Genomic DNA, 115343 nt, shown 5'->3' with positions numbered 1-115343 from the left:
CATCGTCAATATCATGTCCGCAGAGCCGACATGGTGGGAACCGGCCTATACAAAAACCGTCACGAAGGACGGCGGCACGCGCAAGCTGGAGCCGGTTTTCTTCCGCGTTGATGTCGAAAGCGCCAGCGGTCACCAGACAAGCTGACCGCCGCGTTTTTCTATCAGATCGAGCCTATCGGACGACGAGCACCGGAACGGTGCTGCGCGTGACGACTTCATAGGTCTGGCTGCCAAGCAGCAGGCCCTTGAAGCCGCGCCGCCCGTTTGAAGCCATGACGATGAGATCGCTGCCAAGTTCCGTAGCAGAATCGATAATGGCCGTTGCCGGGTGCTGGGCAACCACATGCAGCGTGTGGATTTCCGTACCGGTTTCCGTTGCCAGTTCACGTGCCCGCGTCAGCGTCGTCTCGGCGAAATCTTTCCATTCCTGTTCGAAACGCTCGATGAAAGCGGGGCTGTCAGTCCAGCCGCCCGGCAGGCCGGAAACGGAATAGGGCGCGGTGACCGTCACGACCGTGACCTTTGCGCCAACGGCCTTGGTCAGCTGGAAAGCATGCACGAGACCGCGCTCAGCAAATTCCGATCCATCGGTCGTGGCGACAATATTCTTGTACATGTTTCCTCGCTTCTTCAGATTCTGCTTAGAGCGCGTTTCAATCTAATTGCATCAGATCGGCGCTCCAAGCCTTTATATTTCAAGCATAATCTTATCGACCTTCGTTTCACTCCGGTCGGATTATGCGCTAAGCTAATGCCTAAAATGACCATATCCAAGCCTCGGAGCGCCGGATAAGGCTGGAAATGGAAAATCAAAAGCGGAGTGCCTATGCCTCTCGACATATCACCGCCAACGTCCTCTCATTGTGATGCGTTTCAGGCAAGCTGGATCGCGACCGTTCTCAATCTCGACTGGCCGTCGCGCGCGTCATCGAAAATCGAGAATGACGAGGAACGTGTCCGCCGACAAAGACAGGAACTGGTGAAGCTGTTCGACGAAGCGTCGGAACACGGAATCAATGCGGTGGTGTTTCAGGTGTCGCCAGCGGCGGATGCATTTTATGCGTCATCCTATCTGCCGTGGTCGTCCTATCTCACGGGGACGCTCGGCAAGGATCCGGGCTTCGACCCGCTGCAGTTTGCCGTTGAGCAGGCGCACAAGCGCGGTATCGAGCTTCATGCATGGCTCAATCCCTATCGGGTTTCGATGGACGTCAAGGCATCGACTCGCAAGGAGTTGAAGAACTCATCCAAGGATTCGCCGTCGAGTGTCTACAAGACCCATCCGTCATGGGTGGGGGTGTCGGCGGATCGCTATGTTCTAGATCCCGGCATTCCTGCCGTGCGTCAGTGGGTGACGAACATCACTGCCGAAGTCGTACAGAAATACAATGTCGATGGGATTCAGTTCGACGATTATTTCTATTACGAGACCGCGTCCTCGCCCCTTGACGACGACAAGACCTATGCTCGTTTCGGCACCCGTTTTGCCAGTAAATATGACTGGCGGCGCTACAACACCTATACGCTGGTTCGGGAGATTTCCGACAAGATCAAGTCGATCAAGCCGAATGTGCGTTTTGGCATCAGCCCCGGCGGTGTCTGGCGCAACAAGGCTGATGATCCGTTGGGTTCGGCCACGCGCGCGGGCAAGACGAACTATGACGGCGACTTTGCCGATACAAGACGCTGGGTCAAGGATGGCCTGATCGATTACATCGCGCCGCAGGTTTACTGGTCGTTCGACCGTAAGGCGGTGCCCTATGATACAATCGTAAAATGGTGGGCGGATACGGTTCGCGGCACGAAGACCGATCTCTATATCGGCATGGCGCTTTATCGCGCCGGAACGGCCACCGCATCGGAACCGGGCTGGCAGGCAGGTGGTGGGTTAAGCGAGATCAAGCGTCAGCTGGAACTCAATCAGTCATTGCCAGAAGTGAAGGGCAGCATCCTGTTTCGACAAGGGTTTCTGTCCGAGCCGAAATTGAAAAACGTGTCCAATCACCTGAAAAAGACCTGGGGTAAGTGCGGCAAGTAATGGTGCATTTCTGCGGGCAACTTTGATCCTGATCAAAGTGCGCTTCTCGCAGAAATGCTATTGCTTCTGCCGTTGCTGGTTTCCACCAGAATCGGCGACCCGGGATGCCTAGGCCCTAAACGGCATCCCGGCTTTCATCCATCTGTCGAGCGCATATCAGCGCGATCTTCCGTAACGCCGTCTTCGGCAGCCAGCGGGTGCTGTCGGCGCTACCCCTCTATTTCACCAAATCGGCACCCGCGCTTCTCATTCACTCTGAATTCAGAAGAAATTTGCGGGGAAGTTGCGGGTATTTCAGCATCAGTTGATTGAGGTCAAAGCGATAGAAAATCAGGACCTGTATGCAGGGTCGCGACGGCATTTACTTTATCACGCGTTAATTAGCATTTGCTGGTTGTCAACTTGCGCAGTTGTTCCATATCCTCAACTAAGTGGTTCTCCGATTATTATCGAGCGGGGCGGTGGGCATGCGAACAGCCAGACAGGTGAGAACCGCCTGCCAATGCTTTGAATTAATTCGGAAATAATGCCGGCATTTTAGATATTGCAAAGAGGGTGTTTCGCATGAGTTCCAACCGCAAGCAATGGATTGTGGCTGCAGTGGCGGCGGCGCTGGCCGTCGGTGGTTACTATGCCTGGAAGGCCATGAACGGCAGCGGATTGCCCGACGGAATTGCCTCTGGCAATGGCCGTATAGAAGCCACCGAAATCGATATTTCGACGAAAAGCGCCGGTCGTATCCGTGAAATACTTGCGAATGAGGGCTCTTTCGTCAAACAGGGCGAAATCCTTGCGCGTATGGATACCGACCAGCTTGAAAGCCAGCGCGCGCAGGCAGAAGCGCAATTACGTCGGGCACAGATCGGTATCGAGACGGCGCAAGCCCTTGTCACACAGCGCGAAGCGGAATTTGCGGCCAATCAGGCGACAGTTGCCCAGCGCAATGCGCAGCTCGACGCGGCTCAGCGGCGTTTGGCACGCTCGCAGGCTTTGACCCAGTCGCGGACCGTTTCCGAACAGGTTCTCGATGATGATCGGGCCAGCGCGCAGGGTGCGCAGGCAGCGGTCGAGGCTGCGAAGGCGCAGCTTGCGGCCAGTGAAGCGGCCATCAGTGCTGCCAAGGCGCAGGTTGTAGATGCAGAGGCGTCGGTGGAAGCCGCCAAGGCGGCGATTGCCAGCATCGTTGCAGATATCAACGATGCGACCTTGGTCGCGCCGACGGCAGGACGTGTCCAGTATCGCGTTGCCCAGCCCGGCGAAGTGCTTTCGGCAGGCGGTCGGGTGCTCAATCTCGTCGACCTTGGCGATGTCTATATGACGTTCTTCCTGCCGACCGCGCAGGCTGGTCGCGTCGCAATCGGTGCCGAAGCCCGCATCGTGCTGGATGCCGCGCCGCAATATGTCATTCCCGCTTCCATTTCCTTCGTTGCCGATGTCGCCCAGTTCACGCCGAAGACGGTTGAAACCGAAGAGGAACGTCAGAAGCTGATGTTCCGCGTCAAGGCAAAGATTCCGCCGGAGTTGCTTCAGAAATATATCCAGCAGGTGAAGACCGGGCTGCCAGGCATGGCCTATGTGAAGCTCGATCCCGCTGCTGAATGGCCGAAGAACCTCGCGGAAACCGTAAAATGAGTGAAGCTTCGGTCCAGTCTGGGGCGGGAGACGGCAGCTTTGTCGTTCGCGCGAAGGGCGTAAAGCTGTCCTACGGCGCTGCGCAGGCGCTGCGCGACGTTAATCTCGATATTCCCGCCGGGCGCATGATTGGCCTGATCGGTCCTGATGGTGTCGGCAAGTCGAGCTTGCTTTCGCTCGTTTCGGGTGCGCGCAGCATGCAGGAAGGGCATATCGAGGTGCTTGGCGGCGATATTGCCGACCGGAAGCATCGCGAATCCGCCTATCCGCGCATCGCCTATATGCCGCAAGGCCTCGGCAAGAACCTTTATCCGACGCTTTCGGTTTTCGAGAATATCGACTTTTTCGGTAGGCTGTTCGGCCATGACCGGCAGGAACGGGAGCGGCGCATTGCCGATCTTCTGGCCCGCACGGGCATGTCGCCCTTTGCGGATCGCCCGGCAGGCAAGCTCTCCGGCGGCATGAAGCAGAAGACGAGCCTCTGCTGTTCGCTGATTCACGATCCTGACCTTCTGATCCTCGACGAACCGACCACCGGTGTTGATCCCTTGTCGCGTCGCCAGTTCTGGGAACTGATCGACGATATCCGCAAGGATCGGCCGGGGATGAGTGTCATCGTCGCCACGGCCTATATGGAAGAAGCGGAGCGCTTCGACTGGCTTGTCGCGATGAATGACGGGCAGATTTTGGCGACGGGTACGCCGAAGGAACTTTTGAAGCGCACAGGCACGCCCAATCTGGATGCGGCCTTCATCGCATTGCTGCCGGAAGAATTGCGGCAGGGGCACAAGGAAATCGTCATTCCGCCCCGCGCTCCGGGTGCTGATGCGGAGATCGCCATTGAAGCCGAACATGTCACGGTTCGGTTTGGTAATTTCACGGCAGTCGATAATGTGAGCTTCCGCATTCCACGCGGCGAAATCTTCGGGTTTCTGGGTTCCAATGGTTGCGGCAAGTCCACCACCATGAAGGTGCTGACCGGCCTTCTGCCTGCTAGCGAGGGCATTGCGCGCTTGTTCGGGCGCGAGGTCGATCCGAAAGATATCGATATCAGGCGGCGCGTTGGCTACATGTCGCAGGCCTTTTCGCTCTATTCCGAGCTGACCGTTCTTCAGAATCTGGAGCTTCACGCCAAGCTGTTCGGTATGGAGCCGGAACTGACAACGCGGCGCATCAAGGAGCTTTCCGCGCGTTTCGATCTGGCCGAAGTGATGGACGAGCTGCCGGATTCCATGCCGCTCGGCATCCGCCAGCGCCTGTCTCTGGCGGTGGCGCTGATCCATTCGCCGGATATCCTCATTCTCGATGAGCCGACCTCCGGTGTGGACCCGGTGGCGCGCGATGCGTTCTGGGAAATTCTGGCCGACTTGTCGCGCAAGGACAATGTGACGATCTTCGTCTCAACCCACTTCATGAACGAAGCGGAGCTGTGCGACCGCATTTCATTGATGCATGCGGGCAAGGTGCTGATCAGCGACACGCCGAAGGCAATCACGGCAAGCCGCAATGCGGCGACGCTGGAAGAAGCCTTTATCGCCTATCTGACAGAAGCGATCGGAGAGGTGGCTCAACCGGCTGCACCCGTTGTAGAAGAGACGCCAGCGCCCGTTCAGGCCGCGACTGGCCACGCCAAGCCTTCTTCAAGCTGGCTTCCCAATCCGCGCCGCATGCTTGCTTACACGCGGCGAGAGGCGCTGGAACTGAAGCGCGATCCGATCCGTGCAACGCTTGCCATTTTGGGCACAGTGATTTTGATGTTCGTGATTGGTTACGGCATCAATCTCAACGTTGAAAACCTGACATTTGCGGTGCTCGACCGTGACGATACGACGGTCAGCCGCGACTACACGCAGCAGATTGCCGGTTCGCGCTATTTTACAGAAATGCCGCCGATCACCGACTATAACGATCTCGACCGGCGGATGCGCAACGGTGAGATCAGCCTTGCCATTGAGATACCGCCGCGCTTCGGTGCCGATATCGCGCATGGGCGGCCTGTTGAGGTGGCAGCGTGGATTGACGGCGCCATGCCCACCCGCGCCGAAACGGTGCGTGGATATGTGCAGGGCATGCATGCCAATTGGCTGACGCAAAAGGCGCGTGAGCTTTATGGCAATGCGGCGACGGTGGGCAATTTCAATCTGGAAATTCGCTATCGCTACAATCCCGACGTCCAAAGCCTGGTGGCGATGGTTCCTGCGGTCATTCCGATGCTGCTTTTGATGATCCCGGCCATGCTCGCGGTTTTGAGTGTAGTGCGCGAAAAGGAACTAGGCTCGATCATCAATTTCTATGTGACGCCGGTGACCAAGTTCGAGTTCCTGTTTGGCAAGCAATTGCCCTATATCGCGCTCGCCTTCCTCAATTTTCTGATGCTGACGGCCTTTGCAGTCTTCATCTTCCGGGTGCCATTTACGGGGAGTTTCCTCACCTATGCAGCGGCGGCGCTGCTCTATGTCATCATCGCGACCGGCATGGGACTGGTGCTTTCCACCTTCATGAGCAGCCAGATTGCGGCCATTTTCGGCACTGCCTTGCTGACGCTCATTCCGGCGGTGCAGTATTCCGGCATCATCGATCCGGTTTCGTCATTGCAGGGTGCGGGCGCATTCATTGGCAAGATTTATCCCACGACCTATTTCGTGACTATCTCGCGCGGGGTGTTTTCCAAGGCGCTGGATTTCGGTGATCTTGCCGGGTCGTTCATCCCGTTGCTGATCGCAATTCCGGTACTGACGGTGCTGGCCATTCTCCTTCTCAAGAAACAGGCGGGCTGAGATGCGGATAGCCAACATACTACAGCTCGGCATCAAGGAATTGCGCGGTCTCGCCCGTGATCCGATGCTTCTGCTCCTGATCGTCTATGCGTTCACGCTGGCAGTCTATACGTCCGCGCGAGCGCAGCCGGAAAACCTCAGCAATGCGGCTATCGCCATTGTCGATGAGGACCAGTCGCCGGTCTCCAGCCGTATTACGGCGGCTTTTTATCCGCCTTATTTCGTGCCGCCCAAACTCATTTCGTCCTACGAAATGGATAGTCGCATGGATGAGGGGCTGGACACGTTTGCGCTGAACATTCCGCCGAATTTCCAGCGCGATCTGTTGGCCGGGCGCTCACCGACCATCCAGCTCAATGTGGATGCAACCCGCATGAGCCAGGCCTTCACGGGCGGCGGCTATGTCCAGTCCATCGTTTCCGGTGAGGTGAACGAGTTTTTGAACCGCTATCGCGGCACGGCGGATACGAAAGTCGATCTCAATTTGCGATCGCGCTTCAATCAGGATTTGAACAAGAGCTGGTTCGGCGCGATTAACAATGTCATCTCGTCGGTCACCATGCTGTCGATCATCCTGACGGGTGCTGCGCTGATCCGCGAGCGTGAACACGGAACCATCGAGCATCTGCTCGTCATGCCGGTCACGCCTATCGAAATCATGGTCAGCAAGGTCTGGTCCATGGGGCTGGTCGTGCTGGTAGCTTCCGCTTTTGCGCTGATCTTTGTCGTGCAAGGCCTGCTGGCCGTGCCGGTTTACGGGTCGGTTCTCCTGTTTCTGGCTGGTGCCGCATTGCAGCTTTTCGCAACGACAAGCCTTGGTATTTTTCTGGCGACAGTTGCTGGCTCGATGCCGCAGTTCGGCATGTTGCTGATGCTCGTCCTGATGCCTTTGCAGGTGCTTTCAGGCGGGATGACACCGCGGGAAAGCATGCCAGACATCATCCAGAACATCATGCTGGTGGCGCCCAACACGCATTTCGTCATCCTGGCGCAGGCAATCCTGTTTCGAGGGGCAGGCATCAGCGTGGTGTGGCCGCAATTTCTGGCCCTGATCGTGATCGGATCGGTGCTGTTTTACTTTGCGCTGCAACGCTTCCGGGCGTTCTTGCGCTAGAGCGGTCGAGACCGCTCTAGCCATTTGTTTTCACGCATTATCCTACGCAAAACCGCTGCGCACTTTTGCTGGAAATGCTCGAACCAAAGATGTTTGAAAACAATGCCCTGAATCGCTTCGTTGAGAATGCGATTCAGGGGGAAGCCTTTTTGGCGCATTGCCAATCCGGATCAGCCTTGCTAACGCTCGAAACAGGAAACGGTTTCGCTGTAAAAAGGCGGATGAAAAGGGAACGCGGTGAGGCCATCTGGCCAATTCTGCGACTGCCCCCGCAACTGTAACCGGAGAGCTATCTTCCATAATCGCTGAGGCGATTAAGCCACTGAGTGCAGACGCATTCGGGAAGGCGGAAGAACAGCGGCGACCCGGAAGTCAGGAGACCTGCCGTGTCCGGTCACCTAGTTTCGACACGGGGCGTGTCGGGGCGCGGCTTTCCGTAGCGGTGACATTGAACAAATGTTGCCGCCGGAACGAGAGACGGGATTTCCCTCATTTCTTCGACCTGCGGTCAGGCGACGCTGCCTTGCAGGAGAAGATACAGGTGCATATTTCAAGATTATCGATTTTACTGGCTGCGGCTTTTGCGGCTGTAAATCCGCTCGACGCTTCGGCCCAAACCGCCAGCGCCACGGATGATGCCAGCGCAGGCGTGGTTCTCGACACGATTGTCGTCACGCCGCTTCGCCGCGCGACTTCGCTGCAACGCTCCACATCTTCGGTGACGGTTATCGACAAGGCCGAAATCGAGCGCTCGGCAGCATCCGATCTGCAATCGCTGCTGAAAACCTATAGCGGCGTTTCGATCAAAACGAATGGCGGGCAGGGGTCCAAATCCGACATTTATCTGCGTGGCATGTCGTCCACGCAAACGGTTGTGCTGGTCAACGGTGTACGCTCGGCCTCGGCAACCGACGGGACAACAGCGCTGGCAAATATTCCGCTGACCTCCATCGAGCGCATCGAGATCGCCAAGGGTGGACATTCTGCCCAATATGGCGCGGATGCCATGGGCGGCGTCATTAACATCATCACCAAGCAAGGCGGAGCCTGTGGCGAGCGCTCATGGTGCGGCAGCCTGACCACGGGCGTCACCCACCCCTGGGGCGGCTATGCATCCGGCTCGATACAGGGACAAAGCGCTGCGGGTGTTGATTATGCCTTTGGCGCGGCGATAACCGGCACGCAGGGCTATGATTTCACCAGCCCCGATACGTTTGGGCACGAGCCGGATCGGGACGGCTTTCTGCAAGGCTCGTTCAACTTCTCGCTCGGAAAAGACTTCGACTGGGGGAGGCTCTATGCGGACGGGCTTCTGAGCCGGGGCCGCAATCAGTATGACGCCACTGCTCCTTACGCGAATGAGGCTTACAGCACTGCGTTCACGGGAAAAGTCGGCACGCGGATCGATCACACGGATGACTGGTCTTCGACAATTGAATTGAGCAGCGGCATCGACAGTAGCCGCAATTTCCGTAAGGGCGTGCCCGGTTCCGACCGCTATGAAACCAAGCGCTACGGCGTCTTTGCTTCCACCGAAAAGAGTTTCGAGACGGGTAAGGCAAAGCACGTTGTCACCGGCGGCGTCGAAGCCTATCGCGAGACCATCGATTCCACCGTCGACTATGATGAGACGGGACGCAATCTCGCGGCGGTGTTCGGACAATATTCTCTGGAATATGAAGCACTGCGCGTAGATGGCGGCGTGCGTTACGACCATAACCAGCAGTTCGGCGACATCACGACTTATAATGTCGGCGCGAGCTATGAGATTGTTCCTGATCTCGTTCTGCGCTCCTCTTATGCGACCGGCTTTCGCGCGCCGACATTCAACGAGCTTTATTATCCCGGTTATGCCAATCCCGATCTGGAGCCGGAAAAGTCGCGCTCCTACGAAGTGGGGCTGAACTGGCAGATTTCGGCGGCAACCAGCCTCGATCTCGCGCTTTATCGCAACGAATTGCGCGATGCGATCATGAGTACTGCGCCTTCCTATCTGCCCTATAATGTGGCCCGTGCGCAGATCACAGGCTTTGAGGCGACACTGGCCCATCGCTTCAATGACCAGTGGGGCGTGAAGGGGGTGCTGGACTTCAAGCGCCCCATCGATGAAGAAAACGATACCGATCTTGCCTATCGCGAACGCTTCAAGGCGACCGCCGAGGTGAACTATACGCCGTTCGAAGGGCTCGACCTGACGGGCCGTGTCTTCTACGGCGGCTCGCGCTATGCCGATGCGGCGAATACGCAGAAGCTCGGCAGCTATGTGACCGCCGATTTCATAGCGCTCTATGCTATCGACAAGCAGTCCAAGCTCAAGTTTTCGGTCGAAAACATCTTTGACAAGGACTACCAGACAACCTCCGGCTATATTGCACCGGGCCGTACCTTCAATATCGGCCTGACGCGGAATTTCTGAGGTTTTTTCGACGGATGACGAGAGCGACGACCCTTGGCAGAAACTGGCTTCTGGCGCTGGCAGCCACGGTTTCGGTCGCTCTTTCGTCCGCCGAGGCTGCACCGTCGCAGCGCGTGGTGTCGATCAATGTTTGCACCGATCAGTTGGCGATGCTTCTGTCCGCTCCAGGGCAGTTGCAGTCGGTTTCTCATCTGTCGCGTGATCCGCAGCTTTCCGTGCTGGCCGGGCAGGCGGCGCAACTGCCGGTCAATCATGCGCAGGCGGAAGAGATTTTCTTCATGAAACCGGATCTGGTGCTAGCGGGCACATTTTCATCGCAGGTGACGGTCGATCTTCTGCGCAGGCTTGGCCTGCGCGTGGAACAGTTTGCGCCCGCCCGCTCCTTTGACGATATCGAAACACATCTGAAGCGCATGGGTGTGTTGCTGGGGCGCGAAGAGCAGGCGGAAGCACAGGTCGCTTCCATGCGGGCAAGGCTTGCGGCTATTGAAAAGCCGCAGCATCGCAAGACTGTCGCGCTCTATTTCGCCAATAGTTACACCTCCGGGCGCGGCACGCTGATTGACGAGGCGGTCAAGCTTGCAGGGCTGGACAATATTGCCGACCGGGCTGGCGTGAACGGTCCTGCGGCGCTGCCTCTGGAAATGCTGGTGATGGAAAAGCCGGACATGCTGATCCTCAGTGCGAATGAGCGCGCACCGGCGCTCGCTTTCCAGAATTTCCAGCATCCGGCGTTGCGCGCAATAGAACGCGAGGCGAAAGCAATGACGCTTCCTGATAATCTGACTGTTTGCGGCGGGCCGTTCAGTGTTGAGGCGGTGGCTAAACTTGGCGAGGCGGCGCGTGACTGACAGTGCTCGTTTCGTGCTTTTGCTTGTCGGTCTCGCCTTGCTGGTTGCGGTACTCTTCGCATGGTCCCTGCTGACCGGGCCAGCCAACATCAGCGCGAGCGACAGTCTCCACGCACTGTTCAGCGGCGAGGGCGATGCCATCGTGCTGGTCATGCGCGAAATCCGTCTGCCACGCGCCTTGCTGGCGCTGCTGATCGGGGCATCGCTCGGCCTGTCAGGGGCGGCACTTCAGGGCTATCTGCGAAACCCGCTCGCTGAACCGGGGTTGCTTGGCGTCAGTGCTTCCGCTTCGTTTGGCGCCGTCATCGCCATCTATACGGGGTTGTCCCTGTTGTTTCCCTTGGCTTTGCCATTGCTGGCGCTGGCTGGAGCATTCGCGTCAGTCTTTCTCGTCAAGCTTCTGGCCGGGCGCAATGCCGGAACGCTGGCGGTCATTCTGGCCGGTGTTGCAGTGACCAGCCTTGCCGGAGCACTGACCGCTCTGGCGCTGAACCTGTCGCCCAATCCCTTCGCGGCCATGGAAATCGTGTTCTGGATGCTCGGCTCATTGGCGGACCGTTCGATGACCCATGTGATGCTGGTTGTCCCGTTTATCCTCGTTGGCTGGATCATGCTTCTGTCGCTCGGGCGGGCGCTGGATGGCCTGACGCTCGGTGCGGATGCTGCGGCAAGCATGGGCGTCAGTCTCGCGCGCGTGCAGCTTCTGGCCGTTCTTGGCACGGCACTTTGTGTCGGCGCGTCAACTGCGGTGGCAGGCGCTATCGGGTTCGTTGGCCTTGTCGTGCCGCATTTGCTGCGACCGCTGGTTGGCGCACGACCATCGCGGCTGCTTGTCGCGAGTAGCTTGGGCGGCGCTGCTTTGCTGCTTGCTGCCGATGTGTTGGTACGCGTCGCCATGCCGGGACGGGAACTGAAGCTTGGCGTTGTGACGGCCTTGATCGGCGCGCCATTCTTCCTGTGGCTGGTGTTCAAATATCGCAGGCAACTCGTATGACGGCGCTCTCGGTCCAAAATATCAGCGTGTCGCTGGGTGGGAAAACCGTGCTGGATCGGGTTGGCTTCGATGCGGGGCCGGGCGAATTCATCGGCCTGATCGGTCCCAATGGCGCAGGCAAAACCACACTTCTGAAGGCAATGCTCGGCCTTGTCCGGGCGGATGGCGCAGTTTTGCTGGATGGCCGAGCGATAGGCAGTCTCAATGCGCGCGACAGAGCCCGGGCGATTGCCTATCTGCCGCAGGAGCGCGATGTCGCCTGGCCCGTTTCCTCCCATATGCTGGTGTCATTGGGGCGTTCTGCGCTGAAACCAAGCTTTGCTTCACTGGATGCTGGTGATGAAGCGCTGATCCGCTCGGCGATGCAACGCATGGATGTTGAGGCTTTCGGCGAGAGGCCAGCCAATGCGCTTTCCGGCGGTGAACTGGCGCGGGTGCTGATCGCGCGCGTTCTGGCGCAGGATACGCCGGTCATCCTTGCCGATGAACCGGTCGCTGGGCTTGATCCGTCACATCAGCTGGCCTTGATGGAAAATTTTGCAGCACTTGCGCATGAGGGCCGGACGGTGATCGCGTCACTGCATGAGCTGAGCCTCGCGGCACAATATTGCACGCGGCTGATCATTCTCGATAACGGGCGTCTTGCGGCGGATGGCCCGCCGCAAGATGTGCTGACCCCGGAGCGACTACGGCAGATCTATGGGATTGAGGCGCATATCCTCCATCTCGACGGCCAGTTCATCGTGCAGCCGAAGTCGCGCGCTTAAACATTGCGCCACTGGCGTTCCCGCGCTGAGGCGTAGATCGTTTCTAGCGTCTTTTGCACTTCATAACCTTCGCGGAAATCGGCATGGCCGGTTTTATGGCCTGCAATGGCCAGCAGGAAGTCGCGCACTTCGATAGTCTTGAGGTCGTTGAACCCGATCTGGTGCCCAGCCGCCACGCAGAACGAACCATAGGGTTCGTGATCAGGACCGGCGAAAATCTTGCGGAAGCCCTGCTGTCCCTTTTTGTCGGCATAGAGAAACAGGTCCAGCTCGTTGAAACGCTCCTGCGAGAAGAAGATCGCACCTTTCGAGCCGGAAATTTCAAAGTCGTGCTGCATTTTGCGCCCGCTGGCGATCCAGCTTGCTTCCAAGGTCCCGGTCGCCCCATTGGCAAAACTGACCATGGCGTGACAGACATCATCCACTTCAACCGGCTTGCTTTGTGAAGGATTGGCACTGTTCGGGCGCTCGCGGATGGCAGTGACAGTCTTGCCCATGACTTCGGCAATCGGCCCGACCAGATAGCGCGCGGCGGCGATGATATGGCTGCCAATGTCGGCAAGAGCGCCGCCACCGCCTGCCGGGTCCAGCCGCCACGTCCATGGGATGCGCGCATCGGCCATGAAATCTTCCGCATGGATGCCGCGAAAGTTTCGAACCTCTCCAATTTCACCGCTGTCTATAATGTCTTTCGCCAGCCGGATCATCGGGTTCTTGAGATAATTGAATCCAACGGCTGTCTGGATGCCCTTTTTCTCTGCCGCAAGCGTCATCTCCAGACACTCGGCGGCGCTGGGGGCGAGAGGTTTTTCGCAATAGACATGCTTGCCCGCATCAATCGCCGCCAAGGCCATTTCCTTGTGAAAGCGGTTGGGTGTGGTGATATCGATGAGATTGATTGCCGGATCAGCAATCAGGTCGCGCCAGTTGCCTGTCGCGTGGGCAAAGCCCAGTTGTTGTGCAGCTTTCTGTGCCGTTGTTTCATCAATATCGGCCAGCGTGTGCAGCTCGACCTGCGCGGGCAGCTCGAAGATGCGATTAACGTTGGCAAGTGCCAGCGCATGGGTCTTGCCCATAAAGCCGGACCCTATCAGACCTGTAACGACTGCCATGCCTTCCTCCCAAGCGCTGACATTGTACATGCTGGCAAAGCCGCACCCGCAACACACATAATCCAGCCGGAAAATATGCTTTTTAGGGAGAGCTTATGCGATTGACATGAGCTAGCAGAAATGGAATTATAATTCCACGAGAATTTTCTAATGATTGTTTCATTCTATTGAGTAGCTGAAGTCGGTTTGCATTGCGGGTCATGGCTTGGAGGAAGTCACCGTAAGAATACCGGAGAGGCTGAAAATCGAGAAAACCGGCGGGGAGCGTCGGGCAATGGGAGGAGTGAACATGAAATCTCTGTTGAAATCGGCAGTTGCTGGCGTTGCTCTTATGGCAGCGTCATTTGCTGCGCATGCAGCTGACATCAACATTGTTGTCGTCAGCCATGGTCAGGCATCGGATCCGTTCTGGTCTGTCGTGAAGAATGGTGTGGCGGAAGCTGCCAAGGATACAGGCGCCAAGGTTGATTATCGTGCGCCAGAAACCTTCGATATGGTGCAGATGGCGCAGCTTATCGATGCGGCCATCAACCAGAAGCCGCAGGGCATTGTCGTATCGATCCCGGATGCAGATGCGCTCGGACCGTCGATCCAGCGTGCTGTCGCGGCGGGTATTCCGGTTATCTCGATGAATTCCGGTTCCGACGCTTCCAAAAAGCTCGGTGCACTGCTGCATGTCGGTCAGGATGAGGCCGATGCGGGCAAAGCTGCCGGTGAAGCCTTGAAAAAGGCTGGCGGCAAGAAGGGCATCTGCGTCAATCAGGAAGTGGGCAATGTCTCGCTTGATCAGCGTTGCGCCGGTTTCAAGGAAGGCTTCGGTGACGTGACCGTTCTGCCGACCTCGACCGATCCGGCGGAAAACGAAGCCAAGGTGCGTGCCGCGCTCGCTTCGGATACGACGATTGATACGATCCTCACGCTCAATGCCACGCTTGCCGGTGAACCTGCCGTGAAGGCGGCTGGCGAAAGCGGGCGCAGCGGCATTCATGTCGCAACCTTCGATATGTCTCCGGGTTTCCTTGAGGCAGTCGAGAACGGCAAGGCAGACTTTGCCATCGACCAGCAGCAGTTTCTGCAAGGCTATCTGCCGGTCTCGTTCCTTGCCCTCAATGCTAAATACGGCCTGATGCCCGGCGGCAATGTGCCTTCCGGTCCGAACCTGATTACCAAGGATAAGGCCAAGCAGGTTGTGGAGTTGTCCGCCAAGGGCATCAGGTAAAACTACTTTCAGAACTGACATTTGACCCGCCCATTGCGATGGGCGGGAACGGGTGGTTGCACCCGAAGCTCGACGGCTGCGCATGGAGCAGCTGCGAGACGGCTTCAGGAGAAAATCATGAGTGAACCAATGTCCGAACCGAAGCCCGCGACGATTGTGGAGCAACGAGACGAACGGCTGAAAACGGCAAGCCCGATCCAGCGGCTCTTGAGCCGACCTGAACTTGGTGCCGTTTCCGGGCTTTTTCTCATCACGGCTTTCTTCCTGACCACGGCCAATCCGGCAATGTTCACGGCTGCGGGCATCATGAATTTCATGGCACCTGCATCGCAGCTGGGCATTCTCGCGGTTGCCGCCGCGCTTTTGATGATTGGCGGCGAGTTCGATCTTTCCATCGGGTCGATGGTGGCGTTTGCGGGCTTGATTTTTGCCGCAGCACTCGTCGTCTGGCAGGTGCCGCTTGTGGTGGCGATTATTCTCACACTTGTTTTTGCCGCTCTGGTCGGCGTGATCAATGCCCAGATCGTCATCAGGACGGGGTTGCCGTCCTTCATCGTGACGCTGGCTTTTCTGTTTATCCTGCGTGGCCTGTCGCTGGTTGGTCTCAAATGGGCAACCGGTGGCGCAACGCAGCTTCGCGGCGTCAAGGAAGCTGTCGGCAACAGCATGATTGCCGGTTTGTTTTCGGGTGATGCGTTTCAGGGATTGTTCGCCTGGATGGCCGAGCATGACCTGATCGCCAAATTCCCCAATGGCGAACCAACCGTAAAAGGCGTTCCGGTTGAAGTCTTATGGTTCGCGGGTGTGGCGCTGATCGCCACCTATGTTCTGGTGCGCACCCGCTTCGGCAACTGGATTTTTGCGGCGGGTGGCGATGCTCTGGCGGCGCGCAATTCCGGCGTTCCGGTTCGCCGCGTCAAGACCACACTCTTCATGTGCACGGCCATGGCTGCAGCGCTGGTCGCCATTCTCACCGTGCTTGATGCCGGTTCGACCGATGCGCGGCGCGGCTTCCAGAAAGAGTTTGAAGCCATCATCGCGGCTGTCATCGGCGGGTGCCTGCTGACAGGCGGTTATGGCTCGGCCATAGGTGCATTCTTTGGCGCCATCATTTTCGGCATGGTGCTGATCGGCCTGACTTATACGCAGATTGATCAGGACTGGTATCTCGTCTTTCTCGGCGGAATGCTGCTGATCGCCGTTCTCTTCAATAATTTCATTCGCAAGCGCGCCACGGGCGAGCGCTGAGCCGGGAGGTTGCCATGACAATGACAACGACGACGATTGAAATCCGTAATCTTGTCAAACATTTCGGGCCGGTTATTGCACTGAATGGCGTTTCGCTGAGCGTCGAACCCGGGCAGGTCCATTGCCTGCTGGGCGATAATGGCGCGGGTAAATCGACGCTCATCAAGACCTTGTCCGGTGTGCATAAGCCGACGAGCGGTGACTTCTTTGTCGAAGGCAAACAGGTTGTATTCAACAGCCCGCGCGATGCGCTCGATCATGGTATCGCGACGGTCTATCAGGATCTGGCGATGATCCCGCTCATGTCGGTGATGCGGAACTTCTTTCTGGGTCGCGAACCGACCAAGGGGATAGGGCCGCTGCGCTGGTTCGACACGCAGTTTGCCGAAGACGTAACCCGCGAGGAAATGCGCCGGATCGGCATCGATGTGCGCGATCCGCAACAGGCTGTGGGCACGCTGTCCAGTGGCGAGCGGCAATGCGTGGCCATTGCCCGTGCGGTTTATTTCGGGGCGAAGATATTGATCCTTGACGAGCCGACCTCCGCGCTTGGCGTCCGCCAGACCGCGATGGTGCTCAAATACATCAATCAGGTGCGCGCGCGGGGTCTGGGCGTGATTTTCATCACCCACAACGTCCGCCATGCCCATGCGGTGGGCGACAAGTTCACCGTGCTCAATCGCGGCGTGACACTGGGCACCCGCACCAAAAGCGAAGTCGATATGGATGAATTGCAAAGCCTGATGGCTGGCGGTCAGGAATTGTCCGACCTGTCAGCCGAGTTGGGCGGCAGAGTTTGATCGGGTTTCGGAGATTGCGATGAACGAGCAGTTGAAAGGCAAGGTTGCTGTCATCACCGGCAGCACGCAAGGATTGGGTGCGGCCACAGCAAAGCTGTTTGCCGAGCGAGGTGCAGCCGGTCTGGTGATTTGCGGACGCTCGGCAGAAAAGGGGCGGGCGCAGGTCGATCTGCTTGAGAAAACTGGCACGCGCGCGGTTTTCGTTCAGGCCGATCTGGAGAAAGTCGAGGATTGCAGAAAGATCATCGCCGAAGCCGACCGTGCATTCGGGCGTCTCGATATTCTGGTCAACGCGGCCGGTCTGACCGACCGAGGAACTATTCTCGATACCTCGCCAGAACTTTTCGACCGGCTGTTTGCTGTGAACACCAGAGCGCCTTTCTTTCTCATTCAGGAAGCGATCAAGCTTTTCCGTCGCGACGCGGTGGAGGGGGCTATCGTCAACATATCCTCCATGTCATCGATGGGCGGCCAGCCGTTCATCGCGGCTTATTGTGCGTCCAAGGGCGCAGTCGACACGCTGACCCGCAACGCTGCCTATTCGGTCCTGCGCAATCGCATCCGCGTCAACTGCCTGAATATCGGCTGGATGGCGTCGGACGGCGAAGACCGTATCCAGCGCGAATTTCATGGCGCGCCCACCAACTGGCTCGATGACACCGCCAAGGCACAACCCTTTGGGCGCTTGATCGACCCCGCGGAAGTTGCGCGCGCAATTGCGTTTCTTGCTTCGGAAGAATCGGGGCTGATGACCGGAGCTATCGTCAATTTTGATCAGTCGATCTGGGGTGCTTATGATGGTTCGCCGCACCCGCAAGCGCCGCTCTGATGTGAATTACTGTGGCGTTTCTAGCGCGATCTACTAAAAAACTACGCATTTAATTGGGGGTATGCCAAAAAAACAGGCAACAACTGTCGTTCCTGCTTGCGCGCACAATTACAGGTAGTTAGACGATGCTCTAAACCGTTGTTTTAGCCGTGTTTCTGCAAACCACGACTTTTCGTCTGGTTGTACGATCCGAAGGCGATCACGGCTGACATAACTACCGTTTCAATTGCGCTGAAAGGACGAATATCGTGGAGCAGGCAAAGAACGGGACCGGCAAGGGTGGACGCAAGGCGCTTTGGGCAGCCGTTGCGGTCATCGCGATAGCTGCCGCTGGTCTGACCGGATACAAGATCACGCTTCAGAACACCATCACGTCACAACTGGAAAAGCGCGGCGGCAAGGCCGCTTCGGTTGAAGCCGATTTCTTCGGGCGCATTCATCTGCGCGACGTGACGATGCCGCTCAAGAACGGCTCTGAAGTGCGCATCGGCTCGATTGAAGGTCGTCCGAAGTTCCTGTTTCTGACAGGCATGCTCGATGCATCCGACATCAACACGCAAGTCGCCAATTACAAGATCTCCATTCCCCATGTGAAGATCGACGATGCGAATTTCGATATTTCGACATTGCGCGAAACCTTTGGCAACAGCCAGCTGACCGTGCCTGAGCGCGTCGGCCGCTTCTCGGCCAAGAGCGTCGTTGCACCGGAAATCAATCTGGTTCAGACCATTGCCGGCAACGAGCAGAAAGTCTCCTACAAGGACGTGAAGCTTGAGGACATCAAGCAAGGTCAGGTCGCCCGCTTTTCCGCTGCAGGCACGACGTTTGAATTTGCGTTTGAAGTGCCCAAGGAAGAAGGCGAGCCAGTCCGCGACCAGATGCAAGGCTCGATGGGCCTGACCGAAGGCAAAGACATCGACGCCGTTTATCTGGCCCGTCTCTATACGGACAAGGCTGGACCAGACGATAAGGACGCCAAGCCGGTCTATGGTCCGTTCTCGGCCAAGAATATCGTCATGAAGAGCCGTGAAGTGAACTTCAGTTATGACGAGATTCGCAGCAACGGCTTCAGCATGCGCATGCCTGCCGAGCCGCTGCTGGACATGGTTCAGCAGATTGAGGCGGTCAAGAATCCGGAAGATCTGACGCCAGCCGAACAGCGCGAATTCTTCCTGCGTCTGCTGTCGATTGTCGATACGATCGGCAAGGGCGACATGGAGTTGCTCGGCCTCAAGATCGAACCTTCCGACACCACCAAGGGTAAGGGCGATATCGCACAGATCTCGATTGCCTTCGATCACAGCAAGGTTGACGCAACCGTCAAGGGTATCAATATCGGTGACGGCACGGATCACGTGAAGGTCGATGAAGCTTCCATGCAGGGCTTTTCCTGGGCTCCGACCGCCGAAGCTTTGAAGAAGCTCGCCGCGCTCAGCGATGAAGAAGCGGAGAACTTCCCGTTTACAACGCTATTGCCTGAATTTGGCACCATGCGCATTGCAGGCGTCGATGCCGATCTGCCTTATGAGCCGGAAGTCGTCAATGAAGTGACCGGCAACGACGAAACCACAGACGACGCGGGCGATCAGGAAACCGTCGATGCCGCAGTCGCTACGGATGATCAGGGAGTCGATATTGCGGTTGCTCCGCAGGATTCCACTGAAGAACCTGCGACCGAAGGTGAAGACGCGCAGCCGGAAGCGACTGAAGAAGCACAGCCAGAACCTGCTGAGGAAGCCAAGGCTCCGACGGTTCCAGAGCGCATCAAGTTCTCATTGAAGAATTACGAAGTCGCGCTCAACAAGCCGCAGAACGGTATCCCGACCGATATTCGCGTTACCTATGAGGACATGACGCTTCCGGTACCGCAATCCGGCAATGACGAGATTTACGACCAACTGCGCAAGCTTGGCTATGACAAGGTGACGATCTCGTCGAATGTGGCGATGAACTGGGATGAACCGAACCAGAACCTCGTCATTTCGGATATTTCCGTCAGCGGCAAGGATATGGGCAGCGTTTCGGTCAATGGCCTGATGGGCGGTTTCACCAAGGAGTTCTTCTCGGGCGACAAGGTGATGACGCAGGTTGCCGCTCTTGGCCTCAAAGCGCGAGAAGTAAAGGTGAAGGTTGAAGAGAAGGGCCTGATCGCCAAGGCGCTCAAGCTTTATGCGGAAGAAAACGACATGACGGAAGATGAAGTGCGCAGCACCTTCTCCATGATCGCCGCCGCATTCCTGCAGGAACTGGCAACGGATCAGCCGAAGCTTCAGGACGCGGTAACCGCATTCTCCACCTTCCTCGCCAAGCCGAATATTTTCGAGCTGACGGTCACGTCCAAGGCGGAGAAGGGCATCGGCGCGCTGGAGATGATCTCTGCGTCTCAGGACCCTCTATCGCTGCTGGACAAGGTGAATATCGAAGCCAAGGCCGAGTAAGCCATCTTTCGATTATGAATGAGACAAACGCCGGCTGCATCGCAGCCGGCGTTTGCATATGGGCTGTCGTTTGAATAGGTTTTCGCATCGAAGATGCCTCAAATCTGGAATCAGACACTATGCTGAAAAACATCAACCCTTTGCTGACCGGCTCGCTTCTCTCCATCCTCGCAGATATGGGGCATGGCGACGATCTCGTGATCGTGGATGCAAACTATCCGGCGCAAGCCTCGGGCGTGCCAGTGCTGGATTTTCCGGGCATCAGCGCAACCGCCATGGCCGAAGCGGTCTTGTCGGTGTTGCCGCTCGATGATTTTGTCGACAAGCCTGCTGCTGTCATGAAGGCGCCTAACGAGACACCGGCCATTTATGGCGAGTTTGAAGCGGTCATTGCCGTGGCCGAGGGGCGCAAGATTGCCGTCGATCCGTTGGAGCGATTTGCGTTCTACGACCGCGCCACGGAAGCATTCGCTGTGATCCGCACCGGCGAGCGTAGGCTTTACGGCAATATCATTCTCAAAAAGGGTGTGATCCGCTCCTGATCGTCCAAGGCGAACCATTAAGAAAGCCCGGGCCATTGCGCCCGGGCTTTTTGTTTCAGGTATTATTCCTGAGGCTTTTCTTTTTGGTCCTTCATAGGGCCCTTATGGTCGCCACCCTTGTGGTGCTGTCCCATACCATGGCGGCCATGATTTGGGCCCATGCCGTGACGGCCCATATGGACGGCGCGCATTTCCTTGCGGTCGAGCACGCCGTCATCATTCCGGTCCAGCGCGGCGAATTCCTTCTTGCGCTGGTTTTCTATGTTCGACAGGGTGATCTTGCCGTCACCCTTGACGTCGAGACGACGTTCCAGACGGTCGGCCTCGCGCTTCACGATACGCTTGAGCGCCAGAGCCTCGATTTCATCGCGAGACAGGACGCCGTCGCCATTAGTGTCGGCAGCTTTCAGCTCTTCCATGCGGGAGAACTTCTCCAGATCAATTGGTCCGCGCTTGGTCTTGACGTCATTATCCTGTGTAGCAGCCGCTTCCGTTGCCGGCTTTGGTGTATTCGCATTGCTGCTTTCCTGTGCCAATACAGGTCCTGCAAGCATTGTCGATGCGATTACAGCGAGAATTGCGGTTCTATATTTCATGGTTGTTTGACTCCATTACTCTTTACAGGGGCGCCGTCAATTGGCGTGCCAGTAATGTGTTTCTTTTTAGATGAACCTCATATGAATATGCCAATTAATTATATGTAATGAATTTGTAATGTGACCGCAGAGGTGGTGTGGCTGACCCCGACGCTGTGTGGGTGACAGGGCAATCTGCCAATCCGAGAATCGCGACAGAACCCGGTGCAACGACGCGTGCATTCAAGCGTGCAGATTGGATGTGCGGTGATGTTCAGGCGGGAAAGGGAAAGGGGAGTTTTCGTTGCGATCTTGAGATCACTTCGGTCCCGTTCTTTACGGGGTCAATCAGCGGAAGCGTTTGTTTTCAGAAGAGAAAATGGTGGGTGATGTAGGGATCGAACCTACGACCCGCTGATTAAGAGTCAGCTGCTCTACCAACTGAGCTAATCACCCACTCGCTTTGCCGAGGCAGCGGCCCCGGTGAAGTGAGCGGGTGTATACCGGTCGATTTTCCAGCTGTCTACCCTCCAATCGAAATTTTTCGAAAAAAACTTGCATCTTTGTTCAAAACCCCGGAAACGCTGGGTTTTGATAAATCCGGCTTTGCATCTTTGTCGGGAATTTCGTTCCTGTGTTCGCAAAAATTGTGATTGCGCCGACGAATCCCGAAGAATCGAATGCAAAAGATTCTTGATTTGATTCATTTTTTTGCGCTTCGAACGTTGTAAGCGCGCATGGCCGACTCCATATTCGCGCAATACTGGATTCGTACTTGCGGATATGTCCGTGTGGGAGGCGAAGCAGGTTACGGCTTCGGGGCGTAGGTTCACGCTTCAAATGTCGCAGCCATGTCATCATTTTTTGATGCTTGTCTGAGAAGTTAGAGCATATAAATGTCTTGATCACCGGGTAATCAAATCTTGATCACAAACCCGTGCTGATCATTTGACATTATAATCCGAGCAAGGCGCGTCATGCACCGGATAGCCTTTGCAGAGAAAACCGAGGCGGGTAAATCGCTTCAAGATCCGGTTCGCGGCATTTGAGGAAAGCATGGAAAGCATTATCAGCAATCTCGGGCATTTCATTTCCGATCATCGGGTATGGGCCGGGCCTATTGTTGGTGTCATTGCCTTCGGCGAATCTCTCGCGATCATCGGAATGTTCATTCCTGCCACCCCGATCATGATTGCCATTGGTGGCCTTGTCGGGGCTGGCATCATTGAGCCGCTGCCCGTCATCATCGGCGCCATCATCGGCGCGGTGATTGGCGATATCATCTCCTATTTCCTCGGCTGGTGGCTGGGCCGCAACATCATTCACAAATGGCCGCTGAACAAGCATCGCAGTGGCGTGGCGCGTGCGCGCCTGCTGTTCCGCCGCTATGGCTTTTCGGCCGTCTTCCTCGGTCGTTTTTTCGGGCCTGTGCGCTGCACTGTGCCGATGGTCGCTGGTATGATGTCGATGGACCAGACACGCTTCCAGACCGCAAACGTGCTGTCCGCGCTGGTTTGGGCTCCCCTGATGTTCCTTCCTGGCTGGCTCGCCGGGCGTGGCGCAGGCATTTTCGCCAAGATGGATAGCGATCACATGTTCTGGTTCGCCATCGGCATCACAGTGCTGACGCTGATCTTCACCGTTATCGGTGTTCGCTTCTTCAAGGCGCGCCCACCGCGCCGTGAGCGTAAATCGCGGCGCGTACAGGTGTCGCCCGCCGAATAAGGGAATAAGGCGGACGCACTTGCCTGATCGGTGATCGTCTGCATAATAAGGCAACGCTGGCAGTTGGTCGTATGATTGTGCCTGTCAGCCTGCTGAATATATTGTGAACAACAATCGTATGTTTCGTATAGCAATTGGTGCCCGAGGTCGGCGATAACGCCGATACAGCGCCCTACAAAAGGTTCATCGCGCTTAATGCCCGACGACAGTTCTGACGATTCTTCTTACCGAAGTACCGGTTCCCTCGCGGGAACCTGTCGCTTCATAGGCTTAAAGCCTGTCTCCGCCGCCTGTGGATTTTTTCGGCTGGATCGCAATTTCGCGTTCCGGCCTGAAAGTGTTTGCACCGGCTTTTCTGAATTCCGTTCTTTCTGACCCGCTTGGGGTGCTGTCATTGTGATTCAAGACGGCGCTCTAAGCTTCTGTTTATTCTCACATCTCTCCCGGGAATAGTCTTCCGGGATGTGCTTTAAAGGAGCCGACATATCATGGACTGGTCCATGGACTGGATTGCCGACCCCAATGCCTGGATAGGTTTGGTGACATTGGTGGTGCTTGAGATCGTTCTCGGCATCGACAATCTCGTCTTTATCGCCATTCTGGCCGATAAACTGCCGCCGCATCAGCGTAACCGCGCGCGCGTCATCGGTCTTGCCCTTGCGCTTCTCATGCGCCTTGTCCTGCTTGCCTCGATCTCGTGGATCGTGACACTGCGCGAACCTTTGATCGAAGTGATGGATATGTCGTTCTCCGGACGCGATATCATTATGCTGATCGGCGGTCTGTTCCTGCTGGCCAAGGGCACGATGGAACTGCATGAACGCCTGGAAGGCGCGCATGGTGCGAAAAGCTCGCGCGTGGTCCATGCGGTGTTCTGGCAGGTCATTGTCCAGATTGTCGTCCTTGACGCGGTTTTCTCGCTCGATAGCGTGATCACGGCTGTTGGTATGGTTCAGCATCTGCCCGTGATGATGATCGCCGTCATTATCGCAATCGGCGTCATGATGCTGGCTTCCAAGCCACTGATGGACTTCGTCAACAAGCATCCGACGGTGGTTATCCTCTGCCTTGGCTTCCTGATGATGATCGGTTTCAGCCTCGTGGTGGAAGGCTTTGGCTTCCATATTCCGAAGGGTTATCTCTACGCGGCTATCGGCTTCTCGGTGCTTATCGAAGCGGCCAATCAGATGTCGCGCCGCAATCGTGAGAAGCTGGTCACGACCAACGATCTGCGCGAGCGGACGGCAGGCGCGGTTCTGCGCCTGCTCGGCGGCGGGCGTGGCGAGAACCCGCTTTCAGATACGGTTGACGTGATTGCGCAGCAGACTGCCGCCAATGACGTCTTCCTTCCCGAAGAAAAGGAAATGATCCGCGGTGTTCTGGATCTGGCGGATCGCCCGGTGCGCTCGATCATGTCGCCGCGCAATGAAGTCGAGTGGCTCGATATCGATGAAAGCGAAGAGGAATTGCACGAAGCGATTCGCAAGCTCTCGCATTCGCGCGTTGTGGTTGCGCGCCGTCAGGTCGATGAGTTTGTCGGCGTGGCTTCGGTCCGCGATCTGTTGCTCGACATGACCGACAAAAAGTCCATCAACTGGGATCAGGTCGTCAAGCAGCCGCTCGTTGTGCATGAAAGCGCCAATGTGCTGCGTGTGATGGAGCAGCTGCGTGTATCGCCGGTCCAACTCGCTGTCGTGGTCGATGAGCACGGCTCATTCGAAGGCGTTGTCACGCCGACGGACGTTCTTGAAGCCATCGCTGGCGAATTCCCTGATGAGGACGAAGAAGCATCTGTCGCCGAATCGGACGGGCAGGGTGGATATATCGTCGATGGCTTCGTCGATATTCGTCGTCTGAGCGGTCTGCTGGAGCGCGATCTGGTCGATGATAGCGATCGCTATACGACGCTGGCCGGTTATGTGCTCTGGCATCTTGGCCATCTACCGCTTGGGGGCGAAAGCTTCACTGCGGACGGCTTCGAGTTCAGGATCGACGCCATGAAGGGGCGCAATGTGGACAAGGTCCATATCAAGCCCGTCAACGACTACGAGGTCTAAAGCGGTATGATTTTGCGGGCGGCGGCCTGTCGCTCGCAAAATATTTCATCCTGTTAACTCCGATAAAATGAGTAGGTTATTGACTTCTGCGTAGAAGCCTTCAAAATTAACACATCGTTCATTGTTGCGGCGAAAGCGTGTCTGGAAACAGGACGTGCTTTGAGGGCGACGATGTAGAGATGGGGACGCGATAACGCGGACAGGAGGCCTGGTTTGATGCGAAACTTGCAGGTGCTGACCACCGGACTGAAAAACGCCTTCTTGGGCATTCCCGCGTTTTTGGCGCAGCCGTGGCGGGAAATGAAGCTGAGCGCTGAGGAAATTGCAGCGCGTCGACGCAGCCGGCTTGAGCGCAGTGAGCATAATTTTCTGTGGTGCTGGCAGCATCGCGGTTTCTGGTAAGGTTTTACGCAGAAAAAAATCGAGGTCGGAGGCGAAAGTCTCCGGCTTTTTTGTTTTCTGATTTCTGATTACGGATGTTTAGGGGAATATTTTTCTACCTCGCAGATGCCGCTTGGGCACTTGTTCCAAGGAGTCGCTCGAAAGTAGTTTAATCATTTAAATCAATGATTTAGGTTGATTTTGAACCATCATTCGATAGGTTTTCTTTCCAAGTTCAATCGTCTGTATGAACGCTTTGCAGGTGCAGGGCGGTGGGGATGTGTCTAATGCGGAAAATTTTTCTCTATGCGGCTGTGGCGCTCGGACTGGGTGCAGCACCAGTCAAGGCTGAAGAGCCGAAGGAAATCCTGAACGTTTCCTATGATATCGCTCGCGAACTTTACGAGCAGGTCAACAAGGCGTTCATCGCGGACTGGAAGGCGAAGACCGGCGAAGAGCTGACCGTCAACCAGTCGCATGCCGGTTCTTCCAAACAGGCCCGCTCTATTCTCGAAGGCCTTGAAGCCGATGTGGTGACCTTCAATCAGGTGACCGACGTGCAGGTTCTGCACGACAAGGGCAATCTGATCCCGGCTGACTGGCAGAAGCGTCTGCCGAACAATTCGTCGCCTTATTATTCCTTCCCGGCATTTCTGGTACGCGCTGGCAACCCGAAGAACATCAAGAACTGGGATGATCTCGCCCGCGACGATGTGAAGGTTGTCTTCCCGAATCCGAAGACCTCGGGCAATGCGCGCTATACCTATCTGGCGGCGACGGCCTATGCGAAGGAAGCGTTTAATAACGACGACGCCAAGGTGCGCGAATTTGTCGGCAAGATCTTCAAGAATGTGCCGGTCTTCGACACCGGCGGTCGCGGCGCAACGACCACCTTTGCGGAACGCGGTATCGGCGACGTGCTGGTCACTTTCGAGGCCGAAACCCGTGGCACGCAGAAGCAGCTGGGCGCAGACAAATATGACGTCGTCGTTCCTCAGGTCAGTCTGTTGGCCGAGTTCCCGGTCACGGTCGTCGACAAGGTCGTGGACAAGCGTGGCTCGCGCAAGATCGCTGAAGCCTATCTGAACTATCTTTATGCGCCGGAAGGTCAGGAGATTCTCGCTCAGAACTTCAACCGCGTGCATGACAAGGCGGTCATCGAAAAGCACAAGGATATCTATCCGGATGTGCGTCTCGTGACGGTGGAGGATGTGTTCGGCGGCTGGGACAAGTTGCAGAAAGAGCATTTTGCCGAAGGCGGCGTACTTAATCAGCTCTTCACCAAGAAGTAAGCGGTAACTAAGCTGGTACACAGGAGCGTGCGGCGACGTGCGCTCCTGCCGTTATATGGAATAATTCAGTGTCGCTTCTCAGCATGAAACGCAATTCGGTACTGCCGGGGTTCGGTTTGACCCTCGGCTGTACCTTGTTTTATCTGACGGTCATCGTGGCTTTGCCATTGCTGGCCATGATCATGAAAACAGCGAGCCTCGGCTGGAGCGACTTCTGGTCCATCGTCACCTCTGACCGTGCACTGGCCACCTATCGCATCACGCTCGGCACGGCTGCACTTGCGACCGTATTCAACGGTCTGTTTGGCCTGTTGCTGGCATGGGTGCTGGCGCGGTATGAGTTTCCCGGCAAGCGCCTGATGGATGCTGCCGTCGACCTGCCTTTCGCGCTGCCGACGGCCATTGCGGGTCTCGCACTGGTGACTGTCTTTGCGCAGAACGGCTGGTTTGGCCAGTTTCTGGAACCGCTCGGCATCAAGGTTGCCTATGCGCCGCTGGGCATTTCCGTCGCCATGGCTTTTACCAGCATTCCCTTCGTCATCCGCACGGTGCAGCCCGTGCTGGAAGATATGAATGCCGATGTGGAAGAGGCCGCGCGCAGCCTCGGCGCAAAACCCTGGCAGATTTTCGCCTATATCGTCTGGCCGACGATCTTTCCGGCCTTTCTCGCGGGCGCATCGCTGTCTTTTGCACGCAGCCTCGGCGAGTTCGGCTCCATTGTTTTCATTTCCGGCAATCTGCCATTCGAGACAGAAGTGACATCACTTCTGATCTTCATTCGGCTTGACGAATATGATTATCCCGCCGCAGCAGCGCTGGCCTTCGTCATGCTGGTCGCAGCATTTCTGATGCTGCTCATCACCAATCTTATTCAGGCAAGGCAGCTTCGTTATGCAGAGCGCTAATCTGGCACGCAACGCGCCGGGACCGGTTCGCAGCCTGTTGATCTGGCTTGCCGCCGTGCTGTCGGTCTTGTGCATCGGTGTGCCGCTGGCGATCATCTTCACCTATGCATTCAGCAGGGGCGTGGGTGCGTTCTTTGGCGAAATCCTGAAACCCGATACGCTGCATGCGATCTGGTTGACGGTGCTGGTCGCAATCGTGGTCGTGCCGATCAATATGGCGTTTGGCGTCTGCGTTGCGTGGCTTGTGACGAAGTTTCGTTTTCCGGGGCGCAGATTGCTGATTACCTTTGTCGAGATTCCCTTCTCGATCTCGCCGATTGTGGCGGGCGTGACCTATCTCTTCCTCTATGGCTCGCAGGGCCTGCTCGGGCCGCTGCTCGAAAGCTATGATCTCAAGATCATGTTCACGGTCCCGGCGATCTTTCTGGTCAGCCTGTTCGTCACTTCGCCCTTTGTGGCACGCGAATTGATCCCGCTGATGGAAGTGCAGGGCAGTGACGAAGAAGAAGCGGCGATGACGCTCGGCGCCAATGGCTGGCAGACTTTCTTCTATGTCACGCTGCCCAATATCAAATGGGCGCTGCTCTATGGTGCGGTGCTGTGCAATGCGCGCGTGATGGGCGAGTTTGGAGCGACATCTGTCGTGTCCGGAGCCATTCGTGGCAAAACGAACACCTTGCCATTGCAGGTGGAGCTTCTGTTCAACGACTATAATGTCGCCGGAGCCTTCGCTGCGGCTTCCACACTCGCATTGATTGCTCTTCTGACGCTGGTGCTGAAATTCCTGCTGGAACGCAAGCAGCACGCTTAACGCCGTGCGCCTGGAAGGTCACACGGCGTTAAAATGATCAGGCTGCCAGTTGTGCAGCCTGGGAGGGGAGGATTGCCTTTTGCGGCTCCCTTTGCAGGGATGAGGCGAGAATGACGCCTTCCGGCCAGCGGCTGAAACCGCTTGCGACATTGATGTGACCGGCATGGCCGATATCGACAAAGCCTGAGCCCCAGACATTCGCCAGAGCCTCTGCCTTGGCAAAGCGCATATATTCGTCGTTACGGCTGGCGACGACGATGGATGGGAAACCCAGCTCATGGCGCGGCAGTGGGGCGAAGCTCTGAAAACGGCTGTCTCTGGAGGCCATGGTTTCCGCATCGGCAGGGGCAACGAGAAGCGCGCCTGCAACATGTGCGGCAGCCGGACGGCTTGCCAGATGAGCAACCAGCACACAGCCAAGGCTATGGGCAACCAGAACCGCACCGGGATTTTCGGCCAGTTTTGCTTCGAGCGCATGCATCCAGTCGGATAGCACTGGATAATGCCAGTCGTCCTGTTCAACCAGTAATGCTGACGGATCGTCATGCAACCATTGGCGCTGCCAGTGGCCTGCTTCCGATCCCTTGAAACCGGGGATGATAAGTGTCGCAGGCATGCGTTGTTTCCTTTTCCGGCAATTGCAGCAAAAGCACGAAACGGCTTAGCTACAATTGCGACATCACAGAGATCAGAGCCTTGGGAGGGCTTTTACTGTTTCGCCGTTCGTTCCGATCTGGATACGTCTTGCGAAGCAGTTTCCAAAATAGGCGCTGAAACCTGCTATTTTAAGGAAAAGGAATTCAAATTCAGGCGGATAAGTGAAAATTATTCTCCGCCTGAATGGTAGTCACTTGTTGTGCTTTTCGTTCCAGCGCAGGAGGAACTGCGACTTCTCGAAAACCAGCACCACCACCAGCGACATGGCAAACGGGATCAGGAGATAGAGCAGGCGGAACACGATCAGTGCCGCCAGCACATCGGCCTGGTTCATATCCGGAAGGCCGGTCAGGAAAACCAGTTCAAGCACGCCAAGGCCGCCCGGCGCATGCGAGATGAGTGCTGCCGAGAAGGAGACGAGGAAAATACCGAGCACAATCAGGAAGCCGGGATTACCCGCTTCTGGCAAGGCGAAATAGATGATGCCCGCAGCGCCGATCAGTTCGAGGGGCGCGACGACCAACTGCTGCACGACGACCGACATACGCGGATACTCAAGCCGGAACTTGCCGATCTGAAGCGGGCGCAATTGCATCCAGCTGCCCAGGACATAAAGCAGGACGAAGGCCAGCATGATCAGGGCGATGACCATGGCAACGGTGGGTGTCAGGTCTTCATTGAAGCGCATGAGAACATGCGGCTCCAGCAACAGGACCACGCTGGAGGTGATGATGACGCCGAGAATGAACGTAAACGAACAGAAGGCGATGAGGACGGCGATCTCGCTGCCCGGCATGCCTTGCGAGGAATAGGCGCGGTAGCGAACGACAGCGCCGGAGACGACGGATGCACCGATATTGTGCGACAGGGCATAGGTGGTGAAGGAACAAAGCGCGATGAAAAGCCAGGAAATCTTGCGCCGGAGGTGGAGCAGCGCGATCCGGTCGTAACCGGCAAGCGAGCTATAGGCGAGAAGGGCCGCCGCCGCTGCCAGTACCCAGTGATGCGCGCGAATGGCGTAGAGGCTGTCCAGAACATCATCGAGCGAAATGCTGCGAAGTTCACGATACAGAAGCCAGGCTGAAACGCCGACGGCGCAGACACCGATGACTGGCCAGATATAATCCTTTGCTTTCATTAACCGATTACCGCCCCTTCAGCTCTCATCATATTCCCCTTATATGGCCTGTGCTTCGCCATCAGCCGCAACCACCGAACTGTCGTCCTGTGCCTGAGCGTGCTGCTGTGGCGACGGGGCGGAAGCATTGCCGCCCGTATTTGAAACCTCTGCACCGATGGCCTTGGCAATTGCTTTTGCAATCTCTTCTTCGCCAAGAATGACGGAGGTTGCACCAAGATCGGCCAGATATTGTGCTTCGGCCTGCGAACTGGCCTGGGCAACGATGTGAATATCCGGGTTGGCCGCATGGGCCAGAGCGGTCGCGCGTCCAGCCTCGAAGGCATTTGGAATCGCAATGACCAGATTTTTGGCAAGCCCCGGATTCGCTGCATTCAATATTTCGGTATCGGAGGCATTGCCTGCAATAGCTTCGATGCCTTTTTCCCGCAATGCGGTGCAGATTTTCGACGAGTCATCAATGACGAGGAACGGCATCGCACGTTCCTGCAAACTGCTGGCCAATCTGCTGCCGATATGTCCGTAGCCGGCAATGATTGTGTGGCCGGTCAGGCGCGTCTGCGGCAATGGTTCCGGCTCGGAAACATCTATGGCGCTGTTACCCGCGTTTTCACTGCCACTTTCGGACGCACTGCGCTTTTCGATCCATGGCCGCATCCGCTCCGCAACGATGAACATCACCGGATTGAGGAAGATGGAAAGGATCGCGCCTGCGAGAATGAGATCGCGCCCAGCGGGCGGCAGCAGGTTGAGGCTGACGCCAAGTCCGGCGAGGATGAACGAGAATTCGCCGATCTGCGCCAGACTTGCGGAAATCGTCAGCGCCGTGCTGACCGGGCGACGGAAGGCCCGCACGATAAAAAAGGCCGCGACAGACTTGCCGATCAGAATGATCGCCAGCGTGCCCAGCAGGGGCAGGGGGTCTTTCAGCAGGCTCATAGGGTCGAACAACATGCCGACCGAAATGAAGAACAAAACCGCGAAAGCATCACGCAGCGGCAAGGATTCTTCTGCTGCGCGATGACTGAGTTCGGATTCGCTCATCACCATCCCGGCAAAGAATGCGCCGAGCGCGAAGGAAACACCGAAGAGATGCGCCGCGCCGAAGGCGACGCCGAGCGCAATGGCCAGAACGCCAAGGCGAAACAATTCGCGCGAACCGGTTTGTGCGACGACGTTGAGAAGCCAGGGAATGACCTTGCGCCCGACGACCAGCATCAGGGCGACAAACAGGACTACCTTGGCGATGGTCAGAAGAATGATGCCGCCAATGCCGAGGCCTAGCCAGGCTGCGAGCGGGTCGCTGGCCGCGGCACTTGTTGCGCGGCCCGTAACGCTTGCGACGGCTGGCAGCAGCACCAGCGCCATGACCATGGCGAGATCTTCGACAATTAGCCAGCCGACGGCGATGCGGCCGCGTTCGGTATCGATGAGGCGGCGCTCCTGCATGGCGCGCAAGAGGACAACCGTACTGGCCGTGGAAAGGGCGAGGCCGAAGACAATGCCTGCTTCGACGTCCCAGCCGAGCGCCAGTCCAAGCCCGGTGCCCAGGGCAGCTGCAGTGGCGATCTGCGCCAATGCGCCCGGAACGGCGATGGCTTTGACGGATAGCAGGTCTTTCAGAGAAAAATGCAGGCCGACGCCAAACATCAGCAGGATGACGCCGATTTCGGCAAGCTGCAAAATGAGGCCCTGATCGGCAACGAAACCCGGCGTGTGCGGACCGGCGATAACGCCAGCCAGAAGATAGCCGACCAATGGAGAAATCTTGAGGCGGGTGGCTACGGCACCGAAGATGAAGGCAAGGCATAACCCGATGACGATTGTCGCAATCAAAGGCGTGTCATGGGGCATAGGGTGCCGTTTCCCTCTATTGAAATTTCAGTTCATTATGGGAGCCGGGCAGGACCAAAATCCTGCCCGGCAATTGGATTACTTCTGCGCGATGGCCTTTTCCTCAGGCTGCTTGTGAGCCTCTTTGTGGTGCTGCCACCAGTCACCCAGCAGAAGCAGAATCGGCGCTGCGATGAAGATCGACGACGACGTCGCAATGACGATACCGAACAGCATCGGCACGGCGAAATTATGGACGGCGCTGCCGCCCCAGACCGCCATCGGGAACATACACAGGAAAGTCACGACCGATGTGTAGATACAGCGCACGAGCACCTGATTGATACTCATGTCGATGATCTCGCGCAGCGGCTTCGACTTATAGAGGCGCATGTTTTCACGCATACGGTCATAGACCACGACCTTATCGTTCACCGAGTAACCGATGATCGTCAGAAGGGCCGCGATAGCCGTCAGGTTGAAATCGAGCTGCATTAGCGCGAAGAAACCGACGATCTTCGTGGTGTCGAGGATGAGTGTGATAATCGCACCAAGCGCGAAGAACCACTCGAACCGCCACCAGAGATAGACCAGCATGCCGAGCGCCGAGAGCACGACCGCGATGAAGCCGGAGCGGGCCAGTTCGCCGGAGACCTTCGGTCCCACGACTTCGGTCCGTTCGATCTTCACTCCCGGATCGAGTTCGGTAACGGCTTCGCGCATCTTGTTGACGGCTGCCGTCTGCGCTTCTTCGCCGCCATCCTGACGCTGGATGCGGATGAGCACTTCATTGGCGCTGCCTGCGCTCTGAAGCGCGACTTCACCCAGTTCCAGCGCCCCGAGCTTGGAGCGAAGCTGCGCAAGGTCGGCTGGCTGTGACGTGGTGATTTCTGCCTGGATACCGCCCTTGAAGTCGATGCCGTAATTCAGGCCCGGCTTGAAGAACAGCACGATCGAGGCGATCGACAGCACGATGGACACACCGATGCCGACAAAACGCGCATTCATAAAGCGGTAGTTGGTGCCTTCCGGTGCGAATCTCAGGATCGGCTCGATATGCAGAACCTTAAGCTTGCGCCGGCGCACGAACCAGCCCATCGCCATGCGCACCAGCGTCACGTCGGTGAACATCGAAATCGCGATACCGAGCATCATGGTGATGGCAAAGCCGCGAACCGGGCCCGTGCCGAACATGAACAGGAGCAGTGTCGAAATCAACGAGGTGACGTTGGAGTCGACGATGGTTGCAAAGGCGCTGTGGAAGCCCTTGTCCAGCGCGGCCATGGCGCCGAGACCCTTGCGCGTTTCTTCGCGGATACGCTCGTTGATGAGAATATTCGCGTCGACCGCGATACCGATACCCAGAATGATACCTGCGATACCTGGCAAGGTGAGTGTTGCGCCGATGAGGCTCAGTGCGGAGAAGGTCAGCAATGTGTGCAGAAGAAGCGCCACATTGGCGATCATGCCCCAGAGGCCGTAGAGCAGAACGATGAACACGGCCACGAGCGCGAAGCCGATGATGCCGGTGATCAGGCCCATCTTGATGGCGTCGCCGCCAAGGTCAGGACCGACAGTGCGTTCTTCGATGACTGTCAGCGGTGCGGGCAGGGCGCCAGCGCGCAGAAGTGCGGAGAGAACAACGGTGTCCTGAACCGTGAAGCTGCCGCTGATCTGGCCCGAACCGCCGGTGATCGGCTCACGAATGACCGGTGCGCTCAAGACCTTGCCGTCGAGAACGATGGCGAAAGGACGGTTCACGTTCTTGGTGGTGATATCGGCGAACTGACGTGCGCCAAGGCTGTCGAAACGGAAGGAGACGATTGGCTCATTGGTGCGCTGGTCGAAACCGGCGCGCGCATCGGTCAGGCGTTCGCCCGACAGAGCGATCTGATCCTCAATCGGATATTTGACATTCGGGTCCTTGGAATCCGGCATGATCGTCACGCCCGGAGGCGGCGTATCGTTCGGATTGGCGTCCGCGACCATGTGGAAGCTCATCTTCGCCGTGCTTCCAAGAAGCTGGCGGAGCTGGGCCGGATCCTGAAGACCCGGCAGCTGAACCACGATACGGTCGGAACCGACGCGCTGGATCGAAGGTTCGGCAACGCCGACCTGATCAACGCGCTGGCGGATGATTTCAAGGCTCTGCTGGAGCGCTGCATCAAGGCGGTAATTGAAGCCAGCCTCGGTCAGCGTCAGGCGAATCTGGTTATCGGTCGAATTGACGTCGATATCATTGATCGCCGTGCCGAAGCCGCTGGTGTTGACCTGCGAGATGAGCGTGCGCAGGGCGGTTTCCGCCTTTGCACGCTGGTCGGCATCGGGGATTGCCACGATGACGGCATCGCCTACAGCGCGGATCGACTGCGGCTGGATGCGTTCAGCGCGCAATTTGCTGCGGGCATCGTCCAGCAGCGCACGCAGGCGGTCCTTTTTGAGGCCGGCTGCGTCCACTTCCAGCACGAGATATGAACCGCCGCGCAGGTCGAGACCGAGCGTCACCTGACGCTTCGGGAACCATGACGGCATCCCATCGAGTTGTTTTTGTGTGAAGAAGTTGGGCAAGGCGATGATAAGCCCGATCACGACGATCAGGCTATACAGCGCTACGACCCATTTCGAAGTACGCATGGATTGTGGTTCCGGGTCTGCGCGTCATCTCAAATCCCGAATGGCTGACCGACATGGAAAGCCACAATCTGTGCGGGGGTGGATGACGCTGTTTTACGTAAAAGGGTTCGGGACTGGAGAGTGCCAGTCCTCCGGTGGTGCCTATTATGCGCTAACAGGAGGGGCGCGGGCAAAACCAAAATATTGCTGGGCAGCCGTGAAGCGCTGAAAGCCGCGCTCTGCCTCTGCGGATTTCGCATTGGCAAAGGAAAGGCCAGCTCCGGCGACGGCCAGGGCCGTATCGCCACCCAGCGGATAAGCTGCCTTGATTTTCGCGGCAATAGCTTCGATGAGAATGGCGCGCATTGGCTGCGGCACCGGTGCCGATTGCTGCCGCACCGGGGCCGTGGGGACGCTTTCAGCCTGTCTGGCCGCAAGCATCTTGGGCAGGCTGCGCGAAGTATCGTCGCTTGCCTTTTCGTTGAGTGCGGAGAAGTCTACGGCGAACAACAGAGCTGCAAAAGACAGCACGCATGCCATCAACAGCATGAAGCCATGCTGTCTATGATGCCCTGTGCTGTTCATGCCTATCATAAAACCGCCCAGACTTTCGTTAGAGTCTCGCTCAGGATTTGAGCCAGCTTCCGCACCGTCCACGAATCCTCATTAGCCATTTGTGCCGGTGCGAACAAGGAAATACTGGCGTTTTGCCGTGGTTTCGTTGTTGTTCCGCAGCGAGGGCTGACGAAATGCACCATTGGGGACTTTCGGGCGCAAATGGGATTCTCTCTTGCAACCCGCCTTGTTTCCGTTCTACGGCGCTTTATGTTGAAACAGTGATCTTCTTAACGGCAGATTTGAAATTGGCTTATTTATCGACGTTTCGGATTCTTGCATTTTCTCTTTTGATTGGTGCGCTTTCGTGGGGCGGCATGGCATCTGCCGTTGCGCCTGCCAGCGCGCAGGATAACAAGTCGCAAGCGCAGCAGACTGCGCAGCCGGCTCCTGCCACTCAAGCGCCTGCCAGTCAGTCAGATGATGGCGCTCAGGCTGCGCCCGCGAACGGTGATCAGCAGCCCGAGCGGCCAGTATCGGCCATCGTGCAGCAGCAAAAGCCGATCATTGACGATCTGAAGCAGCAGGCGCAGAAGATCAGCGAACAGCTGCAAAAATCCGGAACCAGCGACGAAACTCTGGCGAATCTGAAGCTTCAGCTGGACGGACTTTCCAAAAAGCTCCTTGATGCAGGTGTCGCCTTTCGTCCGCGCCTGACGGAAATCAATACGCGTCTGGAGCAGCTTGGCCCTGCGCCGACCGGTGACGCGACGGAACCCGGTATCGTCACCGACGAGCGCAAGAAGCTCACCGGCGAAAAAGCGGCGATCAACGCGATGATCGGGGACACCGAAGACACTTCGCTGAACGTCAATCAGATGTCGGCGAAGATCGGCGATCTGCGGCGCGATCTTTTTGCGAAGACGCTGTCGCAGCGCGTTAATCTTGACTCCGCACTCGGTATCGAAGTTGCATCGGCAGCGAACGATCAGGTTGTGTCGCTGTGGCGGATTATCCAGTCATGGTGGCGCTTCGTCGTCACCTTCAAGCTCAACTCGTTCCTTGCCGCAGCGTTTTTCGCATTCGTCGGCGCGCTGGTGATCCAGCTTGGCGCGCGGCGTGTGCTCGGCACGCTTTATCAACGCGACCCGACGATCGAGTCTCCATCCTATCTTAGCCGTCTTCTGGTTGCCTTTTGGTCCACCGTCATTCCGTCGGCGGCAGTCGGCGTCTTTCTGGCGACGACCTATTTTTTCCTGAATTATTTCAATGTTCTAAGGACGGATGTTGCGTCGATCCTGGAATCGCTCTTCATCGTCCTCGGCCTGGTCTTCTTCATCCATCGTCTGGCTGCGGCCTGTATCAGCCCCGACATGCCGCAATGGCGGCTCGTGCGGGTTGCGCCGCGTCCGGGGCGTGTTCTGGGCTTGCTGATAACGGCAACAGCGCTGACGACGGGCGTCGATTCCTTTGTCGGGACGGTCAACAAGCTTCTGTCGTCGCCCCTGTCGCTCACCATGGCGCAAAGCCTGCTGGCGACGGTGATGGTGGGCATTCTCATTCTGGCAATCGCCTTTCTGAAGCCCGTGGAACGTGTGGATGACGAGCGCGTGCGTTCATGGCCGCGCGCGTTCAAGGTGTTCCTGATCATACTGGGGCTTCTGCCCATTCTGGCTGCCGCTTTTGGTTATATTGGTCTGGCGCGTTTCCTGTCGCAGCAGATCGTGGTCACCGGCGCCTTTCTGGTCACCATGTATCTGGGTTTCCTGACGGGCCGTGCCATTTCCGAAGAACAGGCATTTGCGTCCAGCAAAATCGGTGCGGGCCTGCGCGAGCGCTTTCACTTCGATGATGCGACACTTGACCAGCTGGGGCTCGTTGCGGGCATTCTCATCAATCTGGTTGTCGCGCTTATCGGTATTCCGCTGGTGCTGATGCAGCTCGGTTTCCAGTGGGCCGAACTGAAAAATGCCTTCTTCAAACTGATGACCGGCTTTGAAATCGGCAATATGTCGGTTTCGCTGATGGGGCTGCTCACCGGTGTTTTGCTGTTCGTTATCGGTTATCTGCTGACGCGCTGGTTCCAGAACTGGCTCGACAACAGCGTCATGGCACGAGGCCGTGTCGATTCCGGCGTGCGCAACTCGATCCGCACAGTGGTCGGTTATGTCGGGCTCTGTCTTGCCGCCCTGATGGGCGTCTCTGCGGCCGGGTTCAATATGTCCAATCTGGCGCTGATCGCCGGCGGTCTTTCTCTCGGTATCGGTTTTGGTCTCCAGAATATCGTCCAGAATTTCGTTTCAGGTCTCATTCTTCTGGCGGAACGTCCGTTCAAGGTTGGCGATTGGGTAGAAGCGGGTACGGTCAGCGGCATAGTCAAGAAGATCAGCGTGCGCGCAACGGAAGTGGAAACCTTCCAGAAGCAGTCGATCATTGTGCCGAACTCGACGCTGATCAACGGCAATGTCGGCAACTGGACGCATCGCAACAAGCTTGGCCGCATCGATATCAATGTGCAGGCCTCCTATACGGAAGATCCAAGGCGTGTGCACACGCTGCTGCTGGATATCGTGCGCGCCCACCCGTCTATTCTCAAAAATCCGGAACCGTTCGTCGCTTTTCAAAGCATGACTGATTCAATCATGGTGTTCGATATCTACGCCCATGTCGCGGATATCACCTCGACCGGCGGCATCAAGAACGAGCTGCGGTTCCAGATCGTGGAGCGGTTTCATGAAGAGGGGCTGCATCTGTCCTCGTCTTCGACCGATCTGGTGCTGAGCCTGCCGGAAATCGAAAAGCTTTCGGAGATGGTACAGAAGGTGCCCTCAGCCGCGCCGAAGAAGAAGGTGCGCGAAGAGAAAGCCAAGGCATCGGACGACGACAATGACGATAAGGCGTGATGAACGCGTCGTTCAGTTGCAGTTCAGTTTTGTCCAACTATAAATGAGCCATAGAACGGCGGGCCGTTCTTCGAGGATGGAAGCGGGGGCACTTGCTTTCATCGGGGTTGTAGAAGCGGGAGCGGTGGAAACGCCGAAACGATATGAACGTAATTCAGATCAACAAATTTGGTACGATCGGTCTTGGCGCAGTCATTATGCTTGCAGCTTCCATGGGCGGTTCCTACGCCGCCAAGATTTCCAACAAGGACAGCGCCGCGCAGACCATCGTGGTCACGGAAGGTGCGTCCAAGCGTGAAATGGTTGTCGCACCGGGCGATACGGTCGATTTCTGTTCTTCCGGCTGCTTCGTGACCTTTCCGAACGGCGACCGTGAAGCATTGACGGGTGATGAGACCATCACTCTTACCGGCGGCAAGGCGACGCTGAAATAAGATCGCCAAACTGTTGAAATGAAAAAGCCGGGCGAAATGCCCGGCTTTTTGTTTGTCTCTCCGTTGGATCAGCTGCGCGGCTTGAGGTTTTCCGGGTCGTAAAGCGGCTTGTAGCCAACGGAGGCCACTTCAACCGGATAGGTTTCGCCAAAATATTCGACGGTCAGCTTGCGGCCTTCCTGGCAATGGCTCCATGGCAGATAGGCAAGCGCGATATTCTTGCCAATGGTCGGGCCGAATGCCACCGACGAGGTGAATGAGCGGCGGCCCAGTTCATCGACCAGCGTTTCGCCGGTTTCCGGCTCCATGACCGGCATAATGCCGACAGGGTAACGGGCCACGCCTTTCGAATCGACATTGTCGGTCATGACCAGCGTGCAGAGCATGGCAGGCTGATTTTCACGGGCGCGATATTCGACATGCTTGGCCTTGCCGCGGAAATCGGCTTCCTTGACCTTCGGGCGAGCCAGATCGGCTTCAAGGAGATTATACTCTGTCAGCAGGTCGGCATTCTGAAGGCGCAGGCTTTTCTCCATGCGGCGGGTATTGGCATAGGTTTCGACACCAACCGCAATCGTGCCGGTGGAGCGCAGCGCATCCCAGACGGCGAGGCCGTCTTCGTAACGCATGTGCAATTCCCAGCCCTGTTCACCGACATAGGAAATGCGGAAGGCGGTCACGTCCTTAGCCGCAATCCTGATCGGCTTGATCGCCGCAAAGGGGAAGTTTTCGGCATCCAGACCTTCCGGATTCTCGACAACCTTCTTGAGGTTTTCGCGAGCATTCGGACCCCAGATGCCGATGGTGACATATTTCTCCGTCACATCGGTGATGGTGACGTCAAAGCCCTTATCCTCGGCCACGCGGCGCATGTAATGGAAATCGCGGGGACCAGCATCGGCGCCGTTGATCATGCGAATGCGGTCCGCCATGCGGATTGCCGTGAAGTCGGCGCGCACCATGCCTTCATCATCGAGGAAGTGCGTATAGATGCCCTTGCCGATATTGGCGTCGCCGCCAATCTTGGCCGCGCAGAGCCATTCCATCAGCTCGACATGGTCAGGACCTTCAATGTCGTACATCGCGAAATGCGAGAGATTGATGATGCCGCAATTTTCCGTCAGTTCCAGATGCTCGGCATTGGAAACACGCCAGAAATGGCGGTTGTCCCATTCGTTTTCACGCACTGGAACACGGTTACCGTATTTTTCAAGCAGATGCTCATTGGCGGCATAGCCATGCGCACGTTCCCAGCCGCCGAGTTCCATGAAATGGCCACCAAGCTCGACTTCGCGCTCATAGAACGGCGAGCGCCGGATATTGCGTCCCTTGGAGAACGGCTCACGGGGGTGCACTGCCGGGTTATAGACCTTCATTGCCGTTTCGGTGCAGCGATCCCAGATGAACTGCTCTGTCATCTGGTGCGGATAGAAACGGGAATAGTCGACGGCGTGATGGTCGATGGATGTGCGACCGTCGGTCATCCAGTCTGCAATGAGCTTACCCATGCCGGGGCCGTCCTTGACCCAGATTGCGACTGCATACCAGAGACCACGCACCTTCTGGCTTTCGCCCATGGACGGGCCGCCATCGGTGGTGACTTGCAGGAAGCCGTTGAAGGAATGGCTTTCATTATAGCCAAGTTCGCCGAGAATAGGGGTCAGTTCGATGGCGCGCTCAAGCGGCTCAAGAATCTGCTCCATATCGAGGTCGCGTTGCGACGGCGAAAGGCGTGCTTCGTGCTTTTCCAAAAGGTCACGCGGGTGGCAGAGACGCGGATTGGTCTCTTCGTAATAGCCCCATTCGATCTGGCCGCCTTCAGCGGTCTTCGGATCGCCCGTATCGCGCATATAGGCAGAATTGCCCTGATCGCGCATGAGCGGCCAGCCGATTTCCTTTCCCGTGCCTTCAAATTCAGTATAGGGGCCGAAGAATGTCAGCGGATGGTCAATCGGCATGACGGGCAAGTCCTCGCCAACCATTTCGGCGATCAAACGTCCCCAGAGCCCAGCGCAGATCACGACATAATCGGCTTCGATGGTGCCACGATGCGTGACCACGCCCTTGATGCGGCCGTTTTCGACCAGCAGCGACTGGGCAGGCGTGTTGGCAAAGCTCTGCAACTTGCCAGCGGCTTCCGCCTGATCGATCAGCTTGCCAGCGACTGTCTGCGAACGCGGAATGACCAGACCGGCATCCGGGTCCCACAGGCCGCCCTGAACCATGCTTTCTTCTATCAGCGGGAATTTTTCCTTGATCTCCGCCGGTTCAATCAAACGGGCGCGGGTGCCAAAGGCTTTGCCGGAAGCGACCTTGCGCTTGATTTCATCCATGCGGCCATCGTCGCCGACACGGGCAACTTCAAGGCCGCCGACGCGGGCGTAATGCCCCATCTTTTCGTAGAAATCGATGGAATACAGCGTGGTCCAGCAGGACAGAAAATCGTGGCTGGTCGCATAGCAGAAATCCGATGCGTGGGCCGTCGAGCCGATATCGGTCGGAATGCCCGACTTGTCGATGCCGACGATGTCGTCCCAGCCCCGTTCGATCAGGTGGTGCACGACGGATGCGCCGACGATGCCACCGAGCCCGACGATTACGACCTTCGCCTTCTTAGGAAACTCTGCCATTTTATGTGACCCTGGTTGGTATTTGACAGAACCATAATCGTTGATGGGGCAGGATATTTGCCTTTATACGACATATTCGCTGCCTGACACGACTGCGTCGATTAACGGTCATAGCCGGGTTTTTCGCATTAAGCCTGTTCTGCAAGCGACATGCAGATACGGAGCTAATCCGATCTTGCGAAACTGATTCCGAAAGAGGCGTTACGGTTCTGATTTTCTTATCTTTTACACAAGCGCCAGACTGGCGGCGCGCTCATTCGCAGCAATGATCCGGCCTATGCCGCGATGAGCATTTTGCGATCTGCGCGTTCCTGTTGCGGCGAGCGGCCATAGAGTTCGCGATAGCATTTGGAAAAATGCGACGCGGAAACGAAACCGCATGCCACTGCCACTTCCACGACCGGCATGGATGACTGCAAAAGCAGGTGTCGTGCGCGGTCGAGGCGGATTTCCAGATAATAGCGGGCCGGGGAACGCCCCATCTCCTGCCGGAACAGCCGCTCGACCTGACGGCGCGACAGGCCGATCGTATGGGCGACATTGATCAGCGCCTGCGGCTCTGACAGGTTGGCTTCCATCATCTCGATGATGGTCAAAACCTTGGAGTTCTGGATGCCGAGGCGCGCGCGCAGCGGCAGGCGCTGCCTGTCCTGCGGGCTGCGGACGCGGTCGGTCAGCGCCTGTTCGCAGATCTTATTGACCAGATTGGCGTCGAAATCATCGCCGATCAGCTTTAGCATCATATCGAGCGAAGCGGTGCCACCCGCGCAGGTGTAGATATTGCTGTCGAATTCGAACAGGTCCGCATAGACCTCGGCTTTCGGGAAAGCTTCCGCAAAGCCCGGCAGATTTTCCCAATGAATGGCGCAGCGCTTGCCGGAAAGAAGTCCGGCTGCCGCGAGAATATGCGCGCCGGTGCAAAGCCCGCCGACCGCCACGCCGCGATTATATTCTTCGCGCAGCCAGGCGAAGACCGACTTGTTGCGGAAATCCTCGACATAGACGCCGGAGCAGACAAACACCATGGACGGGCGCTGTTCGCGTTGCAGATAGCGTCGTTCGTCTTCCAGCGACGCATTGACGGCGCAAACGACGCCATTTGATGCCGTGACCGGTTGGCCATCCGTCGACGTCAGGCGCCAGTGATAGGCCTCATAACCGAGCATACGATTGGCGATGCGCAGCGGCTCGATGGCCGTCGCAAACGCGATCATCGAAAAGTTCGGAACCAGAAAAAAAACAATAGACCGCTTGATCGATGAAGCCTGGTTCATAACCGGACCGTTCCCATTTTTTGAAGCAGGTGCCGCGGTTCCCGACGCGGTGCTGCTTACGTCTCCGTCACGACTGCGGGGTCGATTTCTGCCCCGCATTTACCGGTCGCTATCAGACCGGTGATCCCGGTATCGTTGCCCGCAAATGCTAGGGGAGGGCAATGACGCAAACGGGATAGTGCTTTATTGAGACACAGAACGGTTAGGTTGCAAAGTGCGGCTAAATGCCTGCCGCGAGAAGGTATTTTTATGTCGTGAAAATGAGGGCGAAGCAGGCTCGCCCTCATTCGAAAAGTGATAATTGTCGCAAATCAGCCCTTGCGCGCTGTATTCTGGCTCGCGGGGCGGTCTTGTCGCACGACCGGAAGGCGGTCGTCGATTGCCGGCCAGCCAATGTCCTGCCGGATATGTTCGGGCAGATTCTGGATCGAGAGGCGGGTGCGGGCGATCTTGCGGTCGAGCAGCCACTGATCGATCTGGCTCCGCAGGTCGACATAAGCCTGGCGCAACCAGACAAGTGAGGTTCCGGATGTTGATGTCGTTTGACGGCGAGCACGGTTTGCAGTGGGGCCCGCGGTCTGGCCCATGGTCTGGCATTGTACGGTCATTTTCGGTCTCCTCGGGCGAGAATGGATTGGTTTGAATGCCTGCTGCAGCGGGGTTTGTGTTTTCGATGGGGTTAATGTGCGCTGTGCTTGACGTTCAATCAAACGAAATATAAAAAGGCTTAAGATCAGAAAATTTGATTTATCATTACCGGAGTCCCGTTATGACAGCGCCCGTCCAGCATCCTTTGCCAATGCTCGATATCGATGTCCTTCGCACTTTCGTCGCGATTGCAGACACGGGCAGTTTCTCGTCCGCCGCCAATGCGGTTTTTCGCACACCGTCGGCCGTATCGATGCAAATCAAGAAACTTGAAGAACAGATCGGCGTCGCAGTGTTTGACCGCGATGCCCGTTCTGTGACGCTGACCAGCGATGGTGAGGTTCTGCTCGGCTTTGCGCGTCGCCTTCTGGCGCTCAATCGTGAGGCGGTTTCAAAATTTGTCGCACCGACCGTCACTGGCGTGGTGCGGCTTGGTTCGCCGGATGACATCGGCGAATGCGTTCTGCCGCTCGTTCTCAAGCGCTTTGCGGAAACCCATCCGGGTGTGACGGTCGATGTGGTGATTGATCAGAGCAGCAATTTGCGCAAGCGCCTCGATGAACGGCGTCTCGATGTTACGCTGGTCAATATCTCGCATACGGTGCCCGGCAAGGGCGACACGGAAGTTTTGCTCGATGAGGAACTCGTCTGGGCCGGGGCGAAATGCGGAACGGCCTATCGCCGCGATCCGCTGCCGCTTTCCATCTGGGAAGAGGGTTGTGCCTGGCGCGGCAATGCGTTGGAAGCGCTCGAAAGCTCGGGCCGCCCTTATCGCATCGCTTATATGAGTTCACATTCGACCGGACAGCGTGCTGCGATCATGGCCGATCTCGCCATTGCGCCCTTTGCGAAGACCTTGCTCGGCGAAGGCATTGTTGCACTGGGTTCGGAGCATGACTTGCCTGAACTCGGGCGTTATCAGCTCGGCATGATTATCAGGCCTGAAGCCGGGCCGCATATTCATGCCGTGGCGGAGAATTTGCGCAGTGTCTTCGAAGCTTATCGCCGCACAGGGCGCTTCGAGACTTTTCGTTCTTGCTGATGCAGCTCACAAGAACTTGTGGGTGTAAGTAATGCCTTCTCTTGTCAGGACAAAAGGTTGCGCTAGGTTTCCTATATGACAGCCGGATGAAAACGGCTTCATGACCAGCAGACAGAGGCGGGGTTCGGGGTGGGCCAATGGAATGCTGGTTAAGTAAGAGCATGTGTGCCCGTTCTTTTGGGCTGTAACGACATCCTATCGGAGAGACCGCTATGAAACTGACCCGCCTTGTCCCAGTTGCTATTGTTCTCTGTGCCTTCACACTGGCTTCTTGTGCCAATACGGTTCGCGGCGTTGGGCGCGATGTAAAAGGCACGGCGCACGCCGTTCAACAGACGGTGGAATAAGAATTTAAGACAAAGGCCCGGGATCATATCCCGGGCCTTTTCATTCCTGGTCGTTCAGACGCTCGTCAAAGCGCTTATATGATGCTTATTGCGCGTTAACGAGGAAATATCCCACCGGCATCTGCATATCAGGGCGCGTTTTATAAGCGATGCTTGTCGTCATGATGCCTGTTGTCGGCACTGGAATATTTGCGTTCGCCAAAAGGCCTGTAATGTGCGCATTGGGCGTGGCATCGCCAAACCACATGACCAGAATTGGCATTGTGATCTGCTTGGCTCCGTCAGGCGTTTCAGGGTGCACCACCTTCAGCGATGGATCGAATAGCCGGAAATTGCCCGGTATCTGTGCATTATCCGCCACGATGGTCTTGAAAGGCCCATGGCTGCTGATTTCCGTATAAAGCTGGCGATAATCCAACTGCCCATAGGGCGGGGCGCTCGACCCATAGATGAGATAATAGGACAGAACCGGCGGAACCAGCAGGGCAACCACCGCGCCCATGACCGCGTATTCGGTAACCGGGCGTTTGCCGATGCGGAAACGCTCCAGACGGAAAGCCAGAACGGCGGGCAAAAGAAATAGCACAGGCTGAAGCCAGCGGTCCTTGACGTCATTGGCGCCCGTCACAACGACACCGATGAGAACGATAAGCAGACCGACAACCACCAGACGGCGCATGAATGTCTCGCCAGGTGTATAGGGCGTGGTGGGCACCGTGCGCTTCTTGATGTGGATGAGGGCGATAATCGCTGCGATTGCCAGTGCCAGAACCGAAAACAGGAAGGCTGCTTCAACGAAGCTCTCAATGCCGTTCAGCCGGTCGAAGAACAGGTTTCCCGATGCGCCCATCTGCAATTTGCCCGAACGGGCAATGACGCTCGACTTATGTGCGAACATCCATGTTGCAGTCGGTCCGACGCAAATTGCGAAGGCGAGCAGGGTGACAGCCGAAAGTTTCGACAGCAATACAGCTCGATATTCCGGGACTGAAAGCCCGGTTATGATCACCATGATCAGGAAGAACGACGCGTTGAACTTGCCCAGAAGCGCTGCGGTCATGGCAACGCCAAGGAGAGCAGCCGAAATCACGCTGCGCTTGCGCATGTGCCAGGCAAAGGCCAGGAAGGTCCAGCCGCATCCCGCCGTACCTGCCACCGAATGGGTCAATGCGCGCTGCGATTCCCAGCCGATCTGTGGAATAAGAAAGAGGCCGAGCATGCTGGCCGAAGCCACGGAGCGCGAAAAGCCCAGAAGCCGCATGGCGCCAAAGACACTGAGGAAGAGGCTTGCCAGCATGCCGAACTTCACGATTTGAAGCGTCAGCATGGATGTGCCCAAGACAGAGGCGGCAAGATTGGTCGTCCATGTATAGAGCGGCGGCTGCGAACCGCCATAGCCCCAGTCGAGATAGCCTATATTGGCGAGCTGTTCCGCATCATCGAGTCCAGCACCATTGGAGATATATGTCACCAGAACGGCCTGAAGCACGAAATAGCACACTATAAAAAGAACGGCCCAAGGCAGTCCCAGTATTTCTTTGTCTGCGGTAGACGCGGTTTGTCTTAATGCGGTCAAGCTTGAAGTCCCGATGCTGAACGAAATGCCCCAGATAGGCGCAAACAGGCTGCTACATGTCACAGGATTATGTTCGGATTTCAATCCGCGCAGCGCCAATCAATCGAAATAAGCGGACAATATTTGATAAAATTTTCGTTTACGGCAAAAACCGCGCTGCCTGACGGCGCACGGTTTTGCCAACTACGCATGGCAATCCCACCGAAAAAACGCTGGTGAGAGATACATAAAGCTCCGGTACGCAATACCAGATCCGGAGCATCGAGAGAGGCTCAGCCTGTCTCGAGCTCCTTTTTATCCGAACATCGTTACCGTACGGTTAGCAGAGGATTAAGCAAATCTAAACATTGCCTTTTTGAGGCAAGTTTTTTCATGAATGTGATCTTCTTTTACTTTGTATCCGACTTTTCGCGCAGATGGTTGATAATGCCGGAAAAGTCGTCGCCGCCATGGCCTTCACTGTCGAACAGGGAATAAATCGCCTCCGCATGTGCGCCAAGCGGAGTTTCCGCGCCAGCGCTTTTCGCAGCTTCCTGCGAAAGCTTCAGATCCTTCAGCATCAGCGCTGCGGCAAAGCCCGGCTTGTAATCACGGTTTGCTGGCGAGGTCGGAACCGGCCCCGGGACCGGACAATAAGTGGTGAGCGACCAGCACTGCCCCGACGATGTGGAAGCAACGTCGAAAAGCGCCTGATGTGAAAGGCCGAGTTTCTCGGCCAGCACGAAGGCTTCGCTGACGCCGATCATCGAAATGCCGAGAATCATATTGTTGCAGATCTTGGCAGCCTGTCCGGCTCCGTCGCCGCCGCAATGCACGATCTTGCCAGCCATTGGCTTGAGGATTGGTTCGCCACGCTCGAAGGCCTTGTCACTGCCGCCGGCCATAAAAGTCAGTGTGCCTGCGGCTGCACCACCCGTGCCGCCCGAAACCGGCGCATCGATGGAGAGATGTCCATGACTTGCTGCAAGCGCATGCGCCTTGCGGGCGGAATCGACGTCGATTGTGGAGCAATCGATAAAAACTGAATCTTTTCGCGCCTTAGGGGCGATTTCCTCATAAACGGCGAGAACATGCTTGCCAGCAGGCAGCATGGTGATGACCGTGTCGACATCCGCAACGGCATCCACCGCGCTGGTCGCAATCTGCAATCCATTGGCGCGTGCCTCTTCAAGATGCTGCGGCAACAAATCAAACCCGCGCACCGTGTGTCCGGCCTTGACCAGATTTGCCGCCATCGGGCCGCCCATATTGCCGAGGCCGATAAATGCGATAGTGGCCATGATAAACTCCTCCGTATTAAGTGCTGTTCAGCGGCCGATCATATGCCTTGCAATGATCACGCGCATGATTTCGTTGGTCCCCTCCAGAATCTGGTGCACGCGCAGGTCTCGGACCAGCTTTTCGATCCCGTAATCGTGGAGATAACCGTAGCCGCCAAAGAGCTGCAGCGCTTCATTGGCGACATTGAAGCCGGTGTCGGTCACAAACCGCTTGGCCATGGCCGACCATTTGCCAGCATCGTGGGTCTTGCGGTCGAGCTTGCTTGCGGCGGCGTAAAGCAGCAGCCGTGCAGCCGAAAGTTCCGTTTCCATATCCGCAAGGCGAAACTGCAAGGCTTGAAAACGGTCTATTGTTTGTCCGAAGGCCTTGCGCTCGCCGCAATAATCCAGCGCCTTGTCGAGCGCGGATTGTGCACCGCCGAGCGAGCAGGCTCCGATATTCAGCCGTCCACCGTCGAGACCGGCCATAGCGATCTTGAAGCCTGTGCCTTCGTCGCCAAGCCGGTTTTCCGCCGGTACGCGGCAGTTGTCGAAAATGACTGTTCGTGTCGGCTGACAGTTCCAGCCCATCTTGTATTCGTTAGCGCCGAAGGACAGGCCGGGTGCATCTTTCGGCACAACGAGGGTGGAAATGCCTTTCGGACCGTCCTCGCCGGTACGCACCATGGTGACGTAAATGTCGGTCTCTCCGGCACCGGAAATAAACTGCTTTGCACCGTTGATGACATAATGGTCGCCATCCCGCGTGACGCGGGTGCGAAGGGCGGCCGCATCCGAGCCGGAACCCGGTTCGGTCAGGCAATAACTGGCCAGCCGATCCATCGATGCCAGACTAGGCAGGAACTGCTGGCGTTGCGTCTCGTTGCCAAATGTGTCGATCATCCACGCAGCCATGTTGTGGATAGAGACAAAGGCCGAGAATGACGGGCAGGCGGCGGCAAGCGCCTCGAAAATAAGCACCGCATCCATGCGTTTCAGCGCTGATCCGCCGACATCCTCGCGGACGTAGATGCCGCCCATGCCGAGTGATCCGGCCTCGCGAAGCGCATCAACCGGGAAATGTTTATCGCGGTCCCATTGCAGCGCATGGGGTGCAATCCGGTCGCTGGCGAAGCCGCGCGCCATCTCCTGAATGGCAAGCTGTTCTTCGTTCAGCTCGAACTGGTTCTGTTCGGCAGCATCCATGGTTTCCTCCCTATGAGTACCGCTCCTCTGAGGTGGACTAGAGCATAAGACCGGAGAGCTGCCAACGCTCCATTGGAATAATCTTGCTCACATTTGTAATAAACTGATGCGCATTTTTGCATAGAAGGTGCATTGCGGAGCGCGTTGGATGTGCTGTGAGGCGCAGGCTTAGACCCAGATTGCCATGGCTTACCGTTTCGGCTACGCAGGTCAGATGGTACGGGCAATTATGTTTCAGGGAACTGGGTCTGATGTCGGCAAGAGTGTGCTTGTCGCAGGGCTCTGCCGCGTGGCGCGCAATCGCGGATTGAAGGTCCGTCCGTTCAAGCCTCAGAACATGTCCAACAATGCTGCGGTCAGTGATGACGGTGGGGAAATCGGTCGTGCCCAGTGGCTACAGGCGCTGGCATCCGGCATTCCGTCGTCGGTGCATATGAACCCTGTTCTGCTGAAACCCCAGACGGATATGGGCAGCCAGATCGTGGTGCAGGGCCAGGTGCGCGGCGAAGCGCGCGGGCGCTATTATCAGGAACTAAAGCCGCACCTGATGGCGTCGGTGATGGAATCCTTTTCCATCGTCAGCGAAGGTGCAGATCTCGTTTTGATTGAAGGGGCGGGCTCGCCAGCGGAAATCAATCTTCGGGCCGGAGATATCGCCAATATGGGCTTCGCAACACGGGCAAATGTGCCGGTGGTGCTGGTCGGTGATATTGATCGGGGCGGGGTGATTGCCTCGCTGGTAGGGACGCACACAATCCTGCCGGAAGAAGATCGCGCCATGGTGCGCGGTTTCATCATCAACAAGTTTCGCGGTGACATTTCTCTGTTCGACGACGGGCTGGAAGCGATAGGGCGCTTCACCGGTTGGCCTTCTTTCGGTGTTGTTCCGTGGCTCAAGGCTGTTTCCAGATTGCCTGCCGAAGATTCGGTGGTTCTGGAGCGTGCCGTGCGCAGCGCCGACAAGGCGCTGAAAGTTGCGGTTCCGATGTTGCCGCGCATCGCCAATTTTGACGATCTGGACCCACTGAAGGTCGAGCCTGCCGTGGAGGTGGTCATGGTGCCGCCCGGTAAGCCGCTTCCGCCCGATGCCGGGCTGGTCGTGTTGCCCGGAACGAAGTCCACCATTGCCGATCTGCTGGCGTTTCGCGAAAACGGATGGGATCGTGATCTGGCAGCGCACGTAAAGCGCGGCGGACATGTGCTCGGTATCTGCGGCGGCTTTCAGATGCTGGGGCGCAGCATCCGCGATCCGCACGGGATTGAAGGACAGGTGCGCGAAGCGGAAGGACTGGGGCTGCTGGATATCGAAACCATCATGGAGCCGGAAAAAGTCGTCCGCAATGTCGAGGCAAATTCATTGCTCTATGATGCGCCACTTGAAGGATATGAAATTCATATCGGCCGCACCACAGGGACCGATATGTTCAGGCCTTTTGCACGCATCGGGGATCATGATGACGGCGCGGTCTCTCCGAATGGTCGGATTATGGGGACTTATCTGCATGGCGTTTTCGGCGCGGATCGCTTCCGGCAGCAATTTCTCGCCACGCTGGGGGTCGAAGGCGGCGCAGGCAATTATCGTTTGACCGTCGAGACGGCGCTCGATGAATTGGCCGAGGGGCTGGAAGCCTGTCTCGATATCGATGCGATCTTCTCTTTAATTTGATGTCAGGCCGCCTTTATAGTGTTAGGATGATTTAAATTATGCGCACTTACTCTTGATGTCTTTGCGAATTGAGTAATAACTATTTATAAAATACTTAGAAATATGTAATTTTTCATAAAATTAACAATTTAAAATCTATTTTCGAACAAAATATTCATATTAATTCTATGATGAATATTTTAGTGAGATTAATTTGCATATTATATTTTTATTTACAAGTATTAATCGTGTATTTCAAAAGGGTAGCTATGTATATTTATTCATAGCGATCAACGCATTCTTCATTGTTGTACCCCAAATTGATATGGTTTTTAGTCGATATTTTTATCAATCGGGGGTCTTTTTTGCAGCAGATTCAGTTGGTTGGATTATTCTAAGGGATTTTCATCGCGCCAGTCAGTTATATCTGCTGGTGATATTGCTGATTTTGCTTGCTGTTTATGCGTTGTGGAGGCATCCGCTACCATCAATCGCACCACACAAGGTAGTATACGTTTTCTTGACCTTCATTCTAGGTCCAGGAGCTTTGGTGCATAGCTTAAAGTTGCTTATTGGACGGGCGCGGCCGAGACATTTGCTGGAATTTGGTGGTGCAATGGATTTTACGCCAGCCTGGCAAATGACGACCGCTTGCAATATAAACTGCTCTTTTCCATCTGGAGAGGGTGCTGCCGCTGTTGCAATGCTATCTTTACTGATTTTTGTTCCAGAGCGTCGGCGTGTCCTCGTTGTTGTGGTTTTAGTCCCTTTTCTGGCGCTTATTTCCATGAATCGCATCTTCATGGGCGCGCATTTCTTGTCGGATGTCGTAATAGCTTGGACCTTGGTCGTGGGTCTCATGCTTTGGCTATGGCCGCATATAGCCGTTCATGCCGATGCAATCGATATCTGGACGCGGCGTCAGCTACGAGCTTTTTGTGCCCGCAAGCCCGATTGACGGTGCTTTAGCAAAGGCCTAATGTCCGACCATGTGACAGGTTTTCGCCGGACGAATCCGGTGGGACCAAGAGGGAATGCGAAGGACGGACCCAATTCGGGCGTCTTGATCGCAGCCGACCCCGCGACTGTAGAGCGGAGAGGAATGAAGCCAGGCCGGGCAACCGGCAGCCACTGGAACTTACAGTTCCGGGAAGGCGGTGACATTACCGACGACCCGTGAGCCAGGAGACCTGCCTGTTGCAGAAGGGTATTATACCCGCGCCCCATGGGAGGTTTTTCCCTGCTGCCTGCACGGAGGTTGTCATGGCCGCACGTATAAATAATTCTCTCTCCACCACTGTATCTCTGCCTTTGGCTGCACGCCTTGGTACGGCTGTGGTTTCCCTGCTCCTCGGCGCCTTTCTCGTTTACGGCGTTGGCCTTGCGCATTCGGATACGCTGCACGATTCAGCGCACGATACCCGCCATTCTTACGGCTTTCCCTGCCATTGATGCATTAGCATCGACATTGCGAACCGCGTTTACGCGCTGGTTTGCGTGGGGAATGAACGTAGACGTGTTTTTCAAGGAAGCTGACACTGCTTTGCGTCCGATGGCTGTGGCTATCGGCGATTTTTTGCAGTTGGGGGACTAAAATGTTGATCCGTTATCTTTTGGCTACGCTTGCTGCGGGCCTTCTGGCAGGGCTTCTCGTGACGCCTGCCATGTATCTCAAGACCGTTCCGCTCATCCTGCAGGCGGAAGTTTATGAAGAGGCTGGCGGCGGTCATAGCCACGATCTGGGTCATGGACCGGCGGAAGCCGCGCCGCATGCACAGGCCGATGCCGAAGCCCCCGCCCATGATCATGCGGCAGCAGCCGCACCAGCCGAAGAAGAAGCCGGGGCAGAACTGCCGTTTGGCCGTCTTGGCAATACGATCCTGGCCAACCTCGTTGCCGGTTCTGGTTTTGCTCTGCTGCTCGGTGGTATTGCGTTGCTGCTCGGTCGCCCGATCACGGTGCAGAACGGCCTTTACTGGGGCATGGCCGGTTTCTTCGCGGTGGCGTTCATGCCAGCGCTCGGCCTGTCGCCGGAACTGCCGGCCATGCCTGCGGCTGATCTTGTCCAGCGCCAGCTCTGGTGGATATCGACGGTCGTTCTTAGCGGTGTCGGTCTCTATCTGATCGTGCTGCGCGGCGAAATCTGGGCAAAATTGCTCGGCCTCGTCGCCATTATTGCCCCGCATGTCTATGGCGCGCCGCATCCAGAGGATATTGCATCGCCAATACCGTCGCTGCTCGCATCGCAATATGCGGTCGCTTCGCTGGCGACGAACCTGTTCATGTGGGCGGTGATCGGTCTGGCGCTTGGCTGGTTTATCCAGCATTACGCCGCATCGGAACTGGAAGGCTGATAGCGTGGCTCTGCCCGGAAAAATAACCTTTGTTCTTGGCGGAGCCCGTTCGGGTAAGTCGTCCTATGCCGAAAAGCTGGTTGAAGCCTCCGGGCTTCAGCCGGTCTATTTGGCGACGGGGCGCGCCTTCGACGGAGAAATGGAGAGCCGTATTGCTGTGCATCGCGACCGACGCGGCACGCAATGGCAGACCGTAGAAGAGCCGCTCGATCTGAAGAGCGCACTTCTGCAACAGGCACAATCATCGAAATTCGTGCTGGTTGACTGCCTGACCCTTTGGGTCACCAATCTCATGATGGCCGAGCGCGACATTGCCGCGGAATCACACGATCTGGTCGCTGTGCTTTCGGCCCTCGGCGGGCCAGTGGTTTTTGTGTCCAACGAAGTGGGGCTCGGCATCGTGCCGGAAAACCGCATGGCGCGGGAATTTCGCGATCATGCAGGTTTTCTGCATCAGGCCATCGCTGCGGCGGCAGACGAAGTTTATTTCATGGCGGCAGGTTTGCCGCTCAAGATGAAGGGATAATTTTATGCAGGGTCAAAAGATACCGGCTACCGTGATCACCGGCTTTCTCGGATCGGGCAAGACCACGATGATCCGCAATCTGCTCGAAAACGCCAATGGCAAGCGCATTGCGCTGATCATCAATGAATTTGGTGATCTGGGTGTCGATGGCGGCATTCTGAAAGGTTGCGGCATCGAAACCTGTCGCGAGGAAGACGTGATCGAACTCAACAATGGCTGCATTTGCTGCACCGTTGCCGATGATTTCATCCCGACCATGACCAAGCTGCTCGACCGCGCGGACCGTCCGGATCACATCGTCATCGAGACGTCCGGCCTTGCATTGCCGCAGCCGCTGGTCGCCGCCTTCAACTGGCCGGAAATCAAGACACAGGTCACGGTCGATGGCGTGGTGACGGTTATCGATGCCGCCGCTGTAGCCGAAGGCCGTTTTGCAGACGATCATGACAAGGTGGATGCGCAGCGCGCTGCCGATGAATCGCTTGATCATGAAAGCCCGCTTGAAGAACTGTTTGAAGACCAGATTCACGCCGCCGACCTGATCGTGCTCAACAAGGCCGATCTGATCGACGCGTCGAGCCTCGATAGCGTGAAGGCTGACGTTGCCGAGCGCTCGTCGCGCCGCGTCAACATGGTGCCTGCAAGTTTCGGCAAGCTTGGCGCTGATGTGCTGCTCGGCCTTGGTGTCGGTACGGAAGACGATATCGCCAACCGCAAGTCGCATCATGAAATCCATCATGCCGATGGCCACGAGCATGATCACGATGAATTCGAGAGCTTTGTTGTCGAAGCCGGTTCTGTTTCGGACCCGAAGGCCTTTGCCGAAAAGCTGAAGACCATCATCGCGGACCACGATGTTCTGCGGCTCAAGGGTTTTGTCGATGTACCGGGCAAGCCGATGCGTCTGGTGGTGCAGGCTGTCGGCCCGCGTATCGAGCATTACTTCGACCGCCCTTGGGGCAAGGATGAAGCCCGTTCGACGCGGCTCGTAGTCATCGGTCTGCATGAGATTGATGAAACCGCCATTGCCAAGGCCGTGAAAGACGCAGTTTTGTAATGCATCTTCTGCTTGCCCAGAAAGGAACGATCAGCGACGGCAATGAGGCCGTCGATCTCGGCCAGACGCCGGGTGATATTCTGTTCCTTTCCGCTGCCGACACGGAACTGGCCAGTCTTGCGCAGGCGCATCGCGCTGAGCCAGACGGGCCAAGCCTGCGGCTTGCCAGTTTTCTGAGCCTCACGCATCCCATGTCCGTCGACGCTTATGTCGAGCGGACGGCGCGTCATGCAAAGCTGATTATCGTGCGCATTATCGGCGGCGAGACTTACTGGCCTTATGGGCTGGAAGCGCTTCATGCCTGCGCCGTGAATCATGGCGTCAAGATTGCGGTGCTTCCCGGTGATGACAAGCCCGATCATGGGCTGGATCGTTTCTCGACGGTTGCGAGCGCCGACCGTGACGCGCTGTGGCATTATCTGATCGAGGGCGGTGCTTCCAATATGCGCGCCTTCCTTGATTATTGCGCAGCATTGATTGGTGGGGGCGAAAAACCGGCCGAAGCAGCGCCGCTGCTCAAAGCGGGTCTTTGGTGGCCCGGTGAGCCGGTGGTTCCGCTCGATCTCATCCGCAGCCGCTGGATCAAGGATGCACCCGTTGCGGCGATCGTCTTCTATCGTGCGCTGGTGCAAAGCGGCCAGACCCAGCCGGTTGAGGCGTTGATTGCGGGTTTGCAGGCGGAAGGCATCAATCCGTTGCCTGTGTTCGTCTCCAGCCTCAAGGACCGGCTGTCTGCTGCCGTCGTGGACGGTGTTTTTGAAGATTGCCCGCCGGATATCGTGCTGAACGCGACCGGCTTTGCCATTTCCTCACCGGGCGCAGAACGCAAGCCAACCGTGCTCGACAAGCGCGGCAACATGGTTTTGCAGGTGATTTTCTCCGGCACGCCGAAGGCGGTCTGGCAGGCCTCTCAGCAGGGATTGCTGGCGCGCGATCTGGCCATGAATGTTGCCTTGCCAGAGGTGGACGGGCGCGTTCTGTCGCGCGCGGTTTCGTTTAAATCGGCACGGCAGTTCGATGCGGCGGTGGAGGCGAATATCGTCACCCACGAGCCGGATGAAAACCGTGTGGCTTTTGTGGCGAAACTCGCAGCGAACTGGGTGCGATTGAAGCGAAAGACGGCTGCCGAGCGCCGTGTGGCGCTGATCCTTGCCAACTATCCCAACCGCGACGGGCGGCTAGGCAATGGCGTTGGGTTGGATACGCCTGCCGGAACAGTTGAAACGCTCAAGGCTATGGCCGATGCGGGTTATCAGACTGGCAAAGTGCCTGCGAACAGCGATGCGCTGATGCAGCTTTTGATGGCCGGGCCGACCAATGCCGCACGCGATGGCCGGGAGATTCGTGAGACCATTTCGCTCAATCAATACAACGACTTTTTTAAAAAACTTCCCGATGCGATTCAGGCGGAAGTCACCGCCCGTTGGGGTGAGCCGGAAGCGGATCCCTTTTTCGACGACGAACGCGACGCCTTTGCGCTGCCGTTGATGCGGCTCGGCGAAACGCTGACCGGCATTCAGCCCGCACGCGGCTACAACATCGATCCGAAGGACAGCTATCATTCGCCGGATCTGGTGCCGCCGCATGGCTATATCGCTTTCTATGCCTATCTGCGTGCGATAGCGGATGTTGATGCTATTGTTCACATGGGCAAGCACGGTAATCTTGAATGGCTTCCGGGCAAGGCGCTGGCACTGTCTGAAAATTGCTATCCCGAAGCCGTGTTCGGGCCGACGCCGCATATCTATCCGTTTATCGTCAATGATCCGGGCGAGGGCACGCAAGCCAAGCGCCGTGCGGGCGCGGTGATCATCGATCATCTGACGCCACCTTTGACCCGTGCCGAAAGCTATGGCCCGCTGAAGGATCTCGAAGCGCTCGTCGACGAATATTATGAAGCGTCGGGTGTCGATCCGCGTCGACTGTTACGCCTGAAGGGGCAGATTCTCGATCTGGTACGCGATATTGGTCTCGACCGTGATGCAGGCATTCACGACCATGACGACGAAGACATGGCGCTGCAAAAGCTCGACGCCTATCTCTGTGATCTGAAGGAAATGCAGATCCGCGACGGGCTGCATATTTTCGGGCAAGCGCCGCAGGCGCGGCTTTTGACCGATCTTCTGGTGGCACTGGCCCGCGTTCCGCGTGGCGTGCCGGTTTCGCTGGGCGGAAGTGCCGGTGACCAGAGCTTGCAGCGCGCCATTGCCACCGATGCCGGGCTGGATGAAGGTTTCGATCCCCTCGATTGCAACATGGCCGATCCGTGGACAGGGCCGAAGCCAGCATTGCTGGCTGAAGTTAGCCCGGCGACCTGGCGCATAACGGGCGACACGGTGGAACGTATTGAGCTTCTGGCGGCAAAGTTCGTTTCGGGCGTGCAGGCTTGTCCGCGAGACTGGCAACAGACTGACGCCGTGTTGCAAGCGATCGTCGATCATCTGCGCCCCAGCGTTCTTGCCTGTGGTCCCGCAGAAATCGAAGGCCTGCTGACCGCGCTCGATGGACGCTTCGTGCCGCCGGGGCCATCTGGCGCGCCAACGCGCGGACGGCCCGATGTCTTGCCGACCGGACGAAATTTCTTCTCGACCGACAGTCGTGCTGTGCCAACACCTGCCGCGTGGGAACTGGGGCGCAAATCGGCGGAACTGCTGGTTACGCGTTACACGCAGGACCATGGCGAATGGCCGACCTCGTTTGGTCTCACGGCCTGGGGCACGTCCAATATGCGCACGGGTGGTGACGACATTGCGCAGGCTCTGGCGCTGATCGGTGTGAAGCCGGTTTGGGATATGGCCTCGCGCCGCGTCACTGGATACGAAATCGTACCGCTTGCCATGCTCGGGCGTCCCCGTGTCGATGTGACCTTGCGCATATCGGGGTTTTTCCGTGATGCGTTTCCCGAACAGATCGCCTTGTTCGACAAGGCGGTCCGTGCGGTTGGAGCGCTGGACGAAGACGCGGAAGACAATCCGATTGCAGCGCGCATGGCGGCAGAGCAGGCGCGTCTCGTCGCCAGTGGAGCCGATGAAAAAACGGCGCAACGTCGCGCGGGTTATCGCGTGTTCGGTTCAAAACCGGGTGCTTATGGCGCAGGATTGCAGGCGCTGATCGACGAAAACGGCTGGGCCGGGCGCAACGATCTGGCGGAAGCCTGGCTTGTCTGGGGCGGCTATACCTATGGCGCGGGCGAGGAGGGGCAGGCAGAACGCGGCCTTCTCGAAGAACGCCTGCGTTCGGTGCAGGCTGTCGTGCAGAATCAGGACAATCGGGAACACGATCTTCTGGACAGTGACGACTATTACCAATTCGAGGGCGGCATGGCTGCGACGGTGGAAAACCTGACCGGCGCTATGCCAACGGTTTATCACAACGACCATTCGCGGCCGGAAAAGCCGGTGATCCGCACGCTTGAGGAAGAGCTTTCGCGTGTGGTGCGCGGGCGTGCCTCCAATCCGAAATGGATCGCAGGGGTGATGCGCCACGGCTATAAGGGTGCGGCGGAAATCGCGGCGACGGTCGATTATCTGTTCGCCTTTGCGGCGACCACTGGCAAGGTTGGCAACCATCATTTCGAGGCGGTCTATCAGGCCTATATCGCCGACAAGGCGGTCCATGATTTCATGGCGGAAAAGAACCCGGCAGCGCTGGCGGAAACCGCCGCGAAGCTGAATGATGCAGTCGAGCGCGGTTTCTGGACGCCGCGTTCGAATTCGGCGCGGTTCATATTGGAAAATCTTCAGAAGTTGAATCCGGAAAGGGCGACAAATGGCTGAGAAATCTGAAAAACTTCTGTCGATGACCGAAGATGAGCTGAATGCGCGCCATGCGGACAAGATGCGCAAGAAGAAGGCCGCACGCGACAAGATTCAGGCCACCAAGACCGAGGAAAAGGGTCTCGTGATTGTCCATACGGGCAAGGGCAAGGGCAAATCCACTGCCGGTTTTGGCATGGTGTTCCGTGCGCTCGGTCACGGCATGAAGATCGGCGTTGTGCAGTTCGTCAAGGGATCGTGGGATACGGGCGAACGCTGGGTTCTGGAAAAATTCCCCGATCAGGTGACGATTTCGGCGCTGGGCGAAGGCTTTACCTGGGAAACACAGGACCGCAGCCGCGATATCGCCATGGCGCGTGGCGCATGGGAACAGGCCAAGGCCATGATCATGGATGAAGATATCGACATGGTGCTTTGCGACGAGCTGAATATCGTTTTGCGCTATGATTATCTTCCCGTGGACGAAATCGTCGAAGTCTTGAAAGCCAAGCCTGAGATGAAGCACGTCATCGTGACCGGTCGAAACGCGAAAGATGAGCTGATCGAGGTGGCCGATCTTGTCACCGAGATGGAAATGATCAAGCATCCGTTCCGTTCGGGCGTGAAAGCCCAGAAGGGGATAGAGTTCTGATTATGGTAGCAAGCTGGCAGTTCTGGGCCCTGATGTCGGCGGTATTTGCTGCGCTGACCGCGGTTTTCGCAAAGGTTGGCATTCAGGGCATCAATTCGGACTTTGCAACACTGGTCCGTACTTTTGTCATTATCGGCGCGCTGTGCCTGTTTCTGACGATCACCGGCCAATGGCAAAGGCCGGGCGAGATTTCCGCCAAGTCATGGCTGTTTCTCGTCCTGTCCGGTCTGGCAACCGGGGCGTCCTGGCTTGCCTATTTCCGTGCCTTGCAAATTGGCGATGCGGCGCGCGTCGCGCCCGTGGACAAGCTTTCGGTGGTGCTTGTGGCGCTGTTCGGCGCTGTATTTCTCGGCGAGCGCATGTCGACCATCAACTGGTTCGGCATCGTGCTGATCGGCTGCGGTGTCGTGCTGGTGGCGCTACGGGTTTAGAACCCGACCCACTGCCGCAATGGATTGGTGGGGTCCATCAAAAGACGCACGGCCAGCGCGAGACTGACCACGATCAGCAATGGCTTGATCATGCGCGAGCCGACCTTCATCGCAAGGCTCGCGCCGATCTGCGCGCCGATGAACTGCGCAATGCCCATGCAGATGCCGATCTTCCAGTTGATGACGCCGACCGCTGCAAAGGTCGCAAAGCCGCCGACATTGGAGGCGCAGTTCAACAGCTTCGTGTGGGCGGTGGCTTTCAGGACGCCGTAACCTGCCAGCGCCACAAAGGCGAGCATGAAGAACGATCCCGTGCCCGGGCCGAATACGCCGTCATAAAAGCCGATCAGCGGCACGATGGTCATGCCAAACAGGAACGGGCCGATGCGGCGGGAACGGTCGATATCGCCGATATTCGGTTTCAGGGCGAAATAGAGGGCGATTGCGATCAACAGCAGCGGCAATGCGGTGCGCATGATTGCAACGGGTAAAACTGTTGCGAGCAGTGCGCCGAAAACAGAACCGATCAGCGAAGCAAGCGCTTCCTGCCATTGCTCGCGAATATTCACATGTCCCTTGCGCGCATAGGCGAGTGTCGCCGACGATGAGCCGAATAGTCCTTGCAGCTTGTTGGTGCCGAGCGCTTCCACCGGAGGAATGCCCGCAAGCAGCAAAGCGGGGATGGTGATCATACCGCCACCGCCGGCAATGGAATCGATGATGCCAGCGATGAACGCGGCAGCCGTCAGGAGCAGGGTAAGTGAGTCGAGAAATTCTGGCATGGGGAGGGTCCGGGAACTGTTGTCGCAACATAACGTTGTTTTCCCGATGCGCCAGCATTAATGATGTGCATCTAACCACGAACCCGGAGGGGCGCCTATGAGCGAAAGCATCTTCGACCGCATTAGCGCATTTTTGAACAAGAAGAGTGCCGTACAGCGTGTTGCCGATGATCCGGCGCTGGCTTCGGAATTGCTGCTGCTTTTGCATGTTGTGTTCGCCGATGGCGACCAGCATCCAGCGGAAATTGCGGCCTTCAAGGAAATCGCCTTCAAGAATTTCGGTATCGCAGCGGAAGATATTCCGGAAGTGGCCGAATATTTGAAGGATTTCGCTTACGAAACCACGACCAAGCAGGCCGCGAATATGCTGGCCGAAATGGCCCCCGAACGTCGCCTGTCGCTGTTGCGCGATCTGATGACGATTGCCTGCGCCGATAACCGTATCGACAAATCGGAAACGGTGCTGATCCAGCGCGTTGCGGATGTGCTGGGCATCAAGCATGAAGAATTGCAGCAGGCGCAACGGGGTTCGCCCTGTGGGGCGTAAGGCTCGGCTTTCCGTTCTGGGAATGGGCAGCTCTTCAGGCGCGACGCTTGGCGAGCTGATGGCCCTTGCGGGCAGTGTTTTATCGCAATGCGGACTGCGCAAGCCTGACATGATCGCCACGCTGGCATCGAAAGCGGGTGAATCCGTATGGACTGAACTGGCGGCTCATTATGGGTGCGCCTTGCGCTTCTACGAGGCCGGGCGTCTCGAAGAAGAAACGCCGCGTCTCGCCAATCCCTCTGAAGCTGTGTTCAGGCGTATCGGTTGTCACGGGGTTGCCGAAGCTGCTGCCCTTGCCGGGGCGGGACCCTCGGCCAAGCTGATCGTTTACAAGACTGGTGTGCTTCACGCCACCGCGGCAGTTGCGATAGCGTGAAGCTGGATCGTCATATTGTCGTTTAGACAGTAACCGCCTTACGACGACGCTGCACAAAACAGGTCGCAATTGTTGCAAGCAGCAACAGCGCTGCGGTCGCGACAATCACCGCCACATAGGCATTCTCGAAAGCGTTTGAGGCCAGAGCAACGAGGTTTTCTGCCTCCAGCTTTGGCAAATTCTGGGCGACCAGAAGCGCTTCATCCAGACTGTCGCGAACGACAGGCGCAATGGTGCTGCCATCTGGAAGCGCCATGCTTGCCGTGTAGGAGGCAGACAGGATGCCGCCGAAGATCGTGACGCCCAGCGCATTGCCAAGCTCGTAGGACACTTCCTCAATGGATGCCGCCATCCCAACCTTATCGGCAGGGGCATTGCCCATGATGGCCGAGGAAGCGGCGGTCATTGCGGCACCTACACCGAAGCCCAGCAGGGCGAGGCCGATGAGATAGCTGTAGCCTGACGCCTTGAAGGTCAGGATATAGACAATCACGCCAAGCGCTGCGGTGGCCAGTGCGCCGGACAGCAGTCGGCCTGCACCGATGCGGGGCAGTTGCATGCCAGCCAGCGGACCAGCCACGAAAGCGGCAAGCGGAATCGGCAGAATCGCCAGCCCTGCCTGCAAGGGCGAGAAACCCTCGATCAGCTGCAAGCGCTGGCTGAAAACCAGTTCCATACCCGTGATGGCTCCAGAGGCGACCAGCGCTGCGAATACGCCTATCGAGAACAGCCGGTTCTGGAAGAGCGTAAAATCGATCAATGGTTCTCTGCCGGAAAACTGTCTGCGCACGAAGATGAAGGCAGCAATAGCTCCGACCGCGAAAACGACTGCGAAGACAGTCATTGATGCATCGCGCTTTGCCAGTTCCTTGACCGCATAAGTCAGCGCAATCAGCGCAACCATGATCTGGATCGAGCCGACCAGATCCCACTTGCGCGCGGAGCCAAGCGGGCGATTTTCCAGATTGTAGGCGGACAGCAGAAGGGCAATCGCAACAACGGGCACATTGATGAGGAACACCGAGCCCCACCAGAAATATTCGAGCAGCACGCCGCCCGCGACTGGGCCGAGAGCCGCGCCGCCGGAAGCGATAGCCGACCAGATGCCGATGGCAAGCGAGCGTTCACGCTCGTCGGTAAAGGTCAGGCGGATGATCGAAAGCGTCGCAGGCATCATCATAGCTGCACCACAGGCCAGAAAAGCCCGCGCGGCGATGAGCGCTTCCGGGGTGGGCGAATAGGCTGCGCAAAGCGACGCTAAACCGAATACGACGAGGCCGGTCATGAACATACGCTTGTGCCCAAGCTTGTCGCCCAGCGTACCGAGGCCGGGCAGCAGGCCCGCCACGACCAGCGGGTAAATATTCATGATCCAGAGCTTTTCCGAAGCACTGGCTGCCAGATCGTGCGTCAGGTGCGGCAGGGCTGTGTAGAGCACAGTCATGTCCACAACGATCAGGAACAGCGCGCTGGAAACGATTGCAAGAACCAGCCAGCGATTTTGCGGCAACATCGGAGTTCACCTTTTCAATACGGTTGTATTTAAACTTGTCGAGCCGGGTGACATAATATAAATCCATCCGTATGGAAAGTAATAAGTTGCACAAGATGGGACGTCCCCGCACGATTGATCGCGATCACGTGCTGGACATGGCTGAAAAACTCGTCACGGAAGGCGGTGTCGCGGCTCTGACGATGGACGCGGTGGCTCAGGCTTCAGGCGTGACCAAGGGCGGCGTGCAATATTGCTTCAAGAACAAGGACGGGCTGTTGAAGGCCATGATCGCGCGATGGGGCGATCGCTTTGATGCGGAAGTCGATGCCGTTAAGGGGGGCGAGGCCGACGCGCTGGCGCATATCGCGGCGCATATCAAGGTGACGCGCGACAGCGATGCGGAAGACAATTCCCGTTTCGCGGCAATGATGACGAGCCTTACCCCCAATACCGAGCATCTGGACGATACGCGCGACTGGTATCGTAAACAGTGGAACGGGCTTGATGTTTCGACGCCCGAAGGCCGCCGGGCGCGTCTCGCCTTCATCGCCAATGAGGGTGCATTTCTGCTGCGTAGCTTCAATTTCTTCGAGCTTTCGCCAGAAGAATGGCAATCGATCTTCGACGATATCGAGGATCTGATGCCGAAAGGCGCTGAAAAGTAATTGACTTTGTTCTCCCGTCGAAGGCATTCGAAGGGCAGGAGAACAAGGAAAAAGACGTGACCGTTCATTTCATTGGCGCCGGTCCGGGTGCGGCAGACCTCATCACTGTGCGCGGCCTGCGGCTGATCGAAAAATGCCCCGTCTGCATTTATGCGGGATCGCTGGTGCCAAAGGATGTGGTTGCTTCCGCACCGGCGGATGGGCGGCTTGTCGACAGCTCGTCCATGACGCTCGATGAAATCATCGCTGAAATGGCGGCAGCATATGCGAAGGGGCAGGATGTCGCCCGCGTTCATTCCGGCGATCCGTCCATCTATGGCGCTGTTGCCGAACAGATGCGCAGGCTTGATGCGCTAGGCATTCCCTATGATGTGACGCCAGGCGTTCCGGCTTTCGCCGCAGCAGCAGCGGCGATGAAGCAGGAACTGACGATCCCTGAAGTCAACCAGACGATCATTCTCACGCGCACGTCGATGAAATCCTCGGCCATGCCGGCAGGTGAAGACCTCGCCACGCTCGGTCGTTCGGGGGCCACCTTGGTCATCCACCTGTCGATCCGCAATCTTGGCAAGATCGAACGTGAGCTGACGCCGCTTTATGGTGCGGACTGCCCGGTTGTCGTGGCCTATCGCGTCGGCTGGCCGGATGAACTCATCCTGCGTGGCACTTTATCGGACATTGCCGGAAAGATCGAAGCGGCCGATCTGAAGCGAACTGCGATGGTTTTTGTCGGACGCGGGCTTGATCCGAGGAATTTTCGGGACTCTGCGCTTTATCATGAGGCGCATAGCCATGCAGCCCGGTCAAAGCCCGAATCGTGAGCGGACCAATCGGACCGTTTCTTCCACAGTTGATGCGACATGTTCAGCGACGACCGCTGGGCGGGCGATCATCATGACGGGCAAGGCGAGATCGCGCGCGGCCCTGATCTTGGCATAGGACGTGTCGCCGCCTGAATTGCGACAGACGATCAGCCCGATACGCTTTTCCGTCAGAAATTGTTTTTCCTGCGTATAGTCGCCCGGTCTGGCGAGCAGGATTTCACAATCCGCAGGCAAAGGGGCATCGGTCGGGTCGATCATGCGCATGATGAAATGCGCGTCGGCACGGGTTGCGAAAGGCGCAATATGCTGACGCCCGAGCGCGAGGAAGACGCATTCCCCCGCTGGGATCAGTTTTTCTGCCTCTTCTTCATCGGCCACGATGATCCATTGATCGCCGCTCTGCTGCACCCATTGCGCTCGTTCAAGCCGGAGCAGGGGCGTTCTGGTCGAGGCAGTTGCCGTCACTGCATTTTGAGAAATGCGCGTGGCATAAGGGTGGGTAGCATCAATGATGTAGTCGATTTTCTCAGCCGCGATATAGGCGGCGAGGCCGTCTGCGCCGCCAAAACCGCCGCTGCGCACAGGACCGGGCAAGGGTGCCGGATTGGCGGTGCGTCCCGCAAGGGAGGTCACGACGTCGATCGGCAGGGCCGATAGCTCCTGCGCCAGCTGAGCTGCTTCGGTCGTGCCGCCCAGAATGAGGACCTTGGGTCTAGACGCGGGCAAGGATGGCTCCCACCCGGTCGGTCATGATGATTTCCACATCGACAGGCGCATCGCGCAAGGTCGCAAGCGCCGTTTCCTTTGCCCTGATGGCAATCGGCGTGGCGATATCGATGCCGATTGCTTGAGTCATATCAAGCACTTCCTTGGCGGTGTTCGCAAAGAGAATCCGGTCTTTGAGGTTTCCCGGTGCGCCAGCCTGTTCGGCAATCTCTGCCAGAAAGCCCATATCGACCTGACTGCGTGCCGAATGCAGGTCGAGCGCGCCTTGAGCAAGCTTGGTAAGCTTGGCGAAGCCGCCTGCGATTGTCAGTTTGTCGATCGGGTGGTCGCGCAGATATTTGAGCACGCCGCCCGCAAAATCCCCCATGTCGAGAATGGCGAAATCGGGCAGATCATAGATCGCCTGCGCGGCATCTTCCGAGGTCGAGCCTGTCGCGCCAAGCACATGTTTCTGGCCCGCCGCGCGCGCCACATCGATGCCGCGGTGGATGGAGTGAATCCAGGCCGAGCATGAGAAGGGATGCACGACACCGGTGGTGCCGAGAATGGAAATGCCTCCGACAATACCAAGGCGCGGGTTCCACGTTTTCTTGGCGATTTCTTCGCCATCAGGCACGGAAATGGTGATGACGAGATCGGCGGGCAGGCCATACTTGGCACAGATTTCTTCGCAGATTTCGGTCATCATGCGGCGCGGAACCGGGTTGATTGCGGCTTCACCGGGCGGAATTGGCAGTCCGGGCCGTGTGACAGTGCCGACGCCTTCACCAGCGCGAAAGACCACGCCGGTTCCGGGCGGTGCGGGAAAGACGGTAGAAATGATCGTCGCGCCATGCGTGACATCCGGATCGTCGCCCGCATCCTTGACGATGCCCGCCATAGCATAGCCTTCACCAAGCCCCTCATAGGCCAGCTGGAAGTAAGGCACTTCGCCCTTCGGCAGAATGATTCCGACCGGGTCGGGGAATTCGCCGGTGATAAGCGCGGTCAGCGCCGCCTTGGTCGCAGCGGTTGCGCATGCGCCCGTGGTCCAGCCACGCCTAAGCTCGCTTTTTCCAAGCTTTTTATTGGGATCTGCGGTTTCGTCGGTCATGGATGCCTTATAAGGTATCTGATAGCAGTGCCGCCAGATGAAATAATGGTCCAAGAGAATGAGCGGATTCGAGCCGAAAACAAAATGGGACGTTACCCTGCCAGCGATGGAGCCGGGCCATGTCTGGCTTGTCGGTGCCGGGCCGGGCGATCCGGGATTGCTCACGCTTCATGCCGTCAATGCGCTGCAACAGGCAGATGTCATCGTTTACGACGCGCTGGTGGATGAAGCCTGTCTTTCGCTGAAAAACGAACAGGCAGTGCTGGAATATGCGGGCAAGCGGGGCGGCAAGCCGTCGCCAAAGCAGCGCGATATTTCACTCCGGCTGGTAGAACTGGCGCGGCAGGGCAAGAAAGTCCTGCGCCTCAAGGGCGGCGATCCGTTTGTTTTCGGTCGGGGGGCTGAAGAAGCGCTGACGCTGGTGGAACATAGTGTGCCATTCCGCATCGTTCCCGGTATCACGGCGGGGATCGGCGGATTGGCCTATGCGGGCATCGCCGCCACGCATCGCGATATCAACCAGTCCGTGACTTTCCTGACCGGGCATGACGCGACGGGATTGCTGCCCGACCGCATTGATTGGGATGGCATCGCAAAATCGTCACCGGTTATTGTCATGTATATGGCAATGAAACATATCGATCTCATCACGGCGCGGCTGATCGCTGCCGGACGGTCGCCGGACGAACCGGTCGCTTTTGTTTGCAATGCCAGCCTGCCTGAACAGACCGTTCTCGAAACGACGCTAGCGCATGCTGCCATCGACGTGGAAGCTTCAGGGCTAAAGCCGCCTGCCATCGTGGTGGTCGGAGAGGTGGTGCGGTTGCGCGGCGGTCTTGACTGGATCGGTGCTGCGCAAGGCCGCCAGCTTGTCAGCGATCCGCTGGATAACAGACGCGGAGGCCAGAGCGCATGAAGGGTTTTATGATCGCCGCGCCCGCATCCGGTTCGGGCAAGACGACGGTTACACTTGGTTTGTTGCGCGCCTTGAAACGGGCCGGTGTGGCTCTGGCACCGGTGAAAGCCGGACCGGACTATATCGATCCCGCCTATCACAAGGCGGCAAGTGGTGCGGAATGCTTCAATCTCGATCCATGGGCGATGCGCGTGGAACTGATCAGCGCCCTGTCGGCCCGGATGACTGAAGGCGGAAAAGTGCTGATCGCCGAAGGCATGATGGGTCTTTTCGACGGCGCTCTGGACGGACAAGGTTCTTCTGCTGATCTGGCAAGACTGCTCGATCTGCCGGTAGTGCTGGTGGTCGATTGCGCAAAACAGTCCCATTCCATTGCCGCGCTGGTTTCTGGCTTCAGCCGGTTTCGCAGGGATGTGTTCGTTGCAGGCCTGGTGTTGAACCGTGTCGGTAGCGCTCGTCATGAAACCATGTTGCGCGATGCCCTCAAGCCGCTTGGCATTCCGGTTCTGGGCGCATTGCCGCGCGATGCAGCGCTGGTTTTACCAGAACGCCATCTGGGGCTTGTGCAGGCGGGTGAACATGCCGATCTGGAGCGTTTTCTCGACCATGCCGCAGATGTCATAGAAGCGCATATCGATCTTGCCGTGCTGAAACATATCTGGTCGGCGCCGAAGCGCTTCGATCCGATGGCCAATGTGCCGCGTCTTCCGCCACTTGGAAGCCGCATTGCTGTCGCACGGGACGACGCCTTCGCCTTTGCCTATACGCATCTTTTCGAGGGATGGCGCAGGCGCGGCGCAGAGATTTCCTTTTTCTCGCCTCTTGCGGATGAAGCGCCGTCGCCGGAGGCCGATGCGATCTATCTGCCGGGCGGCTACCCTGAACTCCACGCAGAAAGGCTTGTCGCCGCGCAGAATTTCCAGAGCGGTATCAAGGCTGCGGCGGCGCGCAGTGTCACCGTTTATGGCGAGTGCGGCGGCTATATGGTGCTGGGCGAGACGCTGGAAGATGCGAGTGGAAAACAGCACCCGATGCTGGGGCTTTTGCCGCTGCAAACCGGTTTTGCCAAACGCAAGCTGCATCTCGGCTATCGTGTTCTGGAGCCGCTGAGCGGGTCGCCCTGGCAGGTGCCGTTGAAAGGCCACGAGTTTCATTATGCCAGCATCACGCGCGAAGGCGCGGCGGACAGGCTTTTCAAAGTCCGCGATGCGGCGGGGGACGATCTGGGCGGAGCCGGTCTGCGGGTCGGATCGGTGGCCGGTTCCTTCATGCATGTCATCGATTTTTCCGGAGAGCATGCGTGACATCCAACATCGAACATGGCGGTGCGCTGGACAAGGCGATTGCGCGTTTTGGCGGTATACCGGGCGACTGGCTCGACCTTTCGACCGGGATCAATCCCGAGCACTATCCATTGCCGCGCATTCCAGCCGAAGTCTGGAACCGTTTGCCGGATGATCGACTGCTGCTGGGAACGTGCAAGCTTGCGCGCGACTATTACGGGCTGCCGGAAGGCGCACCTATCGTCGCCGCACCCGGCACGCAAGCGCTGATCCAGATCATTCCGACGCTGACGAAGCCTGCGACAGTCGCCATTCTGACGCCGACCTATCAGGAACATGCGGCTTCTTTCGCTGCTTCCGGCTGGCAGGTCGTGGAATGTGCTGGCATCGCCGATATTCCGGACAATGCGACGGTTGCGGTGATCGTCAATCCGAACAATCCCGATGGAAGAGTGATTGCTGCGGATGAATTGCTCGCTCTGGCCCGAATTTTGGGTGCGAGAGGTGGTTTTCTGGTGGTGGACGAGGCTTTTGCCGATCCACATCCCGAAGGAAGCGTCGCAGCGCTGGCGTGCCATGAGCCGCTGATTGTGCTGAAATCCTTCGGCAAGTTTTTTGGTCTCGCCGGTGTGCGTCTGGGCTTTGCCGTCGCGCAAGCTGGGATAGTCGAGACGATAGCGCGGCGATTGGGTCCATGGGCTGTGCCGGGGCCAGCGCTTGTTATCGCTTCCGATGCCTTTGCGGGCGGCGAGACATTGCAGGCGTTTCGCGCGCGGATAGACATTCGGCGCAGGGGACTGTCGGATGTGCTTGCGCGGTGCGGATTGTGGGAAGTCGGCGGCACGGCACTGTTCTCACTGGTTGCCCACGACAATGCACACGGATTGTACAATGCACTGTGCGCGGAGCATATTCTTGTCCGCAAGTTTGCTTACGCTCCGCATTGGCTGCGGATCGGCCTTGCCAATGACGATGCCGACCTCGCGCGTCTAGAAAGCGCGCTCAAGCATTGTCTGGGAAGAGCAGCTTGAAAAAGTGATTCATGAATCTCGGTTAAACCCATGGAAATAAAGCTGATTATCCTGTCGCTGGCGCTCATCCTTGATCGCGTTGTGGGCGACCCGCCGCAGCTCTGGCACAGATTGCCGCATCCGGTGGTGCTGTTCGGCAAGGCAATTTCCTGGGGCGAAAAGCGTTTCAATGACCGCACATTGCCGGAAGCGGTTCTGCGACGGAATGGCATGTGGCTGACCATCGCGCTGGTCGCGGCCTGTATTCTGGTGGGGCTGGTGATTGAGAGCCTGCTGCCCTTTGCTGGCTCTGCCGGGGCAGTGGCGGAAATCCTCATCGTTGCCGTGCTACTGGCGCAGAAGAGTCTTGCCGATCACGTCAGCGAGGTTGCACGCGGGCTGCGTGACGACGGTATCGAAGGTGGGCGCAAGGCGGTTTCGATGATCGTCGGGCGCAATCCCGATCAGTTGAGCGAAGGCGGGGTCAGCCGTGCTGCCATTGAAAGTCTGGCGGAAAACGCCTCGGATGGCATCGTTGCTCCGGCATTCTGGTTTCTCGTCGGCGGTCTGCCGGGGCTGTTCGCCTACAAGATGATCAATACTGCCGATTCGATGATCGGACATCTCAATGATCGTTACCGCCACTTCGGGCGTTTTGCTGCAAAACTGGACGATGTTGCCAATTACATTCCCGCGCGCCTGACCGGCCTTCTGGCGGCGCTGGCGACTGCGCTCACCCGCAGCAAGGGGGCAGCGAAGGCTGCCTTATCAGTCATGCGCAGCGATGCGCGATTGCACCGCTCGCCCAATGCGGGCTGGCCGGAATCTGCCTTTGCCGGTGCGCTTGATCTGGCGTTGGCCGGTCCGCGTCAGTATGGCGAAGAAAAAGTGGAAGGGCCGATGCTCAATGCTTCTGGCAAGCGTGATGCGGAAGCGGCCGATATCGACGCGGCGCTTGACCTGTTCTGGGCGACCATGAGCCTCATGACAGGGTTGCTGATCGCCGCCAGCATCGTAGGACTTATTGTCTGATCTAAAAGTCGCCATGCCGGTCTGCAAATGGCAATTTCTGCGCTTCCGGTGCTCACGTACCCAAATGTACGCTGCGCTCCGGTTCTCGAAATCACCATTTTCGCCTCGGCCTGCCGCTTTTTGATTCAGACATTTATCTATCGGCTGGTATGAAGCGCGAGCCTTCGTAGCGCTGCAAACGGTTCGGGTTGTCCGTCCGCATGCCGGTACCATCGAATTTGATCGTACCGAGCACTGTTTCAAACGATGCACTGCGCAGCGTGTCGAGCAATGGCTGCTTTTGTTCGTCGGCTTTGCTGACGGCATCGGCGGCGATCTGCGCAGTTGCGTAGCCTGTGATCGCATAAGATTCCACAAGGCGACCGGCTTGATGCAGCGCGTCGATTGCCGGTTTCGCGGTGGGCAAATCCTGCGGCTTCAACGGCGCGGTCATCAATGTGCCGTCGCTCAGACGCTGTGCGCCGGGAGCGGCATCAAGCAGACTGCCACCTGCAATCACCAGCGGATAATTGAGCGAAGCAGCACTTGCGCCAATGGCGGCAACGTCGTCGCGCTCGCCGCCGACATAGACATGTGTCGCGCCAGCGCGCTTGAGCCGGGCAACCAGAGCATTCTGGTTTTCAAGCCCCGGACGATAGGTATCGGTGAAGACCGGCTGTAACTGCTGTTCTTTCAAGCTGGCCAGAACCCGGCTTGCGCGCTCGCGCCCTTCAATGGTGCCATCGTCAATCACCGCGAAAGGCTGTGCGCGCCAGAGACTGCCGAGAAAACTCGCCGTCGCCTGCGTTTCCTTCTCCAGTCCCGTGCTCAGACGGAACACCGGCAAGGGCGAAGCGGCGCGACGCTCGACCAGTGTTTGCTCGCTGACGCCCGACACGATAACCGGAATGTTGCGCTCGGCCAGAACGGGCACTGCCGCCTCCAGCGCCTCGGCGCAGAGAAAACCCGATGCAATACGGACATTTTGTGCGATGAAGCGTTCTGCGGCCTGTTTGCCGCCTTCGGCGTCGCAACGATCATCGAAGATGACGAGATCTGCGCTCTTTGCGTCAGCGGCGGCGCGTGCGCCTTGTGCAAGCTGATTGCCCAAAGGTGCGAAGGTGCCGGTCAACGGTGCGGCCAGACCAATCCGGATATTATCCGCATAAGCAAATCCCGATCCCGCCAGCAACAGCATGGCAAGGCTTGTCAGAGCGGTGACGGGAAGCTTCCCAGACTCAATCACGTTATTGGTCTTCTTTATACAATTCGTGGCAATGTGATCGAAAAGTGGGTAGCGGTTTCCGCGCCTTTGTGCAATGCCCGTAATCTATGCCAGTATTTTGGCTAAATATTACGGTCGGCAACGGATCGATTCTGACGTGCAAACGATAAACAACATCATCTCCAATGCGGCATCTGTGGAGCCGAAGGCTTACCGCGATGCCATGAGCCATTATGCCGGTGCGGTGCAGATTGTGGCGACCGATGGTCCGGCAGGACGACGCGGCCTCACATTGACGGCCGCCTGTTCGGTATCCGACGCTCCGGCGACGGTGCTGATCTGCCTTCAGAAGGTCCACGAGGACAATCGCCTGTTCATCGAAAATGGCGTTTTCTCCATCAACACGCTGGCTGGAACGCATCAGCAACTGGCTGATGCCTTTTCCGGGCGCATTGGCCTGACGCAGAATGAGCGTTTCGAACTGGCGACGTGGGACACGCTTGCCACCGGCGCACCAGTGCTGACCGATGCACTGGCGGCTTTTGACTGCCGGGTTGTCAGCATTCAGGATCATTCGACGCATCATGTGCTCTTCGGCGAAGTGATTGCCCTGCGCTCAAACCCCGACGCAACTGCGCTCATCTATCTGAACCGGCGCTATCACACGCTCGATTTGTGATCGGCTGGCCAGAGGGGAGGAGGCAGAATGACGAAGCGATTGAACGCAACAGCGCGGGCCGGGCTTGGAGGCATTGCCGCGCTTCTGTTGTCAGTGTCCCTCGTTTGCGCGCAGGGGCCGCTGCCGCCCTTCAAGGACGATGCGTTCGCCTATCCCGGCGTGTTGAGCAGCGCGGATAACGGCGACTACAAAGTCATTGATTACAATGAGATGCGCGATATCAACGGTCGCGACAGCGTGCCGGAAAAGCGCGTCAAGGACAGCTATATTTCGCTGAAGGCGCGCGCCTACCAAAAGGACGTCACCTTTCAGACTGCGGCTGGGTCGGTCAAGGCGATGGCCGCTGGCAAGCAGCAGGGCGCGTCCTTCATCGTGATTTATCTGCATGGGCGCGGTGGCAATCGCTTGCAGGGAATGAATGATTTCACCTTTGGCGGCAATTTCAATCGCGTCAAAAATCTCTCTGCGTTAAATGGCGGTCTCTACGTCACGCCGGATTTCAAGGATTTCGCCGATACCGGCGAAGCGCAGATCGCTGGGTTGATCGACGCCTTGAAAGCAACATCGCCTTCCGCACCGTTGATCTTGTCTTGCGGTTCGCAGGGTGGGGCGCTGTGCTGGCGCATCGCGTCCAATGCAAAAGCTGGCGCTCAGCTTGCCGGGCTCATTCTGCTCGGGTCGCTGTGGGACGATGGTTTTTTCACATCGGCGACATTCAAGCGGCGTATTCCGGTCTTCTTCGGGCATGGCAGCCGCGATCCGGTTTTCGCCATTGACCGGCAGGAAGCTTTCTATCGTGATATCCGCAAGCGCGCGCCGGGCTATCCGGTGCAGTTCCGGCGGTTTGAGTCCGGCAACCACGGCACGCCGATCCGCATGAGCGACTGGAGGGAGATGCTGAACTGGATTCTCGCAAAACAGTGACGACAGTTTTGTGGATGCGAATCGAAATTCCGGCTCTGTGGCGTTCCTGCCACTCGACAATCGGCTAAAAGCGAATAGTTATCGAAATTAAAATTTTACCTATCCAGCAGACCTTATGAGGTAGACCATTATGTACGGACGAGTCCGCACCGGAGCCCGTTTCTTTGCAATCGCCATGTTGGCGCCGCTTGCTGCCGCCTGTACGACGACTGCACCGGTTGCCATCACCCCCGGCAAGACTGACTCGCCGGTGCCTGCAGCCAGCTCTTCGCTGCCGAGCTTCATCCCGACCCCGGTAAAGACGGTAGACTATTCTCTGGCGCAGCCTTGCATCACGGCAGCTGCCAACAAGTATTTCCTGCCGGAGCACGCTATCAGCGCTGTCGATTCCCGCCCGGGCGCCAATGGCGGCACGGATGTGGACCTGAAGGTGGATCTGCGCACCGCAGTTTGCCAGCTCACTGCCAAGGGTGGCGTGCGCGCCGTTATCGACACCTCGCCGAAGAGCGCCGATCAGGTTGCCGCTGAAGCCGCAGCCGCCAAGGCGGACGCTGCCGCAGCAGCCGCGCCGAAGAAGACCAAGGCGAAGAAGAACTGATTCAATAAACTTGGATAAGTTACGAAAAAGGCAGGGATTTCCCTGCCTTTTTGTTTGATCATTTATCCGGCTTTTCGCCATACCAGCGCGGGGTGTAGACCCATTCGCCGCCTGTTGCGCGCTCAAACCGCTGCGTATGGGATGACCCGACGATCACCACCGTGCGCATATCCACATCATCGGGCGTCAACTGCCCAAGCGTTGTGACGCGGGTGGTCTCTGCCGGTCTGCCGATGTCGCGACCGAGCACGACCGGGGTTTGCGGCGCGCGATGCTGGCGCAGGATTTCCAGTGCGCGGCCCAGCTGATGCGGGCGGGCCTTGGAAATCGGATTGTAGAAGGCCATTGCGAGATCGGCTTCTGCCGCCAGCGCCAGACGCTTTTCGATCACGTCCCATGGCTTCAGATTGTCGGACAGCGAGAGAATGCAGAAATCATGGCCGAGCGGTGCGCCACTGCGAGACGCTGCGGCCATCGCGGCTGAAATGCCCGGCTGAATGACCAGTTCCACACCATGCCAGGCAGCATTGTCGGTTTCATGCAGTGCCTCGACCACAGCCGCCGCCATGGCAAAAACGCCGGGATCGCCGGACGATACCATCGCCACCGTACGACCTGATGCAGCCAGTTCGAAGGCGTGGCGCGCGCGCTGCATTTCCTCGCGGTTATCCGTCATATGGACGGTCTGACCGGCATGAAACGGCCCGGCCATGCGCACATAGGTCTCGTAGCCGAGAATATCTTCCGCCTGTTCGAGTTCGCGTTGCACGGCAGGCGTCATCAGATCGCGTGCGCCGGGACCAAGCCCGACCACGACCAGCTTCCCGCGTTTGCGCCCGATCCGCAGCACATCGGCTGGGGTGGGGGCGACTGCCAGTGCGACGCCGTTGGTTTCCACCACGCGCAGCGGCTGCTCGACGGAAAGATGGGCGAGAGCAAGGGCAGTCTCAGCGGACGGCACAAAGCGCAGTTCTGCGCCGAGCGCGCTTGCCGCTTCATGGACTTGCGGTTTAGCGCAATGGCGCTCATGGGCAAGCAGCAGGGCGAGTGATGACGGAGCGAGTCCCGCTTCGTTGAAGGCCTGTGCAATTGCTTCCGCAAGATTGTCGGTCTGCTGGTCGATTGCCACGGCCACGACCTGCGGATGATAGATCAGTTCATCCGGCAGTGGCGCGCGGTTTTCCGGCGTGATGCTGATGGCAAGCCTGCCGTCGTCGGAGAACGGCAGCTTGGATGTTTGCAGCCAGCGAGAGTGTCCATCGAAGCGCAGTTTCGCGCCTGCCAGCAGGTCGGAGGTAAAGGCTTTTGCCGCATCTGGATTGGCAAGCGTCAGTTCCGCTGGCGGGTGCAACAGATTGATCCCGAAGCGCAATTCACCGGATGTGGTGATTGCCGGGGCGACCTCAAGTGCAGTGGCGATGGTTCGCGCCATGTCGTTGACGCCCGACAATCCGCCGAGAAGCGGCACAACGGCACTACCGTCTTCGGCAATCGCCAGAACCGGCGGCTCGATGCGCTTGTTCTGCAAAAGCGGGGCCAACGCGCGAATGACAATACCGGCGGCGCAGAGCGCGATGACCGGTCGGCCTTCTTCGTAGAGGGCGCGTATCGTGTCACCAAAATGGGCGAATGTCCTGTCTGCACCCGCGACGCGATCCTGCAAACCCAGGACTTCGGCCTGATCGAGCGCGACGGCAATATGGCGCGCCGTCGGGATCGCCGCTTCCGCCAGCGCAACGATAGCCGGCTTCATGCGCCGTTCCATTTCTGGCCGGGAACGAGAATGATCGAGAAATAAGGACAATCGCTGCCGCTGACATCCGATAGCGGTACAATGCGCTGATTGGCCATGGTGGCGCGCTCGACATAAAGTGCGCGGTCCATCAGGCCCAGATCGGTCAGCACGTCGCGAACCTTGTCGAGATTCTTGCCGAGTTTCATGATTGCCGCAGCACCGGTATCGGCAAGCCTGCGCTTCAATTCGTCGGCTTCCATGACGCCGGAGAGGATCGACAGGGTCTGGTTGCGATAAACAAGCGGCGCGCCTAGCACAGCCGAAGCGCCGAGAACCGAACAGACGCCCGGAACCACCGTGGTTTCATAGGTTTCGGCAAGCCGGTCGTGAATGTACATGAACGAGCCGTAGAAGAACGGGTCGCCTTCCGCAATCACGGCCACATCCTGTCCCTGATCGAGATAGCCGGCAATTGTTCCGGTAATCTCACCGTAAAAATCGCTGACGATCTGCTCATAATCCATATGCGCAGGCAGCTTTTCCGTGGTCACCGGATAGATGAGCGGCACCAGAACCTGTTCCGGCGAAAGGTAATCCTCGACGATGGTGAGTGCGTTGCCCTTTTTGCCCTTGGCGGCGTGATAAGCCACCACGGGCGCTGCCTTGAGCAGTCGAAGCGCCTTGAGCGTGATGAGTTCAGGATCGCCGGGGCCGACACCCAGACCGAAAAGCTTGCCTTTTGCTGTCATTATTCGCGCTCCGAAGCCAGAGCATTGACTGCTGCGGCAGTCATGGCGCTGCCGCCGCGACGTCCGCGCACAATGACATAGGGCACACCGCGACTATTGGCGGCGAGTTCGTCTTTCGATTCTGCTGCGCCGACAAAGCCAACCGGCATGCCAATGATGAGCGCTGGCTTTGGCGCTCCGGCGTCCAGCATTTCGAAAAGGCGGAAGAGGGCGGTTGGCGCATTGCCGATGGCGACGATACTGCCTGCGAGATACGGCAACCAGAGATCGAGCGCTGCGGCAGAGCGGGTATTGCCAATTTTCTTCGCCAGTTCAGGCACGGAAGGGTCGTTCAGCGTACAGATGACCGGGTTGTCGGCAGGCAGGCGCGAACGGGTGATCCCTTCGGCAACCATGCGCGCATCGCAAAGGATCGGCGCGCCTTTGGCCAGTGCCTGCTTGCCTGCCAGACCGGCGCCGTCCGAAAAGGAGATGTCGCTCACCACATCCACCATGCCGGAAGCATGGATGACGCGGACGGCGAGTTTTTCAAGGTCGGCTGGGATACGGCTCAGATCCGCTTCAGCGCGGATGATGGCGAAGGAGCGGTCATAGATGGCCTGTCCGTCGCGAATGTAATCTGTCATGGTTTCCGCTCTGGTGAGTTGAGAAGGCGCGCGGCAGTGTCGAGGGTCACATCCGTCGCCAATAGCTGCCCGAAACGGGATGGTCCAGCCTTGTCTGCAAAAAAGACATCGTAGCGGCCCGAAGCACGGGCCAGAAGCGTATGCGGGAGTGGCGCAAGCGCCGCGCAGGACTTGGTACAGCCGGTCAGATGGACCACTTCTGCGCTGTCGCCGTCAAGGAGCAACGCCAGTTCTTTCGCATTGGCCTGCGTGTCGGAAAGGGCCGAGACGCAGCCCGTTGACCCGGTGCAGCTGCGCAGTCGTGATTGCGGCGCTTGCGCGAGTGTTGAAAGGCCCAGCGCGTGCAGTTGTCGGATGGTCTCGTCGCAGTTTGCAGCGTGGATATTTGGCAGGATCACGCCTTGCCACGGTGTCAGCCGGATTTCTTCGCCGCTGACTTTTTGCGAAAGAGCGCCAAGCGTCCGCAATTGTGTCGTATCGAGCCGCCCTAAAAGCGGCATCGCGCCGATGTAAAACAGCCCGTCCGCTTGAACGTGGGCTCCGAGATGGGCGAGCGCGTGCGGCTGCCGTCGCTGCCAGTGGGTCGCTGGTTCGATCGGAAAAGGAAGGCAGGCAGCCAATTCGTTTAAAAACTCTTCGATAGCAATGACTTCGAAAAGTTGCTTCATGCGCGTTGCACCCTTGGAGCGGGCGAGAAATAATCGCAACACCGCTTCCACCAAGGGAAGGGCATGATCGGCCTCTATGCGTCCCAATGCCGTTCCATCGGGTGACGAAGCGAATCCGAACGCAAAGTGACGACCATCATCCGTTGCCGATAGCCAAATGTCTCCCGGATGCGAGACAATTGCGCAGGCCTCGCCGCCATCGATCTGGAACGAGAATTTCGGCGAAAGCGCGTGGTAATCGGTATTGTTCTCAAGCGTTGTCAGCAGTTGGCGCGCCAGCGGTGTGACATCGCACATTTGATCGGGGTCGATACCGGATGTGGGGCTGACCATGACATTGCGAATATCATCCGCCGCGGGATTATCGGCACCAAACCCGGCTTGATACAGCGCTGTGACCGCTTGTTCCCAGTTTTCAGGCGCGATGGCGCGCAGTTGAAAATTAGAGCGAATCGAAAGCTCTACGGCATTCGGGCCAAATTTTTCGGCTATTTCGGCCAGCGCAAAGACCTGACCGGCGTTTACCTGTCCGAGCGGCAGTTTTATGCGTGCAATGGCACCGTCGCGCGCCATAACCATGCGCGACAGGCCGGGACAGGCATTTCGCCTGTCGGACGGTTCGGTGTTTGTCGCTATGGTCTTTTGGTTCAACATAGTTGCCTTATACGCCCCCCGTGACAGGCCGGAAAGTGGGAACCGCTTTCGGACTTGCACTTGCCGTTGCCGCACCCTACGAACGAAGAAAACGGAGCGAAGAGCATGACTTGCTGGCTGACGGTCATCGGCATCGGCGAAGACGGATTGAATGGGCTTGGCGAGACTGCGCGGCAGGCTCTTGCTTTGGCGGATGTGATTTTCGGCGGCAAGCGGCATCTCGGGCTGGTTGGCGAAACCTCCGGTGCCCGGCAGATCGCATGGCCTTCGCCGTTTGACGATGCTTTTCCGATGATTGCGGCCGAACGCGGCAAGTCAGTGGTGGTTCTCGCCAGCGGCGATCCAATGCATTACGGCATGGGTGCTTCCCTGACCCGGCACTTTTCACCCGATGAAATGCTGATCCTGCCTTATCCGTCGTCGTTTTCGCTGGCTGCGGCACGGATGGGCTGGTCGTTGCAGGATGTGCGGTGCCTCAGCGTGCATGGGCGTCCGCTGGAATTGCTGGCCAAGCATATTCTGCCCGGCGTGAAGCTATTGATCCTCAGCAATGACGGTTCTACGCCGGATAAAGTGGCACGGATGCTGAACGCTTGCGGCTTTGGACCAAGCCGCATCAATGTGCTGGAGCATCTGGGCGGACCGAAAGAAAAGCGCAGTTGCGGTATTGCCGGGACATGGACGGTGCCAGCGGGTGCCGATCTGAATGTCGTCGCCGTGGAATGTCTTGCGGAGCCGGATGCGAAAATTCTTCCTGCTGTCATCGGCTTGCCGGATGATGCTTTCGAAAATGACGGGCAACTTACGAAGCGCGATATTCGCGCCGTGACATTATCGCGGCTGGCACTGCTGCCCGGCGAAGTTCTGTGGGACGTCGGTGCGGGCTGCGGTTCTATCGGCATTGAATGGATGCGCACTCATGCTTCCTGTCGCGCCATCGCCATCGAGGCGAATGAGGGGCGGCAGGGCATGATCGCCCGCAACCGCGACTCTCTCGGCGTGCCGGGTTTGCAGATCGTGGCCGGTGAGGCGCCGGGGGCTCTTGCGGGGCTGGAAGCGCCGGATGCGATTTTTATCGGCGGCGGCGTTACGGATGAGGGCGTGTTGCAAGCCTGCTGGAATGCATTGAAACCCGGCGGACGGCTGGTTGCCAATGCCGTCACGCTGCAAAGCGAAATGCAGCTTTTCGCCTGGCAGCAGCGTTTCGGCGGCGAGTTGATACGGCTCTCCGTGGCACAGGCAGCAGGACTTAGCTCGTTCGACGTATGGCGTCAAGCGCTGCCCGTTACGCTTTATTCCGCACGCAAAGATAAATGATGACTTGAATTGTCATCTTATATTCAGGTAAGGCTGACGCATCAGTTCATCCCAGAGGAGGACGGGTCGTGTCCGCACTCAACGCCAATACCCGCTTTGCGCTCAATAATGCCGGCCATATCGTCAATCAATTGCTCGATCATTTTGTAGAGCACGCCGATGTGCAACGTGACGGAACGCACGCGAAACTCGTCTTGAGCTTCGGTCAGGCCGATGTGCAGTGGGATGACGAGACGGTCAGTGTCGATGTCAAAAGCGATGACGAGACCGGTCTTGCCTATATGAAATATTCCATTGCCGAGCATGTGCTCGAGTTTCTGGACAAGGGCAGCCCAACGCCGAAAATCATCTGGCAGGGCGATGGTGCAGCGGGTCTGCCGCTGCCTTATTTCCGCGAAATGCAGGTGATGGCCGTATCCAATGTCACGCCGCATATGCGTCGCGTGCGCCTGAAGGGCGACAATCTTCTGCGGTTCTCGCATACCGGACTGCATATCCGTCTCCTGTTTCCACCGAAAGCTCTCGCGCAGCCGGAGTGGCCTGTGACGGGCGAAGATGGGCGTCCGGCCTGGCCGGAAGGCGATGCGAAGCTTGCCACGCGTGTTTATACGATCCGCAATATCGATGTGGATGCGGGCTGGGTCGATATCGACATGGTCGTGCATGGTGATGACTGCGATGCACCGGGTTCTGGCTGGGCGCTTAACGCCAAGCCGGGCGATATTGTCGGTATGACTGGTCCGGGCGGCGGTGATGCAGGCGACGCCAAGTGGTATCTGCTTGCAGGTGATGAAACCGCGCTGCCAGCCATCGGTCGTATTCTTGAGCGACTGCCGGAAGATGCAAAGGCCGTCGTGCGTATCGAAATTGGCGACAAGACCGAGGAACAGAACCTCGTCTCGCGGGCCAATGTCGACGTGCAATGGCTGAACCGCAACGGTGCCGAGGCTGGCACCACGACGCTTTTGCAGGATGCGGTGCGCGCGGTTGAGCTGCCGGAAGGGGAAGAAGATATCTTTGTCTGGGCGGCCTGCGAGTTCAATGCCTTCCGCAATATCCGCACCTATATGCGCAAGGAACGCAATGTTCCGAAAAATCGTCAGCTGATCGTGGCCTATTGGCGACGCGGTCTGGATGGCGATAATGCCCGGAAAGCTTCGGAGGAATAAAGCATTTCCAGCAAAAGTGCGAAGCGGTTTTGCGTAGGATAATGCGATGAGAGTAATGTAAAAAAGGGGACCGAAAGGTCCCCTTTTTAGTTGCGTCATGCGGATGTTCAGCGTCTGAAACCCTCGCTCGCACGCATCAGGTTCTTTGTATAGTCGGCGTGAATATTGCCGGTGACGAGATCGCCAGCCTGCAATTGTTCGACCACTTCACCATTGCGCATCACCGCAAGGCGGTCGCACATATGGGTGACGACACCGAGATCGTGGCTCACCATGACGAAAGTCAGGTTACGGTCGCGGCGAACCTGTTCCAGCAGGTTGAGCACTTCCGCCTGCACCGATGCATCAAGCGCCGATGTTGGTTCGTCGAGGAGCAGAATGCTCGGTTCGACAATCAGCGCGCGGGCAATGGCGATGCGCTGGCGCTGGCCGCCCGACAACTGGTGCGGATAGCGGAAACGGAAGCCTGAACCGAGCCCCACTTCATCCAGTGCGCGCACGATGCGCTGTTCGGCATCGCTGACGCCATGAATGGCGAGCGGCTCCAGCAGAAGCCGATCCACAGTCTGACGCGGGTGCAGCGAACCGTAAGGGTCCTGAAACACCATCTGCACATTGCGATAGAAAGCCTTGTCACGGGGCGTTTTGAGGGGCTTGCCGTCGATACGGATTTCTCCGTTTTCAACCGGCGCAAGCCCTGCGACTGCGCGCAGAAGCGTGGACTTGCCCGAACCGGATTCACCGACGAGCCCGTAGGATTCGCCGCGCGCCACATTAATGGTGACGGATTTCAACGCATGGAAATGGTCGAAATAGACGTCAATATCATCAACGCTGAGTGCGGGCGCTTGTGCCTGAACTTGAGCTTGCGTCATGCCTTCCAAGCCTCCTCACGCTGCAAGGTTGGCAGAGGATGGCGGTCGGCTCCGATTTTCGGCATGCAGTTCAGCAATCCTTGCGTATAGGGATGTTTCGCATTGGCGAGATCTTTGGCCGCGATTTCTTCGACGATACGGCCCGCATACATCACGATGACGCGGTCGCAGAAGGACGAAACGAGGCGCAGATCATGGCTGACGAAGATCAGCCCCATGCCACGTTCGGCCACCAGCTTGTCGAGAATGCCGAGCACTTCGAGCTGTACCGTCACGTCGAGCGCCGAGGTCGGTTCGTCGGCGATCAGCAGTTCCGGTTCCGCCACCAGCATCATGGCGATCATCACGCGCTGGCCCATGCCGCCCGAAACCTCGTGCGGATAGAGTTTCATTACGCGTTCCGGATCGCGAATCTGCACCGCTTCCAGCATGGCTGCCGAGCGAGTGCGGATCTCCGCGCTGCTATATTTGCCATGCGCTTTCAGCGTTTCGGCAATCTGCTTGCCGATGGTCATCACAGGATTGAGCGAATATTTCGGGTCCTGCAACACCATGGCAATGCGACCGCCACGCAAAGCGCGACGTTCGCGGGCCGAAATGTTGAGAAGATCAATGCCGTCGAAATTAAGCGTCTTGGCCGTGATCTGCGCGTGGAGTGGCGTCAGCCCCATGATCGCGCGACCGGTCTGGGACTTGCCCGAACCGGATTCGCCGACGATGCCGAGGCGTTCGCGGCCCAGCTCAAAGCTGACACCGCGCACCGCTTCAATCGCGCCCGTGCGGGTTGGGAAGGTAACGCGCAGGTCTTCAACCGTGAGAAGTGGCTTCATTGGTTGTTACCCCGCGGATCGAGCGCATCGCGCAGGCCGTCGCCCAGAAGATTGAAGCCGAGGCTGACGATCAGGATCGCAATACCGGGCATGGCTGCAACCCACCATTGGTCGAGAATAAAACGACGACCCGATGCAATCATCGCACCCCATTCCGGCAATGGCGGCTGTGCGCCGAGGCCAAGGAAGCCAAGGCCCGCTGCCGTCAGAATGATGCCCGCCATGTCGAGCGTCACGCGGACGATCAGCGACGAGGTGCAGAGCGGCATGATGTGACGCACGACGATACGGATCGGCGAGGCGCCCATCAGGCGGACTGCCGAAATATAGTCGGAGTTGCGCACGGTCAGCGTTTCTGCACGTGCGATACGCGCATAAGGCGGCCATGAAGTGATCGCGATGGCGATGATGGCGTTCTCGATGCCCGGTCCAAGAGCTGCCACGAAGGCGAGCGCCAGAATGAGCTTCGGGAAAGCGAGGAAGATGTCAGTGATGCGCATCAGAACGGCATCGACCCAGCCACCGGCATAACCGGCCACCGTACCAACCAGAAGGCCGATCGGGGCTGCGATGATAGCAACCAGCAGCACGACATAGAGCGTGAGGCGGGAGCCATAGATCAGGCGCGAGAGAATATCGCGGCCCTGATCGTCGGTGCCAAGCAGATAGCCGGGCGAGCCGGGCGGCAGCAGGCGTGCATTGGCCAGATCGCCGATAACCGGCGAATGCGGTGCCAGCACATCGGCCAGAGCTGCAACAACCAGCAGTCCGATGATGATCAATAGGCCAAGAACAGCCAGCTTGTTGGCGGTGAACCGCCGCCAGACCATATAGGCGCGACCGAGGCGGGCCTGCGTGCGCGACTGCGGCCGCTCGGTGAGCAGCCATTCGCGCCATGAGAGGTTGGAAGTATCTGTCATTTGGCTCATCGTGCGCGCGTCCTTGGATCGAGAAGCCGATAGAGAAGATCGGACACGAGGTTGAGCGCGATAAAGACCGACCCGATAACGATGGTGCCACCGAGGACGGCGTTCATATCAGCGTTTTGTAGTGAATTCGTGATGTAGAGTCCGAGACCAGGCCACGAGAAGATGGTTTCGGTCAGAACCGAGCCTTCCAGAAGTCCGGCATAGGAAAGGGCAATCACGGTTACGAGCGGGACAGCAGCATTGCGCAGTGCGTGACCCCAGATGATGCGGGTTTCCGAAATGCCCTTGGCGCGCGCCGCGACGATATATTCCTGATCAAGCTCGTTGAGCATGAAGGAACGCGTCATGCGGCTGATATAGGCCAGCGAGAAATATCCAAGCAGTGCCGATGGCAGGATTAGGTGGGAAACAATATCCTTCAGGGCTGGCCAGTCGCGCTGGAGAATCGCGTCGATCAGGTAGAACCCGGTGATCGGGGTAAACGTATATTCGAATGTGATGTCGATGCGTCCGGGACCAGAGGTCCAGCCGAGACGGGCATAGAAGACCAACAGCGCCAGCATGCCGAGCCAGAAGATCGGCACAGAATAGCCGACAAGGCCGACCACGCGCACGATCTGGTCGATGATGCTGCCGCGTTTAACGGCTGCAAGCACGCCGAGCGGAATGCCGAACAGAGCGCCGATGATCGTGCCGATGGTCGCCAGTTCCATGGTGGCCGGAAAGACGCGGCGAATGTCGGTCATGACCGGATTGGTCGTGAGCACCGAAGTGCCGAAATCGCCGTGGAGCACGCCCTTCACGTAAAGATAGAACTGCTGGTAATAGGGCAGGTTGAAGCCCATCTCTTCGCGCACGCGAGCGACGACATGCGCTGGTGCGCGGTCACCGACGATGGCAAGCACAGGGTCGATCGGCACCACACGACCGATAAAGAACGTTACGGCCAGAAGGCCTAGATAGGTCGTGACGACGATGACCAGAAAGCTGGCTATCGACGCGGCAAGGGCCGATGAACGCCGCGGCGCTCGCCTTACCTTTTTCTTGGTTTCAGTATTACTCAATGTTTTGACCGCTTCCGATAATGAGAGCGTTCAGAACAGTTTCGGTCTGAAGCCTCAGTCATCTTTGCTTGAAAAGCTCTGGAGCGGCTTTCCTTTTTGATTCAGAAAACCGCTCCATCTCCTTGTTTTAAAGCCACTTAGGCACATTCATGCGCCAAGGCACGGCCGACTATTCCTTGGTGATATTCACCAGTGGATTGGAGTCGAATGTCGGGCCGAGCTTGTAGCCCTTCACATTGCCGGCGATACCCGCAGTTTCGATCTGCTGGAACAGCATGACGAACGGGCTCTGGTCGAGCGCTTCCTGCTGAAGCTTCTTGTAGACCTCGGCGCGCTTGTCGTTATCGCGTTCCAGAAGAGCAGCCTGCGTCTGCTTGGTCAGTTCAGGAATGTCCCAGGCATTGCGCCATGCAAGCGTCTTGGTGGATGCATCGTCGGCGTTGTTCGGATTGCTGGTGAAGGCTTCGGCGTTGGAATTCGGATCCCAATAGTCCATGCCCCACTGGCCGATATACATGTCGTGGTTACGCGCACGATACTTGGTCAGCGTCTGCTTTCCGTCGCCGGGGATGATCTCGATCTTCACGCCAGCCTGAGCAGCGCTCTGCTGAAAGGATTCGGCAATGCCGGTTACTGGCTGCGTGTTGCGCACGTCGAAGGTCACGGAAAGACCGTCTTTCAGTCCTGCCTTGGCGAGAAGTTCCTTCGCCTTTGCAACGTCGTATTTGTATGGCGAAGCGTCGAGAGCGCCAAGAACGCCCTTGGCCTGATAGGTCTGGCGGATTTCGCCGATGCCCTTGATGAGGGTCGAACCGATTGCGTCGTAATCAACCAGATATTTGAACGCTTCACGAACTTCCGGCTTGGCCAGATTCGCGTTCTTCTGATTAAGGCTGATGTAATAGACTGTGCCTTTAGGGGCGCTGGTCGTGGTCAACTTGTCATTCTTCTGAACGGCTTCGTAGTCGCCCGGTTCCAGATTACGCGCCACATCGACATCACCGGATTCAAGCATCAGGCGCTGTGTCGCACTTTCCTTGACGTGACGATAGAATACGCGCTTCAGCTTGGCTTTTTCGCCATAATAATTGTCGTTGCGTTCCAGAATAACGACTTCGTTGGCGCGCCATTCGCGGATCGTGAACGGGCCAGAACCTGCCGATTTGGTTTTCAGCCAAGCGTTGGCATAGTCGGTATCGTATTTGTAATCGTCGGTCGGCGTGACCTTTACGGCATGTTCTTCGAGAAGCTTCTTGTCGACCACTGCAGCGACGGTAGCGGTCAGGCAGTTCAGTACGAAGCTGGGTGCATAAGGCTTGTCGACGGTGAAGACGAAAGTATTGTCGTCTACCGCTTTTGCCTTTTCGTTGACGTTGTCTTTCGTCAGGCCAAACTGGGTCAGGATGAAGGCCGGGCTCTTGTCGAGGCGCACAGCGCGCTCAAACGAATAGGCGACGTCAGCGGAGGTGATCGGGTTGCCCGAAGCGAACTTGATGTCCTTCTTCAGCTTGAACGTGTAGGTGAGGCCGTCGTCCGAAACGGTCCAGCTTTCAGCCACGCCCGGCACGACTTTCGACGTGTCATTGATGTCGAGGCGAACGAGCATGTCATAGGAGTTACCGATGAATTCAGCCGGGCTGAGTTCGAAGGATTCTGCCGGGTCGAGCGTGATGGTGTCATCGATCGCCCATGCCTGAACGAGCGTGTCGGCAGGCGTTGCCGACAGGGCTGGGTTCGCAGCCAAAACGGCGGCAAGCGCTGCGCCGGCGGCCAAAATACGAAAACGTCCAAAATGCATCATGTTATGTGTTCCCTTCCTGTATTTTTGTTGGGATTTTGTTGGGTTGTATTTGTGTCTCAGGCTTCGTGCCATGCCTGCTTCAGGACTCTGATCCAGTTGCCCCGGCAAAGCTTTGCCAGTTCCTCGTCGTTGTATCCGGCCTTCTGCAAGGCCGTGACGAGGTTCTGGGTTCCGGCGGCATCGGAAATTTCTGCTGGAATGGTCGCGCCGTCATAGTCAGAGCCGAGCGCCACGCAGTCGATCCCCATGCGCTCGACCATGTAATCGATATGGCGCACCATATCGGACATTGGCGTGTTGGCATCTTCCTTGCCATCGGCGCGCAGCATGGTGGTCGCGTAGTTCAAGCCTGCGAGGCCCTTGCTTTCGCGGATAGCGTCCATCTGCTTGTCCGTCAGATTGCGGGCGACGGGCGTCAAGGTATGGGCATTGGAGTGGCTGGCGATCAGAGGCTGGTCGCTGAGGCCAGCAACGTCCCAGAAGCCCTTCTGGGTGATGTGAGCGAGATCGATCAGAATGCCTTTGCGATTGCAGGCCTTGACGAGACGCTTGCCCGCTTCGGTAAGGCCGGGGCCAGTATCTGGGCTCATCGGATATGAGAAGGGAACGCCGTGACCGAAAATATTGTTGCGGCTCCACACAGGGCCGAGAGAGCGCAAGCCAACGGCGTAGAAAAGCTCCAGTGCGTCAAGGTCGGCGTCGATTGCCTCGCAGCCTTCCATGTGAAGGACTGCGGCAAAGGTGTCGCTGTTCAGCGCTGCATCGAGCTCGCGGCCATTACGGCACAGCTTCCACGCGCCAGCCTCTTCAAGGCGGAGCGCGATGGCTGCAATTTCCACGGCGATGTCGAGGGAAGGGCTGCGCTGAAGCGGCGGCGAAAGCGGCGTGTCGTAGTGGCCGTTGGCGTCCGGCTTGCCAAGCTCGATATGGTGACCGGATGGCACGTAAATGGCACAAATACCACCAGCGAGGCCGCCTTTGCGGGAGCGCGGCGCATCGATATGGCCGGTTGGCGTTCCGTCGATGAACTCCCGAATGGGATCGTCGCCGTTTCTGGAATTCTCCCAGAGCCTCAGAAGGACATCATTATGCCCATCGAAAACGCGCTGCATGCTTTCTTCCTGGCTGAGTGACAAAGCTTTGCTTTAGCACTCTATAAAATAAACTCATGTGACGGGAAGAATTTGTATCGGCCTTATTGCATAAAATTTAAACAAAAATGCCACGCGCCTAATCCCCAATCGTACTTCCCTATAAGATAGGAGACGTAGTGGGAGTCAATAGATGAGGGTGCGCTCAAACCTATCTGAAAGCAAAGAAACTGGTGCAAAAAGAAAGGGCTACGGTTGAACCGCAGCCCTTGTGCAAAAATGGAATTGCCTTATGCAAAAACGGTATAAGGCCCGCTACGCTTAGAAGCGATAGTTCAGACCGGCCTTGATGGCGTGGTTCTTGAGGTTATTGCGCTGCGAAACGCCATTGACCTCAGACTTTACATCGCCAAAGCGCTGGAAGTCATATTCAGCCTTTACGGACAGCGGGCCGGTGAGGGCCTGTTCGACGCCCGCGCCAACCAGCGCGCCGCCTTCCCAGCCTGGACCCGATGTGGTGTTGTCTTTTGCCTTGAAGCGGGTCACGCCGTAACCGGCTGTGCCGTAAACAAGTGTCTTGTCGAAGGCGTAACCGGCCTTGATCTTGGCATTGGTATTCCAGGACTGCTGGAGGCTGCCGCCATGGCCGATACGGTGCTCGGCTTCTGCGAAATTGGCTTCGACTTCACCGCCAACAACAAAATTGCCGCTCTGGATGTTTTTACCGGCTACAACGCCACCGAGCACGCCAGCGCGGTTCGTGAACGGACCAGGGATCTTCGACGAAGATGCACCGACCTGTGCGCCGACATAATTGCCGGACCAGTCGTGCGGGCCTGCGGCAACCGGTTCGTTGTAGGAATAGTCGTTCGAGCCCATCATATCGGCAGCGAATGCCGGGGCTGCGATGGCGAAGATGCCGGCGCTGAGCGCCACTGCGGTAAAGGTACGCTTCAACATTTTGTACTCCGTTTTTCCATCCGGAACGCTGATGGAAAATATGCAAGATCTGTTCGACAAAAGACGGTGACTGCCGCCTTCGGTTGGTTCCCGTGTGACGGTGGTCTTCTGTTGGGTGATTGTGACTAAATTTAAGAAAATTCGAGCGAATTCCACCCGTCGCACAGCCATTCTTCGCGCTATGCTTAACAAGTGGTAACGATCTGCGGCTGGCCCGTTTCAGGCGAGCGCTACATCAGGTTCAGTCTGCGGAAGCTGATGCATTTTTGTTTGCCGACGATGATGTGGTCATGCACGATGATTTTCAAAGGCTTGGCGGCCGCGACCAATGCGTATGTCATGTCGATATCGGGTCGAGACGGCGACGGATCGCCTGAAGGGTGATTGTGCACGAGAATAATTCCTGTCGCAGCAAGCTCCATCGCGCGGTGAAACACCTCTCTTATATAGACCGGCGTATGGTCGACCGTGCCTTTTTGCTGGACCTCGTCGGCAATGAGTCGGTTTTTCCTGTCCAGAAACAGAATGCGGAACTGCTCACGCGTCTCATGGGCCATGGCCGCCATGCAGTAATCCATCACCTTTTCCCAGATGCTGAAAACCTCGCGCTTCATAACCTTGCTGCGCGCACTGCGTTTGTGAACAGCTTCGATGACCTTGAGGTCACGCGCCACAGAGGGACCCGCGCCGGGCACTTCGGCGATCAGTAATTCGGAGGCACCCAGCACTTCGGCAAGGGTGCCGAAGCGGGCCAGCAGCGCTTTTGCGACAGGTTTGGTATCTGCACGTGGGATCACGCGAAAGAGCAGCAGTTCAAGCAACTCATAATCGGCCAGCGCATCGGGCGCGGTCTGGAAACGTTGCTTCAGACGATCCCGGTGGCCGACATGGTGCGGCTGTTTCGCGATTTTCGGCGTCAGCTGAAGTGTGTCGCTGAAACCGGGGATGTCATAGTTCCCCGGCTTGTCTTTCTTCTTTGTCATTCTGTTTAAACCCCCGCAAAAACAGATGAGACTATATTTTCAGTATTACCGCATCGATGCCGGGCCAAACACATTGGCCGGAGACAGTGTGAATATTTCACAGCCGTCCTTGGTCACGCCGACGGTATGTTCATACTGGGCAGTCAAGGAGCGATCGCGCGTCACGGCAGTCCAGCCATCGGCCAGCACTTTCACATGCGGCTTGCCGAGGTTGATCATCGGCTCGATCGTGAAGATCATGCCTTCCTTGATTTCCACGCCTTCGTTTGGTGTGCCGTAATGGAGAATATTCGGCGCATCATGGAAAAGCTGGCCGACGCCATGGCCGCAGAAATCGCGCACCACGGAGCAGCGCTCACCTTCGGCGAAGGTCTGGATTGCCGCGCCGATAGCGCCCGTCTTCACCCCCGGCTTGACGACGGCAATACCGCGCAGCAGGCTTTCATAGGTCACTTCGAGCAGGCGTTCGGCTGCGCGCTTGATCTCGCCCACAGCATACATGCGGCTGGAATCACCATGCCAGCCGTCGAGCAGATAGGTCACGTCGATATTGACGATATCGCCTTCACGCAGCGGCTTGTCGTTTGGAATGCCGTGGCAGACAACATGATTGATCGATGTGCAGGTCGACTTGGTATAACCGCGATAGTTGAGCGTTGCCGGAAAGGCGCCATGATCCATGCCGAATTCGAAGACGAAGCGGTCGATCTCGTTCGTGGTCACGCCGGGCTTCACGATGTCGTTCAGCGCGTCCAGGCAGCGTGCGGTCAGATTGCAGACCTTGCGCATCGCCTCGAAGGCATCCGGGCCATAGAGCCTGATCTGGCCGGTATATTTCATGGGGGCGCTTGTCGCTTCGATATAAGTAACCATCACTCGATCCGTCTTTGTCTATTCAATTGGCACCAGCTCGGTGGCGACAATGCTTTTATCCGTTATGTGGCATCGAACGGCCCATGCCTCAACCCCGGATGCAACAGCGCGCTCAAAAGCGCGTGCATAGACAGGGTCGAGATCGCCGGAAATGCTGAATTTGCTGCAATCACTTCGCTGGATAATAAACAACATCACACCACGATGACCAGCGGCAACACTGTCGGTCAGCTCATTGAGATGTTTTGTCCCGCGCGCGGTCACCGTATCGGGAAATTCCGCGAGACCGGGTGTGCGGATGAAGTGCACATTTTTCACTTCCACATAGGCGCGGGGCAGGGCGCCTTCATCGAGCAGAATGTCGACGCGGGAATTCTGTCCGTATTTCTGTTCGCGCTTGAGACTGGCATAGCCGCTGAGGCTCGGAATGAGACCGGACACAATTGCTTCCTCGGCAATCTTGTTCGGCAGGCCGGTATTGACGCCGACCAGCGTGCCGTCAGCCTCGACGATCTGCAATGTGTGGGCATATTTGCGGTGAGGTGCATCGGAAACGCTAAGCCATGCGCGGGAGCCGGGCGTCGTGAGGCCAAGCATCGAGCCGGTATTGGGCACTGCCGCCGTAATGAAGCGGCCATCGTCGAGCGTTACGTCTGCGAGAAATCTCTTATAGCGGCGTTCAAGCCTACCGGAGACGAGGGGTGTTTGGAATAACATAAAGCTTCTGAACAGTTTGGACGGAATGGCGAGATGTTTGTCCGCCTAAAGCCACAAAAAGTCAAAAGCACTATCGGGCGATCATGATGCGGGTTCTAGAAAAGCGCCTTGATGACGTCTGCCCAGCTCAGATCCGCACCAAGCGCCATCGCTGCGGCGACAAAGCCAGCACCGAGAAAGGTGAGAGTGGTTCTGGTTTCGCTGGTCATCATATCTTTCCCCATCAAATCGGTCGTTTGAAGTTGTGAGGAATGTCGCGGGGGAATGAGCCCGGAATGTGATGCGATGATGGCTATTCCGGGCATTTTGCGGGCAATTTGCAGATAAGGTAAACGACGGCTGTTAAGCCTGCGTCTGCTCCCAGTTGAACACCAGTTCCTCGCGGAAGGCGAAGCGGACGATGTGATTCACAACCACATCCTGCAAGCGGTCGAGATTTTCGGCTGCGGTTTTCACCGTCACGGTGAGTTTTTCCGAATCGCCATCCAGAATCACCAGACGGTCTTCGCCGAGATCGATCTGGCCGTGTTCAGGTGTGAATTCGACGGCAAATTTATGCGCCCAGTGTTTGCAGAGCTGCTGGAGGTAGCGGCTGGCATGGGCGGTGGGAACGATGGCTGTAGCTTGCGACATGAGCAGTATTTCCCTTTAATTGCGAAATGGGTGCAGATGCGCGTAGCAATATACCGGCAGAACGACCAGTATTGTTTCCATCAATTTTTTTGGAAAAGAAAAACCAGCAAGTGGTACGCCCAAGGGGAATCGAACCCCTGTCTGCGCCGTGAAAGGGCGCTGTCCTAACCGCTAGACGATGGGCGCCTGCTGGTGTGGGGCGCTTATAGTCAGGAAAATTCAGACATGCAAGCCCCTTTTTCAGCATCTGTGAAATAAATTCAGATGCAGTAAAACGACGCGCGAAATCGCGCGCTCGAAGAGCTAATGGATTGATATGTCTGGGAAAAGAAAAACCAGCAAGTGGTACGCCCAAGGGGAATCGAACCCCTGTCTGCGCCGTGAAAGGGCGCTGTCCTAACCGCTAGACGATGGGCGCCTGTTGCTGGTGTGAGTGGGCTTATATTCAGGAAGGTACTGACTCGCAAGCCCCTAAAATCAGTTTTCTGAAAAAAGTCGCAGAAGCGCCCATTTAACGGGGTGATGCCTGTGGATTTGTTGGCTATGGCCTTGAAATAGATGGCAAAAAGAAAGGCTGGCTCCAACGGGGCCAGCCTGATTGTAACTGAGAATTGTGTCGCAGATCTTCAGATCAGCCCTTGCATTTCCAGTTCCAGTCGCGCTCCGGCCCGATATCCACATGGATCGATGTCGTATGGCAATAAGTGCCGACGCCACCACGTCCTGGCATGGAACGGGCGTAGCGGGCCATTTCCCACTTGGAAACGCCATCAATCTGAATATCGGCTGCGGCGCAGATCATGTGTAGCGATTTGCGCGCGCCATTGACCTTGCGATTATAAGACGGGCTGCGATAGCCGGACGTCACCATGACCGGGCGGCGGAAATGCCGCTCCATGGTCTTCAGCATGGAAACGAGCTGCGGCTTGAGGCAGGCAACATCCACAGTCTGGCGCTGCACCTTCAGGCCGTTCGGCGCGAGACGGGCGAGGCCGGGGGCCGAAGCAAGCGTGACATTGGGCGAATCGTCATATTCGTTCGCGTCGATGTCAGTGTCATCATAAAGGCTGTTGCGATGCTTGATCTCGATGCCGCCATTCGCGCGCACGCCCGGCAATGTGTAATTGTAATCGTGCTTTGCAGCAGGTGAGACAGGCTTCGCCATCGCCAGCTTCTTGTTCTCCGTGCGGTCAGAGCGCGAGCCTGCCGATTCGTCGGAGAAGAGCCGCGAGATGCTGCCCTGAGAGGCCGTTGGGCGCTGCGGTGTGGCGTAAGCGTTGGCATTTTTCGGTGTGCCAAAAAGCGAAGCAACCTGCACCGGCTTTTCCGGTTGGGCTGGTTTGGCGGCTTCCTGTGGCTGCGCCTTCGTGTCTGCAACGGCTGCCGATTCCGTTTCGGCTTCTTGATGCTTTGCTCCGGCGTTTTCGCCCTTTGGCTTTTCAGCGGTGGCCGTTGCCGTTGTCGCCGCTGGCTCAGTCGCTTCGGCAGGCTTCGATTCGCTGGTGTCTTTTCCACCGAACAAGCCGAAGAGCGAATTGCTCTTCTTTTCCGGCGCAGCTGCCGCCACTTGTGTGGGGTGCGTTTCGCTTGCCGTATTTTCCGCAGTCGCGGTTACGGCGGCATTTTTCGCATTCTCTTTGGCAGGCGCGGTAGCTGTCGCAGGGTTCTGTGCCGTTGCAGCCGCTGCGACCTGCTTTGCGTCGCCGGGCTTTTCTTCGGTCTTTGTCTCCGGGGTCTTGGCTTGTGCGCCAGATTCGGCGGCGACAGTCTGGTCGGCTGCGCTTTGCAGCGTCTCTGTCAGCATTGAGCCATTGGTATTGGCCGTCATTTGCAACGGCTTGCCGTCAGGACCGGTCCCGGTAGACGTGCAGGACGACAACAGAAGCGCGAGCAGAGCTACGCTGCCTGAAAGTCGTCGGCCGGTTGTCCGGTGCGCAGAAGGTACAAATTTCAATAGTCCGCTCCAGCTCGATTTCCCTGACCAGCTTGGCGAACCGGACAAGTCCGAGCCCACCTGGTTTCGGGAGATCGGCTCTCCCGTGCGGGTTGAACCAATCACAGAATGTGATTTCTCCCGCAGTCCCCTAATAAAAGCCTTACATAAGCCTTGGGAAACAAACTCCATTATATCAATGCGTTGAAGTAGCCTCTGCAGTTTTGCGGCAAGCCAGTTTTAGCATTGTGCAAATCACCCGATCTACAATTGTTGCCAATTTTTAAGTTTTTTATGCTGTGAAGGCAACTATCGAAGTGCATTTTGTACGACAGGCAGCCTGCATTATTCCAGAAGATTGAGGATTAATCCTTTAGTAACGAAATATTACTTTGTGTAATCTTTCGAAGAGTGTGGCGCTGCGAAGCCGAAATAAGCGGTGTCGGCAAGCCAAATGTCGGAATTGGACCAATCGCTTGTTGACATGGTGCATCGACTTGGTGCTATCCCTTCGGAAGTATATTCTGTCGCGACTTATGCGGCAGCCTCAACGGCAAAACCGGGATCAGACATATGACCAAGAGCACGCGGCAGATCGCCCATCTCATGCTGGCAGTAACAGCCGCAGCGATGCTCACTGCCTGTGCCGGTGGCAAGGAATTTCAGGGTGTCCCGCAGGAAGGCGCATTGCGCACCGGCGTCTACCCGACATTCGGCCATATGCCGAAGGCTGCGACCGACCAAATCACGCCGGAAGAAAAGCAGCAGATGACTGCGAAACTCGATTCCGATCGCACGCGTCTCGCGGCGTCGAAAACCACTGGCGGCGGCTTTACCCCCGCTCAGGCTGCGGCCTTGCGCAAGCAGGCGCAGGATGAATCGGATGCTACCCTGAAGCAGATCGAATCCGGCGAAGAATAAGCCCTTCACAGACACGGAAGGCCACGTCTCAAACGGCGCGGCAAGAAGTCTCGACCCGATTCGATATCAGGTGTATAGCTCCTCCTACGGCGCAATGACGCGTCCTATTGTTAACTCTCCTTTTGGAACAGGATCATGTCGGAAGAATTCCATAAAGTCCGTCGCTTGCCCCCTTATGTCTTTGAACAGGTCAATCGCCTGAAGGCATCGGCGCGAGCGGGCGGGGCCGACATTATCGATCTTGGTATGGGCAATCCCGATCTGCCGACGCCACAGAATATCGTCGACAAGCTGTGCGAGGCCGTTCAGGACCCACGTGCGCATCGTTATTCCTCGTCGAAAGGCATTCCGGGGCTGCGCCGTGCGCAGGCTCAGTATTATGCGCGCCGTTTTGGTGTGAAGCTCAACCCGGACACGCAGGTCGTGGCCACGCTTGGTTCCAAGGAAGGCTTCGCCAATATGGCGCAGGCCATCACGGCGCCGGGCGACGTGGTGCTTTGCCCGGACCCGACCTATCCTATCCATTCGTTCGGCTTCATCATGTCGGGCGGTGTGATCCGTTCGATTCAGGCCAAGCCGGATGACAGCTTCATCCCGGCTCTGGAACGCGGCGTAAAGCACTCGATCCCGAAGCCGATTGCGCTGATCCTCAATTTCCCGTCCAATCCGACGGCTTATGTGGCAACGCTCGACTTCTATAAGGATGTCGTGGCCTTTGCGCGCAAGCATGACATCGTCATCCTGTCGGATCTGGCCTATTCGGAAATCTATTTCGACGGCAACCCGCCGCCGTCCGTGCTCGAAGTCCCGGGCGCCATGGATGTGGCCGTTGAGTTCACGTCCATGTCCAAGACGTTCTCGATGCCGGGTTGGCGCATGGGTTTTGCGGTCGGCAATGAACGCCTGATCGCGGCTCTGACGCGGGTTAAGTCCTACCTCGATTACGGCGCATTCACGCCGATCCAGGTGGCGGCAACGGCAGCGCTCAACGGCGACGGTTCCGACATTGCCTATGTCCGCGATGTGTACAAGCAGCGCCGCGACGTGCTGGTCGAAAGCTTCGGCCGTGCAGGCTGGGATGTTCCGCCGCCGGCAGCGACGATGTTTGCCTGGGTTCCGATTCCGGAACGCTTCCGCCCCATGGGCTCGCTGGAATTCTCCAAGCTTCTGGTGGAAATGGCCGATGTGGCCGTTGCTCCGGGCATCGGCTTTGGTGAACATGGCGATGAGTATGTGCGTATCGCCCTGGTCGAAAACGAACATCGCATTCGTCAGGCTGCACGCAACATCAAGCGCTTCCTCTCCACCAAGGATGAGAATTTGCAGAATGTTATCCCGCTGGAAGGCCGTCGCTAAGCGCCGTTCCGGGTTCTTCCTTTCTGGCCGCGCCAAGCGTGCGGCCAGAACTCCCACCTACCGAAAATCCACTACATCCAGACAATCAGAGTCAGAAGGTCGATATAATGAGTGATGCATTGCGGATCGGCGTTGCGGGCCTTGGCACCGTTGGCGCTTCAGTGTTGCGTATCCTGCGTGACAAGTCCGAAATGCTCACGCGCCAATGCGGTAAGCCTGTGACTATTACCGCCGTCAGCGCCCGTGATCGCTCGCGCGACCGTGGTGTTGACCTCAATGGCATCGACTGGTTCGATGATCCGGTCGAGCTGGCGAAGTCGGCTGATATCGACGTCTATGTTGAGCTTATCGGCGGTGATGATGGTCCTGCCAAAGCTTCCGTTGAGGCGGCTTTGCGTGCCGGTCGTCATGTCGTGACCGCCAACAAGGCGCTTCTTGCGCGCCACGGCGTTGCCTTGGCGAAAATCGCCGAAGATAAGGGCGTGCTGCTCAACTTCGAAGCGGCGGTTGCTGGTGGCATTCCGGTCATCAAAGCGATGCGCGAGTCGCTGACCGGCAATACGGTTTCGCGCGTCTATGGCATCATGAACGGCACCTGTAACTACATCCTGACCCGGATGTGGGAAGAGGGCATTTCGTTCGAGACCTGCCTCAAGGATGCGCAGCGTCTTGGTTATGCCGAAGCCGATCCGACTTTCGATATTGAAGGCAACGATACGGCGCACAAGCTTGCGCTGCTGACCAGCCTTGCCTTCGGCACGCAGATTGCTGCCGACGATATCTATCTGGAAGGCATCAGCAATATTTCGCTGGCCGATATTCGCGCCGCCGATGAACTGGGCTACCGCATCAAGCTTCTGGGCGTTGCGCAGAAGACCGATACGGGCATTGAACAGCGCGTGCATCCGACCATGGTTCCAACCTCATCGGTCATTGCGCAGGTGCACGGCGTCACAAACGCCGTAGCCATCGAGACCGATCTGCTGGGTGAACTGCTGCTGTCGGGACCGGGCGCTGGCGGCAATGCGACGGCATCTGCCGTCATCGGCGATATTGCTGATATTGCCAAGAGCCGTCCGGGCTTCCAGCATGGCCCGGTATTCGGTACGCCCGCAAAGGCGCTCCAGCCATATAAGCGCGCCAAGATGCGCAAGCATGCAGGCGGTTATTTCATTCGTCTGACGGTTCTCGACCGCATCGGCGCTTTCGCCGGTATCGCGAAGCGCATGGCCGAGAACGACATCTCGCTTGAGTCGATCGTGCAGCGCCCGCCCATGGGCGACACGCAGCAGGAAGGCATCAAGACTGTCATCCTCGTCACGCATGAGACAACGGAAGCAGCCGTCAAGAAGGCGCTGGAAGCTATCCTCAAGGACGACCATCTGGTGGATAAGCCGCAGATGATCAGGATCGAGCGCGCCGGCTGAATCGCGAGTCGCTTTCCGCAACCTGTCGTGGTTATTCCGGGGCAGGTTGCACCATGATGTCGGGCATGCCAGTTCACGTCCGGCCATGGCATGAAACGAAGCGTGTAGTTCTTAAATCGATTAAGCATTTGAGCGCACATAGTTTTTAGCTTTCGGGCTCTTGCAGGGCGCCGGGGACTTTGACAAAAGGTTCGCATAATGCCGCTATAAACGCGGCATGGCGCCCTTTGCGGCGCATCAACGCAATTCGAATTCAGGACTTTGTTCAAATGGCCAAAACCGCAGAGCAGCACCCCCACGGACTGGATCGCATTCTCACACTGGAACTGGTCCGTGTAGCCGAACGCGCAGCAGTGGCAGCAGCGCGGCTGCGGGGACGCGGCGATGAAATGGCTGCCGATCAGGCCGCCGTTGACGCCATGCGTCAGGAACTGAACCGTCTGCCGATTGCTGGTACGGTTGTGATCGGCGAAGGCGAACGCGATGAAGCGCCGATGCTCTACATCGGTGAAGAAGTCGGCACCAAGCAGGGACCGGATGTCGATATCGCGCTCGACCCGCTGGAAGGCACGACGATCTGCGCAAAGAACCTGCCGAACTCGCTGGCTGTCATCGCCATTGCCGAGAAGGGCAACCTGCTTTACGCGCCTGACGTCTATATGGAAAAGATCGCCGTTGGCCCGGGCTACCCGAAGGGCGTTGTCGATCTCGACGCCAGCCCGACGGAAAACATCAACTCCATCGCCAAGGCGAAGGGTGTGAAGCCGAACGAAATCACGGCTTGCATCATGGACCGTCCGCGTCACGCACGTCTGATCGAAGAAGTGCGCGCAACCGGCGCTGCTATTCGCCTGATCGGCGACGGCGACGTTGCAGGCGTGATGCACACGACCAATCCGGATGAAACCGGCATCGACATCTACATCGGCATCGGCGGCGCACCGGAAGGTGTTCTGGCCGCGGCAGCTCTGCGCTGCATCGGCGGTCAGATGCAAGGCCGTCTCCAGCTGAACACGGACGAGAAGATCGCCCGCGCTCTCAAGATGGGCATCACGGACCCGAAGAAGGTCTACACGATGGAAGAAATGGCCAAGGGCGACGTGCTCTTTGCCGCTACCGGTGTGACCGACGGCAACATGCTTTCCGGCGTGAAGTTTGCCCGCGATTACATCCAGACGCATACCATCGTGATGCGCTCCAGCTCGCAGACCGTGCGCGAGATCAAGGCTCGCCATCAGGACCTGTCGAAGTTCTAGTTTTTTCGTTTCAAATTTGACGACAAAGCAAACAAATCCCGGAGAGCCCCGCGCTTTCCGGGATTTCTGTTTATGGAGCCTTGCTCAGCTGCTTTGGCCAAAGATTTGTCATTTTGATCGCGACTGTATTCAATCACCTTTGATGAAAAAATGGAGCGGGCATGACTGAAACGCCGAACAAGTTACGGATCGCGGTACTCTTTGGCGGACGTTCCGCCGAGCACGAAGTGTCGGTTCTTTCCGCAACGAATGTCATGAACGCATTGGACCCGGCCAAATACGAAGCCATTCCGATCTATGTCACCCGTGAGGGGCAATGGCTGCTGACGAGCTTTGCAGGCGGCAAGCTGGAACGGCCCGAGCACGGCACTGAGGTGTCATTGCTGCCTGGCGGCAAGGGGCGCGCTGTTGCGCTGCCCGAAAACGGTTTGCCTTACGAACTGGCGCGGATCGACATCATCTTTCCGGTCTTGCACGGCCTTCATGGCGAGGATGGCAGCGTACAGGGGCTGACCGAAGTGGCGCGTGTGCCGATGGCGGGTTGCGGCATTTGTGGTTCGGCGAATGCGCTCGACAAGGATATTGCGAAGCGCCTGCTGACCGAAGCTGGCATTCCGGTGGCGCGCGCCATGACGATTACGCGCGAGACGGTTCCATCCTTCGACGCTATGACCGAAGCGCTTGGCCTGCCGGTGTTCATCAAGCCTGCCCGTCAGGGGTCGTCCGTTGGTGTCAGTAAGGTGCAGTCAGAAGCGGATTATCAAAAGGCGCTTGCGGAAGGCTTCCGACACGATGCCAAGCTTCTGGCGGAAGAGTTCATTCAGGGCCGCGAGATTGAGTGCGCAGTGCTGGAGGACGAGAATCACGGCCTGTTCGTATCGCGAACTGGTGAAATCGTGCCCGCGCAAAGCCATGGCTTTTATAGCTATGACGCCAAATATATCGACGAAGACGGCGCGGCGCTGAAAGTCCCTGCAGACCTGCCGGTGCAAATCGAAACTGAAATTCAGGCGGTTGCAGCGCGGGCGTTTCGGGCGCTCGGTTGTGACGGCATGGCGCGTGTCGACTTCTTCGTGACACCGGACATGCGGTATCTGATCAATGAGCTGAATACCATTCCGGGCTTCACCAATATTAGCATGTATTCGAAAGTCATGGCAGTGAGTGGCGTCAGCTATCCAGAAGTCATTGACCGGCTCGTGGCGCATGGCATGGCCCGTGCGGCGCGTGACAATTAAGATGAGGCGCGGCTGATAAATTGTGGGCGGCATTGCAAATATGCCGCCTTTTGTGTCTTTAAGAGCTTATGACGACAGATCGCCTTTTCCTTGGAATAAAACAATCTGCAACCGGCCAGAAATGGGTGGATCGGCTAGGCTTGCGCGAAGCAAACACTGCGCTTGCCATCGCCCAGCATCATGGCATTTCCGATCTGGTTGCGCGCGTTCTGGCGGGGCGGGGTGTAACGGTTGAAGGCGCACCGGAATTCGTTGATCCGACGCTGCGCAATCTCATGCCCGATCCGTCGACGCTGACCGATATGGAAAAGGCGGCAAGCCGCATTGCCGACGCCATTGAGCGCCGCGAGACCGTAGCGATCTTCGGCGATTATGATGTGGACGGCGCATGTTCTTCTGCGCTGATGGCGCGTTTTCTAAAACATTACGGCATTCAGCATTCGATCTACATTCCGGACCGGATTTTTGAGGGGTACGGCCCCAATCCCGATGCCATGCGCGAGCTGGTTTCCAAGGGCGCGAGCCTGATCGTCACCGTCGACTGCGGCACGAACAGCGCTCCGTCGATCACTGCGGCCAAACAGGCCGGAGCGGATGTTGTCGTGCTTGACCACCATCAGGTTGGCGGCGATCTGCCGGAAGATGCGGTGGCCATCGTCAACCCCAACCGCGAAGACGATATTTCGCAACAGGGCCATCTTTGCGCTGCGGGCGTCGTGTTTCTGACATTGGTGCAGGTCACCAAGATCTTGCGCGAACGGGGCAAGGGCGCAGCACCGGACCTGCTGTCGCTGCTTGATCTTGTCGCGCTGGCAACCGTCTGCGATGTGGTGCCGCTTCAAGGCGTCAATCGCGCTTTCGTCGTCAAAGGTTTGCTGGTTGCGCGTGCACAGAGCAATGCCGGACTGGCAGCGCTTGCGCGGGTGTCGCGTATCGGTGAACCGATCAATGTCTTCCATCTTGGCTATCTCATCGGTCCGCGTATCAATGCGGGCGGTCGTATCGGCGATGCCGGGCTGGGTGCGCGGCTGTTGACGCTCGACGATCCATCGATGGCAGACCGTATCGCCGTCGAACTCGATCGGCTCAATCAGGAACGACAGGCAATGGAAGCGGAAATGCTTCTGGAAGCGGAAGCGGAAGCATCGCTTGAGATTTCAGGCGGTGAGGGCGCTTCGGTGATCGTGACGGCCAGCGAACGCTGGCATCCGGGCATCGTCGGCTTGCTGGCTTCGCGCCTGAAGGAAAAGGCCCGTCGACCCGCTTTCGCCATTGCCTTTAACGCCAATGGCGTCGGCTCCGGTTCGGGGCGCTCGATCAGCGGCCTTGACCTCGGCAAGCTGGTGCGCGGTGCTGTGGAGCGTGGGTTGCTCGTCAAGGGCGGCGGTCATGCCATGGCGGCGGGTATCACCATCGAACGCGCCAAGCTGGGCGCGCTGAGAGCCTATCTTGAAGACGAATCGGCGCATGTCGTCGCACGCCTGCGCGAAAACCAGAGCCTCTCGATAGACGGTGCACTGGCTGCTTCAGGTGCTACTGTTTCGCTTTATGAAGCCTTGCAGAAGGCTGGACCTTACGGTTCCGCCCATCCGCAACCGACCCTGGCTCTGCCGCATCATGTGCTGGCTGATGTGCGCGGTGTCGGTCGCGACCATGTGCGTGTTGCCTTGCGCGGCGCGGACGGCAAGCGGGTCAATGCCATCGCGTTTCGCGTGGCAGAGGGCGATCTTGGGCGCTTCCTGTTCAACAATATCGGGCAGAGCGTTCATGTTGTCGGCAACCTGTCGCTCAATCACTGGAACGGCTCGGTCTCGCCCCAGATCCAGATTCTGGATGCAGCAAAGCCGGTTTGAACCGCATTTGAAATTTCTCGATTTTTTTGCGTTCACGCCCTTGTGACGAACAGGGGGCAATTCCCATATGAGCAATGATTTAAACATTCAGTCATGTCTCTAAATGGGAGTAAACAATGCCGGGTTTCGGAAACCGCCTGACAAAACTGACCGCTGCGATGGTCCTGGGCCTGATCGCCTCATTCGCCGCTGTCGATTTCGCCGAGGCTCGCCGTGCAGGCGGTGGCGGTTTTGGCAGCCGTGGCGCGCGTACCTATCAGGCGCCCGCGCCGACGCGTACCGCACCGAATAATGCAGCTCCGATTGAGCGTTCGATGACGCCGAATACTGGCACAACGCAGACGACCCGTCCTGCCGCCGCTGGCGCGCAGAATGCGGCTCCGGCGCGTGCAGGCGGCATGTTCGGCAATTTCGGTCGCTCCATGCTGGGCGGCCTTTTGGTTGGCGGTCTGATCGGCATGATGCTCGGTAACGGCCTTGGCGGTCTGGCTGGTATGTTCGGCCTCCTGTTGCAGGTGGGCGTGATCGCGCTGATCGCAATGTTCGTCATGCGCATGTTCGCCAATCGCCGTCAGGGCGCAACGGCAACGGCAGGCGCTGGCAATGCAAATGCGCAGCCTTTCGGTTCGGCGCAGCCGTTTGGCGCTGCAAAGGATGCTGCGCCGCAGCAGGCTGGCAACTTTGGCGGTCGCACGCCTTCGGTCAATCCGTTTGGCGCAAACGCCAAGCAGGCGGAAGCGCCGGTTGCCCCGGCGGTTGAAGAAGAGCCGATGGATGTCGGACAGGAAGAGCTTGATCGTTTCGAGCAGATGCTTTCGGAAGTCCAGAGTGCCTATGGCCGCGAAGATTATGCTGCGCTGCGCAAGCTGACCACGCCGGAAGCCATGTCCTATCTCGCCGAGGAACTGGGCGAAATCGCTTCCAGCGGCATGCGCAACGAAGTGAAGGACGTAAAGCTGCTTCAGGGCGATGTTTCGGAAGCCTGGCGTGAAGGTAATGTCGAATATGCGACCGTGGCGATCCGCTACTCTGCAATCGACGTTATGCTTGACCGCAACACCGGCGCAGTTGTCGAAGGTAATGCGAACGAGCCGGTCGAAAGCACTGAAATCTGGACCTTTACCCGTGTCGATGGCGGCGATTGGTTGCTCGCGGCAATTCAGGGAACGGAATAAACATTCCAATCAACAAAAAAGCCCGGTCTCGCGACCGGGCTTTTTCTATTAGAGCATTTCCAGCGAAAGTGCGAAGCGGTTTAGCGCAGGATAATGCGTGAAAAGCGAATTCTCACCAGCTGCCGATATTCTCGGCGGAAGCCCAGGGTTCCTGCGGTGCAAGGCTCTCGCCCTTCTGGATCAGCTCAATGGAAATGCCATCCGGCGTCTTGATGAAAGCCATGTGGCCGTCGCGTGGCGGGCGGTTGATGACGATGCCGGCGTTCTGAAGCTTCTGGCAGGTGGCGTAAATGTCGTCCACTTCATAGGCGAGATGGCCGAAATTGCGTCCGCCCGTATAGGCTTCCTTGTCCCAGTTATAGGTCAGTTCCAGCGTTGGCGCGCGCTCTGCCTTGGCGCGTTCTGCATCGCCGGGGGCGGCAAGAAAGATCAGCGTGAAACGCCCTTTTTCGTTTTCGATGCGGCGGGTTTCTTCAAGACCGAATTTATTCACATAGAAATCGAGGGATTCGTCGATGTCGCGGATTCGAACCATCGTGTGCAAATAGCGCATATTATTCTCCTGAAGCATTTCCAGCATGTGCCGAAGCGTTTGGGGCTCGCGAAGGGATATAGCAAATAGCAGGCGCTTTTCCACGTTTCACTTTTTGTTTTGCAGTTTCGAACAAGCGCAAACCTGCAATGTCGTCAAAAAACATCACATGAGGAATTGCCCTCGGGCGGCATTGCCATATGTCCCGAAATGAAGTCGGTTTCAGGACTTTGCGGCAGGTGCGGTAACCATGGAAACACAAAGTCTGTGATGATCGTGGGGGAGAACAAAAGTTTAGGCTTGCCGCCTCCGGTTAATGAAGTGTTATTCTTTGATTAAGAATCAGCTTTGAATCGCAACGGAAGAAAAGAGGAGGGGCGAACGCATGGCGGACAAGTCTGTGTCGAATGACCAGTTTCACAGCCAGCACGCCTCGGAAGAGCTGGGCGATATCATTGAAATTTCGGGCCACATCAAGTGGTTCGACGTGGCCAAGGGCTACGGTTTCATTGTGCCGGATCAGCCGGGCCTGAACGATATCCTGCTTCATGTGACGTCGCTTCGCCGCGATGGCTTCCAGACGGCGCTGGAAGGCGCACGGATCGTCTGCGAAGTTCGCAACGGTGAGCGCGGCATGCAATGTTTCCGCGTTCTTTCGATGGACACATCCACTGCCGTTCATCCGGCGCAGATGCCGCCGCAGCGCACGCATGTGACGGTCACGCCGTCGAGCGGTCTTGAGCGCGTCATCGTCAAGTGGTTCAACCGGACCAAGGGTTTCGGCTTTCTCACTCGCGGTGAGGGCACCGAGGATATTTTCATTCATATGGAAACGCTGCGCCGTTTCGGCATGATGGAATTGCGTCCCGGTCAGGTCGTGCTCATTCGCTTCGGCACGGGCGACAAAGGTCTGATGGCTGCTGAAATTCACCCGGATATCGGCACGGCTATCCCGGTTTCACACTGATTTTCCAAGCAAGTTGAACCTGTCTTCCCAAAGTGAAAGAGCTTTGGGAGGCGGATATGCGTGAAATTGGCCTTTGATGCGGCACACTTTGAGCTGCCTGTGACTATTGTAGTCAAAAGGCGGTGAGGGGTAGCCCTTCGTCTCTTGTCCCCATTCCGCCCCGTTGATAATCTCCCCGCCCGAATTGCAGGTTTTTGGCGTGGGTTGAGTATGGCTCGGTTCTTTTTCGTTTTTGCATTTTTATTCGCAGCTTTCGGCGCGCAGGCGCAGGAAAAGCAGCCGATGCGCTTGCCAGTGGATGCCGCGCCGCTGACCTTTATTACGGCCAAGGGCAATAAACTCCCCTTTGCGCTCGAAGTGGCGGATTCAGACGATGCCCGTGTGCGCGGGCTGATGTGGCGCACCGATTTTCCCAAAGACCGCGCAATGATCTTCGTTTTCGGTGAAATGCGTCGCGTGATGATGTGGATGCAGAACACCCCACTGCCGCTGGATATGGTTTTCCTTGACGACAAGGGCCGTGTCACGGCAACTCACGAAAATGCGGTGCCCTATTCGGAAAATATCATTTCATCCGAAGTGCCAGCAGCCTTTGTGGTCGAGCTTCTCGCCGGTACGGTAAAGCGTACCGGCATCAAGAAGGGCGACAGGGCCGTCCACCGCGTGATATGCGGCGAGTGTCGATCCTAATCGCGCCAAGCACCGCCGACGGAACAATCAAAAGGAATGAACAGTTGAGTGCCCTCGATATCGAATATTTCGAAAATGACGGCTTGCGTCTTGCATATCGTCAGGATGGAGAAGGCGATCCGATCCTGCTGATCCACGGCTTTGCGTCTTCAAGTCTGGTCAATTGGGTTTCGCCGGGCTGGTTCCGGACGCTGACCGAGGCGGGCTATCGCGTCATCGCCATTGATGATCGCGGGCATGGTTTTTCGGCCAAAAGCCACAATGCGGAAGATTACACGCCGACCAAGATGGCGGGCGATGCGGCAGCACTGCTCGATCATCTGGGCATCGAGAAGGCGCATGTGATGGGCTATTCGATGGGCGCGCGGATTACCGCGTTTCTGGCCATCGAGCATCCGGAGCGTGTTCACAGCGCAATTTTCGGCGGATTGGGCATCGGCATGGTCACCGGCGCTGGCGACTGGGAACCGATTGGCGAGGCGCTTCTGGCGGAAGATCCGACGACGATCACCCATGCGCGCGGGCAAATGTTCCGCAAATTTGCAGACCAGACCAAGAGCGATCGCATTGCACTTGCAGCCTGTGTGATCACCTCGAAGGAACTGGTTCCGGCGGCAGCTATCGCACGGATCATGCAGCCGGTATTGGTGGCCGTCGGCACAACCGATGACATTGCTGGCAACCCGCAGGACCTGGCCGATCTTCTGCCAAACGGTCAGGCGCTCGATATCCCGGGGCGCGACCACATGCTGGCTGTCGGCGACAAGGTTTACAAGAAGGCAGTGCTGGAATTTCTCGAGGAAAATCCGCTCTGATCGCCCTATAGGGCCTGTGTCAATTTCTGCGGTGTCAAGGCAAAGCGTTTTCAGTTATGCTGCGCGCCGAACTCGTATTGCGGTGCGGAGCCATGCCGGAAAATTCGGCTTTTGTCTGGCCCGCGCGGTGCAAAACCGGAGTATATCCATGTCTGTTCGCTCAACTGCGAAATTGAATGCCAGCCTCGGGCAAGTCGATCCTATCTGGCACTCCATCCGCGCCGAAGCGGAGGAAGCCGCCAAGTCCGATCCGGTGCTCGGAACGTTTCTTTACGCGACGATCCTCAATCAGCCGAGCCTTGAAGATGCCGTGATGCACCGCATTTCGGAACGTCTCGGCCATGCGGATTTGAGTGCCGATATTCTGCGCCAGACATTTGATGCCATGCTGGACGCCAACCCGGAATGGTCGCAGACTGTTCGTGTGGATATTCAGGCCGTTTACGACCGCGACCCGGCCTATAGCCGTTTCATGGACCCAATCCTGTATCTGAAGGGCTTTCATGCGATCCAGACGCACCGTCTGGCGCATTGGCTCTATCATCAGGGCCGTCGGGACTTTGCCTATTATCTGCAGAGCCGTTCGTCGTCGATCTTCCAGACCGACATTCATCCGGCAGCGCAGTTGGGCAGCGGGCTTTTCCTCGATCACGCGACGGGGCTTGTCGTCGGCGAGACTGCACTGATCGAAGACAATGTTTCGATCCTGCATGGCGTCACGCTGGGCGGCACAGGCAAGTCGAGCGGGGATCGCCATCCCAAGATTCGCCATGGCGTGCTGATCGGTGCTGGCGCGAAGATTCTCGGTAATATTGAAGTCGGTCATTGCTCGAAGATCGCGGCAGGTTCTGTCGTCCTCAAGCCTGTTCCACACAATGTCACGGTTGCCGGTGTGCCTGCCAAGATCATGGGCGATACGGGCTGCACGGAACCGTCCCGCGTCATGGACCAGTTGCTGGGCGATGGCGTGCTGGGTGAAGGCATTTAATCGTCCCAACGCAGAACGCACAGAAACCGGGCCGCTTGCTGGTTTTTTTCCGCAAGCGGCCTATATTTTGTCGAAAGCGGTGGTTAGGCGCTAAAACCCCGAAGGACTGGCTCCCCAGGGGTTTACATCACAAAAGACCGGGTGCAATAAACCGGCCTCATTCAAATTCAGGAGAAGCCGGTTGAAACCCGAAGAACTCAAAAAACTGGACGCCTATTTCAAACGGACCTTCAACAATCAGGGCCTTCAGGTGAAGGCGCGCCCGCGCAAGAACGACTCGGCCGAGCTTTATCTTGACGACGAGTTTCTGGGCCTGATCTACAAGGATGAGGACGAAGGCGAACTGTCCTACAATTTCTCGATGGCTATTCTCGACGTCGATCTCTAAGGCGCGACTTCGAAAAATCGCAAGATTTTTTCGAACGTGACCCAGGATGATCCGTCATAGGCCGACAATCTGACGCCCTTTCTGCATTGCGGAGAGGGCGTTTTGTTTTGCAGCATCTGTTGATGTGGCTTTACCGTTTCACTGTTCAGTTTGCCGGAAAGCTTCGAGTACATGCTGAACCAGTTGGTCGGTGGTGTTCTGCGCTGTGTCGAGCGTGATGCGGTCATGCAACCAAGGCTTATACTCGTTGCGCCGTTCCTGGACTCGCTCCCAGCTAATCTCCGCCATTCCCGGAATATTGCGCCTGCGATTTTCGATCCTTTGGCGGTGGGTTGAGAGATCTGGACAGTAGCATTCCAGGAAAGTGAGCGTGGCATGAGTGCGTTCCGCGAGCTGCACCCACATGTTCCGCGCCGCTTCCACAGGATTAACAGCGTCCACAATCACTGACAGGCCGAGTTTCAGATTCTCTTCCGCTACCGCCTCCGCCATCTGATAAGCGGCGATGCCCGTTATCTCTTTCGGGATGTCAGCGCGCCACATGGCTGCTTCAATCGGATCAATAGACAGGACGGCGATCTGAAGCGTTTGCGCCAGGCCCTCGGCAAGCGAACTTTTACCGGAGCCGGGAAGTCCGGCAGTTGCTATCAGTCGTGGACGCGTCATGGTTGGGAATCACCTTTTGTCATATAGGCTCGTTCGTACCGTGGCTGGCTTTGGCGAACGAAGACCATTCTAACTGGATGATCCAACTTTCATTACGACAGTTTTCAGTTATTTCCCAACAGATGGCCGGTTGCGAACTGGCGCATGGCTTCATCGAGTGTTTGCCACTCGGGCAGCATATCGCGGGGGAAGCGATAGAGAATCTGCAGCCCTTTGCCGAACTGGATATCGCGCTCGCACGCATTGAAGTTTTCCGCCGATGCATCGCTCATGCACCGTGCCACGAACGCGGGATTGCCACTTGTCGTATCGGAGAGGACCAGTTCTTCGCCGGAGTAACCGCTTCCTTCCGTAAATCGGTGGACCGTCAGCCCTCCCGGTAAAGCTTCGCCCTCCGGCTCGATCAGCGCAGCATAGATCGGCAGATAGCGTCCGCTCATATCGCGGGACATGGTGCGCTCTTCGATCGACATGAATAGCAATTGCCGTTTTGGCGTCAGCAGATTGAAGATTGCGCGGTCCGCCTCCGTATAGCCGGTCAGTCCGGGCCAGCGCGCGTATAGATCGAGGCGTGTCGTAAGGCCGTCGCGCCGCTGATTGGAAAAGCGGATCATATTGGCTGGCATCGACAGGACATTGTTGCCAACCAGCACTTTATAGAGATGCGTGCTGTCGGAATGGCCGCCGCGCGCAATCATCGGGCCGAGGATGCGCCCGCCAATATTGATTGCGGCGGAAAGCACAACAAGCACGGCAATCGCCAGCAAAACGCGGACGAACAGCCGGTTGCCATCTTTTGTCGTAGTGGTTTCGATTGCGCTTTCCATTCGGCGGGAATGCCATGCTGATGATATTGCGGCGATTATCGGCCTTTTATGGTTAACGGAGCATGAAGCCGCGCTTGTTCCGCATCCAAAAAAAGCTTAGCTCTTTCCATGAAGACATTCTGATGGAGGAGCCCACATGCCGATTTATGCTTATAACGGACACAAGCCACATTTCGCAGACCGCGCCAGCAACTGGATTGCGCCGGATGCGACACTGATCGGCAAGGTCGTCGTGGGCGAAAATGTGGGTTTTTGGTTCGGCGCTGTGCTGCGCGGCGACAATGAAGTGATTTCCGTCGGGGATGACACCAATGTGCAGGAGCACTGCATCATGCATACGGATATCGGCTTTCCGCTGACGATTGGCGCGGGCTGCACCATCGGCCATCGGGCGATCCTGCACGGCTGCACCATCGGCGAGAATACACTGATCGGCATGGGCGCTATCGTGCTCAACGGCGCGAAAATCGGCAAGAACTGCCTTATCGGCGCCGGTGCTCTGGTGACGGAAGGCAAGGAAATCCCGGACAACTCGCTGGTTGTCGGCTCGCCCGCGCGCGTTTTGCGTGAGCTGGATGATGCGGCGGTGGAAAAGCTGAAGCTATCCGCCAAGCATTATGTCGAGAAGGGGCACTCCTTCATGCGCGGCATGGAACCAGCCTGACATCTCGACAATAAGAAAGGACGGGGCCAGAGGGAGACTGGCGGCCCGTCCTTTGATCGAAATCGGCGTCTGATCAGTTCTTGATGCTGCCGACGAGAATGTCGCGGTCATCCTTGATCGAAACCCAGCTGCCGCTATTGGCGGTCGACTGACGCTTCAGGTAGGTGTAGTCGGTCTTGTTCCAGGCCAGAACGCGCTCATCGAGATTGTCGAGAATGAAATCGCCGCGGTCGGTACGAACTGTCAGGACGGCATGGCCGTCACCATTCGGCTGACGAACCACGGTGAACAGCAGGGTATTGGCAGGAATGCCAAGCGCCATCAGCTCGCGCTGCTTTTCCAGCATGTAGTCGTCACAGTCACCAGCGGTTACCGGATATTCCCAATATTCCTCGCGACCCCAGACTTCCATGTCGGTGGCTGGCTTGATTCGTGTGTTCACGCTGTCATTGACGGCAATGATCTGCTGCCAAAGCTTCGGCGTCAGCTTGAGAGCATTGGTGTTGCGGCTGACGATTTTGCATTCGGCCGGATAGCGTTCGCAAAATTCATAATGTCCGATCGGCTGTGAGGTACGCTCGCCGGTGCTCATCCATGGCGAGTTGGAGGCCGGGTTCGCTGCCTGGGCCAGCCCCACGCCAATCAGCAGAAGGAATGCTGCGATGATGGTTTGCTTGGTCATTCTTTTGTCTCCCTGTTGGAGATCAAAATGACCGGGACAATTTGAAGTCGCGCAAATTTGAGCGCGAAAATGCGATTCAAATTCGATTAAAACTGCGCGGAATACTGAAACTTTTTGTAAAGAAAGCGGCTATTTCAGCCTGAAATCGCGGGTTTTTGCGTGATTTCCATGTTTATACCCACCAAGGCGGTTTGCCAATCCGTAACCTTGACAGACGTTCATCTTTTCAGCGGCGTAAGAATTAGGAGAAAAGCCCGTCGAGTGTGGTGCTGGTCTGGATTGTGGCGAACTCGATGGCGAACCCGTCTGCGAAATGGCGCACGACCCGTCCGCGGATCGGCCCCAGCAGAACACCGCTCTTGATGGCGGGCTTGACGTCACATTCGATAGCCGCGCCCGAAAGCGACAAGTCGGCAATACGGCAGAGCAACTGGGTGCCATCGGGGAAGGTGACATTCTGATGCGACTTGCGCGGTACGACACGTTCGTGGCGGCGATCTTCCGGCAGGGAAAGTTCATGCCGGTTGGCAAGCCATGTCAGCTGCGCTGAGAGCTTGTCCTTCTTGGTCGCGGTATTGGTGAGAAGAAGGTGAAAGCCTTCTGCTGAAATCTGGTAAGCCGTGCCTTCGATTCGTCCGACATGGTCGATATAGGCAATGATACGCTCGCCATTGCGCGGTGTTGAGATACCGGTCATCAGGGCGGTGCCGGGCGACATGCGCTTCAGGACGCAAGGATATTCGCTGCGGTTTTCCAGCATATAGCGACCGTTGAGATCAACATTCACGGCATTGAAATTATCCTGCCGCCCGCTATTCGCAGGTGATGTCGCCGCAAATCCCCTCATTGAAGCTGGCCCATCTCAGTCTTTCGCCAATAACCTGTTATTTACGTTACACTTAAAGCAGTTTTGGCGCAAAAGAGAAACTGCGATTTCAGGCTTTGCCGCCATTGATGACGCGCAGATGCGGTGCCTTGCGCATGGGTGGCGTCGCTATGCGAGTTTCCGTCCATTGGCGGGTACGATTCGAAGCATTGACCGTGAAGATGGCTGCCTTCACCGCTTCGTCGGCAAGCGCCACATCCGGTGCAATCGGCTCAATATGGTTGAGGTGACCGAGCACCAGAGGATCGGCGCCTGCCCATGTCACATTGTCCAGAACGGCCATGCTGCCCATAAGGCCGACGCGACCGTTACTTGTTTCCAAAGGGACGAGCAGCATTTCAAAGCTGAGGCTGCGACCCGAAAGACTGATTCCATCATGAAGGCTCAGCGCCGGGATCTGCATCGCGCTGACATTCTGCGCCAATTCGCTGAGGGCAGGGCGGTCACGCTCCGGCCATAAGGATAACAGGCGCACGCCTTTCAGTTCGCGACCGAACAGGGTGCAGATTCGCGTGCCGCCAAGACGAAAGACCAGTTCGCCATTTTCGTCGGCTTCCACGAAAAAGAGATCGGACAAATGCCGACCGAGCCGACGCGGTTCGACATCGGTGCGCTGCGGCGCCTGGAAACCGTGCTCAAGATCGTCATTGCGATCAAAGGCCAGTCGCTGCCATTCGCTGAAGATCGCGATCGTGCTGCGGTGTTTCATCGTGCGCCGTTCGTTTGATTCTGGGTGAATTGGGAATGCTGGTCGTTTGCGAAGCGCCTTGGCCCCGGCTCGCGACCATTAAAATAGTATTAACAGCACAGATGCCAGCTTAACCCTTTCTTCATCCACGACGCTCGGCTGTTAAGGTTAACAACAAGTAATTCTTGCAATGCGGATAGGGCTGGCGTTTGATGAGGACATCAGACGAAGCCGTTGTCTTGGTTGGCGTTTTTCTGAGATCCAGTCGTTATTTTTGCGAATCTTCGGTGGTTCGCGTCAGGGCCGGTGGTTGACCTCCACTGGCCTTTATTTTTAACGATTTCTATCTTATCAAATGCTGGTTTCGCCACGTGAGCGGTCCGATTGGGCCGATTGTCGTTTCTGGGCCTGACTGGCCCCATCGCGGTTTCGCAATCTGGAAAGCAGTGTTTATGGTCCTTCCGCAACCGGAAATGCAGGATAATCGCGGTCGTTCGGGCGGAAGTGAGCCGATCTTCAATATTCCAGGCGTGGTGATCGCGCTGATCGGCATCTGCGTCGCGGTCTATGTCTATCAGAACTACCTTATCAGCGAGCAGCAGAACTATGAGTTCATGCTGAACTTCTCACTGATCCCGGCGCGGTTCTCGATGGCGGGCGGTTTTTCTGACCCGGCAGGCTTGTTCACGCTGATCAGCTATTCCTTCATGCATGGCGGTATCGAGCATATCGTGGTCAATATGATCTGGCTCGCCGCCTTCGGTTCGCCTCTGGCAGGGCGAATCGGAACTGCTCGCATGATCATTTTCTGGATTTTCACGGCGATTATCGCCGGACTAACGCATTATGCGGTTTATCCGGATAGCGTGACCCCACTGGTTGGCGCTTCGGGCGCGATTTCTGGCATGATGGGCGCTTCGGCGCGCTATGGGTTCCGGCGTGTGAATTCCGGACGACGCGCAGAATTTGCCGGGCCGGTGCTGCCGGTTGGCTTCACGCTGACGCTGAAGCCTGTCCTGACCTTCGTTGGCGTCTGGTTCGTGATCAATATCATCACCGGTCTCTACACGACCGGCGGCGCTGATCTGTCGGGCATTGCCTGGGAAGCGCATATTGGCGGTTTTATCGCCGGTTTCTTCGGGATTTCGCTGCTGGATCGTCCGCGCAGCTATGACGCAGTTCTAAGGCTTTAGAACAGTTCCCTCCCAGTTTTATGGTACTTGCTAAACGTGCAATCAAAGCGCACCATCATGGAACGCGGCGGGAGGAGCTGCGTTCTGTTTTCAGGTGTTTGAGCGCCTGAAACAGCGAATGCTAAATCTTGGAGGGACTTGGCATGACAGTAAGATCGATTCTCGAGAAAAAGGGCAGGGATGTCGTCGTAATTGCACCTGCCGACACGCTTTCCCATGCCGTTGCCATGTTGAACAAGCACAAGATCGGCGCGCTGGTGGTTTGCGACGAGGCCGGTCATATCAAAGGCATTCTTTCCGAACGCGATGTGGTCCGGGCGCTCTCCGTCAAGGAAAGCGGCGCGATGGCCATGCCGGTTGCAGAGGTCATGACCGCAAAAGTGCAGGTCTGTCGGGAGCATCACACGATCAATCAGGTCATGGAAATCATGACGCGCAGCCGTTTCAGACATATGCCGGTTGAAGAACACGGCAAACTTGTCGGAATCATCTCTATCGGTGACGTCGTGAAACGGCGAATCGAAGATGTGGAGCGCGAGGCCGACGAAATTCGCACCTATATCGCGACCGCTTGAACATATTCGTTCAACAATGCCATGCGCCGGTAAGAAATCTCATGCGGCGCATGGGGTCGAATCAACGATTGCGCAAATAGCGCTCCGCCGCATAGAGCGAAATCGCTGCGGCGTTTGAGACATTGAGCGATTTAATCTCGCCGGGCATGTCGAGGCGTGCAAGCGCTGTCACGGTTTCCCGCGTCTTCTGACGCAGGCCTTTTCCTTCCGCACCGAGAACCAGAGCGATTCGTCCGCCGGCAAGCGTCACTTCCATTTCCTGCGGGCCTTCCGAATCAAGGCCGATGGTCTGGAAACCCAGACCATGCAGTTCTTCAATCGCTTCGGCGAGGTTTCTCACCTCTATATGCGGGATAAGTTCAAGCGCACCGGATGCAGCCTTGGCCAGAACGCCGGTTTCCTGCGGGCTGTGGCGGCTGGTGGTGATCAGTGCTCCTGCACCAAAGGCCACAGCCGACCGCATGATCGCGCCGACATTGTGCGGATCGGTCACTTGATCAAGAACCAGCAGAAGCGGGCTCTCCTGAAGTTCGGAGAGTTTTTTCGCACGCAGCGGTTCTGCTTCGATCATCACGCCCTGATGCACGGCGTCGGAACCGGTTTCCTTGTCGATGTCTTTCGGATCGACAATTTCGACGGGGAAGGGCAACGAATCGGCTTCTCCGATTTCAAGCCGTGCAAATCCATTGCGCGTCGCGCGCATGCGCAGAATCTTGCGGGCCGGATTTTCAACGGCTGCGCGCACCGTATGCAGCCCATAAAGGCGCACAGTGCCATCCGCGACGGCGCTGGCCGATATGGCGGCGCGCTGGGGTCTGTGCGGCGCCTTGCCTTCTGCTGCGGCTTTCTGGTCGCGATGCTGGCGGCGCAGGCGCGCATAATGAGTGTCTTTAGGGGTACGGGGCGTGTTCTGATCGGTCATGGCGCGCTTATAACTCTTAAGAGAGAGGGAAGATAGCTGCTTGCCCTGTAAATACTATCAGGCTGTTATGGCTGCCTATTAAGAGGCGAAAGCCCGCATGTCCTGATTTTTTTGCATATCCGAATGCCTGCCTGAGCCCGGTCTTTTGGAATGCTTTGGTCAAACTGTGGATAGGCATGCATTCTTTTCGCTTTTACCCTGTTGACAGGGGAAGCGCTTATCGTCATAAGGCCCCCCGTGGAGCGACGGCGAGCCCAACAGCCAACCGACCGCTTCGCAAAAATGCCTAGTTACTCGACGCTGCTGATAGTGATATTAGGAGGAATGCCCGAGCGGTTAAAGGGGACGGACTGTAAATCCGTTGGCTAAGCCTACGTTGGTTCAAATCCAACTTCCTCCACCACTGTCGGATTAGAGTTTAGAGTATGCGGGTATAGCTCAATGGTAGAGCAGCAGCCTTCCAAGCTGAATACACGGGTTCGATTCCCGTTACCCGCTCCAGTTTTCAAGAGCGGATAGGCGTGTAAGGAATCATCGACGGGCGGTTCGCCGTTCCGTTTTGGCATAAATGCTGGCCCCGAAGCAAATCGGCTTTTGCGCTGGCGCTCGAGCGGTTCTAGAACAAAGAGAACAACGGCGATGGCTAAGAGCAAATTCGAACGTAACAAGCCCCACGTTAACATCGGCACCATCGGTCACGTTGACCATGGCAAGACCTCGCTGACTGCGGCAATCACGAAGTTTTTCGGTGAATTCAAGGCGTATGACCAGATCGACGCTGCACCGGAAGAACGCGCCCGCGGTATCACGATCTCGACGGCTCACGTTGAGTACGAAACCGCAGCTCGTCACTACGCCCACGTCGATTGCCCAGGCCACGCTGACTATGTGAAGAACATGATCACCGGCGCTGCACAGATGGACGGCGCGATCCTGGTTGTTTCGGCAGCTGACGGCCCGATGCCGCAGACCCGTGAGCACATCCTGCTCGCTCGTCAGGTTGGCGTTCCGGCAATCGTCGTGTTCCTGAACAAGTGCGATCAGGTTGACGACGCAGAACTGCTCGAACTGGTTGAACTGGAAGTTCGCGAACTTCTCTCGAAGTACGACTTCCCGGGCGACGAAGTTCCGATCGTCAAGGGTTCGGCTCTGGCAGCTCTCGAAGATTCCTCGAAGGAACTCGGCGAAGACGCCATTCGCAACCTGATGGACGCAGTCGACAGCTACATTCCGACCCCGGAACGTCCGATCGACCAGCCGTTCCTGATGCCGATCGAAGACGTGTTCTCGATCTCGGGTCGCGGTACGGTTGTGACGGGTCGCGTTGAGCGCGGTATCGTCAAGGTTGGCGAAGAAGTTGAAATCGTCGGCATCAAGGCGACCGGCAAGACGACGGTTACCGGCGTTGAAATGTTCCGCAAGCTGCTCGATCAGGGCCAGGCTGGCGACAACATCGGCGCACTGGTTCGTGGTATCGGCCGTGAAGACGTTGAACGCGGTCAGGTTCTCTGCAAGCCGGGTTCGGTTAAGCCGCACACCAAGTTCAAGGCAGAAGCTTACATTCTGACCAAGGACGAAGGTGGCCGTCATACGCCGTTCTTCACCAACTACCGCCCACAGTTCTACTTCCGTACGACTGACGTGACCGGTGTTGTGACCCTGCCGGAAGGCACGGAAATGGTTATGCCAGGCGACAACGTCACCGTTGACGTTACGCTGATCGTCCCGATCGCCATGGAAGAGAAGCTCCGCTTCGCTATCCGTGAAGGTGGCCGCACCGTCGGTGCAGGCATCGTCGCTTCGATCATCGAGTAA

105 protein-coding genes, 5 tRNA genes and 2 riboswitches (1 of these 112 running past the window's edge) are annotated in these 115343 nt (G+C 57.3%); of the genes, 65 read left to right on the top strand and 45 right to left on the bottom strand.

The features are described 5' to 3' along the window. A protein-coding gene (locus tag ACTJKP_RS03475; RefSeq protein ID WP_078339357.1) for a pyridoxamine 5'-phosphate oxidase family protein crosses the window boundary here: on the top strand, positions 1–145 show its 3' portion. It extends 290 nt beyond the left edge of the window; 145 of the gene's 435 nt are visible here — the last part of the coding sequence; its start codon lies off the left edge, out of view; it ends in the stop codon at positions 143–145. Positions 146–172: 27 nt separating this feature from the next. On the opposite strand, the gene ACTJKP_RS03470 is transcribed toward ACTJKP_RS03475, so the two are convergent. Next, complete coding sequence (locus tag ACTJKP_RS03470) at positions 173–616, bottom strand: universal stress protein (protein ID WP_440629705.1); 444 nt, start codon at positions 614–616, stop codon at positions 173–175. 210 nt (positions 617–826) lie between these two features. Between ACTJKP_RS03470 and ACTJKP_RS03465 the strand changes: the two genes are divergently transcribed. From ACTJKP_RS03465 to ACTJKP_RS03430, 8 genes are all read left to right on the top strand, one after another. Continuing rightward, the gene (locus ACTJKP_RS03465) at positions 827–2038 is read left to right on the top strand and encodes a glycoside hydrolase family 10 protein (RefSeq protein ID WP_440629704.1); all 1212 of its coding nucleotides are present in this window, start codon (positions 827–829) and stop codon (positions 2036–2038) included. Between the two features lie 564 nt (positions 2039–2602). Continuing rightward, the gene (locus tag ACTJKP_RS03460; RefSeq protein WP_440629703.1) at positions 2603–3670 is read left to right on the top strand and encodes an HlyD family secretion protein; all 1068 of its coding nucleotides are present in this window, start codon (positions 2603–2605) and stop codon (positions 3668–3670) included. Next, entirely contained in the window at positions 3637–6447 is a 2811-nt protein-coding gene (gene rbbA / locus ACTJKP_RS03455; protein WP_440629702.1) for a ribosome-associated ATPase/putative transporter RbbA, read from the top strand. Before ACTJKP_RS03460 ends, rbbA begins: the two co-directional genes overlap by 34 nt. Before the next feature lies 1 nt (position 6448). Then, positions 6449–7561: an ABC transporter permease gene (locus ACTJKP_RS03450; protein WP_078339353.1), complete on the top strand. Its 1113-nt coding sequence runs from the start codon at positions 6449–6451 to the stop codon at positions 7559–7561. Between the two features lie 182 nt (positions 7562–7743). Then, positions 7744–7964, top strand: a riboswitch (cobalamin riboswitch). A 138-nt stretch (positions 7965–8102) separates the two neighbouring features. Further along, positions 8103–9977, top strand: coding sequence for a TonB-dependent receptor domain-containing protein (locus tag ACTJKP_RS03445; protein WP_440629701.1), 1875 nt, complete (start codon positions 8103–8105; stop codon positions 9975–9977). A gap of 14 nt (positions 9978–9991) precedes the next feature. Continuing rightward, positions 9992–10828, top strand: coding sequence for an ABC transporter substrate-binding protein (locus ACTJKP_RS03440; protein WP_440629700.1), 837 nt, complete (start codon positions 9992–9994; stop codon positions 10826–10828). Continuing rightward, positions 10821–11822 (top strand): FecCD family ABC transporter permease, encoded by a 1002-nt coding sequence (locus tag ACTJKP_RS03435; RefSeq protein WP_440629699.1) that lies wholly within the window; start codon positions 10821–10823, stop codon positions 11820–11822. The genes ACTJKP_RS03440 and ACTJKP_RS03435 overlap by 8 nt, the downstream gene beginning before the upstream one ends. After that, positions 11819–12589, top strand: coding sequence for an ABC transporter ATP-binding protein (locus ACTJKP_RS03430; RefSeq protein WP_440629698.1), 771 nt, complete (start codon positions 11819–11821; stop codon positions 12587–12589). The genes ACTJKP_RS03435 and ACTJKP_RS03430 overlap by 4 nt, the downstream gene beginning before the upstream one ends. On the opposite strand, the gene ACTJKP_RS03425 is transcribed toward ACTJKP_RS03430, so the two are convergent. Continuing rightward, positions 12586–13701: a Gfo/Idh/MocA family protein gene (locus tag ACTJKP_RS03425; protein WP_440629697.1), complete on the bottom strand. Its 1116-nt coding sequence runs from the start codon at positions 13699–13701 to the stop codon at positions 12586–12588. The genes ACTJKP_RS03430 and ACTJKP_RS03425 overlap by 4 nt on opposite strands. Positions 13702–13990: 289 nt before the next feature. On the opposite strand from ACTJKP_RS03425, the gene ACTJKP_RS03420 reads away from it, so the two are divergent. From ACTJKP_RS03420 to ACTJKP_RS03395, 6 genes are all read left to right on the top strand, one after another. Beyond that, on the top strand, positions 13991–14920 hold the full coding sequence (locus ACTJKP_RS03420; RefSeq protein WP_078339347.1) for a sugar ABC transporter substrate-binding protein: 930 nt from the start codon (positions 13991–13993) through the stop codon (positions 14918–14920). Between the two features lie 117 nt (positions 14921–15037). Beyond that, positions 15038–16168 (top strand): ABC transporter permease, encoded by a 1131-nt coding sequence (locus tag ACTJKP_RS03415; protein WP_440629696.1) that lies wholly within the window; start codon positions 15038–15040, stop codon positions 16166–16168. A gap of 20 nt (positions 16169–16188) precedes the next feature. Next, on the top strand, positions 16189–16968 hold the full coding sequence (locus ACTJKP_RS03410; RefSeq protein ID WP_440629874.1) for an ATP-binding cassette domain-containing protein: 780 nt from the start codon (positions 16189–16191) through the stop codon (positions 16966–16968). Between the two features lie 19 nt (positions 16969–16987). Further along, the gene (locus ACTJKP_RS03405; protein WP_440629695.1) at positions 16988–17797 is read left to right on the top strand and encodes an SDR family oxidoreductase; all 810 of its coding nucleotides are present in this window, start codon (positions 16988–16990) and stop codon (positions 17795–17797) included. A 248-nt stretch (positions 17798–18045) separates the two neighbouring features. Then, positions 18046–20235: a hypothetical protein gene (locus tag ACTJKP_RS03400; protein ID WP_440629694.1), complete on the top strand. Its 2190-nt coding sequence runs from the start codon at positions 18046–18048 to the stop codon at positions 20233–20235. A gap of 119 nt (positions 20236–20354) precedes the next feature. After that, complete coding sequence (locus ACTJKP_RS03395; RefSeq protein ID WP_138786319.1) at positions 20355–20777, top strand: RbsD/FucU family protein; 423 nt, start codon at positions 20355–20357, stop codon at positions 20775–20777. A 62-nt stretch (positions 20778–20839) separates the two neighbouring features. Here the strand turns inward: ACTJKP_RS03395 and ACTJKP_RS03390 are convergent, their stop codons facing one another. Together ACTJKP_RS03390 and ACTJKP_RS03385 are read right to left on the bottom strand one after the other, a co-directional pair. Beyond that, positions 20840–21373 carry an EF-hand domain-containing protein gene (locus ACTJKP_RS03390; RefSeq protein WP_440629693.1) on the bottom strand — a complete coding sequence of 178 codons (534 nt, stop codon included), beginning with the start codon at positions 21371–21373 and terminating at the stop codon, positions 20840–20842. A gap of 359 nt (positions 21374–21732) precedes the next feature. After that, a tRNA-Lys gene (locus ACTJKP_RS03385) sits at positions 21733–21808 on the bottom strand. Positions 21809–22408: 600 nt separating this feature from the next. Here ACTJKP_RS03385 and ACTJKP_RS03380 point away from each other — a divergent pair. The 6 genes from ACTJKP_RS03380 to cysW all read left to right on the top strand — a co-directional run bounded on the left by ACTJKP_RS03380 (position 22409) and on the right by cysW (position 28523). Continuing rightward, entirely contained in the window at positions 22409–23077 is a 669-nt protein-coding gene (locus ACTJKP_RS03380) for a DedA family protein (protein WP_078339340.1), read from the top strand. Positions 23078–23565: 488 nt separating this feature from the next. Continuing rightward, positions 23566–25134, top strand: coding sequence for a TerC family protein (locus ACTJKP_RS03375; protein WP_113533809.1), 1569 nt, complete (start codon positions 23566–23568; stop codon positions 25132–25134). Positions 25135–25350: 216 nt separating this feature from the next. Continuing rightward, positions 25351–25536 carry a hypothetical protein gene (locus ACTJKP_RS03370; protein WP_078339338.1) on the top strand — a complete coding sequence of 62 codons (186 nt, stop codon included), beginning with the start codon at positions 25351–25353 and terminating at the stop codon, positions 25534–25536. Between the two features lie 266 nt (positions 25537–25802). Further along, a complete protein-coding gene (locus ACTJKP_RS03365) occupies positions 25803–26807 on the top strand; it encodes a sulfate ABC transporter substrate-binding protein (RefSeq protein WP_440629692.1) in 1005 nt (334 codons plus the stop codon). A gap of 83 nt (positions 26808–26890) precedes the next feature. Then, a complete protein-coding gene (gene cysT, locus ACTJKP_RS03360; RefSeq protein WP_440629873.1) occupies positions 26891–27712 on the top strand; it encodes a sulfate ABC transporter permease subunit CysT in 822 nt (273 codons plus the stop codon). Then, positions 27699–28523 (top strand): sulfate ABC transporter permease subunit CysW, encoded by an 825-nt coding sequence (gene cysW, locus ACTJKP_RS03355; RefSeq protein ID WP_440629691.1) that lies wholly within the window; start codon positions 27699–27701, stop codon positions 28521–28523. The genes cysT and cysW overlap by 14 nt, the downstream gene beginning before the upstream one ends. 37 nt (positions 28524–28560) lie before the next feature. Here the strand turns inward: cysW and ACTJKP_RS03350 are convergent, their stop codons facing one another. The 5 genes from ACTJKP_RS03350 to ACTJKP_RS03330 all read right to left on the bottom strand — a co-directional run bounded on the left by ACTJKP_RS03350 (position 28561) and on the right by ACTJKP_RS03330 (position 35358). After that, complete coding sequence (locus ACTJKP_RS03350) at positions 28561–29139, bottom strand: alpha/beta hydrolase (RefSeq protein ID WP_078339335.1); 579 nt, start codon at positions 29137–29139, stop codon at positions 28561–28563. Between the two features lie 231 nt (positions 29140–29370). Then, complete coding sequence (locus tag ACTJKP_RS03345) at positions 29371–30318, bottom strand: lysylphosphatidylglycerol synthase domain-containing protein (protein WP_113533810.1); 948 nt, start codon at positions 30316–30318, stop codon at positions 29371–29373. Positions 30319–30357: 39 nt separating this feature from the next. Next, the gene (ybaL, locus tag ACTJKP_RS03340) at positions 30358–32172 is read right to left on the bottom strand and encodes a YbaL family putative K(+) efflux transporter (protein WP_440629690.1); all 1815 of its coding nucleotides are present in this window, start codon (positions 32170–32172) and stop codon (positions 30358–30360) included. Positions 32173–32250: 78 nt separating this feature from the next. Further along, on the bottom strand, positions 32251–34785 hold the full coding sequence (gene secD / locus ACTJKP_RS03335) for a protein translocase subunit SecD (RefSeq protein WP_440629689.1): 2535 nt from the start codon (positions 34783–34785) through the stop codon (positions 32251–32253). Between the two features lie 144 nt (positions 34786–34929). Further along, entirely contained in the window at positions 34930–35358 is a 429-nt protein-coding gene (locus ACTJKP_RS03330) for a hypothetical protein (protein WP_440629688.1), read from the bottom strand. A 269-nt stretch (positions 35359–35627) separates the two neighbouring features. Here ACTJKP_RS03330 and ACTJKP_RS03325 point away from each other — a divergent pair, with 269 nt between their 5' ends. Together ACTJKP_RS03325 and ACTJKP_RS03320 are read left to right on the top strand one after the other, a co-directional pair. Further along, the gene (locus tag ACTJKP_RS03325; protein ID WP_440629687.1) at positions 35628–38222 is read left to right on the top strand and encodes a mechanosensitive ion channel domain-containing protein; all 2595 of its coding nucleotides are present in this window, start codon (positions 35628–35630) and stop codon (positions 38220–38222) included. 143 nt (positions 38223–38365) lie between these two features. After that, positions 38366–38656 carry a hypothetical protein gene (locus ACTJKP_RS03320; protein WP_078339330.1) on the top strand — a complete coding sequence of 97 codons (291 nt, stop codon included), beginning with the start codon at positions 38366–38368 and terminating at the stop codon, positions 38654–38656. A gap of 68 nt (positions 38657–38724) precedes the next feature. Here the strand turns inward: ACTJKP_RS03320 and ACTJKP_RS03315 are convergent, their stop codons facing one another. From ACTJKP_RS03315 to ACTJKP_RS03305, 3 genes are all read right to left on the bottom strand, one after another. Continuing rightward, positions 38725–41286, bottom strand: a complete 2562-nt coding sequence (locus ACTJKP_RS03315) for a GcvT family protein (protein ID WP_440629686.1) — start codon at positions 41284–41286, stop codon at positions 38725–38727. Between the two features lie 275 nt (positions 41287–41561). Next, positions 41562–42560: a GlxA family transcriptional regulator gene (locus tag ACTJKP_RS03310; protein ID WP_078339328.1), complete on the bottom strand. Its 999-nt coding sequence runs from the start codon at positions 42558–42560 to the stop codon at positions 41562–41564. 311 nt (positions 42561–42871) lie between these two features. Further along, positions 42872–43168: a hypothetical protein gene (locus ACTJKP_RS03305; protein ID WP_440629685.1), complete on the bottom strand. Its 297-nt coding sequence runs from the start codon at positions 43166–43168 to the stop codon at positions 42872–42874. Positions 43169–43329: 161 nt separating this feature from the next. Here ACTJKP_RS03305 and ACTJKP_RS03300 point away from each other — a divergent pair, with 161 nt between their 5' ends. Both ACTJKP_RS03300 and ACTJKP_RS03295 read left to right on the top strand, forming a co-directional pair. After that, positions 43330–44250, top strand: coding sequence for a LysR family transcriptional regulator (locus ACTJKP_RS03300; RefSeq protein ID WP_440629684.1), 921 nt, complete (start codon positions 43330–43332; stop codon positions 44248–44250). Positions 44251–44462: 212 nt separating this feature from the next. Further along, a complete protein-coding gene (locus ACTJKP_RS03295; protein ID WP_078339325.1) occupies positions 44463–44597 on the top strand; it encodes an entericidin A/B family lipoprotein in 135 nt (44 codons plus the stop codon). An 85-nt stretch (positions 44598–44682) separates the two neighbouring features. On the opposite strand, the gene ACTJKP_RS03290 is transcribed toward ACTJKP_RS03295, so the two are convergent. The 3 genes from ACTJKP_RS03290 to ACTJKP_RS03280 form a co-directional block, all read right to left on the bottom strand. Continuing rightward, positions 44683–46068 (bottom strand): ArnT family glycosyltransferase, encoded by a 1386-nt coding sequence (locus ACTJKP_RS03290; RefSeq protein ID WP_440629683.1) that lies wholly within the window; start codon positions 46066–46068, stop codon positions 44683–44685. Positions 46069–46562: 494 nt separating this feature from the next. Then, positions 46563–47453 carry a 3-hydroxyisobutyrate dehydrogenase gene (gene mmsB, locus ACTJKP_RS03285; protein WP_440629682.1) on the bottom strand — a complete coding sequence of 297 codons (891 nt, stop codon included), beginning with the start codon at positions 47451–47453 and terminating at the stop codon, positions 46563–46565. A 27-nt stretch (positions 47454–47480) separates the two neighbouring features. Continuing rightward, on the bottom strand, positions 47481–48638 hold the full coding sequence (locus ACTJKP_RS03280) for an isobutyryl-CoA dehydrogenase (protein ID WP_440629681.1): 1158 nt from the start codon (positions 48636–48638) through the stop codon (positions 47481–47483). 214 nt (positions 48639–48852) lie between these two features. Here ACTJKP_RS03280 and ACTJKP_RS03275 point away from each other — a divergent pair, with 214 nt between their 5' ends. The 9 genes from ACTJKP_RS03275 (at position 48853) to ACTJKP_RS03235 (ending at position 59058) form a co-directional block, all read left to right on the top strand. After that, on the top strand, positions 48853–50304 hold the full coding sequence (locus tag ACTJKP_RS03275; RefSeq protein ID WP_440629872.1) for a cobyric acid synthase: 1452 nt from the start codon (positions 48853–48855) through the stop codon (positions 50302–50304). Positions 50305–50497: 193 nt separating this feature from the next. After that, entirely contained in the window at positions 50498–51241 is a 744-nt protein-coding gene (locus tag ACTJKP_RS03270) for a phosphatase PAP2 family protein (RefSeq protein WP_440629680.1), read from the top strand. 21 nt (positions 51242–51262) lie between these two features. Continuing rightward, positions 51263–51495: riboswitch (cobalamin riboswitch) on the top strand. A 51-nt stretch (positions 51496–51546) separates the two neighbouring features. Next, the gene (locus ACTJKP_RS03265; protein ID WP_440629679.1) at positions 51547–51735 is read left to right on the top strand and encodes a CbtB domain-containing protein; all 189 of its coding nucleotides are present in this window, start codon (positions 51547–51549) and stop codon (positions 51733–51735) included. A gap of 143 nt (positions 51736–51878) precedes the next feature. Beyond that, entirely contained in the window at positions 51879–52637 is a 759-nt protein-coding gene (locus tag ACTJKP_RS03260) for a CbtA family protein (RefSeq protein WP_440629678.1), read from the top strand. 4 nt (positions 52638–52641) lie between these two features. Then, positions 52642–53163: a bifunctional adenosylcobinamide kinase/adenosylcobinamide-phosphate guanylyltransferase gene (cobU, locus tag ACTJKP_RS03255; protein WP_440629677.1), complete on the top strand. Its 522-nt coding sequence runs from the start codon at positions 52642–52644 to the stop codon at positions 53161–53163. A 4-nt stretch (positions 53164–53167) separates the two neighbouring features. Next, complete coding sequence (gene cobW / locus ACTJKP_RS03250; RefSeq protein WP_440629676.1) at positions 53168–54220, top strand: cobalamin biosynthesis protein CobW; 1053 nt, start codon at positions 53168–53170, stop codon at positions 54218–54220. Further along, complete coding sequence (gene cobN / locus ACTJKP_RS03245; protein WP_440629675.1) at positions 54220–57996, top strand: cobaltochelatase subunit CobN; 3777 nt, start codon at positions 54220–54222, stop codon at positions 57994–57996. The genes cobW and cobN overlap by 1 nt, the downstream gene beginning before the upstream one ends. Then, entirely contained in the window at positions 57989–58627 is a 639-nt protein-coding gene (cobO, locus tag ACTJKP_RS03240) for a cob(I)yrinic acid a,c-diamide adenosyltransferase (RefSeq protein WP_440629674.1), read from the top strand. The genes cobN and cobO overlap by 8 nt, the downstream gene beginning before the upstream one ends. A 2-nt stretch (positions 58628–58629) precedes the next feature. Next, a complete protein-coding gene (locus tag ACTJKP_RS03235; protein ID WP_440629673.1) occupies positions 58630–59058 on the top strand; it encodes an EamA family transporter in 429 nt (142 codons plus the stop codon). Here the strand turns inward: ACTJKP_RS03235 and ACTJKP_RS03230 are convergent. Further along, the gene (locus ACTJKP_RS03230) at positions 59055–59840 is read right to left on the bottom strand and encodes a TSUP family transporter (RefSeq protein WP_440629672.1); all 786 of its coding nucleotides are present in this window, start codon (positions 59838–59840) and stop codon (positions 59055–59057) included. The genes ACTJKP_RS03235 and ACTJKP_RS03230 overlap by 4 nt on opposite strands. Before the next feature lie 97 nt (positions 59841–59937). Between ACTJKP_RS03230 and ACTJKP_RS03225 the strand changes: the two genes are divergently transcribed. Further along, positions 59938–60387, top strand: coding sequence for a TerB family tellurite resistance protein (locus ACTJKP_RS03225; RefSeq protein ID WP_078339313.1), 450 nt, complete (start codon positions 59938–59940; stop codon positions 60385–60387). Between the two features lie 22 nt (positions 60388–60409). Then, a complete protein-coding gene (locus tag ACTJKP_RS03220; protein WP_440629871.1) occupies positions 60410–60763 on the top strand; it encodes a cobalamin biosynthesis protein in 354 nt (117 codons plus the stop codon). Between the two features lie 22 nt (positions 60764–60785). Here ACTJKP_RS03220 and ACTJKP_RS03215 read toward each other — a convergent pair whose 3' ends face one another. Further along, positions 60786–62276 carry an MFS transporter gene (locus tag ACTJKP_RS03215; protein ID WP_440629671.1) on the bottom strand — a complete coding sequence of 497 codons (1491 nt, stop codon included), beginning with the start codon at positions 62274–62276 and terminating at the stop codon, positions 60786–60788. A gap of 86 nt (positions 62277–62362) precedes the next feature. Between ACTJKP_RS03215 and ACTJKP_RS03210 the strand changes: the two genes are divergently transcribed. Continuing rightward, positions 62363–62923, top strand: a complete 561-nt coding sequence (locus ACTJKP_RS03210) for a TetR/AcrR family transcriptional regulator (RefSeq protein WP_440629670.1) — start codon at positions 62363–62365, stop codon at positions 62921–62923. A gap of 56 nt (positions 62924–62979) precedes the next feature. Beyond that, positions 62980–63744 carry a precorrin-4 C(11)-methyltransferase gene (gene cobM / locus ACTJKP_RS03205; RefSeq protein ID WP_440629669.1) on the top strand — a complete coding sequence of 255 codons (765 nt, stop codon included), beginning with the start codon at positions 62980–62982 and terminating at the stop codon, positions 63742–63744. Here cobM and ACTJKP_RS03200 read toward each other — a convergent pair. After that, a complete protein-coding gene (locus ACTJKP_RS03200) occupies positions 63727–64473 on the bottom strand; it encodes a cobalt-precorrin-6A reductase (RefSeq protein WP_440629668.1) in 747 nt (248 codons plus the stop codon). The two genes, cobM and ACTJKP_RS03200, sit on opposite strands and share 18 nt — an antisense overlap. Beyond that, positions 64460–65566 (bottom strand): cobalt-precorrin-5B (C(1))-methyltransferase, encoded by a 1107-nt coding sequence (locus ACTJKP_RS03195; RefSeq protein WP_440629667.1) that lies wholly within the window; start codon positions 65564–65566, stop codon positions 64460–64462. The genes ACTJKP_RS03200 and ACTJKP_RS03195 overlap by 14 nt, the downstream gene beginning before the upstream one ends. 58 nt (positions 65567–65624) lie before the next feature. On the opposite strand from ACTJKP_RS03195, the gene cobA reads away from it, so the two are divergent. Genes cobA through cbiB form a run of 4 tightly spaced genes read left to right on the top strand, consistent with a single transcriptional unit; the run spans position 65625 to position 69807 of the window. Continuing rightward, complete coding sequence (gene cobA / locus ACTJKP_RS03190; RefSeq protein WP_440629666.1) at positions 65625–66482, top strand: uroporphyrinogen-III C-methyltransferase; 858 nt, start codon at positions 65625–65627, stop codon at positions 66480–66482. Further along, on the top strand, positions 66479–67786 hold the full coding sequence (locus ACTJKP_RS03185) for a cobyrinate a,c-diamide synthase (RefSeq protein ID WP_440629665.1): 1308 nt from the start codon (positions 66479–66481) through the stop codon (positions 67784–67786). The genes cobA and ACTJKP_RS03185 overlap by 4 nt, the downstream gene beginning before the upstream one ends. After that, positions 67783–68796 (top strand): threonine-phosphate decarboxylase CobD, encoded by a 1014-nt coding sequence (cobD, locus tag ACTJKP_RS03180; RefSeq protein ID WP_440629664.1) that lies wholly within the window; start codon positions 67783–67785, stop codon positions 68794–68796. Before ACTJKP_RS03185 ends, cobD begins: the two co-directional genes overlap by 4 nt. Positions 68797–68826: 30 nt before the next feature. Next, entirely contained in the window at positions 68827–69807 is a 981-nt protein-coding gene (gene cbiB / locus ACTJKP_RS03175; RefSeq protein ID WP_440629663.1) for an adenosylcobinamide-phosphate synthase CbiB, read from the top strand. 133 nt (positions 69808–69940) lie between these two features. On the opposite strand, the gene ACTJKP_RS03170 is transcribed toward cbiB, so the two are convergent. Then, positions 69941–71032: a branched-chain amino acid ABC transporter substrate-binding protein gene (locus ACTJKP_RS03170; protein ID WP_440629662.1), complete on the bottom strand. Its 1092-nt coding sequence runs from the start codon at positions 71030–71032 to the stop codon at positions 69941–69943. Positions 71033–71168: 136 nt separating this feature from the next. Between ACTJKP_RS03170 and ACTJKP_RS03165 the strand changes: the two genes are divergently transcribed. The 3 genes from ACTJKP_RS03165 to ACTJKP_RS03155 all read left to right on the top strand — a co-directional run bounded on the left by ACTJKP_RS03165 (position 71169) and on the right by ACTJKP_RS03155 (position 73212). Further along, a complete protein-coding gene (locus tag ACTJKP_RS03165; RefSeq protein WP_440629661.1) occupies positions 71169–71690 on the top strand; it encodes a flavin reductase family protein in 522 nt (173 codons plus the stop codon). Positions 71691–71717: 27 nt separating this feature from the next. Next, positions 71718–72614: an alpha/beta hydrolase gene (locus ACTJKP_RS03160; protein WP_440629660.1), complete on the top strand. Its 897-nt coding sequence runs from the start codon at positions 71718–71720 to the stop codon at positions 72612–72614. Between the two features lie 130 nt (positions 72615–72744). Continuing rightward, positions 72745–73212 carry a hypothetical protein gene (locus tag ACTJKP_RS03155; protein ID WP_182521144.1) on the top strand — a complete coding sequence of 156 codons (468 nt, stop codon included), beginning with the start codon at positions 72745–72747 and terminating at the stop codon, positions 73210–73212. Between the two features lie 58 nt (positions 73213–73270). Here the strand turns inward: ACTJKP_RS03155 and cobJ are convergent, their stop codons facing one another. The 4 genes from cobJ to cobG are packed head-to-tail and all read right to left on the bottom strand — an operon-like array spanning position 73271 to position 77644. Next, complete coding sequence (gene cobJ / locus ACTJKP_RS03150; protein WP_440629659.1) at positions 73271–74965, bottom strand: precorrin-3B C(17)-methyltransferase; 1695 nt, start codon at positions 74963–74965, stop codon at positions 73271–73273. Continuing rightward, the gene (locus ACTJKP_RS03145; RefSeq protein ID WP_078339299.1) at positions 74962–75696 is read right to left on the bottom strand and encodes a precorrin-2 C(20)-methyltransferase; all 735 of its coding nucleotides are present in this window, start codon (positions 75694–75696) and stop codon (positions 74962–74964) included. The genes cobJ and ACTJKP_RS03145 overlap by 4 nt, the downstream gene beginning before the upstream one ends. Continuing rightward, the gene (locus tag ACTJKP_RS03140) at positions 75696–76322 is read right to left on the bottom strand and encodes a precorrin-8X methylmutase (RefSeq protein WP_440629658.1); all 627 of its coding nucleotides are present in this window, start codon (positions 76320–76322) and stop codon (positions 75696–75698) included. The genes ACTJKP_RS03145 and ACTJKP_RS03140 overlap by 1 nt, the downstream gene beginning before the upstream one ends. Continuing rightward, the gene (cobG, locus tag ACTJKP_RS03135) at positions 76319–77644 is read right to left on the bottom strand and encodes a precorrin-3B synthase (RefSeq protein WP_440629657.1); all 1326 of its coding nucleotides are present in this window, start codon (positions 77642–77644) and stop codon (positions 76319–76321) included. Before cobG ends, ACTJKP_RS03140 begins: the two co-directional genes overlap by 4 nt. Before the next feature lie 105 nt (positions 77645–77749). Here cobG and cbiE point away from each other — a divergent pair, with 105 nt between their 5' ends. Beyond that, positions 77750–78961 carry a precorrin-6y C5,15-methyltransferase (decarboxylating) subunit CbiE gene (gene cbiE, locus ACTJKP_RS03130; RefSeq protein ID WP_440629656.1) on the top strand — a complete coding sequence of 404 codons (1212 nt, stop codon included), beginning with the start codon at positions 77750–77752 and terminating at the stop codon, positions 78959–78961. Between the two features lie 68 nt (positions 78962–79029). Further along, positions 79030–80130: a DUF2218 domain-containing protein gene (locus ACTJKP_RS03125; RefSeq protein ID WP_440629655.1), complete on the top strand. Its 1101-nt coding sequence runs from the start codon at positions 79030–79032 to the stop codon at positions 80128–80130. Positions 80131–80237: 107 nt separating this feature from the next. Here ACTJKP_RS03125 and ACTJKP_RS03120 read toward each other — a convergent pair whose 3' ends face one another. The 14 genes from ACTJKP_RS03120 to ACTJKP_RS03055 form a co-directional block, all read right to left on the bottom strand. Then, positions 80238–81005, bottom strand: a complete 768-nt coding sequence (locus ACTJKP_RS03120; RefSeq protein WP_440629654.1) for an ABC transporter ATP-binding protein — start codon at positions 81003–81005, stop codon at positions 80238–80240. Continuing rightward, complete coding sequence (locus ACTJKP_RS03115) at positions 81002–81835, bottom strand: ABC transporter ATP-binding protein (RefSeq protein WP_078339294.1); 834 nt, start codon at positions 81833–81835, stop codon at positions 81002–81004. Before ACTJKP_RS03115 ends, ACTJKP_RS03120 begins: the two co-directional genes overlap by 4 nt. Further along, positions 81832–82764, bottom strand: a complete 933-nt coding sequence (locus ACTJKP_RS03110; protein WP_078339293.1) for an ABC transporter permease — start codon at positions 82762–82764, stop codon at positions 81832–81834. Before ACTJKP_RS03110 ends, ACTJKP_RS03115 begins: the two co-directional genes overlap by 4 nt. After that, positions 82761–83828, bottom strand: a complete 1068-nt coding sequence (locus ACTJKP_RS03105) for an ABC transporter permease (RefSeq protein WP_078339292.1) — start codon at positions 83826–83828, stop codon at positions 82761–82763. The genes ACTJKP_RS03110 and ACTJKP_RS03105 overlap by 4 nt, the downstream gene beginning before the upstream one ends. A 169-nt stretch (positions 83829–83997) precedes the next feature. Next, the gene (locus ACTJKP_RS03100) at positions 83998–85629 is read right to left on the bottom strand and encodes an ABC transporter substrate-binding protein (RefSeq protein ID WP_440629653.1); all 1632 of its coding nucleotides are present in this window, start codon (positions 85627–85629) and stop codon (positions 83998–84000) included. 56 nt (positions 85630–85685) lie between these two features. Continuing rightward, positions 85686–86741 (bottom strand): dipeptidase, encoded by a 1056-nt coding sequence (locus ACTJKP_RS03095; protein ID WP_078339290.1) that lies wholly within the window; start codon positions 86739–86741, stop codon positions 85686–85688. A 300-nt stretch (positions 86742–87041) separates the two neighbouring features. After that, on the bottom strand, positions 87042–87680 hold the full coding sequence (locus ACTJKP_RS03090) for an outer membrane protein (protein WP_138786275.1): 639 nt from the start codon (positions 87678–87680) through the stop codon (positions 87042–87044). 230 nt (positions 87681–87910) lie between these two features. After that, entirely contained in the window at positions 87911–88663 is a 753-nt protein-coding gene (gene radC / locus ACTJKP_RS03085) for a RadC family protein (protein ID WP_440629652.1), read from the bottom strand. Positions 88664–88708: 45 nt separating this feature from the next. Then, positions 88709–89536, bottom strand: a complete 828-nt coding sequence (gene map / locus ACTJKP_RS03080; protein WP_078339287.1) for a type I methionyl aminopeptidase — start codon at positions 89534–89536, stop codon at positions 88709–88711. An 18-nt stretch (positions 89537–89554) separates the two neighbouring features. Then, complete coding sequence (gene sfsA, locus ACTJKP_RS03075; RefSeq protein WP_078339286.1) at positions 89555–90253, bottom strand: DNA/RNA nuclease SfsA; 699 nt, start codon at positions 90251–90253, stop codon at positions 89555–89557. A gap of 342 nt (positions 90254–90595) precedes the next feature. After that, complete coding sequence (locus ACTJKP_RS03070) at positions 90596–90886, bottom strand: DUF2218 domain-containing protein (protein WP_440629651.1); 291 nt, start codon at positions 90884–90886, stop codon at positions 90596–90598. Between the two features lie 111 nt (positions 90887–90997). Further along, positions 90998–91072, bottom strand: a tRNA-Glu gene (locus tag ACTJKP_RS03065). 157 nt (positions 91073–91229) lie between these two features. Next, a tRNA-Glu gene (locus ACTJKP_RS03060) sits at positions 91230–91304 on the bottom strand. A gap of 213 nt (positions 91305–91517) precedes the next feature. Then, the gene (locus ACTJKP_RS03055; RefSeq protein ID WP_440629650.1) at positions 91518–92840 is read right to left on the bottom strand and encodes a D-Ala-D-Ala carboxypeptidase family metallohydrolase; all 1323 of its coding nucleotides are present in this window, start codon (positions 92838–92840) and stop codon (positions 91518–91520) included. Positions 92841–93392: 552 nt separating this feature from the next. Between ACTJKP_RS03055 and ACTJKP_RS03050 the strand changes: the two genes are divergently transcribed. The 7 genes from ACTJKP_RS03050 to ACTJKP_RS03020 all read left to right on the top strand — a co-directional run bounded on the left by ACTJKP_RS03050 (position 93393) and on the right by ACTJKP_RS03020 (position 102045). Next, positions 93393–93740, top strand: coding sequence for a hypothetical protein (locus ACTJKP_RS03050; protein WP_078339283.1), 348 nt, complete (start codon positions 93393–93395; stop codon positions 93738–93740). A gap of 135 nt (positions 93741–93875) precedes the next feature. Further along, on the top strand, positions 93876–95096 hold the full coding sequence (locus ACTJKP_RS03045; RefSeq protein WP_440629649.1) for an LL-diaminopimelate aminotransferase: 1221 nt from the start codon (positions 93876–93878) through the stop codon (positions 95094–95096). Positions 95097–95203: 107 nt separating this feature from the next. Then, positions 95204–96523: a homoserine dehydrogenase gene (locus ACTJKP_RS03040; RefSeq protein WP_440629648.1), complete on the top strand. Its 1320-nt coding sequence runs from the start codon at positions 95204–95206 to the stop codon at positions 96521–96523. A gap of 269 nt (positions 96524–96792) precedes the next feature. Beyond that, positions 96793–97779 (top strand): class II fructose-bisphosphatase, encoded by a 987-nt coding sequence (glpX, locus tag ACTJKP_RS03035; RefSeq protein ID WP_078339280.1) that lies wholly within the window; start codon positions 96793–96795, stop codon positions 97777–97779. 161 nt (positions 97780–97940) lie between these two features. Next, entirely contained in the window at positions 97941–99017 is a 1077-nt protein-coding gene (locus ACTJKP_RS03030; RefSeq protein ID WP_440629647.1) for a D-alanine--D-alanine ligase family protein, read from the top strand. Positions 99018–99085: 68 nt separating this feature from the next. Continuing rightward, positions 99086–100870 (top strand): single-stranded-DNA-specific exonuclease RecJ, encoded by a 1785-nt coding sequence (gene recJ, locus ACTJKP_RS03025; RefSeq protein WP_440629646.1) that lies wholly within the window; start codon positions 99086–99088, stop codon positions 100868–100870. A 116-nt stretch (positions 100871–100986) separates the two neighbouring features. Continuing rightward, positions 100987–102045, top strand: coding sequence for a Tim44 domain-containing protein (locus ACTJKP_RS03020; protein WP_440629645.1), 1059 nt, complete (start codon positions 100987–100989; stop codon positions 102043–102045). Positions 102046–102157: 112 nt separating this feature from the next. Here the strand turns inward: ACTJKP_RS03020 and ACTJKP_RS03015 are convergent, their stop codons facing one another. Then, complete coding sequence (locus ACTJKP_RS03015) at positions 102158–102598, bottom strand: VOC family protein (protein ID WP_440629644.1); 441 nt, start codon at positions 102596–102598, stop codon at positions 102158–102160. Positions 102599–102962: 364 nt separating this feature from the next. Here ACTJKP_RS03015 and ACTJKP_RS03010 point away from each other — a divergent pair, with 364 nt between their 5' ends. The 5 genes from ACTJKP_RS03010 to ACTJKP_RS02990 all read left to right on the top strand — a co-directional run bounded on the left by ACTJKP_RS03010 (position 102963) and on the right by ACTJKP_RS02990 (position 106425). Next, positions 102963–103544, top strand: coding sequence for a cold-shock protein (locus ACTJKP_RS03010; RefSeq protein WP_078339275.1), 582 nt, complete (start codon positions 102963–102965; stop codon positions 103542–103544). 210 nt (positions 103545–103754) lie between these two features. Further along, on the top strand, positions 103755–104234 hold the full coding sequence (locus tag ACTJKP_RS03005) for a DUF192 domain-containing protein (RefSeq protein WP_440629643.1): 480 nt from the start codon (positions 103755–103757) through the stop codon (positions 104232–104234). A 44-nt stretch (positions 104235–104278) separates the two neighbouring features. Then, complete coding sequence (locus tag ACTJKP_RS03000) at positions 104279–105049, top strand: alpha/beta fold hydrolase (RefSeq protein WP_440629642.1); 771 nt, start codon at positions 104279–104281, stop codon at positions 105047–105049. 148 nt (positions 105050–105197) lie between these two features. After that, on the top strand, positions 105198–106037 hold the full coding sequence (gene cysE / locus ACTJKP_RS02995; protein ID WP_078339272.1) for a serine O-acetyltransferase: 840 nt from the start codon (positions 105198–105200) through the stop codon (positions 106035–106037). A 181-nt stretch (positions 106038–106218) separates the two neighbouring features. Further along, positions 106219–106425, top strand: a complete 207-nt coding sequence (locus ACTJKP_RS02990; RefSeq protein ID WP_138786258.1) for a DUF3126 family protein — start codon at positions 106219–106221, stop codon at positions 106423–106425. Positions 106426–106563: 138 nt separating this feature from the next. Here the strand turns inward: ACTJKP_RS02990 and ACTJKP_RS02985 are convergent, their stop codons facing one another. Next, positions 106564–107091 carry an AAA family ATPase gene (locus ACTJKP_RS02985; RefSeq protein WP_440629641.1) on the bottom strand — a complete coding sequence of 176 codons (528 nt, stop codon included), beginning with the start codon at positions 107089–107091 and terminating at the stop codon, positions 106564–106566. Between the two features lie 104 nt (positions 107092–107195). Continuing rightward, positions 107196–107918 (bottom strand): hypothetical protein, encoded by a 723-nt coding sequence (locus ACTJKP_RS02980; protein ID WP_440629640.1) that lies wholly within the window; start codon positions 107916–107918, stop codon positions 107196–107198. A 136-nt stretch (positions 107919–108054) separates the two neighbouring features. Here ACTJKP_RS02980 and ACTJKP_RS02975 point away from each other — a divergent pair, with 136 nt between their 5' ends. After that, positions 108055–108582, top strand: coding sequence for a gamma carbonic anhydrase family protein (locus tag ACTJKP_RS02975; protein WP_440629639.1), 528 nt, complete (start codon positions 108055–108057; stop codon positions 108580–108582). Positions 108583–108655: 73 nt separating this feature from the next. Here the strand turns inward: ACTJKP_RS02975 and ACTJKP_RS02970 are convergent, their stop codons facing one another. The 3 genes from ACTJKP_RS02970 to ACTJKP_RS02960 form a co-directional block, all read right to left on the bottom strand. After that, a complete protein-coding gene (locus ACTJKP_RS02970) occupies positions 108656–109264 on the bottom strand; it encodes a transglutaminase-like cysteine peptidase (protein ID WP_078339268.1) in 609 nt (202 codons plus the stop codon). A gap of 241 nt (positions 109265–109505) precedes the next feature. Next, entirely contained in the window at positions 109506–110111 is a 606-nt protein-coding gene (locus ACTJKP_RS02965) for a PilZ domain-containing protein (protein WP_440629638.1), read from the bottom strand. An 88-nt stretch (positions 110112–110199) separates the two neighbouring features. Beyond that, positions 110200–110859, bottom strand: coding sequence for a PAS domain-containing protein (locus ACTJKP_RS02960; protein WP_440629637.1), 660 nt, complete (start codon positions 110857–110859; stop codon positions 110200–110202). Positions 110860–111290: 431 nt separating this feature from the next. Here ACTJKP_RS02960 and ACTJKP_RS02955 point away from each other — a divergent pair, with 431 nt between their 5' ends. Both ACTJKP_RS02955 and ACTJKP_RS02950 read left to right on the top strand, forming a co-directional pair. Then, complete coding sequence (locus ACTJKP_RS02955; protein ID WP_440629636.1) at positions 111291–112031, top strand: rhomboid family intramembrane serine protease; 741 nt, start codon at positions 111291–111293, stop codon at positions 112029–112031. 143 nt (positions 112032–112174) lie between these two features. After that, a complete protein-coding gene (locus ACTJKP_RS02950; RefSeq protein WP_078339263.1) occupies positions 112175–112606 on the top strand; it encodes a CBS domain-containing protein in 432 nt (143 codons plus the stop codon). A 61-nt stretch (positions 112607–112667) separates the two neighbouring features. On the opposite strand, the gene rlmB is transcribed toward ACTJKP_RS02950, so the two are convergent. Beyond that, a complete protein-coding gene (gene rlmB, locus ACTJKP_RS02945; protein ID WP_440629635.1) occupies positions 112668–113528 on the bottom strand; it encodes a 23S rRNA (guanosine(2251)-2'-O)-methyltransferase RlmB in 861 nt (286 codons plus the stop codon). 318 nt (positions 113529–113846) lie between these two features. Between rlmB and ACTJKP_RS02940 the strand changes: the two genes are divergently transcribed. From ACTJKP_RS02940 to tuf, 3 genes are all read left to right on the top strand, one after another. Next, a tRNA-Tyr gene (locus ACTJKP_RS02940) sits at positions 113847–113931 on the top strand. 24 nt (positions 113932–113955) lie between these two features. After that, positions 113956–114029, top strand: a tRNA-Gly gene (locus ACTJKP_RS02935). 138 nt (positions 114030–114167) lie between these two features. Continuing rightward, positions 114168–115343 (top strand): elongation factor Tu, encoded by a 1176-nt coding sequence (gene tuf, locus ACTJKP_RS02930; protein ID WP_151589461.1) that lies wholly within the window; start codon positions 114168–114170, stop codon positions 115341–115343.

The sequence above is a fragment of the Brucella sp. 22210 genome, assembly GCF_052045675.1.
Classification (GTDB): Bacteria; Pseudomonadota; Alphaproteobacteria; order Rhizobiales; family Rhizobiaceae; genus Brucella.
The sequence above is the reverse complement of the archived record's forward strand: the minus strand, read 5'-3'. Positions and strand labels throughout refer to the sequence as shown.

What these genes read in the sequence shown, in the direction of transcription:
- ACTJKP_RS03470 (WP_440629705.1), bottom strand. Translation starts at nt 616, where the DNA reads ATGTACAAGAATATTGTCGCCACGACCGATGGATCGGAATTTGCTGAG.
- ACTJKP_RS03465 (WP_440629704.1), top strand. Translation starts at nt 827, where the DNA reads ATGCCTCTCGACATATCACCGCCAACGTCCTCTCATTGTGATGCGTTT.
- ACTJKP_RS03460 (WP_440629703.1), top strand. Translation starts at nt 2,603, where the DNA reads ATGAGTTCCAACCGCAAGCAATGGATTGTGGCTGCAGTGGCGGCGGCG.
- rbbA (WP_440629702.1), top strand. Translation starts at nt 3,637, where the DNA reads ATGGCCGAAGAACCTCGCGGAAACCGTAAAATGAGTGAAGCTTCGGTC.
- ACTJKP_RS03450 (WP_078339353.1), top strand. Translation starts at nt 6,449, where the DNA reads ATGCGGATAGCCAACATACTACAGCTCGGCATCAAGGAATTGCGCGGT.
- ACTJKP_RS03440 (WP_440629700.1), top strand. Translation starts at nt 9,992, where the DNA reads ATGACGAGAGCGACGACCCTTGGCAGAAACTGGCTTCTGGCGCTGGCA.
- ACTJKP_RS03430 (WP_440629698.1), top strand. Translation starts at nt 11,819, where the DNA reads ATGACGGCGCTCTCGGTCCAAAATATCAGCGTGTCGCTGGGTGGGAAA.
- ACTJKP_RS03425 (WP_440629697.1), bottom strand. Translation starts at nt 13,701, where the DNA reads ATGGCAGTCGTTACAGGTCTGATAGGGTCCGGCTTTATGGGCAAGACC.
- ACTJKP_RS03420 (WP_078339347.1), top strand. Translation starts at nt 13,991, where the DNA reads ATGAAATCTCTGTTGAAATCGGCAGTTGCTGGCGTTGCTCTTATGGCA.
- ACTJKP_RS03415 (WP_440629696.1), top strand. Translation starts at nt 15,038, where the DNA reads ATGAGTGAACCAATGTCCGAACCGAAGCCCGCGACGATTGTGGAGCAA.
- ACTJKP_RS03410 (WP_440629874.1), top strand. Translation starts at nt 16,189, where the DNA reads ATGACAACGACGACGATTGAAATCCGTAATCTTGTCAAACATTTCGGG.
- ACTJKP_RS03405 (WP_440629695.1), top strand. Translation starts at nt 16,988, where the DNA reads ATGAACGAGCAGTTGAAAGGCAAGGTTGCTGTCATCACCGGCAGCACG.
- ACTJKP_RS03395 (WP_138786319.1), top strand. Translation starts at nt 20,355, where the DNA reads ATGCTGAAAAACATCAACCCTTTGCTGACCGGCTCGCTTCTCTCCATC.
- ACTJKP_RS03390 (WP_440629693.1), bottom strand. Translation starts at nt 21,373, where the DNA reads ATGAAATATAGAACCGCAATTCTCGCTGTAATCGCATCGACAATGCTT.
- ACTJKP_RS03380 (WP_078339340.1), top strand. Translation starts at nt 22,409, where the DNA reads ATGGAAAGCATTATCAGCAATCTCGGGCATTTCATTTCCGATCATCGG.
- ACTJKP_RS03375 (WP_113533809.1), top strand. Translation starts at nt 23,566, where the DNA reads ATGGACTGGTCCATGGACTGGATTGCCGACCCCAATGCCTGGATAGGT.
- ACTJKP_RS03370 (WP_078339338.1), top strand. Translation starts at nt 25,351, where the DNA reads ATGCGAAACTTGCAGGTGCTGACCACCGGACTGAAAAACGCCTTCTTG.
- ACTJKP_RS03365 (WP_440629692.1), top strand. Translation starts at nt 25,803, where the DNA reads ATGCGGAAAATTTTTCTCTATGCGGCTGTGGCGCTCGGACTGGGTGCA.
- cysT (WP_440629873.1), top strand. Translation starts at nt 26,891, where the DNA reads ATGAAACGCAATTCGGTACTGCCGGGGTTCGGTTTGACCCTCGGCTGT.
- cysW (WP_440629691.1), top strand. Translation starts at nt 27,699, where the DNA reads ATGCAGAGCGCTAATCTGGCACGCAACGCGCCGGGACCGGTTCGCAGC.
- ACTJKP_RS03350 (WP_078339335.1), bottom strand. Translation starts at nt 29,139, where the DNA reads ATGCCTGCGACACTTATCATCCCCGGTTTCAAGGGATCGGAAGCAGGC.
- ACTJKP_RS03345 (WP_113533810.1), bottom strand. Translation starts at nt 30,318, where the DNA reads ATGAAAGCAAAGGATTATATCTGGCCAGTCATCGGTGTCTGCGCCGTC.
- ybaL (WP_440629690.1), bottom strand. Translation starts at nt 32,172, where the DNA reads ATGCCCCATGACACGCCTTTGATTGCGACAATCGTCATCGGGTTATGC.
- secD (WP_440629689.1), bottom strand. Translation starts at nt 34,785, where the DNA reads ATGCGTACTTCGAAATGGGTCGTAGCGCTGTATAGCCTGATCGTCGTG.
- ACTJKP_RS03330 (WP_440629688.1), bottom strand. Translation starts at nt 35,358, where the DNA reads ATGATAGGCATGAACAGCACAGGGCATCATAGACAGCATGGCTTCATG.
- ACTJKP_RS03320 (WP_078339330.1), top strand. Translation starts at nt 38,366, where the DNA reads ATGAACGTAATTCAGATCAACAAATTTGGTACGATCGGTCTTGGCGCA.
- ACTJKP_RS03315 (WP_440629686.1), bottom strand. Translation starts at nt 41,286, where the DNA reads ATGGCAGAGTTTCCTAAGAAGGCGAAGGTCGTAATCGTCGGGCTCGGT.
- ACTJKP_RS03310 (WP_078339328.1), bottom strand. Translation starts at nt 42,560, where the DNA reads ATGAACCAGGCTTCATCGATCAAGCGGTCTATTGTTTTTTTTCTGGTT.
- ACTJKP_RS03305 (WP_440629685.1), bottom strand. Translation starts at nt 43,168, where the DNA reads ATGACCGTACAATGCCAGACCATGGGCCAGACCGCGGGCCCCACTGCA.
- ACTJKP_RS03300 (WP_440629684.1), top strand. Translation starts at nt 43,330, where the DNA reads ATGACAGCGCCCGTCCAGCATCCTTTGCCAATGCTCGATATCGATGTC.
- ACTJKP_RS03295 (WP_078339325.1), top strand. Translation starts at nt 44,463, where the DNA reads ATGAAACTGACCCGCCTTGTCCCAGTTGCTATTGTTCTCTGTGCCTTC.
- mmsB (WP_440629682.1), bottom strand. Translation starts at nt 47,453, where the DNA reads ATGGCCACTATCGCATTTATCGGCCTCGGCAATATGGGCGGCCCGATG.
- ACTJKP_RS03280 (WP_440629681.1), bottom strand. Translation starts at nt 48,638, where the DNA reads ATGGATGCTGCCGAACAGAACCAGTTCGAGCTGAACGAAGAACAGCTT.
- ACTJKP_RS03275 (WP_440629872.1), top strand. Translation starts at nt 48,853, where the DNA reads ATGGTACGGGCAATTATGTTTCAGGGAACTGGGTCTGATGTCGGCAAG.
- ACTJKP_RS03265 (WP_440629679.1), top strand. Translation starts at nt 51,547, where the DNA reads ATGGCCGCACGTATAAATAATTCTCTCTCCACCACTGTATCTCTGCCT.
- ACTJKP_RS03260 (WP_440629678.1), top strand. Translation starts at nt 51,879, where the DNA reads ATGTTGATCCGTTATCTTTTGGCTACGCTTGCTGCGGGCCTTCTGGCA.
- cobW (WP_440629676.1), top strand. Translation starts at nt 53,168, where the DNA reads ATGCAGGGTCAAAAGATACCGGCTACCGTGATCACCGGCTTTCTCGGA.
- cobN (WP_440629675.1), top strand. Translation starts at nt 54,220, where the DNA reads ATGCATCTTCTGCTTGCCCAGAAAGGAACGATCAGCGACGGCAATGAG.
- cobO (WP_440629674.1), top strand. Translation starts at nt 57,989, where the DNA reads ATGGCTGAGAAATCTGAAAAACTTCTGTCGATGACCGAAGATGAGCTG.
- ACTJKP_RS03235 (WP_440629673.1), top strand. Translation starts at nt 58,630, where the DNA reads ATGGTAGCAAGCTGGCAGTTCTGGGCCCTGATGTCGGCGGTATTTGCT.
- ACTJKP_RS03230 (WP_440629672.1), bottom strand. Translation starts at nt 59,840, where the DNA reads ATGCCAGAATTTCTCGACTCACTTACCCTGCTCCTGACGGCTGCCGCG.
- ACTJKP_RS03225 (WP_078339313.1), top strand. Translation starts at nt 59,938, where the DNA reads ATGAGCGAAAGCATCTTCGACCGCATTAGCGCATTTTTGAACAAGAAG.
- ACTJKP_RS03220 (WP_440629871.1), top strand. Translation starts at nt 60,410, where the DNA reads ATGGGCAGCTCTTCAGGCGCGACGCTTGGCGAGCTGATGGCCCTTGCG.
- ACTJKP_RS03215 (WP_440629671.1), bottom strand. Translation starts at nt 62,276, where the DNA reads ATGTTGCCGCAAAATCGCTGGCTGGTTCTTGCAATCGTTTCCAGCGCG.
- ACTJKP_RS03195 (WP_440629667.1), bottom strand. Translation starts at nt 65,566, where the DNA reads ATGACCGACGAAACCGCAGATCCCAATAAAAAGCTTGGAAAAAGCGAG.
- cobA (WP_440629666.1), top strand. Translation starts at nt 65,625, where the DNA reads ATGAGCGGATTCGAGCCGAAAACAAAATGGGACGTTACCCTGCCAGCG.
- ACTJKP_RS03185 (WP_440629665.1), top strand. Translation starts at nt 66,479, where the DNA reads ATGAAGGGTTTTATGATCGCCGCGCCCGCATCCGGTTCGGGCAAGACG.
- cbiB (WP_440629663.1), top strand. Translation starts at nt 68,827, where the DNA reads ATGGAAATAAAGCTGATTATCCTGTCGCTGGCGCTCATCCTTGATCGC.
- ACTJKP_RS03160 (WP_440629660.1), top strand. Translation starts at nt 71,718, where the DNA reads ATGACGAAGCGATTGAACGCAACAGCGCGGGCCGGGCTTGGAGGCATT.
- ACTJKP_RS03155 (WP_182521144.1), top strand. Translation starts at nt 72,745, where the DNA reads ATGTACGGACGAGTCCGCACCGGAGCCCGTTTCTTTGCAATCGCCATG.
- cobJ (WP_440629659.1), bottom strand. Translation starts at nt 74,965, where the DNA reads ATGAAGCCGGCTATCGTTGCGCTGGCGGAAGCGGCGATCCCGACGGCG.
- ACTJKP_RS03145 (WP_078339299.1), bottom strand. Translation starts at nt 75,696, where the DNA reads ATGACAGCAAAAGGCAAGCTTTTCGGTCTGGGTGTCGGCCCCGGCGAT.
- ACTJKP_RS03140 (WP_440629658.1), bottom strand. Translation starts at nt 76,322, where the DNA reads ATGACAGATTACATTCGCGACGGACAGGCCATCTATGACCGCTCCTTC.
- cobG (WP_440629657.1), bottom strand. Translation starts at nt 77,644, where the DNA reads ATGTTGAACCAAAAGACCATAGCGACAAACACCGAACCGTCCGACAGG.
- cbiE (WP_440629656.1), top strand. Translation starts at nt 77,750, where the DNA reads ATGACTTGCTGGCTGACGGTCATCGGCATCGGCGAAGACGGATTGAAT.
- ACTJKP_RS03120 (WP_440629654.1), bottom strand. Translation starts at nt 81,005, where the DNA reads ATGACGCAAGCTCAAGTTCAGGCACAAGCGCCCGCACTCAGCGTTGAT.
- ACTJKP_RS03115 (WP_078339294.1), bottom strand. Translation starts at nt 81,835, where the DNA reads ATGAAGCCACTTCTCACGGTTGAAGACCTGCGCGTTACCTTCCCAACC.
- ACTJKP_RS03110 (WP_078339293.1), bottom strand. Translation starts at nt 82,764, where the DNA reads ATGAGCCAAATGACAGATACTTCCAACCTCTCATGGCGCGAATGGCTG.
- ACTJKP_RS03100 (WP_440629653.1), bottom strand. Translation starts at nt 85,629, where the DNA reads ATGATGCATTTTGGACGTTTTCGTATTTTGGCCGCCGGCGCAGCGCTT.
- ACTJKP_RS03095 (WP_078339290.1), bottom strand. Translation starts at nt 86,741, where the DNA reads ATGCAGCGCGTTTTCGATGGGCATAATGATGTCCTTCTGAGGCTCTGG.
- ACTJKP_RS03090 (WP_138786275.1), bottom strand. Translation starts at nt 87,680, where the DNA reads ATGTTGAAGCGTACCTTTACCGCAGTGGCGCTCAGCGCCGGCATCTTC.
- radC (WP_440629652.1), bottom strand. Translation starts at nt 88,663, where the DNA reads ATGACAAAGAAGAAAGACAAGCCGGGGAACTATGACATCCCCGGTTTC.
- map (WP_078339287.1), bottom strand. Translation starts at nt 89,536, where the DNA reads ATGGTTACTTATATCGAAGCGACAAGCGCCCCCATGAAATATACCGGC.
- sfsA (WP_078339286.1), bottom strand. Translation starts at nt 90,253, where the DNA reads ATGTTATTCCAAACACCCCTCGTCTCCGGTAGGCTTGAACGCCGCTAT.
- ACTJKP_RS03070 (WP_440629651.1), bottom strand. Translation starts at nt 90,886, where the DNA reads ATGTCGCAAGCTACAGCCATCGTTCCCACCGCCCATGCCAGCCGCTAC.
- ACTJKP_RS03050 (WP_078339283.1), top strand. Translation starts at nt 93,393, where the DNA reads ATGACCAAGAGCACGCGGCAGATCGCCCATCTCATGCTGGCAGTAACA.
- ACTJKP_RS03045 (WP_440629649.1), top strand. Translation starts at nt 93,876, where the DNA reads ATGTCGGAAGAATTCCATAAAGTCCGTCGCTTGCCCCCTTATGTCTTT.
- ACTJKP_RS03040 (WP_440629648.1), top strand. Translation starts at nt 95,204, where the DNA reads ATGAGTGATGCATTGCGGATCGGCGTTGCGGGCCTTGGCACCGTTGGC.
- glpX (WP_078339280.1), top strand. Translation starts at nt 96,793, where the DNA reads ATGGCCAAAACCGCAGAGCAGCACCCCCACGGACTGGATCGCATTCTC.
- ACTJKP_RS03030 (WP_440629647.1), top strand. Translation starts at nt 97,941, where the DNA reads ATGACTGAAACGCCGAACAAGTTACGGATCGCGGTACTCTTTGGCGGA.
- recJ (WP_440629646.1), top strand. Translation starts at nt 99,086, where the DNA reads ATGACGACAGATCGCCTTTTCCTTGGAATAAAACAATCTGCAACCGGC.
- ACTJKP_RS03020 (WP_440629645.1), top strand. Translation starts at nt 100,987, where the DNA reads ATGCCGGGTTTCGGAAACCGCCTGACAAAACTGACCGCTGCGATGGTC.
- ACTJKP_RS03015 (WP_440629644.1), bottom strand. Translation starts at nt 102,598, where the DNA reads ATGCGCTATTTGCACACGATGGTTCGAATCCGCGACATCGACGAATCC.
- ACTJKP_RS03010 (WP_078339275.1), top strand. Translation starts at nt 102,963, where the DNA reads ATGGCGGACAAGTCTGTGTCGAATGACCAGTTTCACAGCCAGCACGCC.
- ACTJKP_RS03005 (WP_440629643.1), top strand. Translation starts at nt 103,755, where the DNA reads ATGGCTCGGTTCTTTTTCGTTTTTGCATTTTTATTCGCAGCTTTCGGC.
- cysE (WP_078339272.1), top strand. Translation starts at nt 105,198, where the DNA reads ATGTCTGTTCGCTCAACTGCGAAATTGAATGCCAGCCTCGGGCAAGTC.
- ACTJKP_RS02985 (WP_440629641.1), bottom strand. Translation starts at nt 107,091, where the DNA reads ATGACGCGTCCACGACTGATAGCAACTGCCGGACTTCCCGGCTCCGGT.
- ACTJKP_RS02980 (WP_440629640.1), bottom strand. Translation starts at nt 107,918, where the DNA reads ATGGAAAGCGCAATCGAAACCACTACGACAAAAGATGGCAACCGGCTG.
- ACTJKP_RS02975 (WP_440629639.1), top strand. Translation starts at nt 108,055, where the DNA reads ATGCCGATTTATGCTTATAACGGACACAAGCCACATTTCGCAGACCGC.
- ACTJKP_RS02970 (WP_078339268.1), bottom strand. Translation starts at nt 109,264, where the DNA reads ATGACCAAGCAAACCATCATCGCAGCATTCCTTCTGCTGATTGGCGTG.
- ACTJKP_RS02965 (WP_440629638.1), bottom strand. Translation starts at nt 110,111, where the DNA reads ATGAGGGGATTTGCGGCGACATCACCTGCGAATAGCGGGCGGCAGGAT.
- ACTJKP_RS02960 (WP_440629637.1), bottom strand. Translation starts at nt 110,859, where the DNA reads ATGAAACACCGCAGCACGATCGCGATCTTCAGCGAATGGCAGCGACTG.
- ACTJKP_RS02955 (WP_440629636.1), top strand. Translation starts at nt 111,291, where the DNA reads ATGGTCCTTCCGCAACCGGAAATGCAGGATAATCGCGGTCGTTCGGGC.
- ACTJKP_RS02950 (WP_078339263.1), top strand. Translation starts at nt 112,175, where the DNA reads ATGACAGTAAGATCGATTCTCGAGAAAAAGGGCAGGGATGTCGTCGTA.
- rlmB (WP_440629635.1), bottom strand. Translation starts at nt 113,528, where the DNA reads ATGACCGATCAGAACACGCCCCGTACCCCTAAAGACACTCATTATGCG.
- tuf (WP_151589461.1), top strand. Translation starts at nt 114,168, where the DNA reads ATGGCTAAGAGCAAATTCGAACGTAACAAGCCCCACGTTAACATCGGC.